Source organism: Rhodoflexus sp., from assembly GCF_053489755.1.
In genome coordinates, this window is the sequence record NZ_JBRCHD010000053.1 from 1 (window position 1) to 115,343 (window position 115,343).

At 46.9% G+C, this 115,343-nt stretch carries 103 protein-coding genes and 1 riboswitch (1 of these 104 running past the window's edge); of the genes, 61 read left to right on the forward strand and 42 right to left on the reverse strand.

Translation table 11 applies throughout. From position 1 onward, the window contains the following. Window positions 1-242 (reverse strand): hypothetical protein (locus ACWIP2_RS11745; protein ID WP_448520126.1); only part of this gene is annotated, 242 nt, incomplete at its 3' end. Between the two features lie 127 nt (window positions 243-369). Between ACWIP2_RS11745 and ACWIP2_RS11750 the strand changes: the two genes are divergently transcribed. The 8 genes from ACWIP2_RS11750 to porN all read left to right on the forward strand — a co-directional run bounded on the left by ACWIP2_RS11750 (window position 370) and on the right by porN (window position 9,592). Beyond that, window positions 370-1,707, forward strand: coding sequence for a 4Fe-4S dicluster domain-containing protein (locus ACWIP2_RS11750; protein WP_448520262.1), 1,338 nt, complete (start codon window positions 370-372; stop codon window positions 1,705-1,707). A gap of 26 nt (window positions 1,708-1,733) precedes the next feature. Next, entirely contained in the window at window positions 1,734-2,930 is a 1,197-nt protein-coding gene (locus ACWIP2_RS11755; RefSeq protein ID WP_448520127.1) for a DUF4271 domain-containing protein, read from the forward strand. Window positions 2,931-2,939: 9 nt separating this feature from the next. Beyond that, a complete protein-coding gene (locus ACWIP2_RS11760) occupies window positions 2,940-3,743 on the forward strand; it encodes a uroporphyrinogen-III synthase (protein WP_448520128.1) in 804 nt (267 codons plus the stop codon). A gap of 38 nt (window positions 3,744-3,781) precedes the next feature. Further along, window positions 3,782-4,768 carry a PorP/SprF family type IX secretion system membrane protein gene (locus ACWIP2_RS11765; protein WP_448520129.1) on the forward strand — a complete coding sequence of 329 codons (987 nt, stop codon included), beginning with the start codon at window positions 3,782-3,784 and terminating at the stop codon, window positions 4,766-4,768. Window positions 4,769-4,897: 129 nt separating this feature from the next. Continuing rightward, a complete protein-coding gene (porK, locus tag ACWIP2_RS11770; protein ID WP_448520263.1) occupies window positions 4,898-5,965 on the forward strand; it encodes a type IX secretion system lipoprotein PorK/GldK in 1,068 nt (355 codons plus the stop codon). 184 nt (window positions 5,966-6,149) lie between these two features. Continuing rightward, complete coding sequence (gene porL, locus ACWIP2_RS11775; RefSeq protein ID WP_448520130.1) at window positions 6,150-6,968, forward strand: type IX secretion system motor protein PorL/GldL; 819 nt, start codon at window positions 6,150-6,152, stop codon at window positions 6,966-6,968. Window positions 6,969-7,020: 52 nt separating this feature from the next. Further along, the gene (porM, locus tag ACWIP2_RS11780) at window positions 7,021-8,619 is read left to right on the forward strand and encodes a type IX secretion system motor protein PorM/GldM (RefSeq protein ID WP_448520131.1); all 1,599 of its coding nucleotides are present in this window, start codon (window positions 7,021-7,023) and stop codon (window positions 8,617-8,619) included. 112 nt (window positions 8,620-8,731) lie between these two features. Then, entirely contained in the window at window positions 8,732-9,592 is an 861-nt protein-coding gene (porN, locus tag ACWIP2_RS11785) for a type IX secretion system ring protein PorN/GldN (protein ID WP_448520132.1), read from the forward strand. Between the two features lie 192 nt (window positions 9,593-9,784). Here porN and dcd read toward each other — a convergent pair whose 3' ends face one another. From dcd to ACWIP2_RS11800, 3 genes are all read right to left on the reverse strand, one after another. Next, on the reverse strand, window positions 9,785-10,321 hold the full coding sequence (dcd, locus tag ACWIP2_RS11790) for a dCTP deaminase (protein WP_448520133.1): 537 nt from the start codon (window positions 10,319-10,321) through the stop codon (window positions 9,785-9,787). Window positions 10,322-10,420: 99 nt separating this feature from the next. Beyond that, window positions 10,421-11,470: an ATP-grasp domain-containing protein gene (locus ACWIP2_RS11795; RefSeq protein WP_448520134.1), complete on the reverse strand. Its 1,050-nt coding sequence runs from the start codon at window positions 11,468-11,470 to the stop codon at window positions 10,421-10,423. A 73-nt stretch (window positions 11,471-11,543) separates the two neighbouring features. Next, entirely contained in the window at window positions 11,544-12,818 is a 1,275-nt protein-coding gene (locus ACWIP2_RS11800; protein ID WP_448520135.1) for a murein hydrolase activator EnvC family protein, read from the reverse strand. A 59-nt stretch (window positions 12,819-12,877) separates the two neighbouring features. Between ACWIP2_RS11800 and hisB the strand changes: the two genes are divergently transcribed. Together hisB and porG are read left to right on the forward strand one after the other, a co-directional pair. Further along, entirely contained in the window at window positions 12,878-13,972 is a 1,095-nt protein-coding gene (hisB, locus tag ACWIP2_RS11805) for a bifunctional histidinol-phosphatase/imidazoleglycerol-phosphate dehydratase HisB (protein ID WP_448520136.1), read from the forward strand. A gap of 92 nt (window positions 13,973-14,064) precedes the next feature. Beyond that, window positions 14,065-14,775, forward strand: a complete 711-nt coding sequence (gene porG, locus ACWIP2_RS11810; RefSeq protein ID WP_448520137.1) for a type IX secretion system protein PorG — start codon at window positions 14,065-14,067, stop codon at window positions 14,773-14,775. On the opposite strand, the gene ACWIP2_RS11815 is transcribed toward porG, so the two are convergent. After that, window positions 14,772-16,538: an ABC transporter ATP-binding protein gene (locus tag ACWIP2_RS11815; RefSeq protein WP_448520138.1), complete on the reverse strand. Its 1,767-nt coding sequence runs from the start codon at window positions 16,536-16,538 to the stop codon at window positions 14,772-14,774. The genes porG and ACWIP2_RS11815 overlap by 4 nt on opposite strands. A 141-nt stretch (window positions 16,539-16,679) precedes the next feature. Here ACWIP2_RS11815 and yajC point away from each other — a divergent pair, with 141 nt between their 5' ends. From yajC to ACWIP2_RS11865, 10 genes are all read left to right on the forward strand, one after another. Then, window positions 16,680-17,012, forward strand: coding sequence for a preprotein translocase subunit YajC (gene yajC, locus ACWIP2_RS11820; protein WP_448520139.1), 333 nt, complete (start codon window positions 16,680-16,682; stop codon window positions 17,010-17,012). Between the two features lie 6 nt (window positions 17,013-17,018). Next, on the forward strand, window positions 17,019-18,011 hold the full coding sequence (locus tag ACWIP2_RS11825; protein ID WP_448520140.1) for a hypothetical protein: 993 nt from the start codon (window positions 17,019-17,021) through the stop codon (window positions 18,009-18,011). Further along, a complete protein-coding gene (coaE, locus tag ACWIP2_RS11830; RefSeq protein ID WP_448520141.1) occupies window positions 17,977-18,585 on the forward strand; it encodes a dephospho-CoA kinase in 609 nt (202 codons plus the stop codon). The genes ACWIP2_RS11825 and coaE overlap by 35 nt, the downstream gene beginning before the upstream one ends. Window positions 18,586-18,650: 65 nt before the next feature. Beyond that, the gene (locus ACWIP2_RS11835) at window positions 18,651-19,016 is read left to right on the forward strand and encodes a hypothetical protein (RefSeq protein WP_448520142.1); all 366 of its coding nucleotides are present in this window, start codon (window positions 18,651-18,653) and stop codon (window positions 19,014-19,016) included. Further along, window positions 19,013-19,486 (forward strand): hypothetical protein, encoded by a 474-nt coding sequence (locus tag ACWIP2_RS11840; protein ID WP_448520143.1) that lies wholly within the window; start codon window positions 19,013-19,015, stop codon window positions 19,484-19,486. Before ACWIP2_RS11835 ends, ACWIP2_RS11840 begins: the two co-directional genes overlap by 4 nt. Before the next feature lie 12 nt (window positions 19,487-19,498). Further along, a complete protein-coding gene (locus ACWIP2_RS11845) occupies window positions 19,499-20,710 on the forward strand; it encodes a GTP-binding protein (RefSeq protein WP_448520144.1) in 1,212 nt (403 codons plus the stop codon). A gap of 56 nt (window positions 20,711-20,766) precedes the next feature. Then, window positions 20,767-21,186 (forward strand): GNAT family N-acetyltransferase, encoded by a 420-nt coding sequence (locus ACWIP2_RS11850; RefSeq protein ID WP_448520145.1) that lies wholly within the window; start codon window positions 20,767-20,769, stop codon window positions 21,184-21,186. A gap of 3 nt (window positions 21,187-21,189) precedes the next feature. Next, window positions 21,190-22,326 (forward strand): DNA polymerase III subunit, encoded by a 1,137-nt coding sequence (locus ACWIP2_RS11855; RefSeq protein ID WP_448520146.1) that lies wholly within the window; start codon window positions 21,190-21,192, stop codon window positions 22,324-22,326. Window positions 22,327-22,431: 105 nt separating this feature from the next. Next, on the forward strand, window positions 22,432-25,050 hold the full coding sequence (locus tag ACWIP2_RS11860) for an OmpA family protein (protein WP_448520147.1): 2,619 nt from the start codon (window positions 22,432-22,434) through the stop codon (window positions 25,048-25,050). Window positions 25,051-25,137: 87 nt separating this feature from the next. Next, on the forward strand, window positions 25,138-26,445 hold the full coding sequence (locus tag ACWIP2_RS11865; protein ID WP_448520148.1) for an OmpA family protein: 1,308 nt from the start codon (window positions 25,138-25,140) through the stop codon (window positions 26,443-26,445). Here the strand turns inward: ACWIP2_RS11865 and ACWIP2_RS11870 are convergent, their stop codons facing one another. Continuing rightward, the gene (locus ACWIP2_RS11870; protein ID WP_448520149.1) at window positions 26,446-27,687 is read right to left on the reverse strand and encodes an ABC transporter permease; all 1,242 of its coding nucleotides are present in this window, start codon (window positions 27,685-27,687) and stop codon (window positions 26,446-26,448) included. Between the two features lie 77 nt (window positions 27,688-27,764). Here ACWIP2_RS11870 and ubiE point away from each other — a divergent pair, with 77 nt between their 5' ends. Both ubiE and porT read left to right on the forward strand, forming a co-directional pair. Next, window positions 27,765-28,493 (forward strand): bifunctional demethylmenaquinone methyltransferase/2-methoxy-6-polyprenyl-1,4-benzoquinol methylase UbiE, encoded by a 729-nt coding sequence (gene ubiE / locus ACWIP2_RS11875; RefSeq protein WP_448520150.1) that lies wholly within the window; start codon window positions 27,765-27,767, stop codon window positions 28,491-28,493. Between the two features lie 63 nt (window positions 28,494-28,556). Then, a complete protein-coding gene (gene porT / locus ACWIP2_RS11880; RefSeq protein WP_448520151.1) occupies window positions 28,557-29,288 on the forward strand; it encodes a type IX secretion/gliding motility protein PorT/SprT in 732 nt (243 codons plus the stop codon). An 8-nt stretch (window positions 29,289-29,296) separates the two neighbouring features. Here the strand turns inward: porT and ACWIP2_RS11885 are convergent, their stop codons facing one another. Both ACWIP2_RS11885 and ACWIP2_RS11890 read right to left on the reverse strand, forming a co-directional pair. Next, the gene (locus ACWIP2_RS11885) at window positions 29,297-30,853 is read right to left on the reverse strand and encodes a hypothetical protein (protein WP_448520152.1); all 1,557 of its coding nucleotides are present in this window, start codon (window positions 30,851-30,853) and stop codon (window positions 29,297-29,299) included. Between the two features lie 120 nt (window positions 30,854-30,973). Then, a complete protein-coding gene (locus ACWIP2_RS11890; RefSeq protein WP_448520153.1) occupies window positions 30,974-32,068 on the reverse strand; it encodes an alkaline phosphatase in 1,095 nt (364 codons plus the stop codon). A gap of 132 nt (window positions 32,069-32,200) precedes the next feature. Here ACWIP2_RS11890 and ACWIP2_RS11895 point away from each other — a divergent pair, with 132 nt between their 5' ends. Beyond that, a complete protein-coding gene (locus tag ACWIP2_RS11895; protein ID WP_448520154.1) occupies window positions 32,201-32,620 on the forward strand; it encodes a nucleoside-diphosphate kinase in 420 nt (139 codons plus the stop codon). Window positions 32,621-32,750: 130 nt separating this feature from the next. Then, window positions 32,751-33,779 (forward strand): ferrochelatase, encoded by a 1,029-nt coding sequence (gene hemH / locus ACWIP2_RS11900; protein ID WP_448520155.1) that lies wholly within the window; start codon window positions 32,751-32,753, stop codon window positions 33,777-33,779. A 208-nt stretch (window positions 33,780-33,987) separates the two neighbouring features. On the opposite strand, the gene ACWIP2_RS11905 is transcribed toward hemH, so the two are convergent. The 4 genes from ACWIP2_RS11905 to ACWIP2_RS11920 form a co-directional block, all read right to left on the reverse strand. After that, complete coding sequence (locus ACWIP2_RS11905) at window positions 33,988-35,127, reverse strand: site-2 protease family protein (RefSeq protein ID WP_448520156.1); 1,140 nt, start codon at window positions 35,125-35,127, stop codon at window positions 33,988-33,990. Beyond that, window positions 35,124-35,414: a TIGR03643 family protein gene (locus tag ACWIP2_RS11910; RefSeq protein WP_448520157.1), complete on the reverse strand. Its 291-nt coding sequence runs from the start codon at window positions 35,412-35,414 to the stop codon at window positions 35,124-35,126. The genes ACWIP2_RS11905 and ACWIP2_RS11910 overlap by 4 nt, the downstream gene beginning before the upstream one ends. Continuing rightward, window positions 35,411-36,148, reverse strand: coding sequence for a fatty acid desaturase (locus tag ACWIP2_RS11915; protein WP_448520158.1), 738 nt, complete (start codon window positions 36,146-36,148; stop codon window positions 35,411-35,413). The genes ACWIP2_RS11910 and ACWIP2_RS11915 overlap by 4 nt, the downstream gene beginning before the upstream one ends. Before the next feature lie 153 nt (window positions 36,149-36,301). Further along, complete coding sequence (locus tag ACWIP2_RS11920) at window positions 36,302-37,162, reverse strand: hypothetical protein (RefSeq protein ID WP_448520159.1); 861 nt, start codon at window positions 37,160-37,162, stop codon at window positions 36,302-36,304. Window positions 37,163-37,254: 92 nt separating this feature from the next. On the opposite strand from ACWIP2_RS11920, the gene ACWIP2_RS11925 reads away from it, so the two are divergent. Then, window positions 37,255-37,803 carry an N-acetyltransferase family protein gene (locus tag ACWIP2_RS11925; protein ID WP_448520160.1) on the forward strand — a complete coding sequence of 183 codons (549 nt, stop codon included), beginning with the start codon at window positions 37,255-37,257 and terminating at the stop codon, window positions 37,801-37,803. Here the strand turns inward: ACWIP2_RS11925 and ACWIP2_RS11930 are convergent. From ACWIP2_RS11930 to ACWIP2_RS11940, 3 genes are all read right to left on the reverse strand, one after another. Further along, window positions 37,800-38,105 (reverse strand): DUF4286 family protein, encoded by a 306-nt coding sequence (locus ACWIP2_RS11930; RefSeq protein ID WP_448520161.1) that lies wholly within the window; start codon window positions 38,103-38,105, stop codon window positions 37,800-37,802. The genes ACWIP2_RS11925 and ACWIP2_RS11930 overlap by 4 nt on opposite strands. Window positions 38,106-38,118: 13 nt before the next feature. After that, the gene (locus ACWIP2_RS11935) at window positions 38,119-39,123 is read right to left on the reverse strand and encodes a 3-oxoacyl-ACP synthase III family protein (protein ID WP_448520162.1); all 1,005 of its coding nucleotides are present in this window, start codon (window positions 39,121-39,123) and stop codon (window positions 38,119-38,121) included. Window positions 39,124-39,227: 104 nt separating this feature from the next. Beyond that, the gene (locus ACWIP2_RS11940; RefSeq protein WP_448520163.1) at window positions 39,228-40,100 is read right to left on the reverse strand and encodes an MBL fold metallo-hydrolase; all 873 of its coding nucleotides are present in this window, start codon (window positions 40,098-40,100) and stop codon (window positions 39,228-39,230) included. A 94-nt stretch (window positions 40,101-40,194) separates the two neighbouring features. Between ACWIP2_RS11940 and ACWIP2_RS11945 the strand changes: the two genes are divergently transcribed. Both ACWIP2_RS11945 and guaB read left to right on the forward strand, forming a co-directional pair. After that, the gene (locus ACWIP2_RS11945; protein WP_448520164.1) at window positions 40,195-42,936 is read left to right on the forward strand and encodes a TonB-dependent receptor; all 2,742 of its coding nucleotides are present in this window, start codon (window positions 40,195-40,197) and stop codon (window positions 42,934-42,936) included. Window positions 42,937-43,071: 135 nt separating this feature from the next. Continuing rightward, window positions 43,072-44,544 (forward strand): IMP dehydrogenase, encoded by a 1,473-nt coding sequence (gene guaB, locus ACWIP2_RS11950; protein ID WP_448520165.1) that lies wholly within the window; start codon window positions 43,072-43,074, stop codon window positions 44,542-44,544. A gap of 182 nt (window positions 44,545-44,726) precedes the next feature. Here the strand turns inward: guaB and ACWIP2_RS11955 are convergent, their stop codons facing one another. Then, window positions 44,727-45,743 (reverse strand): FecCD family ABC transporter permease, encoded by a 1,017-nt coding sequence (locus ACWIP2_RS11955; RefSeq protein WP_448520166.1) that lies wholly within the window; start codon window positions 45,741-45,743, stop codon window positions 44,727-44,729. 50 nt (window positions 45,744-45,793) lie between these two features. Between ACWIP2_RS11955 and ACWIP2_RS11960 the strand changes: the two genes are divergently transcribed. The 9 genes from ACWIP2_RS11960 (at window position 45,794) to ACWIP2_RS12000 (ending at window position 57,895) form a co-directional block, all read left to right on the forward strand. Next, the gene (locus tag ACWIP2_RS11960; protein WP_448520167.1) at window positions 45,794-47,509 is read left to right on the forward strand and encodes a PHP domain-containing protein; all 1,716 of its coding nucleotides are present in this window, start codon (window positions 45,794-45,796) and stop codon (window positions 47,507-47,509) included. Window positions 47,510-47,590: 81 nt separating this feature from the next. After that, window positions 47,591-48,964, forward strand: coding sequence for a Na(+)-translocating NADH-quinone reductase subunit A (locus ACWIP2_RS11965; RefSeq protein WP_448520168.1), 1,374 nt, complete (start codon window positions 47,591-47,593; stop codon window positions 48,962-48,964). 21 nt (window positions 48,965-48,985) lie between these two features. Beyond that, window positions 48,986-50,200: an NADH:ubiquinone reductase (Na(+)-transporting) subunit B gene (locus tag ACWIP2_RS11970; protein WP_448520169.1), complete on the forward strand. Its 1,215-nt coding sequence runs from the start codon at window positions 48,986-48,988 to the stop codon at window positions 50,198-50,200. Next, on the forward strand, window positions 50,187-50,912 hold the full coding sequence (nqrC, locus tag ACWIP2_RS11975) for an NADH:ubiquinone reductase (Na(+)-transporting) subunit C (protein ID WP_448520170.1): 726 nt from the start codon (window positions 50,187-50,189) through the stop codon (window positions 50,910-50,912). Before ACWIP2_RS11970 ends, nqrC begins: the two co-directional genes overlap by 14 nt. 17 nt (window positions 50,913-50,929) lie before the next feature. Then, window positions 50,930-51,601: an NADH:ubiquinone reductase (Na(+)-transporting) subunit D gene (locus ACWIP2_RS11980; protein WP_448520171.1), complete on the forward strand. Its 672-nt coding sequence runs from the start codon at window positions 50,930-50,932 to the stop codon at window positions 51,599-51,601. 35 nt (window positions 51,602-51,636) lie between these two features. Continuing rightward, window positions 51,637-52,248, forward strand: coding sequence for an NADH:ubiquinone reductase (Na(+)-transporting) subunit E (gene nqrE, locus ACWIP2_RS11985; RefSeq protein ID WP_448520172.1), 612 nt, complete (start codon window positions 51,637-51,639; stop codon window positions 52,246-52,248). 77 nt (window positions 52,249-52,325) lie between these two features. Then, on the forward strand, window positions 52,326-53,558 hold the full coding sequence (locus tag ACWIP2_RS11990; RefSeq protein ID WP_448520173.1) for an FAD-dependent oxidoreductase: 1,233 nt from the start codon (window positions 52,326-52,328) through the stop codon (window positions 53,556-53,558). A gap of 513 nt (window positions 53,559-54,071) precedes the next feature. Further along, complete coding sequence (locus ACWIP2_RS11995) at window positions 54,072-54,209, forward strand: transposase (protein ID WP_448520174.1); 138 nt, start codon at window positions 54,072-54,074, stop codon at window positions 54,207-54,209. Window positions 54,210-54,268: 59 nt separating this feature from the next. After that, window positions 54,269-57,895 (forward strand): type IIG restriction enzyme/methyltransferase, encoded by a 3,627-nt coding sequence (locus tag ACWIP2_RS12000; protein ID WP_448520175.1) that lies wholly within the window; start codon window positions 54,269-54,271, stop codon window positions 57,893-57,895. Window positions 57,896-58,250: 355 nt separating this feature from the next. Here the strand turns inward: ACWIP2_RS12000 and ACWIP2_RS12005 are convergent, their stop codons facing one another. Next, window positions 58,251-59,231: a hypothetical protein gene (locus ACWIP2_RS12005; protein ID WP_448520176.1), complete on the reverse strand. Its 981-nt coding sequence runs from the start codon at window positions 59,229-59,231 to the stop codon at window positions 58,251-58,253. A gap of 63 nt (window positions 59,232-59,294) precedes the next feature. Here ACWIP2_RS12005 and ACWIP2_RS12010 point away from each other — a divergent pair, with 63 nt between their 5' ends. Continuing rightward, window positions 59,295-61,391 (forward strand): tetratricopeptide repeat protein, encoded by a 2,097-nt coding sequence (locus ACWIP2_RS12010; RefSeq protein WP_448520177.1) that lies wholly within the window; start codon window positions 59,295-59,297, stop codon window positions 61,389-61,391. A 66-nt stretch (window positions 61,392-61,457) separates the two neighbouring features. Here the strand turns inward: ACWIP2_RS12010 and ACWIP2_RS12015 are convergent, their stop codons facing one another. Continuing rightward, window positions 61,458-62,972: a RagB/SusD family nutrient uptake outer membrane protein gene (locus ACWIP2_RS12015; RefSeq protein ID WP_448520178.1), complete on the reverse strand. Its 1,515-nt coding sequence runs from the start codon at window positions 62,970-62,972 to the stop codon at window positions 61,458-61,460. Window positions 62,973-63,104: 132 nt separating this feature from the next. Beyond that, a complete protein-coding gene (locus tag ACWIP2_RS12020; RefSeq protein ID WP_448520179.1) occupies window positions 63,105-66,047 on the reverse strand; it encodes a SusC/RagA family TonB-linked outer membrane protein in 2,943 nt (980 codons plus the stop codon). A gap of 338 nt (window positions 66,048-66,385) precedes the next feature. On the opposite strand from ACWIP2_RS12020, the gene ACWIP2_RS12025 reads away from it, so the two are divergent. The 3 genes from ACWIP2_RS12025 (at window position 66,386) to ACWIP2_RS12035 (ending at window position 68,043) form a co-directional block, all read left to right on the forward strand. Then, entirely contained in the window at window positions 66,386-66,673 is a 288-nt protein-coding gene (locus ACWIP2_RS12025) for an ATP-dependent Clp protease adaptor ClpS (RefSeq protein ID WP_448520180.1), read from the forward strand. 11 nt (window positions 66,674-66,684) lie between these two features. Next, on the forward strand, window positions 66,685-67,290 hold the full coding sequence (gene recR, locus ACWIP2_RS12030) for a recombination mediator RecR (RefSeq protein ID WP_448520181.1): 606 nt from the start codon (window positions 66,685-66,687) through the stop codon (window positions 67,288-67,290). Between the two features lie 153 nt (window positions 67,291-67,443). Further along, window positions 67,444-68,043, forward strand: a complete 600-nt coding sequence (locus ACWIP2_RS12035) for a Tll0287-like domain-containing protein (RefSeq protein ID WP_448520182.1) — start codon at window positions 67,444-67,446, stop codon at window positions 68,041-68,043. A gap of 579 nt (window positions 68,044-68,622) precedes the next feature. Here ACWIP2_RS12035 and ACWIP2_RS12040 read toward each other — a convergent pair. Then, window positions 68,623-69,933 carry an MFS transporter gene (locus tag ACWIP2_RS12040; RefSeq protein ID WP_448520183.1) on the reverse strand — a complete coding sequence of 437 codons (1,311 nt, stop codon included), beginning with the start codon at window positions 69,931-69,933 and terminating at the stop codon, window positions 68,623-68,625. A gap of 30 nt (window positions 69,934-69,963) precedes the next feature. Between ACWIP2_RS12040 and ACWIP2_RS12045 the strand changes: the two genes are divergently transcribed. Together ACWIP2_RS12045 and ACWIP2_RS12050 are read left to right on the forward strand one after the other, a co-directional pair. Further along, on the forward strand, window positions 69,964-70,569 hold the full coding sequence (locus tag ACWIP2_RS12045; RefSeq protein WP_448520184.1) for a riboflavin synthase: 606 nt from the start codon (window positions 69,964-69,966) through the stop codon (window positions 70,567-70,569). Window positions 70,570-70,647: 78 nt separating this feature from the next. Further along, complete coding sequence (locus tag ACWIP2_RS12050) at window positions 70,648-71,415, forward strand: LytR/AlgR family response regulator transcription factor (protein WP_448520185.1); 768 nt, start codon at window positions 70,648-70,650, stop codon at window positions 71,413-71,415. Here ACWIP2_RS12050 and nadE read toward each other — a convergent pair. From nadE to rbfA, 8 genes are all read right to left on the reverse strand, one after another. Then, window positions 71,399-73,402: an NAD(+) synthase gene (nadE, locus tag ACWIP2_RS12055; protein ID WP_448520186.1), complete on the reverse strand. Its 2,004-nt coding sequence runs from the start codon at window positions 73,400-73,402 to the stop codon at window positions 71,399-71,401. The two genes, ACWIP2_RS12050 and nadE, sit on opposite strands and share 17 nt — an antisense overlap. Before the next feature lie 153 nt (window positions 73,403-73,555). Further along, a complete protein-coding gene (gene tsaD / locus ACWIP2_RS12060; protein WP_448520187.1) occupies window positions 73,556-74,566 on the reverse strand; it encodes a tRNA (adenosine(37)-N6)-threonylcarbamoyltransferase complex transferase subunit TsaD in 1,011 nt (336 codons plus the stop codon). 62 nt (window positions 74,567-74,628) lie between these two features. After that, window positions 74,629-74,847: a hypothetical protein gene (locus ACWIP2_RS12065; protein WP_448520188.1), complete on the reverse strand. Its 219-nt coding sequence runs from the start codon at window positions 74,845-74,847 to the stop codon at window positions 74,629-74,631. A gap of 119 nt (window positions 74,848-74,966) precedes the next feature. Further along, window positions 74,967-75,554, reverse strand: a complete 588-nt coding sequence (gmk, locus tag ACWIP2_RS12070) for a guanylate kinase (protein ID WP_448520189.1) — start codon at window positions 75,552-75,554, stop codon at window positions 74,967-74,969. Between the two features lie 11 nt (window positions 75,555-75,565). Continuing rightward, window positions 75,566-75,823 (reverse strand): hypothetical protein, encoded by a 258-nt coding sequence (locus tag ACWIP2_RS12075; protein ID WP_448520190.1) that lies wholly within the window; start codon window positions 75,821-75,823, stop codon window positions 75,566-75,568. 28 nt (window positions 75,824-75,851) lie between these two features. Beyond that, window positions 75,852-76,439 (reverse strand): sigma-70 family RNA polymerase sigma factor, encoded by a 588-nt coding sequence (locus tag ACWIP2_RS12080; protein ID WP_448520191.1) that lies wholly within the window; start codon window positions 76,437-76,439, stop codon window positions 75,852-75,854. 49 nt (window positions 76,440-76,488) lie between these two features. Then, window positions 76,489-77,916: a DUF6427 family protein gene (locus tag ACWIP2_RS12085; protein ID WP_448520192.1), complete on the reverse strand. Its 1,428-nt coding sequence runs from the start codon at window positions 77,914-77,916 to the stop codon at window positions 76,489-76,491. Window positions 77,917-77,937: 21 nt separating this feature from the next. Beyond that, entirely contained in the window at window positions 77,938-78,324 is a 387-nt protein-coding gene (rbfA, locus tag ACWIP2_RS12090; protein ID WP_448520193.1) for a 30S ribosome-binding factor RbfA, read from the reverse strand. Window positions 78,325-78,412: 88 nt separating this feature from the next. Between rbfA and ACWIP2_RS12095 the strand changes: the two genes are divergently transcribed. Then, the gene (locus ACWIP2_RS12095) at window positions 78,413-79,966 is read left to right on the forward strand and encodes a neutral/alkaline non-lysosomal ceramidase N-terminal domain-containing protein (RefSeq protein ID WP_448520194.1); all 1,554 of its coding nucleotides are present in this window, start codon (window positions 78,413-78,415) and stop codon (window positions 79,964-79,966) included. Between the two features lie 3 nt (window positions 79,967-79,969). After that, window positions 79,970-80,746 (forward strand): Rossmann-like and DUF2520 domain-containing protein, encoded by a 777-nt coding sequence (locus ACWIP2_RS12100; protein ID WP_448520195.1) that lies wholly within the window; start codon window positions 79,970-79,972, stop codon window positions 80,744-80,746. A gap of 66 nt (window positions 80,747-80,812) precedes the next feature. Here ACWIP2_RS12100 and ACWIP2_RS12105 read toward each other — a convergent pair whose 3' ends face one another. Beyond that, window positions 80,813-81,139 (reverse strand): MGMT family protein, encoded by a 327-nt coding sequence (locus tag ACWIP2_RS12105; protein ID WP_448520196.1) that lies wholly within the window; start codon window positions 81,137-81,139, stop codon window positions 80,813-80,815. Window positions 81,140-81,219: 80 nt separating this feature from the next. On the opposite strand from ACWIP2_RS12105, the gene ACWIP2_RS12110 reads away from it, so the two are divergent. Then, window positions 81,220-81,417, forward strand: coding sequence for a cold-shock protein (locus ACWIP2_RS12110; protein WP_448520197.1), 198 nt, complete (start codon window positions 81,220-81,222; stop codon window positions 81,415-81,417). Window positions 81,418-81,504: 87 nt separating this feature from the next. Here ACWIP2_RS12110 and recN read toward each other — a convergent pair whose 3' ends face one another. Together recN and ACWIP2_RS12120 are read right to left on the reverse strand one after the other, a co-directional pair. Beyond that, entirely contained in the window at window positions 81,505-83,166 is a 1,662-nt protein-coding gene (gene recN / locus ACWIP2_RS12115; protein WP_448520198.1) for a DNA repair protein RecN, read from the reverse strand. A 231-nt stretch (window positions 83,167-83,397) separates the two neighbouring features. Next, complete coding sequence (locus tag ACWIP2_RS12120; protein WP_448520199.1) at window positions 83,398-84,036, reverse strand: SirB2 family protein; 639 nt, start codon at window positions 84,034-84,036, stop codon at window positions 83,398-83,400. Between the two features lie 103 nt (window positions 84,037-84,139). Between ACWIP2_RS12120 and ACWIP2_RS12125 the strand changes: the two genes are divergently transcribed. The 5 genes from ACWIP2_RS12125 (at window position 84,140) to ACWIP2_RS12145 (ending at window position 86,764) form a co-directional block, all read left to right on the forward strand. Continuing rightward, window positions 84,140-85,003, forward strand: a complete 864-nt coding sequence (locus ACWIP2_RS12125; protein WP_448520200.1) for a prohibitin family protein — start codon at window positions 84,140-84,142, stop codon at window positions 85,001-85,003. A gap of 77 nt (window positions 85,004-85,080) precedes the next feature. Then, window positions 85,081-85,698, forward strand: coding sequence for an outer membrane beta-barrel protein (locus ACWIP2_RS12130; protein WP_448520201.1), 618 nt, complete (start codon window positions 85,081-85,083; stop codon window positions 85,696-85,698). Window positions 85,699-85,820: 122 nt separating this feature from the next. Continuing rightward, the gene (locus tag ACWIP2_RS12135; RefSeq protein ID WP_448520202.1) at window positions 85,821-86,177 is read left to right on the forward strand and encodes a hypothetical protein; all 357 of its coding nucleotides are present in this window, start codon (window positions 85,821-85,823) and stop codon (window positions 86,175-86,177) included. Window positions 86,178-86,279: 102 nt separating this feature from the next. After that, window positions 86,280-86,519, forward strand: coding sequence for a hypothetical protein (locus ACWIP2_RS12140; protein WP_448520203.1), 240 nt, complete (start codon window positions 86,280-86,282; stop codon window positions 86,517-86,519). Next, a complete protein-coding gene (locus ACWIP2_RS12145; RefSeq protein WP_448520204.1) occupies window positions 86,492-86,764 on the forward strand; it encodes a hypothetical protein in 273 nt (90 codons plus the stop codon). The genes ACWIP2_RS12140 and ACWIP2_RS12145 overlap by 28 nt, the downstream gene beginning before the upstream one ends. A gap of 49 nt (window positions 86,765-86,813) precedes the next feature. Here the strand turns inward: ACWIP2_RS12145 and ACWIP2_RS12150 are convergent, their stop codons facing one another. Further along, on the reverse strand, window positions 86,814-89,036 hold the full coding sequence (locus tag ACWIP2_RS12150; RefSeq protein ID WP_448520205.1) for a DUF5916 domain-containing protein: 2,223 nt from the start codon (window positions 89,034-89,036) through the stop codon (window positions 86,814-86,816). Between the two features lie 136 nt (window positions 89,037-89,172). After that, the gene (locus ACWIP2_RS12155; protein WP_448520206.1) at window positions 89,173-91,188 is read right to left on the reverse strand and encodes a SpoIIE family protein phosphatase; all 2,016 of its coding nucleotides are present in this window, start codon (window positions 91,186-91,188) and stop codon (window positions 89,173-89,175) included. A gap of 127 nt (window positions 91,189-91,315) precedes the next feature. On the opposite strand from ACWIP2_RS12155, the gene ACWIP2_RS12160 reads away from it, so the two are divergent. The 4 genes from ACWIP2_RS12160 (at window position 91,316) to ACWIP2_RS12175 (ending at window position 98,272) form a co-directional block, all read left to right on the forward strand. Then, window positions 91,316-92,668 (forward strand): tetratricopeptide repeat protein, encoded by a 1,353-nt coding sequence (locus ACWIP2_RS12160; RefSeq protein WP_448520207.1) that lies wholly within the window; start codon window positions 91,316-91,318, stop codon window positions 92,666-92,668. Window positions 92,669-92,722: 54 nt separating this feature from the next. Beyond that, window positions 92,723-95,011 (forward strand): Tex family protein, encoded by a 2,289-nt coding sequence (locus ACWIP2_RS12165; RefSeq protein WP_448520208.1) that lies wholly within the window; start codon window positions 92,723-92,725, stop codon window positions 95,009-95,011. 4 nt (window positions 95,012-95,015) lie between these two features. Next, window positions 95,016-97,181, forward strand: a complete 2,166-nt coding sequence (locus ACWIP2_RS12170) for a cation:proton antiporter (RefSeq protein ID WP_448520209.1) — start codon at window positions 95,016-95,018, stop codon at window positions 97,179-97,181. Window positions 97,182-97,402: 221 nt separating this feature from the next. Beyond that, a complete protein-coding gene (locus ACWIP2_RS12175) occupies window positions 97,403-98,272 on the forward strand; it encodes a sigma-70 family RNA polymerase sigma factor (protein WP_448520210.1) in 870 nt (289 codons plus the stop codon). A 66-nt stretch (window positions 98,273-98,338) separates the two neighbouring features. On the opposite strand, the gene ACWIP2_RS12180 is transcribed toward ACWIP2_RS12175, so the two are convergent. Beyond that, entirely contained in the window at window positions 98,339-98,884 is a 546-nt protein-coding gene (locus ACWIP2_RS12180) for an NUDIX domain-containing protein (protein WP_448520211.1), read from the reverse strand. 2 nt (window positions 98,885-98,886) lie between these two features. Next, window positions 98,887-99,798 carry a DUF1838 family protein gene (locus ACWIP2_RS12185; protein ID WP_448520212.1) on the reverse strand — a complete coding sequence of 304 codons (912 nt, stop codon included), beginning with the start codon at window positions 99,796-99,798 and terminating at the stop codon, window positions 98,887-98,889. Window positions 99,799-99,938: 140 nt separating this feature from the next. Here ACWIP2_RS12185 and ACWIP2_RS12190 point away from each other — a divergent pair, with 140 nt between their 5' ends. The 6 genes from ACWIP2_RS12190 (at window position 99,939) to ACWIP2_RS12215 (ending at window position 109,536) form a co-directional block, all read left to right on the forward strand. Then, window positions 99,939-100,673: a membrane or secreted protein gene (locus tag ACWIP2_RS12190; RefSeq protein WP_448520213.1), complete on the forward strand. Its 735-nt coding sequence runs from the start codon at window positions 99,939-99,941 to the stop codon at window positions 100,671-100,673. A gap of 203 nt (window positions 100,674-100,876) precedes the next feature. After that, window positions 100,877-102,184, forward strand: coding sequence for an APC family permease (locus tag ACWIP2_RS12195; protein ID WP_448520214.1), 1,308 nt, complete (start codon window positions 100,877-100,879; stop codon window positions 102,182-102,184). 228 nt (window positions 102,185-102,412) lie between these two features. Continuing rightward, window positions 102,413-102,510: riboswitch (SAM riboswitch) on the forward strand. 93 nt (window positions 102,511-102,603) lie between these two features. Further along, window positions 102,604-105,327, forward strand: a complete 2,724-nt coding sequence (locus ACWIP2_RS12200) for a TonB-dependent receptor (RefSeq protein WP_448520215.1) — start codon at window positions 102,604-102,606, stop codon at window positions 105,325-105,327. Window positions 105,328-105,468: 141 nt separating this feature from the next. Then, on the forward strand, window positions 105,469-105,882 hold the full coding sequence (fic, locus tag ACWIP2_RS12205) for a protein adenylyltransferase Fic (RefSeq protein WP_448520216.1): 414 nt from the start codon (window positions 105,469-105,471) through the stop codon (window positions 105,880-105,882). Window positions 105,883-105,900: 18 nt separating this feature from the next. Continuing rightward, window positions 105,901-106,023, forward strand: a complete 123-nt coding sequence (locus tag ACWIP2_RS12210; RefSeq protein ID WP_448520217.1) for a hypothetical protein — start codon at window positions 105,901-105,903, stop codon at window positions 106,021-106,023. Between the two features lie 75 nt (window positions 106,024-106,098). Next, window positions 106,099-109,536, forward strand: a complete 3,438-nt coding sequence (locus ACWIP2_RS12215) for a methylmalonyl-CoA mutase family protein (protein ID WP_448520218.1) — start codon at window positions 106,099-106,101, stop codon at window positions 109,534-109,536. A 2-nt stretch (window positions 109,537-109,538) separates the two neighbouring features. On the opposite strand, the gene ACWIP2_RS12220 is transcribed toward ACWIP2_RS12215, so the two are convergent. Then, window positions 109,539-109,769 carry a molybdenum cofactor biosynthesis protein MoaE gene (locus tag ACWIP2_RS12220; protein WP_448520264.1) on the reverse strand — a complete coding sequence of 77 codons (231 nt, stop codon included), beginning with the start codon at window positions 109,767-109,769 and terminating at the stop codon, window positions 109,539-109,541. A 360-nt stretch (window positions 109,770-110,129) separates the two neighbouring features. Here ACWIP2_RS12220 and ACWIP2_RS12225 point away from each other — a divergent pair, with 360 nt between their 5' ends. Further along, a complete protein-coding gene (locus ACWIP2_RS12225) occupies window positions 110,130-110,645 on the forward strand; it encodes an RNA polymerase sigma factor (protein ID WP_448520219.1) in 516 nt (171 codons plus the stop codon). Window positions 110,646-110,711: 66 nt separating this feature from the next. Here ACWIP2_RS12225 and ACWIP2_RS12230 read toward each other — a convergent pair whose 3' ends face one another. The 6 genes from ACWIP2_RS12230 to hisC all read right to left on the reverse strand — a co-directional run. Beyond that, window positions 110,712-111,188, reverse strand: coding sequence for a hypothetical protein (locus tag ACWIP2_RS12230; RefSeq protein WP_448520220.1), 477 nt, complete (start codon window positions 111,186-111,188; stop codon window positions 110,712-110,714). A gap of 234 nt (window positions 111,189-111,422) precedes the next feature. Further along, window positions 111,423-111,974, reverse strand: a complete 552-nt coding sequence (locus ACWIP2_RS12235) for a lysophospholipid acyltransferase family protein (RefSeq protein ID WP_448520221.1) — start codon at window positions 111,972-111,974, stop codon at window positions 111,423-111,425. 3 nt (window positions 111,975-111,977) lie between these two features. Next, window positions 111,978-112,472 carry an NADH-quinone oxidoreductase subunit J family protein gene (locus tag ACWIP2_RS12240; protein WP_448520222.1) on the reverse strand — a complete coding sequence of 165 codons (495 nt, stop codon included), beginning with the start codon at window positions 112,470-112,472 and terminating at the stop codon, window positions 111,978-111,980. A 3-nt stretch (window positions 112,473-112,475) separates the two neighbouring features. Then, window positions 112,476-113,174: a 4Fe-4S binding protein gene (locus tag ACWIP2_RS12245; RefSeq protein ID WP_448520223.1), complete on the reverse strand. Its 699-nt coding sequence runs from the start codon at window positions 113,172-113,174 to the stop codon at window positions 112,476-112,478. A 32-nt stretch (window positions 113,175-113,206) separates the two neighbouring features. After that, entirely contained in the window at window positions 113,207-114,643 is a 1,437-nt protein-coding gene (locus ACWIP2_RS12250; protein ID WP_448520224.1) for an ATP-binding protein, read from the reverse strand. Beyond that, a protein-coding gene (gene hisC, locus ACWIP2_RS12255; RefSeq protein ID WP_448520225.1) for a histidinol-phosphate transaminase crosses the window boundary here: on the reverse strand, window positions 114,644-115,343 show its 3' portion. The gene runs 362 nt beyond the window's last position; only the last 700 of its 1,062 coding nucleotides appear in the window; its start codon lies beyond the right edge, outside the window; its stop codon occupies window positions 114,644-114,646.

Below are 115,343 nucleotides of genomic sequence, written 5' to 3' on the forward strand. Positions count from 1 at the left end.
TGCGCACAAAACTGTTTAAAATCCATTTGGTACTTGCTTTCAAAGGCTGCGATTGACTTTTGGACTTCCTCCAGTTTTTGGTGATAGTATTGCAGCAAATACCCGCGCACAAGTTCGTAGGCGGCTTCATCCAGTGCGCCCAGCCATTCGGGGGCTGGCAGCGGCTGGTATGCTACCTGCGCCTCCTGCAAGGCTTTTTGTGCCTTTTCCCATGCCGAATCCGGAATCTGAACGGTTATCATCTGTATCGCCCCAAAGGTTTGTTTACCAAAAATACGAATTCGACGCGGGAAAGTCGGGCTTATAGGAAAATAAGTTAAATTTGCCAATACGCAATAAGACTATCTGCGAATAGCTATGGAACTATTTATTTCATTAGTGCAACAACTTCTTTTTCTGGCTGCGCTCGTCGCTGCAGCCTTTGCAATAAGCGCACGGGTACGGCGCATATCGGGCAATATTCGGTTAGGTAGATCGCTTGACCGCACCGACCGACCTTCCGAGCGCTTGAAAACGATGTTGTTGATTGCTTTCGGGCAAAAGAAGATGTTTGACAAGCCTCTCGTAGGGCTGATGCACTTCATCATATATGCCGCCTTCCTGATTGTCAATATTGAGGTGTTGGAGATAGTACTCGATGGATTATTCGGTACGCACCGCCTGTTTGCGCCTTATCTGGGCAATTTCTATGGCGTATTGATTAATTTCTTTGAACTGCTGGCGCTGGGTGTAGTGCTTACCTGCGTCGTGTTCCTCGTGCGTCGTAACTCTAAACTGATCCCTCGTTTTTGGAGCCGCGAAATGACCAAGTGGCCACGGATGGATGCCAATATCATTCTCATTGCTGAAATTGCTTTGATGTTCTGCCTATTTACCATGAACGCCACAGACAGTATCTTGCAAACCCGCGAAGACAGCGCCTACGCAAGCGAACATTACCCCGAAGTAGGCAAGTTTCTGATAAGTGGGCTACTCATACCGCTGTTCAATGGTTTAGACACTGCTACGCTCATCGGCTTGGAGCGCGGTGCTTGGTGGATTCATATTTTAGGTATCATGTCTTTTGCTGTTTATGTTACCTATTCCAAACATTTGCATATTGCGCTGGCATTCCCTAATACCTACTTTTCCAGTCTGGAGCCGAAGGGCAAACTTGAAAATATGCCGGTCGTTACTGCCGAAGTAAAATCTATGCTTGGTATCAATGATGGCAACGGCGAGGCCGCATCACAAGAAATCACGCGCTTTGGGGCAAAAGACGTGGAAGATCTGAGTTGGAAAAACCTGATGGATGCTTACAGCTGCACCGAGTGTGGTCGTTGTACATCTGTTTGTCCTGCAAATATCACAGGAAAGTTGCTCAGCCCGCGTAAAATCATGATGGATACACGCGATCGCCTCGAGGAAAAAGGCGAACTTATTGCCAAATATGGCAAAGACTACGACGACGGCAAATCACTTTATGGTGACTATATCACCAAAGAAGAGGTAATGGCGTGTACTACTTGCAACGCCTGCGTAGATGCCTGCCCGATTAACATTAATCCTTTGGATATTATCGTGCAAGTACGTCAGTACATTGCTATGGAAGAGTCTGCTACTCCTGCTTCGTGGAACGCTATGTTCGCCAATATTGAAAATAATGCTGCACCTTGGGCATTTTCTGCTTCTGACCGCTTTAACTGGGCAGAAGAAATCAAGGAGTAAAAAGCTGATGCAAGCCAAAAAGGCCGATGGGTAAAGGCTTTTATTACGGTACAATTCTCCTGTTGTGGGCCAACCTGATTGCTTTTATCGCTTTCAGCCAGCCCGCCACAGGCTTTTATGTCTATGAAGACATTAGCGATCAATGGATGATTTACGAATATGAGGAGCAGCTGTACGTTCCTTATCTGCCTGGTATTCATCCGCGTGCGCGGCATCTGCATATGGTCATCCGCCCGACCGAGTGGACACCTGCCACCAAACTAATCCTGCCGATCGAAAAAGAGACGCTGATTTTTATAGACAACAACCTTAGCCATCATATCAAAGAACCCCAAACATTGGTCTGGGATTTGGACAGTATCGCTAAAAGCAGCAAAATGCCACTGCTGACCTACTTGTCAGTGGGGCGGCTCGAAGGCACTCCTCGCGTATTCATTGGTGGGGAGCGCACAAATACAGGTATTGCGGACAGACAAACAACAACAGGCACAGCCGATACCCTAATCAACAGCACTAAGGCTAATGCCATCGTGATGCCAACCACTGCGTTGGCTCGTAAACCCGCCGATCGCAACAACTACTTGCTGATCACAGCACTAATGTGCGGCATTGTACTGTCTGTGTTTTCATTGATGAATGCTCGTTACGTGTCTGTTACAGAAAGTCTACAGATATTGATACAATTTTTTAGATACACCGATGTTCAGGAGAAAACCAATATTCGTTCCTTCTTGACCGTCTGGATATTGTTTACAATGATAGCCACTTATGTGCTTTTACTGAGTGCTCATTATCCCGGAAGTCTGATCAACCTACCACTGAACAGCGATAATCCTATCAGTAATTTTTTGACGCTTGGCGGATGGCTGATGTTATTTCTGTGGCTTAAGTACACTGTTATTAAGTTGCTGTCCAGTATTTTCAATCATAGTTTGCTGGCAGAAAAGCACTTGTCTATAGGACTGCACCTCTACAAGATATTCATCCTTATAATGTTTGTATTGGCGGTCGCTTATCAGATGAGCAACTATTATGAGTCCTACATCAGTCCGCAGGTACTGTCCCGTGTCGTACTCTGGGGGTGGATATCTACTACGGCACTGATTAGTCTGATTGTGTATTTATCCGCTACACAACGTTTTGTGTATTTAATTGCCTATCTTTGCACTACAGAGGTATTGCCTCTTTTGTTAGTACTGAAGCTATTTTTGATTCCTTCATAAATCTCACATATGACAGAGGGCAAAGTTTCATCAATTGTGTTGCATCCCGAACGCCTTAAGCCAATAAAGAGAATTTTGATTTCACAGCCGAAGCCGGAGTCAGACAAGAATCCGTATGCTGAGTTGGCTTCCAAATTCAATTTACAAATAGATTTTCGTCCCTTTATTCAGGTTGAGCCGGTAGGTATTAAAGAGTTCAGAAAACAAAAGATCAACATACTGGATCATACAGCAATTATATTTACCAGTAAAAACGCGGTAGACCACTTGTTCAAGTTGTGCAGCGAAAGCAAAGTAGAAATGCCTGCCGAGATGAAATATTTCTGCATTTCCGACCAGACTGCAAATTATTTGCAGAAATATATTACAATCCGCAAACGCAAAGTATTTACAGGCAAACGAACAGTTACAGACCTGTTCGATCTGATCAAAAAGCACAAGACAGAAAGCTACCTTTATCCCTGTTCTGATATTCGCAAAGATGACTTGCCCTCGTTTATGGAAAAGAGCGGTATCAAGTTCACAGAGGCGATCATCTACCACACAGTGCCAAGCGATCTGAGAGATTTAGATATCAGACAGTATGATTTGATTGCGTTTTTTAGCCCGTCGGGTGTTAATTCTCTGCTGACTAACTTTCCTGGTTTTATACAAGGTGATATTCTGTTTGCTGCGTTTGGTCCTACTACAGGGAAAGCTGTACTAGAGCAAAACTTAGTGCTTGACGTTCAGGCCCCGCATCCGGATGCACCTTCTATGGCAGGAGCTATTGAATTGTATATCAAAGATGCAGAGAAAGCAATCAGTAATTAATTTGCTATATTGCTTGCCTCATTTACTTTTCAGAAGCTATGAAAAGAAACATTGTTTGCTTTCTTGTTATTCTCTTTTCGTTAGACATTCACCGGCAGGCAAGCGCACAGCAAGATGCTCAGTTTAGTCAGTTCATGTTTAATCAACTATATCTTAACCCTGCTACCTCTGGTATTGACAGCCGCTTTACGCATTTCAATCTGATTCACCGCAGGCAGTGGGTAGGTTACAGCACTACTTTAGACGGCGATGGCGGTGCACCTGTAAGTACAGTTATCTCAGCATCCATGCCAATCAACGGCATACGCAGCGGTATCGGTATCTACTTGCTCAATGATGCAATAGGGCCTGTTACTAACAACGATATTCAACTGTCATACGCCTATCATCATCCATTGAAAAATGATGCAAGACTTTCCTTTGGCATACGTGGAGGCTTTTACAATCAGATTTTTGATTTTGGCAGGTTGCGTCCCAACGAGCCGAACGATCCTCTAATTATTGGTAGAGGCAGAGAGAGCCAATTTGTTCCCGACTTTGCAGCAGGGCTATACTACTCTTCGCCTAAGTATTTTTTTGGTGTAAGTGCTAATCACTTGCTACAGCCTGGCTTCGAATATGGTACAACATTTGCAATCAGTCCATTAGAACGAACCTACACTTTTTTAGGCGGAAGTGAGTTCATACTAACATCTGACATACTTATAAAACCTTCTGCCATTGTGAAAACAAATCTGCGGAACGTTGTTTCTTACGAAGGAGCAGTAATATTTGATGTCAGGCAGAAGTATTACGCTGGTGCATCCTTTCGCGATTTGGGTCCTATAAGCAGTATTTCCTTGCTAATTGGAGCATCTGTTATGAAAGATAATGCGCTAACAATCGGCTATGCTTTTGACTACGAGATTACGGGTGTGGCCGCAAAAGCAGCTACCTCACACGAGTTGCGTTTAGGTTATCGAATCCCCGCCCCTAAAAAACCGGAATCATTTAATATCAGAACTCCAAGATTCAGATTTGACTAAAACTTTTGGACTTATTTTTGCAAGAAATAGCATCTGAAGTCGTTAGCTATTAAAACCCTATTGAGAAGACAAGGAACGTCTGATAAACTGATAGAAATCATGCTCAGAATTATGATACGACATGGCCGAATGCGTAATGTATTACCGCTATACAGTACTTTGATTGTTGCTTTGGTATTACAAAGTTGTATTTTCGGCGGCAGAGGCGGCGATAACGGCGAATTAATAGGTGTTCAGGGTCGTACCGGCTGGAAACAAGAGTTGCCTTATGGAATGGTATCCATTCCGCCTGGAACTTTTCATATGGGACAAGCCGATGAAGACATTGCCTCATCGAAGATCGCTATGAACAAGCAAATCACGATTAGTGGTTTTTACATGGATGATACTGAGATTACTAACAACGAGTATCGCCAGTTTATGTACGAAGCTGCTGAATACTTCCCCTTAGGCGGCGATAGTACAATCTTCATTCGTTACAGAAAAGTATTGCCGCTGATTGAAAGCGAGCAGGATTTGAAGGATATAGCCTATCCTGATACGACCGTATGGATGAAAGATTTCACCTACCACATGGGCGATCCGATGACAGTTTATTATTACGATCACCCGTCGTTCGACGATTACCCGGTTGTGGGAGTATCTTGGAAAGCATCACTGCTGTTCTGTGAGTGGCGTACAAAGAAAATGAATACTTATCGTGAAGGAAAAGGCAAGTTCCCTATGCCCAATTTCCGTCTGCCTTCCGAAGCTGAATGGGAGTATGCAGCCCGCGGTGGTCGCGATATGGCCAAATATCCTTGGGGAGGTCCCTACGTACGCAATGCCAAAGGTTGTGCCTTAGCTAACTTTAAGCCGGGTAGAGGCAATTACTATGACGACGGGTTTGCTTACACAGCCCCTGTTGCTTCTTACTTTGCAAACGACTACGGTCTGTATGATATGGCAGGCAACGTTGCAGAATGGTGCGAAGATGCTTTCAATCCTGCCAGCGTACCGCTAGTATGGGACTTGAATCCGACTTACTACGATGAAAATGAGCCTCGCAAACTCATTCGCGGTGGTTCGTGGAAAGATATTGCGTTCCTCATTGAAACAGGTACACGCAACTTTGAATACGGCGATACTGCCCGTTCATTTATTGGCTTTCGCTGTGCAATGACTTACTTGGGACGTTCTTCAGGGTTTGAGTTTTAATTAAGATTACTAATTTGTTAAAGTTCGACGATTAGCTGCTAATAGCATAATATCGTCGGACTTTTTTCGTTAAAAATCCAAACAAGCGCAAATACCTATTGACAATTTATAGGAATTTGCCTTACTTTGACCAATCATCAATTTTAACTTTATCTAATTTTCAATTATTTAACCTCAAAACAAAATGGGTAGCGGAAAAGAAAGCGCTGTCGCGAAGTTCAATCGCGTAATTGTTCCAAAAATCACCAGTGTTGGTGCTGCGGTAGTAATCGTAGGTGCCATGTTCAAAATCATGTCATGGCCAGGTGCAGGTCCTATGCTTGTAGTAGGACTTTCTGTAGAAGCATTCATCTTCCTTTTAGGTGTAATTGCACCCGTTCCTCCACCTGAAAAGCACTATGAGTGGGAGCGGGTTTATCCTGAATTGGCAGAAGAAAACGCGCCTGCTAAAACTGATCTGCAGGCAGCCAACAAACTTGCTGCAACCGGTGCACTTGTAGGGCTGGATCAAATGCTACAGGAAGCAGAACTTTCTACAGAGTCTTTCAAGAGTTTCGGTAAGGGTATTAAAACCCTTAACGAGTCAGCATTAAAAATGCGCGACATGAGCGAGGCTGCTGCTGCTTCTGAGGAATATTCCAAAAACTTGCGTGCCGCCTCTCAGTCGCTGGTAACACTCAACAAGTCTTATGCTGCTACAATAGAATCTATGTCTGTAATGGCTAATGCTTCTGCTCAGGCAAAAGAATATCATGCACAGGTACAGACAATTACCAAGAATCTTGGGGCGCTCAATGCTGTGTATGAAATGGAGCTGAAAGATGCTAACAGCCACCTGAAGGCTATGAACAAGTTCTATGGCAACCTGACAGTAGCTATGGAAAGCATGGCAGACGCGAGCAAAGAATCACAATTGTTCAAAGATCAGATGTCTAAACTGACAACTAACCTTACATCTTTGAACAAAGTGTATGGTAACATGCTTACTGCAATGAAGGGCTAATCTTTTTGCCGTTTATTTATTAATAATTTTCTAACCAAAAAAGATCTGAAATATGGCAGGTGGTAAGCAAACACCAAGGCAGGCGATGATTAACATGATGTATCTCGTGCTGACCTGTTTGTTGGCCTTGCAAGTGAGCAATACAGTATTGGAGAAGTTCTATTACATGGATGATAGTCTTCGTTATGCCAATACTCTTGCCCGCGAAGCAACCAATAAAACATTAGAGGGCATGAAAGCCCAAGTAGCCAAAGAAGGTAATAAGCCCAAAGATCTGGCTATCATTGCACAAGCAGAAGAAGCTAAGGCAAAAACATCTGCTATGATGGCGACTATCGAGCAGATTCGCAAAGAACTCATCGAATACACAGGTGGTATGAAGGAAGACGGAAAATATGCAGATGAGAAGAACTACGACAAGTCCACTACCTTCCTGATTGGTCCTGAGGGTTCAAAAAGCGGTAAGGCTTATGCGTTGAAAGAAAAACTCAACAAGTTTGCCGAAGAGATGAGTGCATTCGACAAGGAAATTCAGATTGCAAAAATTGCACTGGATGCCAAAGAAATGCCTCGTTTCAAAAACGATGATAATCAACGTCATAAAGACTTCGCACAAATCAATTTTGAGCGTACCCCTCTGGTAGCCTGTCTAGCCATACTTAGCCAAATGCAATCTGAAGTTGTACGCGCGGAGAGCGATGTGATTAAAAAACTAAGCACCAAAGTTGGTGGTGTCGAGATTAAGTTTGACCGCATCAATGCAATGGTAAGTGCTGAGTCTAAAATCGTAGCTGCTGGTACAAAATACCGCGCAACCATGTTCTTGGCTGCGTCTGCTTCTAATGTCGTTCCTCAGATGTCATCTACCGCAGGCCCTGTTAAAGTAGAGAACGGTATTGGTACGGTAGAATTTACTGCACAAGGTGGAGCTTACGACAAAGACGGCAACCTGAAGAAATCATGGGAAGGTACTATCAAGATTAAAAAAGCTGACGGCGAAGACACTATTTTCCGTGTGAAGGAAGAATACATCGTAGCTAAACCTGTAGTAGATATTCAGGCTGCTAATATTTCTGCGTTGTACTACCTCTGTGGTAATGAGTTGAAAGTAAACGTGCCTGCATTGGGTGCTGCTTACAATCCTTCTTTTCAGGCAGAGGGTGGCGAGGTTATTAAAGGAGCTTCGAAGAGCGAGATCATTGTTGTTCCTACTACCAATAAAGTAGTTCTAAAAGTGTTCAGCGATGGCAACCTGATCGAGCCTAAGGAGTTCAAAGTGAAACTTTTGCCAGATCCTAAAGTTGAGATCCTTAATGGTAATAAACCTCTGGATACCAAACTTGGCGGTGCATGTCCTTCTTCGTTAAGAGCAAGAGCAACTGCTGATCCAAGTATCAAGGATGTAATTCCAAAAGATGCGAATTACCGTGTAACTGAGTGGACAGTAGCTTTGGCACGTGGCAGACGGTTGGTTGTTCCTGAGCGCAAGTTTACAAGCGAAGAAGCTAACCTGAATGATTTCCGTGCGCAGGCTAAAGAAGGCGATCGTCTAATTATTGAAATAAAGCAGGTGAAGCGTCGTAACTACAAAGGTGATATCGTGGACGCGAAAGCAAGTTCAGAACCTTTCATTTACACGATTACACAATAGTAGTATCTGTATTCTTTGACATAGCAAGTCCTTTTCATCCTACTTGAAAAGGACTTGTTATCTCCATAAAGCGGCATATTTATTGTTAATAATTACAAAAAAACATTCACACATGAATTCGTTAATTCGGTTATTGATTATTGTCGCTGTTGCCGTCTTTTCAATAACAGCCTACGCACAAGAAAGAGAGGAGTTTGGTTACAATCTAAATTCGTTGCGTCCTATCCGAAGCTCCGACCAGTTCTTTAAGAAAACACTATGGTGGCGGATAGATCTGCGTGAAAAAATGAATAAATCGTTCAATGCAAAAAATATGGAGATTACCCGTATTATCATTGATGCGGTTAAAGCAGGTATTTTAAGGCCTTTTACCAACGACTCATTGGTAAAGCGGATGGATTTTGATGATTTTATTAAGAAGTTGGTTGTAGAAGGACAGGGCGACGGCTTAACAGAGGAAGAAAAGGCAATGGGCTTTGGCATTGAAGAAGATCTTGGCGGCTGGGGCAATGAGTTCAGCAGTGGCGACGGCGACGGCGGTGCTAGCGGACCTACCGAATACTTGCCAGGTAAAGATTTGTATCTGTTAGAGATGAGAGAAGATCTTATTTTTGATAAGAAAAGATCGCGCATGTATCACGATATCCAGAGTATTACGATCATCCTGCCGGCTGATAGAAATACCAAAGCCGTAGATATTCCCATTGCTACATTTTCTTACAAAGAACTTGTAGAGAACGTTTTCAAAGATAATCCTTATGCAGTTTGGTTCAACAATGCCAATCCGAAGGAGCATCGCAATTTCGCCGAAGCCTTTGATTTAAGATTGTTTACAGGGCATATTTTTAAATATTCCAACGGACAGGACGAAACTATGGAAGATATATATGGTGATGCGAAGGCAGCCATGTATGCTTCTTTGCAATACGAATATGCACTACTTGAGTACGAAGCCCAGCTTTGGGAGTATTAAGAGACAACGATTGCTAACAAGCTATTCCTGATTTTCGTATAGCTGTTTTTGAGAGACTGTCCAGAAAGGCTACATGTAGCACAGACTTCAGTCTGTAGTGTATGATTATCAAGTGATTAACAAATCACAGACTAAAGTCTATGTTATTTTTGAACGGTCTCTTTGTATTTAGCTGATTGTGAGGTTAGTTTTTCAGAACCGGTTTTTCCACATCATAGACTCTACGGGCTTTTCGTATCGCCCGTTGTATTTAGCCGAAGGTTTTTGGTTGTAGTAGTTTTGGATGTCGCCTTGTATGGCGAAGAAAATGAGCTGACCAATCGGCATTCCTGCATACACTCGAACGCGTTGTGAGACCGATATCTCCAGCGTCCAGTGGTTACAAAAGCCTACATCGCCTTTGCCTGCTGTTGCATGGATGTCTATGCCAAGTCTGCCAACGCTCGATTTACCTTCGAGGAAGGGGACATGTGCATGAGTTTCCGTGTACTCTTGCGTAACGCCGAGATACAGCTTGCATGGTTCTAAGATATATCCTTCTTCGGGGATTTCGAAGGTGCTGATGGTATTGTGCTTGCGGGCATCGAGCACTTCCGCATCGTAGGTAGCAAGCCATTTACCTAAGTGTACATCATATGAATTCGTACCAAGGCACTCTTGATTAAATGGCTCGATTACAATTTTGCCCGCGTGAATGTATTTCAGGATTTCAAGGTCTGTCAGGATCATAACACAAGTATTTTACAGGATTGAATCGCTTGGATCAAAGTAAAGAAGCCTTCGCAAGATCTGCAAAGGCTTATTCGATGGACTTCAAATCGAGACAGTTTATTTTTTTGTCGTTCGTTTTTTCACTGTAACCTCTGACGGTGTTTCCAGTCCGCTTTCTTTGGTAGGCGTAGAGTCCGGGCTGCTGACCGATAGCCCAAGGCAAGCCTGAGAAACGAATTCGCCCCATGTGAGGTTCATTTGTCCTTCTTTGTTTTTCTTTGCTCGATCAATTGCCATATTGGCTGCGGCCTCTACTACCCATTCAAAATTTTCCTGACCAACAGAGTGTACATCTGCATCTGGTGCAGGATTGCAGAAGTCAATAGCGTAAGGTATGCCATCGCGTACAGCGAACTCTGCGGTATTGAAGTCGTAACCTAATGCTTTGTTGAGGCGCAGTACATAATCCTTTACAGTTGCAAGCAACTTTTTCGCTGCGGGACCTGTCGCTTTGGTTTCTGCCACATAGCGCAGGTGATGCGGGTTACGAGGCTCATAAGGCATAATGCGTACGTCTTTCTGTCCGATACAATAGCAGCGGAAATAGTCGGTAAATTGGATTTCTTCTTGTAGCAGCATCACTAATTCTCCTGTTTCGGGATGTTTGCTATAGAAATCGCCAAGATTGTTGAGTTTGTAAACACTCTTCCATCCCCCGCCTGCGTGAGGCTTCATGTAGGCAGGGAAGCCAATTGTTTCCCATGCTTTTTCCCAATTGTAGTGTCCAAAAAGATTGGTAAAGGAATGCTCGTTGGTATCGGGCGGCATTCGGTGTGAAGGTAGCAACACGGTTTTCGGCACAGGGACACCTATTTTGGTTGCTATACAGTTATTGAAGAATTTCTCGTCCGCACTCCACCAAAAGGGATTATTGATTACAGCTGTTCCATTGAGGGCCGCATTTTTCAGATATGCTCTGTAGAAAGGAACATCTTGCGAAATGCGATCTATAATCACAGCATATGGGCTGGGACAACCTTGGATTACGCTGTCTATGGCAACAGGCTCTGCCATAATGCCCTTGCCTTGTGTTTTCTGATTGACACGCTCAACAAAAGCCTGTGGAAAACTTCTTTCTTTGCCGTAGAGAATACCAATTTTTTTCAAAGTAGTAAAATTTAGATTGGACGTGCAAATTTATGAAGCTACACCGATCATTTACAACTATTTAGCTCAAATATCAGTCGCTTTTTGCAAGCCATTCTTCGGGGTTAAGCTTTTGTCTGTTTTTCCAAATCTGGAATTGCAGCACGGGGTAGCCATCTTTGTTGTTGCCTACTGTACCAATTACTGCTTTGGTCTTGACATGGCTATCAACTTTTACCTGTACATTTTGCAAACCCGCATATACAGTGATGTAGTCTCCGTGCTGGATGAAGACTGTCCAGCCTATTCCGGGCACATCTTTGATAGCTCGTACCTTACCCTCAAAAATGGCGCGTACATGCTCATTGCGTGCAGTACCAATATCTATACCTATATTTTCTACCTGCACATTTGTGGCTAATGGATGATTATGAATACCAAAATGATTGGCAATATGTGTGAATTTTTCTACAGGCCAAGGCAGCATTGACTTGTTTTCCGCAAAGACTTTGGCAGTGCCAACACCGGCCGGCGCCATGATCAGGGTGTTAGTGTTTTGCTGCTCAGGTTGCATGTTGTTCTTATTGCCGTCAGCAGGCTGAGAAGCAACTGCTCTAACTTCTTTGTTGACTGATTTGCTATTGCCGAAATTCGTCTTTTCCTGAGCAGAGATATTATTAATCTCCATTAAAACGATTTCGTTGAACCGCTCAAGGGATTTCTTTTGATCAACAATATCTTTCTCTTGTATGGCAAGCCGGCGCAGTCTGAGCTTCAAATCTTTTTGCCTTTTTTCTTCGTGTGCAATTTCGCTTTGAAGCAATGCTTCAGCTGCCTTGAGGCGTTGTTCGAGATTGATGTGTTGTTTTCTGTAAGCGATAAGTTGCTTAGAAACTTGTTCAATATACCGTATTTGTTCTGCTATCCTGGCTCTGACTTGTTCATGCGATTTTTTCTTTTGCAGTATGGCATTGAGTCCCTCAACAGATAGCAATCCTTTAGGCTGATTTTCTAATTTAGAAAGCTCGTACAACTCGCGATCGTGGTTTTGTTGTGCCAGAGATAGATCCTGTTCTAATACTTCTATCAGTTTCTGGTTAGAAGCAATTGTTTCGATCAACCACTCTTTTTGTTGGCGAATATTTTGTATTTGTTTGCGATGGCGCTCTAATAAAACTTGCTGCGCCTGAAGTTCTGTAATAGTCAGTTCTTTATTTCGGCTATTGGCAATGATGAACTGGTTCAGGGCATCTATTTTCTTATAATTTTCAAGCCTTGCACTCTCTAATGAATCAAGTTTAGTTTTCTTTTGTGCATAAACCGAAATATATGCCGACAAAATGATCAGTGCTGAGAGAACAGCCTTCATGAGTTCAGTGAAGTTATGGGGTATTTACCTCAAATTTATGCAAATCTGTTGTAACTAAAATGAAAAAAGCACTTTTTATAGACAGGGACGGAACAATTATTGTTGAACCGCCCGACGAGCAAATAGACTCCTACGACAAACTGGCTTTCTTGCCCGGGGCTATTGGTGCGCTGGCGCGTATTGCCCGCTCAGGACTTTATGAATTGGTAATGGTAACCAATCAAGATGGTTTGGGGACAGCGAGTTTTCCCGAAGATACATTTTGGCCTGTGCATCAGAAAATGCTTGATATTCTGGCAGCAGAAGGCATTGTATTTGATGCAATCCATATTGATCGCTCATTTCCACATGAAAATATGCCTACCCGCAAACCCGGAACAGCAATGTTAAAGGCTTATATGGATGGCAGCTACGATCTTGCCAACAGTTTTGTTATTGGCGACCGTCTGACCGATGTCCAATTAGCCGAAAATATGGGCTGCCGATCGGTACTTATTGGCAAGACAGACGAACGCGCTACATTTTGCTCGTCTGACTGGCAGCAAATCACCGACTTTCTGCTATCAGCAGCAGGGCGCCATGCTACGGTGCGCCGCAAGACCAACGAAACCGACATCCATATTTCGCTGCAAATAGATGGTAAAGGGCGCTCGGAAATAGCTACAGGGCTGGGCTTTTTCGATCATATGCTCGATCAGTTGGCGCGCCACTCGGGTTGCAGCCTCGAAGTGCGGGTCATCGGCGACTTGCACATAGACGAACACCACACTATAGAAGACACAGCCCTTGCACTGGGCGAAGCATTTGCCCGCGCACTGGGCGACAAAAAGGGTATCGAGCGCTATGGGTTTGCCATCTTGCCAATGGACGAGGCAATGGCACAGGTGGCTATTGATTTTTCGGGTCGCCCCTGGTTGGTTTGGAACGGGCTGTTCCATCGCGAGCGCGTAGGGCAGATGCCTACTGAAATGGTCTATCATTTCTTTAAGTCCTTTTCTGATACGGCCAAGTGCAACCTAAATATGCAGTTTTCAGGCGATAACGATCATCACCAGATCGAGATTCTTTTCAAGGCATTTGCGCGGGCCGTTCGCGCCGCTATTGCGCAACGCCCCGGAGATACGAGCATTCCAAGTACAAAGGGAGTTTTATAGGCAGTGTTGTGTGGCATCAATTTTGGACAATCATTGCGAATTGAGGAATTCCTGCGGATGAAGCACTCCTACGAAACTTACATTTAAAAAACATGCCATTTATTTGTTGCAAACAGCGACTGCTTCTTGTGGTAGTCGCCTGTTTTGGTTTGATTACCGTAGCACAAGCCCAGCGCTACGAAATAGGCGCAGGCATTGGCGCAGGAAACTACAAAGGCGATGTTGCTCCTGCGGTGCGGATTGAAAACTCAAAACTGGGTGCAAATGTCTTTTTCCGCTATAACCCCTTCTATTTTCTCAGCCTGCGGGCAAACCTGATGGTAACGGATCTGGTTGGGCGCGACAGTATTTTTACCGATCCTTTCCAGCAGCGGCGCGATTTTCACTTCAGCAGCAACTTGCGCGAGCTTGCGCTGACGGCAGAGTATAACTTTTTCAATTTTCGCAAGACCGACCGCCGCAAAATGGAGAAGTGGTGTCCCTTTTTGTTTGGGGGCATTGCGGTTGCTAACCACGGCGGGAAAACCAATTATTTGGATAACCGCGACTACAACGGTACGCACATTGTCCTGCCGTTTGGCGTGGGGGTAAAGCATTACTTGCATCCTAACTGGAATTTGGGCTTCGAGTTTGGTGCGCGAAAAACATTTACAGATCGTATAGACGGTATTACGCTGAATCAGGCAGATCCAAAGTTTCGGCAAAGCAATCCTTACAGCCGGGATATGTACTATTTTGCAGGCATTACGCTGAGCTACGTATTCTATTCGGTGCGCTGTGCCGAGCCTTTCGGAAGCGATTAGGCCGCTATCTCTTTATACTGCATCTTGTGCAAGCGGGAATAGTAGCCACCCAGTGCAAGCAATTCTTCGTGCGTACCTGATTCCTTAATTTCACCTTTGTCTAAAACGATGATGCGGTCGGCATTCTGAATCGTTGCGAGTCGGTGCGCAATGATGATTGCGGTTCTGCCCTGCATCATTTTGCTGATTGCATCCTGAATCATTTTTTCGGTTTCGCTGTCCACCGAAGAAGTTGCTTCGTCCAAAATAATGATGTCGGGATTGTAAACCATTGCCCGCACAAAGGAAATAAGTTGTCGTTGTCCGACAGAGAGTGTCGCGCCGCGCTCCATTACGTTGTAGTCAAAGCCGCCGGGTAGCCGCTCGATGAAAGGCAGTGCGCCTACCAGCGCTGCAGCCTCGCAGACTTGTTCGCGGCTGATCGCCTTATTACCCAGTGTGATATTGTCCATGATACTGCCCGAAAATAGGAAGACATCCTGCAAAACAATGCCGATGCAGCGACGAAGGAAATGAAGCTCATATTCGCGAATATCTACACCGTCGAGCAAAATACGCCCCTTACTTACGTCATAGAAGCGGCTGATCAGGTTGATGACAGATGATTTGCCTGCGCCTGTAGCGCCAACAAGAGCAATAGTCTGACCGCGATGTACCTCTATATTGATATTCTTGAGTACATATTCTTCGTCGTTGTAGGCAAACCAGACGTTTTCGAAGGTAACATCGCCCCTGATAGTTGCAGGCTGGTAAGTACCCGTATTCTGGATTTGTTCGCGGCTGTTGAGAATTTTCATCAGACGATCGCCGCTGACAATACCCATTTGGAGCGTGTTAAAGCGATCGGCAATCATTCGGATCGGGCGGAAGAACATAGCAATATACATGATAAACGCTACCAGCGTACCAAGCGTCAGTTGTTCCTGCATGACGCCTTTTGCGCCGTACCAGACGAGCATCCCTGTTGCTATCGCACCAATAACCTCTGCAATAGGGAAGTAAATAGAGTAATATTTGACCGACTTGAGGTGTGCCTGACGATGCTGACGGTTGATTTCGCGGAAGCGCTCCAGTTCGCGCTGTTCGCTGCTGAAGATCTGTACGATACTCATACCTGTAATGTGCTCCTGCACAAACGAGTTGAGGTTGGCGACAGCTGCCCGCACGGCATTGAATGCTTTTTTGATTTTTTCTTTGAAAATATAAGTCGCTACAAAAAGTAGAGGGAAGGTGCTAAGACTTACGAGCGTCAATTTCCAGTCGGTATAGAGCATCAAGCCCAAAATAAACAACAACTGGAGCAAGTCGCCGACGATAGCTGCCAGTCCCTCAGTAAATACATTATTGAGCGTTTCTACGTCAGAAATATTGCGCGTTACTAACCTGCCAATAGGCGTGCGGTCGAAATACTGTGTTTTGAGAGACATCAAGTGGCGGAAAAGTTTAATGCGGATGTCGCGGATGACGTGCTGCCCCAGCCATTCGGAAAGGTAGGAGTTGCTGAACTGTACTACTGCCTGTAACAGCGCCAGCCCGACCATTAGCCAAACCATCATAACCAGCCCTTCCATATGGTTATAGGCAATGTAGTGGTCTATCGTATATTGGATCAAATAGGGGCGCAGCGGCGAAAGTAGCCCCAAGAGTACTGTCAGCGCTATCAGGAGGTAAAAGCGTCCAATGTAAGGTTTGACAAACTGAAAAATTCCCGCCAGAACTGTGCGGTCAAAAATTTGACCTGAAGCCGTTTCCTGTTGTGCCATACAAACCGAAGCTGGACAAAAAGCGTAAAATAAAGGTAATCAAACGGTTGATAAGAGAATGTACGCAAAATTGCTCAAATTCATCCAATAAACCCCGCAGAGAATTAACTTTGTACGGTCTAAACCTAATATTATCAATCCATGCAGCATATACAAGCTATTTTATTGCAAAGTGCGGGTGGCGCATCTTCTATCGCCAACCTGATTTTTATCGCGGGTATTATTCTTGTTTTCTACTTCTTTATGATCCGCCCGCAGCAAAAGCGTCAAAAAGAACAGAAAAAGTTTATAGAGTCATTAGCCGTTGGTAATCAAGTAGTTACTATTGGTGGGCTGCACGGCAAAATAGTGGCAATAGAAGGTAATCTGGTATATTTGGAAGTGGACAAAGGCGTTACGCTGAAATTCGAAAAAACTTCTATTTCGCTCGACTACAGCAAAGGACAAGGTACACCCTCTATAAATGCCCAATAAATAAGATTGAAAATTACCGCTGCCATACTACAAACACTCAGGCAGGAATTGAGCAATTTCGGACGGTGGGACTGGAGCGCTATCATGCTAAGTTTTATTGTGGCAGCGCTCATGTGGCTTTTTAACGCATTGAGCAAAAATTATACAACCGTACTCGACGTACCGGTCAAGTTTAGGATCAATGCGCCCAATGTAGTATCACTTGAGCCATTGCCCGAACGCTTACGAGTGTATATCAGCGGTACAGGATGGGGGCTGCTTAAAACATTTTTCCGCGAGGAAATCCCAACTACGGTTTTTGATATTCAGAATCCTTTGCAAACCTCTTTTATTGTTACGCGCCGACTCATTCCGCAGCTATCCGACAATCTGTCAGGGGCAAAAATTGAGCGATGCGAGCAGGATACTATCCGCTTTCGCTTTGAGCCTATTCAGGAGTACGAATTATCGCTGCCCTTTGGCTACGAGCATATACAACTTGCAGAAGGACACCGGTTTGTTCGTCCACCAAAAGTTAATCCGCGAAGGATTAAAATTCATGGGCCGCCTTCAAATTTGAAAAAAGCAACCCGCCTGATACGGTATGAATTTACTAAGATTGGTATTGCCGGAAACTTTAGCGATGTAGTGCGCATATCATTCCCGCCGTCAAGCCTGATTACTTCTGATCTGAATCAGGTACACATCAGTTTTGAAACGGCTTATTTCATTCGCAAAGAACGGCAGGTTGCTTTGGAATTTCAGAATTTTCCTATGGACAGTTCTGCCACAGTACAGCCCACAACGGCAAAGGTGGTGTATTACACCCTGCCGTCCTATGAGGCTGTTACCGATACTGCTGAGGTGCGCATCTGGTTAGATTGGCGTAAAATCAACTGGAAAGATTCTACGCTGGCGCCCGACCTGATTACGACAGAAGATTTCTTCGAGCCGCAGGTCGTACCACCATTTTTTAAGATCAATTATGCTAAAGGTAGGAATAACAGGCGGAATAGGTAGCGGAAAAAGTACGGTTTGTCGCATCTTTGAGGTATTGGGGGCGCCTGTTTACGATGCCGACAGTCGTGCGAAATGGCTTCAAACGCACGATGAGCAACTGCGCAATCAGATCATCCAATACTTTGGAAAGGAAAGCTATCTGCCTGATGGTACACTGAACCGCAGCCATTTGTCGGCACAGGTATTCAACAATCCCGAAAAACTGCAATTACTCAATAGTCTTGTGCATCCGCGCGTAGCCGAAGACAGCGCCCGGTGGCTGGCCGCGCAACAAGCCGCAGGCAAACCTTACGCTATTAAAGAAGCCGCGCTGATGATTGAAGCAGGCAGCTACAAGCAGTTAGACGTACTCGTTGTAGTTACTGCGCCCGACCAAGTGCGGATTGCCCGCGTGCTACAGCGCGATCCGCAGCGAAGCCGTGAGGAAGTAGCCGCCATTATCAGTCGCCAAATGCCCGAAAGCGAAAAAGTGCAATATGCGGACTATGTCATCCACAACGATAGCAGCCAATTGCTTATCCCACAGGTTATTAGCTTGCATCGGGAATTAGTGGAGCGTGCAAAAGTTCAATAATGCAACTTTGTTGCATTATTGGTGCAAATTGCCTAATTTGCGCATCAATTCAGCGAATCAGAAAAATGCAAACCAAACGCGTATTAGTTCCTGCTATTTTTACTACTCTTTTGCTGCACTCGCTTTGCTGCCTCCTGCCTTTTCTGCCGCTAGCGCTGGGAGCGAGCAATACCGTGCTGGCATTTGCCGGCACAATTGCCGGCTATCAAACGTGGATTATTGCCTTGCAAGTAGCCCTTCTGGGCGTAGCGTTGTATCGCGCCTATCGTCCTGCGGCTACCAAAAGCGATAAAGTAGCTTTCTGGATGCCTTTGATGCTTACGCTCACCATTGTGGGTTATACATGGTTTCAGCATCAGGAATCGCAGCAGGTGCAGCAGGAAACAGCTACTTTTGGAGTGAAAAGATTTCAAAACATCAATACCAAATGAAAAATACGTTATTTACACTATTAGCGGCTGCATTGCTGTGGTCTTGTGGGCCAAGCGAAAAAGAGCAGCAACAACTGGCTGAGGCAGTTCAGTTTCATCAGCAAGCTATGGGATTTGAAAAAGAAACCATAGGGCTGCTCAAACAAATCAAAGAAGCCGCACCTGCGCTGGAAAGCCGCGCCGATAGCCTTGCAAAGGCAGGAGCAGATTCGCTGGCAGTACCACTCCGTGCAATGCTGGCAGAAGTTGCTCAAATAGAACAGGAGCTCAAGGAGTGGGGCAAAACAGTTGTGGAAGTCCCCGGCTATGAACACGACCACTCGCACGACAAAGAAGGCGACGGACATCATCATTCGCATGAGCGCATAGAAACTACTCCCGAACAAATGATAGCCATTCAAAAAGACTTGCGCGACAAGGCGGAAGTCATCAAAAACAGGGCGCAGGAATTATTCAACAAAATGCAATAGCTATTTTTCTAAATGATGAATGCCAAAAAACTTCCGGTAACCGTACTTTCCGGCTTTCTTGGCGCAGGAAAAACGACGCTGCTCAATCATATATTGCACAATCGCGAAGGGCTGAAAGTAGCCGTGATTGTCAACGATATGAGCGAAGTCAATATAGATGCTAAACTGGTGCAGCAACAAAACACTCTTTCCAGAACAGAAGAGAAACTGGTGGAAATGTCTAATGGCTGCATTTGCTGTACGCTGCGCGAAGATTTGATGGTAGAAGTTGAGCGGCTGGCAAGAGAAGGTAGATTTGATTACCTACTCATTGAAAGTACAGGCATCAGCGAGCCGCTGCCCGTCGCACAAACTTTCGCTTTCGTAGATAAAGAAAAAGGCATTGATCTTTCGCGCTTCAGCAAATTAGATACGATGGTTACGGTTGTAGATGCGATGAATTTCCTGAAAGATTTTGGCAGCGCCGATACGGTTAAAAGTCGTAAAATAGGCGCTGACGGAACAGACAACCGCACCATTGTAGATTTGCTGACCGATCAGATTGAGTTTGCCAACGTTATCATCCTCAACAAAACCGATCTGGTAAGCCCCGAGCAAGTGGGCGAACTACAGGCGATCATTCGCGGATTAAATCCTGATGCCCGTATCCTAACAAGTCAGTTTGGTAAAGTCCCTTTGCATGAGGTGTTGAATACCGGATTGTTTGATTTTGAAAAAGCAATGCAAGCGCCCGCATGGGAAGAAGAACTTGCGAAAATTCATACCCCCGAAACCGAAGAATACGGCATCCATTCTTTCGTATTTAGGAACAAACTGCCTTTTCATCCGGTGAGATTCTTCCAATTTCTTTCCGAAAATTGGCCGCTTTCCGTTATTCGCAGCAAGGGTATGTTCTGGATTGCTTCCCGTCCTTCGCTGGCGATTAACTGGAGTCAGGCAGGCGGTTCGCTGCGATTAGAGCCGGCCGGTTCGTGGTGGGCAAGTATGCCTTTCCGCGAGCGGATGATGTATCCCGCTTTTGTTGAAAACAAAGACGAAATAGAAGCCCGCTGGGATAAAAATTTTGGCGATCGCATGAGTGAACTTGTATTTATTGGTCAGGATATGGATGAGACACAAATACGCGGTGAACTGAAAGCTTGTTTACTGACCTACGACGAAGTTCTACAGTATTTAAGCGGCGAGCGTTTCGAAGATCCATTTCCTGTTTGGCAGGCTGCCTGATATATTTTCAAGCACAAAAAACTAACTTTGGCGGCGCTCATAATGCCGCCTTTTTTATGTTTGATGTTCGACTGATTCCTACCGAAGAGATACATACCATTCTGCCCTTGGTCAAAATGACCAACCCCGATTTGTCCGAAGAAGTCCTGCGCGACCGTTTGGAGCAGATGCTACCGCTGGGCTATCAGTGCGTCGGCGTGTACGACGGCGAGCGCCTCATCGGCATTTCCGGCATCTGGATTCTGGTTAAATTTTATGTCGGCAAACACATTGAGCCGGATAACGTCATTATCCACCCTGACTATCGCGGGCAGGGTGTCGGCGAGTTGATGATGAAGTGGATTTTTGACTACGCCCGCTCGATCGGCTGCGTCGCCTCAGAATTAAACGCTTATGTAACCAATGATCGCGGGCATAAATTCTGGCTCAATCAAGGCTATAAAATTTTAGGCTTTCACTTTCAGAAGAAGTTGTAAGGGATGCGTTTTAACGATGTTATAGGTTTTGACGAACTCAAACAATCGCTCATTGCCGCTGTCAAAGTAGGGCAGATTCCTCATGCGCAACTCTGGCTGGGGCGCGAGGGTAGCCCCAACCTGACGCTGGCACTTGCCTACGCCACTTTCCTGAACTGCGAAAACCGCGACGAAAACAGCGCCGACTCTTGCGGAGCTTGCGCCTCTTGCTACAAATACGACCGCTATATCCATCCCGACCTACACTTTGTATTCCCAACGGCTACCACCAAGCAAATTACCAAACGCGAGGATGCGGTCAGCAGCGCTTTCCTGAAAGAGTGGCGCGAGTTTTTGAAAAACAAGCCCTACGGCAATCTGGCGGACTGGGCAGGTGAGCTGGGCGCGGAGAACAAGCAGTGCATCATTCCTGTGCAGGAAGGGCGAAACATTATTAAAAGTCTGTCGCTCAAATCCTTTGAAGCTACCTACAAGGTGATGCTCATCTGGCTGCCCGAACTGATGAACGCGAGCGCGGCCAACGCAATCTTGAAAATATTGGAAGAGCCGCCCGAAAAAACGGTCTTTCTGCTGGTAGCCCAACAAATAGAGCATGTGTTGCCCACGATTTTATCGCGCACGCAGTTGGTTAGCGTGCGCCCTTACACCGATGCCGAACTCATTGCAACTTTGGAGCGGCAATACGATATGCCTTCGGAAAAAGCCCGTCAGATGGCGCCGCTGGCAAACGGCAACCTCAATCAGGCGCTGCGAATGGCGGAGGCAGCCGACCAAACGGGACAACATGCCTTTCGCAACTGGATGCGTCTTTGTTTCAAGGCCGATGTAACGGCGCTCATCAAAGAAGCTGACCGCTTTGCCGCCTTAGACAAGGAAGCGCAAAAGGGTATGTTGCAATACGGACTTACTATGCTGCGCGAGTCGCTTGCTTTTCAGTATTTGGGCGAGGCAGGCGCTCGACTAACAGCCGATGCGCTGGACTTTGTCCGCAACTTTTCAAAAGTCATCAACGAAAGAAACCTTGCGCCTTTGAGCGATGTTTTCAATCGGACGTATTACGAAATTGAACGCAACGCCAATCCGCGCATGGCGTTTTTGAGTTTGTCGTTTAAGATCGGCAACTTGTTGCGGGTAAAATAGCGCAAGGACAAATTCAGGTTCAGCGGACTTTGCGCAATTCGTCCCATTTGCTCAAAATCAATGTTCTCAAACCAGAACGGCTTACCATAAATTACCAATGAAACCATGATAAACCGCAACATAATCCTACTTACTTTCCTGCTGCTGTTTGCCTCCCTTGCCTTTGCGCAACAGGCAGACATCAAAGAGGGGCTTGAATTGCTGGCTGCCAAAAAATTTGATGATGCAGAGCGTTTTTTTACAACAATTATCCGCAAAGACAGTACACACGCAGCGGCACATTACGGTTTGGCGCGGACTTATTACGAACAGCAGCAAACCCTTCGCGAACAGCAGAGATACCAGATGCGCCTGCTCAACATACAACCACATTTAGATTTATTGAAAAAAAGTCATGCGGCGGCTACGGTTTTCAATCGCCAATATCTTGCGCTCGCAGTGCCGCTCAAAGAGGAAATGCGCAGGCAACTGGCTGTCAGCGAGCATATGCTCACTATGGGATTCTTGCAACAGATTGCGCAGGAAGCCTTTCAAATGATCAATCAAGCTCCTTACCGCCGCCCGCAGTCACAACTCTTTGACGGCAAAATCTACGACCGCATTACCGAAATGGATACTGTGATGGCGCTGCGTCGCCTGCTCACGCTGCAATGCGGACAATACATCAGCGAGTACCCGAAAAGTCCACAAGTGGCCACTGTGCGCCAGATAGCCCGCGATATGTTGCAGGAGTACATGGACTTGCGCCAACTGCGCCGCTTTGGCGACCGCAGCGGACGCGAATACGAGCAGTTCTGTGCGCTGATTCTGGACAATTACAAAGCGGACGAGTACCGACACATCATCCCCGAATTTTACGGGGCTTACTTTGGCTTTACCAGAACAACCTACCTGCGCCACCCGAACTATCAGAAACTAAAAGACTTAGGGCAGCAGTTCAAACTTTCGCCCGAAAATGTATTATGTGAACTTAATTTGCACAACAGCGGCTACAGGCCTGAAAAACAAGCGCTTTACGAGGCTTTTATTCAGACATTTGCACCATTAGATGTAGCATTGGTTGCCGTGCGTGCTATTGCAACACCTGCCATTCAGGAGCGCAACTGGGAGGCTGCTCGTGCCGTCTTCAGACGTTACAGCACGCTTTTTACCAACATGAGCAGCTATTTCGAGAAAATGGATGCGTTGCTGGCAGAACCCGACGGCGAGCGCAAGTTGGAAAACCTCGGTGCGGGGGTCAACTCTGCTTCCCGCGAATACAACCCCGTACTCACTTTAGACGGGCGCACGCTTTATTTTTCACGCCGCACCTTTGCTACAGGCGAAGACGTTTATGTGAGCCAATGGGATGGCACGCAGTGGTCGGTAGCACAGCCATTGGACAAAAAAGTAAACAGCGAATCCCATGAAACGCCACTTGCCATCAGCCCCGATGGGCAAACGCTTTTTCTATTTGGCAACTATTTTATGCTGCCTGACTTTTTCTATGTCAAGCAAGGCACGCAGTTGGGCAAAGGTGATTTTTACTTTGTTGAAAAACAGGGCAATTCGTGGAGTAAAATCAACGCGATGCCCAACCCTGTAAATTCTATCCATTTTGAGTCGGGTTTTTGCATGAGTGCCGACGGCAACGCGGTTATCTTTGCTTCTGATCGCCCGGGGGCAGTGGGCGGATATTTGCCCAATTACAACAACGACTACCTCTACTACCACGGCGCGGGCGAGTTTAATGTAGATTTATACGTTTCTGAACGTACCGATACGGGCTGGAGTGCGCCCGTTAATTTGGGCAAAACAATCAATACGCCCTTTGCAGAAAACAGTCCTTGGCTGCACCCCGATATGCGCACGCTGTATTTTATTTCCGATGGGCACGCAGGGCTGGGCAGCTACGATATTTTTGTCAGCCGCCGCCTGCGCGAAGACTCGTGGACAGAGTGGAGCGAGCCTGTCAATCTGGGCAAAACCATCAACAGCATCGGCAGCGATGCTTTCTACATGACAGCAGACGGCAAAACGGCATTAGTAACCTCCTATCAACAGGGCAACAGCTACGGCAGCAGCGATATTTACCGCATCACTATTCCCGAAGCGCACCGCGCCGAGCAAGTGGTCGTCGTTACGGGAACTGTTACCGACACCGACGGCAAACCCATCAGCGGCGCAACCATCAACTGGCAGGCAACCGACAACTCGCAAAAAGGCACAGCAAAAGTGCAGCCCAACGGACGTTTTTCTATTCCACTCAAGAAAGGCAAAAAATACCGCTATCAGCCTACTGCTCCCGACTATTTCTCGGGTTCGCAGGTGGTGGATCTGACCAAAGTCCCCGATGATGTACTGGTTATTGAGCATCAGACCACAGAAATGGGCAATCTGAAAGCGCCCGGTAAAAAAGGCTTCGTCATTAATTCACTGGAATTTGACTTTGACAGCGACGTTATCCGTCCGCAGTCGCTACACGACTTAGACCGACTGGCAGCGCAGTTGCAGGACAGCAGTCTCAAACTATACATAGAAGGGCACACCGACGACAAAGGCGACGACACCTTCAACCTGAATCTTTCGCGCCGCCGTGCGGAGGCTGTCCGCAAATACCTGCTTGCCAAAGGCTGCAAGGCGCAACTAATCGCCGCAGGCTTTGGTGAAACCCGCCCGATAGCCCCTAATACAAGCGATGAAGGCAGGCAAAAAAACCGACGGGTGGAGTTTCGGGTGGAGTAAAATTTAATACGCCCAGATGAAACTTTTGGCAACAAATGTGTAACTTATACTCACGTAAGTTATTTGTTGAATTTTACATTATTTGCCATGAAACTCTTCAGACAATTATTGCCGATTTGCTTGTTAGCGGGATTTCCCTATATGTTGTCGGCGCAAATTATCAATCCCAGAGAAGCCCTCAAACGCAAAACTACTGACCGCGCCAATCAGAAGGTAGATCAGGGCACAGATAAGGCCTTGGATAAAATAGAGGGCGTGTTCAAAAAGAAAGACAAAAACGATACAGGACAGGGTAATCCATTGCCTGAGCAAAACGCACCCGAAAGAGAGGATAACTCTACAAGGAATCAAGGTAATAATCAGCCTCCTACCAAGCCTGCAAGTACTTTCACATTAGAGTCTTATTCCAAATTTGACTTTGTTGCAGGCGAGCAAGTCATTGCCTTTGAGGATTTCTCGCAAGATGCCATAGGCGATTTCCCTGACAAGTGGAATACCAATGGCTCGGGTGAGATCGTAACTATCGCAGGTCGCCCTGAGAAGTGGCTGAAGTTTATGGGCGAAGGTATTTTCTACCCCGAGTTTCTGGGGAAACTGGAAGATAACACAACCATAGAGTTTGAAATAGCCACCCGCGACGGTAACCATGTAGCAACTGTCGTTAATTTCATAGACAGCAAATCATCCAAGCAACTACTCAATGTTAATAATACACGCAATCAGGCCGTGATCACCTTAGACCCTGTCGGTAAAACAAGATTTGATGCTTACGACGGGGAAAGTAATGCCAAAATGTCCAACGATAAAGACCAATCGTCTTGGAAAGTTCCCGAAAACAGCTTCGCCAAAATATCGCTCTGGAGGCAAAAAAGCAGATTACGGGTCTATATTAACGAAACCAAAGTCTGGGATATTCCCAAAGCATTTGAAAGCAGTGCAGACTATCGGCTGACCTTTTCAACCATCACCTATTTCCTGCAAGACAGAGAAGTTTACCTAACAAACTTTCGCGTTGCCAAGGGTGCACCCGATACGCGCAACAAACTACTCACCGAAGGTAAGTTTGTAACCAGAGGTATTACTTTTGATGTTGGTTCAGACAAAATAAAGGCTGAAAGTTACGGTACGCTGAAAGAGATCGCACAAGTGCTGTCAGAAAATCCTGCAATCCGCGTGCGCATCACAGGGCATACCGACTCGGACGGCAACGCAGCCCAGAACGTAGAACTTTCCAAAAAACGGGCAGCAGCCGTTAAAAATGCGCTTGCAGGCGAATTTAGGATTGACGGTTCGCGCTTGGAAACCGACGGAAAAGGCGCATCAGAACCCGCTGAGCCAAATACAACTTCGCAGGGCAAAGCCAACAACCGCCGCGTAGAATTTACCAAACTCTGATTACTCGAACCGCAGCGACTCGATCGGGTCTAATTTGGATGCTTTGAACGCAGGGTAGTAACCCGAAAGAATACCTACGCCTACGCATACTACAAGCGCAATCATCATCCATGCCCAAGGGACGAGGAAACCGCCTGCTTCTACCAGCACCGCGACCAGATTGCCGATCAGGATACCGAGGATGATGCCAACCATACCGCCGATGACACAAATCACGATGGCTTCTATGAGGAACTGTTCGCGGATGCGCGTAGGGGTTGCGCCCATGGCTTTTCGGATACCGATTTCGCGGGTGCGCTCTGTTACCGACACGAGCATGATGTTCATCAGCCCGATAGATGCGCCCAGCAGCGTAATAAATCCGATGCCAAAGCCGCCAATGCGCAGCCGATCGCTGATGCTGTCTAAGGCTTCCTGTGCACTTTCATTTTTTTCTATCAGGAACGATTCGGGCTTGCCAAGTACATCGCGGCGGATCAGCCTGAATCGCCCGGTTGCTTCGCCCATGAGGTATTCCAGATCGGCAGGGTTGCGCACGATGCAGGTAGCACGGTAGTACAGCCTGCGTCCGTTGGCAAGCGCTACGGCTTTTTCAAAAGGAATCAGCACGTTGCGATTGAGTCCGCCGCCACCGCCGCCAAAGCCACTCTTGTCTTTCAATACACCAATCACACGGAACTGATTGCCGAGCAGCAAAATGGGCTGATTGATAGCCTTTTCAGGACTTGTAAAAAGTTTTTGGGCAACTTCGCTGCCTATAATTGCTACGGGAACGCCGTTGCGCAATTCTACGGAAGAGAAGTTGCGGCCAAATTCCAAATCGCCGCCGACTGTCGCAAGGTAGTTTTCATCTGCACCTGTAACCGAAATATTAGGATTTGTTTTTTGCGAGCCACTTTTAATTTCTGCTGTTCCTGAAAGATTGGTTTGCAGCGCTACTGGCGCAAGTTCTTCAAAACGGCGTTTAAAAGTCACAATTTCCTCGTAGGAAATTGGCTCTGCCTGTAGCGTATTTACTCCCATTTGTTGCCTTCTTCTGCGGTCTAAGTCGCTGATATTGAAGGTGTTCGCACCTATATCGGACAGCCCTTGCGAAACAGAGTTTTGAATAGCGTCTATCGCCGTCAGGATGCCTACCAGCGCCGTAATGCCGATGGCAATAATAGCGGCGGTTAGTGAGGTTCTCAGCAGGTTATCGCGAATGGCTTTCATTGCCTCGCGAACATTTTCGGTAAAAATCATCTTATAGAGGATATGAGCAAATATAAGGGAATGTTCCCGTTGTTTGCGTGTAACTTTGCAAATTCAACAACTGCCGTATGACCGTAGTTCCATACAAAGACAGACAAGAGGGCAAAAAGGCGCAGGTCGCCGATATGTTTGATAATATTTCGCCGCGCTACGATTTGCTCAATCGGATACTCAGCGGCGGCATTGATATTTACTGGCGCAAAAAGGCAGTACGTAAATTGGCTGCTGTCCGCCCGCAATTGATACTAGACATCGCAACCGGTACGGCAGATCTCGCCATAGAAGCCCTTTCTGCATTGAAACCCAAAAAAATTATTGGTGTAGATATTTCCGAAGGCATGCTTGCTTTCGGCAGAAAAAAGCTGGAGAAAATGGGCTTGCAAGATAAAATAGAACTCCGCAGCGGCGATTCGGAAGCGCTGCCATTTGCCAATGATACTTTTGATGCGGCGATGGTATCGTTTGGGGTGCGCAATTTTGAAAACTTAGACAAAGGTCTGGCAGATATTTGCCGCGTACTCAAACCGGGCGGGATGCTGATGGTGTTGGAGTTTTCACAACCTACTGCCTTCCCGATCAAGCAGTTGTACGAGTTTTATTCAAAGCACATTCTCCCACGCATCGGGAAGACGATCTCCAAAGACAGTTTTGCCTATGACTACCTGCCCGAATCGGTGAAAGCATTTCCTTACGGCGAAGAGTTTTTGCAGCATATGCGCGGAGCAGGCTTTTCCGATACACAATGCGAAACACTCACCTTCGGCATTTCATCTATCTACACAGGCAAAAAAAGCTAAGGACGACAGATTATGGCATGAATTTTTACGCCGTTAAGCAAAAGTTCACCAAGCAAACGATTCATGCGATTTTTAGTGATTGGGGCAGGGCTGCTCGTGGCTTTGTTAGCTGCCCACAATACAATGGCGCAACTGCAAAAAAAGCGCAATACTTCAGGATACGGACGCAGCAAAAACCTGCCGACTTATGACGACCGCGTGCTGCGCTACGGTTTCCAGTTGGCGATTCACCAGTCGCGATTCAACATCCGCTATTCCGATTTTTTTGCTAATAGCAGCGACAGCACTACAGGCGTGCGCCCACAGTGGTCGCCCGGCTTTATGTTGGGGCTGATTACCAGTTTTAGGCTCGGTAATGAGTTGTGGAATCTGCGCTTTGTGCCTAATGTATCGTTTTATGAGCGCAATATTGAGTATCAGTACCGCAACGATCCTGAAAATCTGCACAATGAGACCTACGAGAATACATTCGTAGAGTTGCCTTTCCTGCTGAAATACAAGTCGCTAAGGCGCGGCAATCACAGGATGTACATGGTCGGTGGTGTCTCTGCCAACTTCAAAGTAGCTGGACGAAAAGAACGCCTGAACGATCTGCAACTGCAAACAGCCAATCAGAATCTAGAAATCTGCTACGGGCTGGGCTGGGACTTATACTTTGAGTTTTTTAAGTTTGCGCCCGAATTGCGGTTTTCGCACGGTGTCCCTAACCTGCTGATTAACAACGGTAATCGCGTTTCCAATAGCCTGAGCCGATTGACTACGCATCGCGTAACGCTGATCCTGAACTTTGAGTAGCAGCCAACTTAGCGCCGCATAATTGCACTATTATCCTGCAACCACTGGAGAATTTCTTGGTAGGTAACAGAGAGCGTAATACTGCCTTCAATCATGCTCCATGGTTTGTGTTCGCGAAAAAAAGTAATACCTGTTGCGGTAAAATAGTAATTGAGGAGCATTTCTTCTACACTGGCATTTATATCGGTAAGTGTAGGACGGAGGTTGGCGTAGCGCTCGCCGAGTTTGCGGCGGAGCAGGATTCGCAGCATCTTGTCTGCGCCGGGGCGTAGCTGATTGGCAAGCGTGAGTTCCTGCCCGGTGCGCATATCCCACGAGCGAAATATGATCTGACTTTCTGTCTGGTTGTTTATGCGCTCGTACAGCATCCGCACACTGAAAATATGGCGATCGTTCTCTAAGATTTTAGTTTCATAAGTTTCTGAAAGCCAGCTATACTGAGGGTATGCAGCATTAACAAGCCGCACGTTGCTGTTAAGTTGCCGCTCGACAAGCGCCCCTACACTGCCCGGATCGGTGTAGCCTTTGATCTGTGCCAGACTGACATTGATACGCTGTTCGGCTATTTTATTGGATAGCTCGCCTGTGTAAGGATATTCCAGATAGACATCAGCCCCGATCTGATCGCCTTGGTGCTCTTTCACCTTTTTGCGGTACAAACTCATGACATCCCATTTGACCGCACCTGCTTCGTAAGACTCGCGCAGGTTCATACTGACTGTTTGTCCTGATTCCTTGTCTCTGAAACTAAAATTGAGCGTTTGCGGAGTCAGGCGCGAGTTGGAAGTAAGAACTAAAGGATTGTTGTCTAAGCCGCCGTGATAACTGAACCGCTTGTGCTCGCCTGTCTGCGGATCATTGTAGTATCCGCTGATAGACTGTCCGCCCATATACACATGCACAATTACATCAAATTTACCATTTATTTTGCCCTTCATGCGTTTGTATAGCGTAGAGGTTTGGAAGGACTCGCCCATATCGTCGGCGCTGATGTCGCGTTGCATCACCAGCGGGCTAACTTCGGTAATGAAAGCACGGGTATAACCTGCTTCCCGAATGGCTTTAAGCACTTGATTGGCAGAATCGCGTGAGACAAATGCACCTAGCCGGAGCTTAATAAAGCCATCTTCCTGTAATTCGTGGAGTACTCCCAAGTGCTTAAGATTAGCTGTATTAGGCACAGAATTGCGGTCTATGTAAACTCCTACCTGAATAGAATACAGAATATTTCTGCCCGATGCGGCTATGATATTTTCCATTGGCGAACGCCTTTGCTCCTCGCGTTGGTAGGTAAAAGCATCCTTGAACCCTCGTCGGCGCACGATCAAAAGAATGCTGTCTGCCATGGCACGGCGCGGGTAATCGCCTAGCCTGAGGCGTATCATACCGTTAGGATGCACATCTTGTAGAATGCTGCCCAGATCCTGCAAACTGCGGAATCGGTTGGGGTCGGGGTTTTGAAACACCCCCAACTGGATAGCAAAACTCCGCATTTGTGCTTGTAGAAAATTGACAACAAGAGTCAAACAAAAGGCGATCAGACAGCGCGGAAGAAGTCGTTTCATAACCGATACGTGCGAAAGAGGATTAAACAAATCAGATTGTCAGCTATCAAAAATGCAAAAAGAGTTTCAAACTTATCACAAAGTCTGAAACTCTTTTGCGCAGCAGTCTGCGTTTAATGCTTACTTAGCCTTGATCCGGTAGGCTCTCAGCATTTTTCCGAACAGATCGGTGTTGAGTTGTACGCCCATGAAGGCTTCTGCGCCGGGGCCATAAGCAAAAACAGGAACCATTACCGACGTGTGTACTTTGGAAGAAAACTTGCCTTCCACTATGCCTTTGGCTATATCGCCGCCGGTCAAAGCAAAACCACCTGTTTCGTGGTCTGCTGTTACGATCACCAGCGTATTGCCATCTTTTTTAGCAAATTCTAAAACAACACCAACCGCTTTGTCGAAATCTACGGTTTCCTGTACGATATACTCAAGGTCGTTATCGTGTCCTGCCCAGTCAATTTGCGAACCCTCTACCATTAGGAAAAATCCTTTTTTGTTCTGAGAAAGGATGTTGAGGGCGGTTTGTGTGCCTTTGGACAGCATGTCGCCGCGTCCTGCCGTAATTTTGGCGGGATGCTCTTGTGCTAACAGCGCCACCAGTTTGCCGCTTTTGTAGCTGCTCAGGTCGGCAGTAGAGTCCGCTACCTGATAGCCCGCCTGCTTGAGTTCTTCGATCAGGTTGCGTCCGTCTTTGCGGTTCGCAAAAAACTTATACCCTCCGCCAATCACCACATCGGGCTGGGTTTTGAGTAAGTCGGTTGCAATATCCTCGTCTTGTGTGCGCGATCCCTGATGCGCATAGAAAGAGGCAGGAGTAGCGTGCGTAACCGCGCATGAAACCACAATACCCGTAGCCAGTCCGTTCTGTTTGGCTACTTCCAGTATGGAGGTAAGCGGCTGCTTGTTCATATCTACGCCAATAGCGCCGTTGTAGGTACGCTTACCCGTAGCAATTGCCGTCCCCCCTGCGCCTGAATCAGTAATATAATGACTTTCCGATTGGGTCAGCAGAAAACCCGTTACAGGAAAATTCATCATGTGCAGTTGTCCTTTTTGGGCAGTGTAGGCAGCGAAAACCTGTGCCGAACCCATACCATCGCCAATCATCAGGATGATATTCTTGGCTTTGGGAACTTGTGCAGGCTTCTTTTGTGCCTGCGATACGCTGATGCTTAGGACTAATAAAAGCGTCCACCAGCCGTATAATCTGAATTTTTGCATGAATCTTTCAATAATGTCAAAACTGTGACTCAAGACAAAGTTAAGGCAGTTGCCGCAAATTGAATTGCATTTAGCAGGGTGCGGCTTACCTTTGTGCCAAATTTCATACAGACATAACAAAAGATTCCACAAATGGCAACTAATCGCACATTCACTATGATTAAGCCTGACGCTTATCAGGCAGGCAACAGCGGCGCTATTATCAAAATGATAGAAGAGGCAGGTTTCCGCATTGTAGCGGCTAAACTGACCCGCCTGACTCCTGAGCGTGCCGGCGAATTTTATGCCGTACACAAAGAGCGTCCGTTCTACAACGACCTGTGCAGCTATATGTCATCCGGCCCAATCATTGCCATGATTTTGGAAAAAGAAAATGCAGTTGCCGATTTCCGTCAACTCATTGGCGCTACTAACCCTGCTAATGCAGAGCCGGGTACTATCCGCAAATTGTTTGCAAAATCTATCGAAGCTAACGCCATCCACGGCTCCGACTCGGACGAAAACGCTGCCATGGAAGGCGCTTTCTTCTTCTCGGGAATCGAGCAGTTCTAATCCGACCGAACGCGATATACACACCCGACAGTTCCGCAAGGAATTGTCGGGTTTTTTGTTTGGGGAATACCCACATGCAAACACCGCTAAAATCCATTAATTTTGCTACTAATTTAACCACTGTGAAAACATGCCGCACAAACCACATACAGCAGTTTTATTAGTCAATCTGGGTACTCCTGATTCTCCTGCCTCTGCCGATGTACGCAAGTACCTGCGCGAGTTTCTCTCCGACCGTCGCGTGGTGGATATTGGTGCATTGGGGCGCTTTTTGTTGGTCAACCTGATTATTGCGCCTTTCCGCGCACCCAAATCAGCTAAGGTTTATAGAGAACTGTGGACAGAACGCGGTTCGCCGCTGCTATTCTATGGGCGGGATGTGCAGCAGATGTTGCAAGAAGAACTCGGCGAGGACTACACCGTCCGTCTGGCGATGCGCTACCAAAACCCCAGCATCGAAAGCGAGTTGGAAAAACTGCGCATAGAGCAAATTCGTCGGATTATCGTACTGCCTTTGTTCCCACAGTATGCCTCTGCGACAACAGGCTCGGTACACGACGAGGTGATGCGCTGCCTCCGCCGATGGGAACAAATTCCACACATTACGATGATAGACAGCTACGCTGATAATCCTACGATGATTTCGGTTTATGCCGAGCTGGGGCGCAAATACATGGAAGAACACAAGTTTGATCATGTCATTTTTTCTTACCATGGGCTGCCGGAGCGCCAGTTGCGCAAGGCAGACCCTAACAAGTGCTGCATTACTGATGCCAACTGCTGTGCTACCTACCACCATGGCAATCGCCTGTGCTACCGCGCCCAGTGTTTTCAAACTTCGCGCTTGCTCGCCAAAGAACTTGGGTTGAGTGAAGATCAGTACACGACTGCGTTCCAGTCAAGACTCGGAACCGATCCATGGATCAAGCCCTATACCGACGATACGATCGAGAAACTGGTAGCTGAAGGCAAGAAAAATATCCTTGCTTTCTCACCTTCTTTCGTAGCAGATTGCCTCGAAACCACTATCGAAATTGGCGAGGAGTACAAAGAACTCTTCGAGGAAAAAGGCGGCGAACATTGGCAAATGGTCGAAAGTCTGAACAATCATCCGCGCTGGGTACAAGCCCTGAAGGATATGGTGCTTGCCAATGCGTAGTTAAAAGCCACAGCGTTTTACACGTAAGAATGAGGCTGTCTAAAAAGGATGAATGTAGCACAGATGTATCTGTAGCTATTTGATTGTCAAGCGATCAATAAATCACAGACCAAAGTCTGTGTTACTTTTTGGACAGCCTCTGATTTTTTGCAAAGCCTGCAAAAGAATCATTGCCCCTGTGCCGCCTAAATCTGCGTGCCAAAATACTTTATTCTACCATAAACGGCTGCGGCGAAAAGCAAAGGATAAACACAATTAAAGCTATCCAGCCAAGAATTTTTCTGCCTGCGCTAAGCGGGGCTTCGTCTTGCGCTTGCGGGTGGTAAATGCCCAACACGCGCCCCAGCAGAAAGCCAAAAACTAACCATCCCTGATAGCCTGTAACGGTTGGAAAGAAAAACGCTGTTGCGAACTGCGCCCCAAATACGCTGGCAGCCAGCAGTAGTACGGTCATTTTATCATCAGAAGTTTTTCCAAACACCCAGTACAGATACAGCAGATATATCGGCAAGTACATAGATAGCTCTTCGGGCGTATCATTAGGCGTAATCAATCCCAGCCCTGCATAGAAAATAAACACCCAGAAAAGCCCCAGCGACACGGGGCGGTGCGCCTTGCCGCCGATTAAGCCGTAGAGGATATGCCCGCCGTCTAATTGCCCAATGGGAATCAGGTTGAGCGCCGTAAAGAACAGCGCCAAATAGCCCGCCAACAGCCAAGGATAGTGCATCATTTCCTGTGGCGGCGGCAAACGTTCTGGGTCGGCAACATAAGTTTTGAAAAACTCAAACAGTAAATTGCTGCCCAAAACGACGTTGCTGCCAGACGGCAGATTTTGGTAAGCCTGCTCATAGAACCGCACGCCAAACTGACGGTATTCGGGGTGAATCGTGAAAATGTAATCTATCGGCGGCAGCGTAGCAAAGCCATACCAAAGCACGCCCACAGCCACCACAAATCCCGCCAGCGGCCCGGCAATGCCTACGTCAAAAAACGCTTGCGTACTACGGATACGACTGCGGATACGAATAAACGCCCCCAGCGTACCAATGGAGGTCGGCAGCCCCAGAAAGCCCAGCCACATCGGCAGATAATAGGGCAAACTCACCCGCAGGCGGTATTTTTTGGCGGTGAAATAGTGTCCAAACTCATGCACGGTCAGGATGCCTAAGAAAGGCAATGAAAACGTAAACCCTTGCCAGAAATGCTCCCAACCCATCGGCTTGGTAGAATACAGGAACGAATTGCCAAACATCCACTCCGCGCCAGCCAGTGTGGTGCAGATGAGCGTTGCAATAAATAAGGAAATATGAACCGTATAGCGGCGCACTTTGGGCGGTAATTTCATCGCTTGCTTATTTTGTTGAATGAAATTGCCCGCTGACGGCTGCAACGGTGGCGAAACTCTGTATCAGGGCTTTTGGCGGCGTGTTTAGTGGCTCTGCCCTGCACGCGTTCACGCCACATTTTCCACGAGGAAAGTTTCATTTCCTGCCGCATGAGCTTGATAACTTCTTTTTCGGGCAGCCCAAACTGTGAAAGAATCGCATCAAAAGGAGTGCGGTCTTCCCATGCCATTTCTATGATGCGGCTTACGTCTTCTTCTGAGAGTTGGTATTGTTTGGCAATGCTCATTGACTCAGTTCTTTTTCTTTGTGCAACAACCACCAAGGCGTTCCCGGACGGTTATGATGTTCATAATGGTATCCAAAAAAGTAGCAGCTGATAAACGCCCACCAATGGTTCATCTTTTGGCTACGCGATTTATGAATGTTGTCAGGCGCATGTTCGCCTTTGTGTGGTAAATAAGTGCCAAAATAGAACAGTTGCAAGGTGGAAAATACGGCGGGCAGCATCCAGAATACAATCAGATTTTCCATCGGCAGCGCCAATTTCAGCAGGTTGTACGTTACAGCCATCAATAAGATTTGCCATACATTGACATATTGTTTGGCAAAATTAAAATACCAGATGAAAAAATTGCCGCCGTGATAATCAGGGTCTTTTTCTGTCGCTACAAAGCGGTGGTGCATGTGGTGCTTACGGTTCAGATTGTCGTAAAAATTGAACGAAAACAGAAGGCAGCAAATGCGTCCGATCCATTCGTTGAGCTTTCTATTGACAGAAACAACGCCGTGCATAGCATCATGCGCCGTAATGAACAGTCCTGTATAAAGGTGCGTCAGCAACAAAAACAAGACGTAAGTCATCGGCGAGGTGAAATCAAGCCGATAAAAACCAACGGCATAGCTCATTACCAAAGCCCACAAACCGATGATAAGTGTGGCAATCCATACGCCCTTGCCCGACTTTACCTGTTGTCGGAATGAGGTTTGGGCAGCGTAACCGGCTACTGCTTCGTTTGACATGAATTTCTGAATGGGGTTTTAACTTTAACTAATGTGGCTGCTAATTGTTGCAGGCTGCTTGTGTTGGTGTGGCTTTCTTATGTGCTTGCCTGTGTTTGTATAGTAAAAACATTCAATCAAATTGAATTCATTTTGATATAAAATCCGCATACACTAATCTCGATCCACCACGACAAGGATGACGGGGCGCTCGGTTCGAGGCGTGTTTTCAGTGCGTCCGCGTGGGAAAGCGCGGCGTTCGCGCAGCGCATCTGCTACAAAAGCAGGTATATCGGTGCGGAACTGGTAGTGATAAATCTGCACGCTAACCGTGCTTTGCACAACTGCAAAAGGCGTTTTGCCGCCTCCGAGCGTATCGGGAGCAGCGTTTTTTACACTGTCGCGCAGGGTGTAGCGAATGTTCAGGTTCAACGGATTAGTGAAAGTAGGCGTGGTACGGCGACGCTGCAAGATAATTTCTTTGGCGCGGTTCAGGTCAATAACGCCCAGCGAATCGCTGAGCAGCGGAGGCAGGGTAGAGGTGAAGCCAAAAGCACCCGTAAAACGTCCGCTCATGCTGCCCGGCAAACCTGCTATACCTCTGTTATTGCGCGAGTTTCTGTCCGCATTTACAATCGGGAAGGCGCGGAAGCGGTTACGTGACAGCACATACACGCTGTCCAAATAATCAACGCCGGCGATGATAAGTCCGACCGTATCGGGCAATAAATTCGGGTCGTTGGGTACAAAGCGCACCGTATAGCGGATGCCAGCCTCGCTGCGGTCTATGTTGATACTCCCGTCGGTTTCGTTGATGTCCAAACCTGCGATGTCGCTTTCAAAACGCCCGACTGCATCTTCAGGGCTGATTTTTGGGCGAATTATGCGCTCGCGGGAGGTATTGCGCCGCGTAATATCAGGGTGGAAAATAAGGCTGTCAAAAGTAATTTCCGTAGGTGTGCCTTCGGGGGCAACATTACTTTGACAGGCAGCCAGCGTGCCTGCCGCAAACAAAAGCAGCACTAATTTTTTCATGGTATCAACGAGCGCAAATGTTGTGCAAATGTAACCAAAGGGCAGTTGGAATAGTGGATGTTCCGATTAGATTTGCAAAAAAACAGGCATCCATGATTCGCATTACCAATGTGCTGCCGCAGGACTTACAGCAGATTATAGACCTGCAACGCGCCAATCTGCGCGAAAACATCAGCCAAGCCGCACAGCAGGCACAGGGCTTTGTAGTTGCTCGATACGACATCCCTTTTCTGCAAAGGCTGTATGCCGCCGAGCCGCCCGTAGTGGCGTATGATGATGAAAAAGTTGTTGGTTATTGTTTACCTATGCCTTTGGATGTGGCTGCAACTTCTGCCTTTCTACAATCTACTGCCGATATCATAGCAAAACTGAGCTATGAGGGAAAGCCCCTCACCGACTGGCGCTACTGCCTAATGGGGCAAATCTGCATTGCCGAGTCGCATCGCGGTGCAGGACTTTTTGACAAGCTATATTTTGCCATGCGCGACCAGCTCAAAGGGCGCTACGATTTGGTGGTTACAGAAGTTTCCTATCGCAATCAGCGCTCGATGCGGGCGCACCAGCGGATTGGCTATAAGATTATCCATAGCTACGACCACGACGAACGCTGGGCGGTGGTTGCATGGCGGCTAATCGGCTAAACTTCCTCCATCAGCGAGCGGAAGACATAGAACTTGCCGCCAAATTTGTCTTCTGTGTCTTTGCGGAGGGCAGGAGCGTATTTTGCTTCGTACTCTTCGAAGCGCTCCATACTCTCGCAAATGTACTGAATGGTGTAGTTGTGTCCGCTGTCGTCCTCGACATTGGTAAGCAGGCGAAACATCTTCGCACTCTGGAACATCCCCGTTGCCAATACATCGGGGATGTGTTTTTGCTTCATCCACAGAAGCCATTCTTCGCGGATGCTTTCATCTACGCTGACAGTGACGTTATATGCAATCATCAGAAGTTTTTATTTACCAGCGAATCAACGCCGATGCCCAAGTGAACCCGCTGCCAAAAGAGCAGAGGCATACCAAATCACCGTCTTTGATACGGCCTGCTTCCCATGCTTCGCAAAGTGCGATAGGGATGGAGGCAGCCGTTGTATTGCCGTAGTTGTGGATATTGCTCACCACTTTTTCATCGGGTAGCCCCAGTCGTTGTTGGACGGCTTGCGTGATGCGCACATTGGCTTGATGAGGCACTAGAAGGTCAATATCTTTGGGTTGATAGCCGTTGGCTTCAAGCGCTTCCATAACGACTTCCGGCATGCGGGTTACGGCATGTTTGAACACATGCTGTCCGTTCATGACAGGATAGAAACCGCCGCCGGGTTTCAACTCTTCCAGTGGATTGCGATTTTTGGCGCTGGACTTTGGATAAATAACCGCCAGTTCTTCTGCATATTTGCCTTCGCTGTGCAGGTGAGTGGAAAGGATGCCTTTGCCTGGTTCGTCGGTTGCAGAAAGTACGGCAGCTCCGGCACCATCGCCAAAAATAACGGCTACATGGCGGCCATGGTCGGAGTAGTCCAAGCCGCTGGAATGTATTTCCGAACCTACTACAAGCACATGCTTGTACATGCCTGTTTTGATGAACTGATCGCCTACCGAAAGGGCATAGATAAAACCCGAACACTGCGCGCGCAGGTCAATGGCAGCGATGTTGCGGAAGTCCATAGCGCGTTGCAACAGCACGCCCGAGCCGGGGAAGTAATAGTCGGGGCTGAGCGTAGCATATACAATCAGGTCAATATCCTGTGGGGTCAGTCCGGCGCGTTGTAAGGCTATTTCAGAGGCTTTTGCAGCAAATCCAAAGTTGGTTTCGCCTTTTTCGGGGTCAAAATAATGACGCTGATGAACGCCGGTTCGTTCTACAATCCACTCATCGGTAGTGTTTACAAAAGCGGCGAGGTCTTTGTTAGTAACAATTTTTTCAGGCACGTAGAAACCCATGCCTGCAATTTTAGAACTTTTCATTCAGCAATGTGCGGTTAAAAATTTCATTTCATTTATTCAAAGCGCCCCGATACAAATCAGAATGCCTTCATTTTCATGGGCAAAAATAAATAAAAACTTAGTTTTCAAGCGCTTAAATCGCTTAGTCGGAAGAACTCTTTCGGTCGGATGCCTTTGTCGGTTCTTTGCAAGGTACAACATTCATGGGTAGGGTCATGTTCGAAAAACAGTATCCAGCCCTCGGTTACGGCGCGTTCGAGTATCTGTTCTTTTTCATGGAGGGTAAGCAGCGGGCGCACATCGTAAGCCATCACATATGGCAGCGGAATATGCCCTGCCGAGGGGAATAAGTCGCCGCAAAACAACACTTTGCGACCTTTGTAGTGAATCAGCGGCAGCATTTGCTTTTCAGTGTGTCCATCTACCGCAATAATTTCGATACCCTCTGCGAAAGACGTAATCGCCAATGGATTATCAGCTGTTTTTGGTTGCAGCGCAAGCATGTTGAGTTGTCCGCTTTCCTGCATGGGCAGCAGGTTTTCGGGCAGGAAACTTGCCTTTTCGCGCGCGTTGGGTTGCGTCGCCCATTGCCAGTGCGCTTGGTTTGTCCAGTAGGCGGCATGGGGAAAAGTAGGCTGTAACTTTCCTTCGGATGTGCGCACCACTCCGCCCCCGCAGTGGTCAAAATGCAGGTGAGTAAGGAAAACGTCGGTAATATCGTTGAAATTTAAACCGGCTTTGTTCAACGAACCTTGCAGAGATTCCTCGCCGTGCAAATAATAATGACTAAAAAACTTTTCGCTTTGCTTATTGCCAATGCCGTTATCTATCAAAATCAGGCGATTGCCTGTTTCTACCAACAGGCAACGCATCGCCCAGCTGCACATATTGTTAGCATCAGGCGGGTTGAGGTTTTGCCAAATGGTTTTGGGGACAACGCCAAACATAGCCCCGCCATCTAATTTGAAAAATCCTGTGTGGATGGTATGTAGCTGCATAATTTTCAAGTTTTGTGATATTTTATTACACGGAAATGAACTTATGAGTAGAATCGCTTAATTTTAGGCGAATTAAACTCAACCTATTTAATTTATGAAAAAACTCTATTCCTTTCTTTTCACGTGCCTGATTGTTGCATCGGCAATGGCACAAAATTTCAAAGGCAAAGTTACTGACGCTGAGGGCAATCCACTGCCGGGTGTATCGGTTGCCGTTGCAGGCGGCTCGCAGGGTACGATTACCAACGCGGAAGGTAATTTTGGTTTGCAGCTCAAACAAGGCAACTACAAAATCCGCTTTTCATTTATCGGCTACAAAACGCAGGAACAGACGGTTACCATAGGCGCAGAGCCTATCACGCTGGATGTCAAGATGGAGGAGGATATAGTTAGCCTTTCCGATGTGGTGGTGCTTGGTTCGCGTTCGGCGGCAGTTCGTACCAGCGTACAGACTCCTGTTCCTGTAGACATTATCACCATGAAAGATTTGCAACTGACCGGTCAAATTGAGCCTACGCAAATGATTAACTTCGTCGCGCCTTCGTTCAACTCTGCCCGTCAGACGGTTGCCGACGGTACCGACCATATAGACCCCGCTACGCTTCGGGGTTTAGGACCCGACCAAGTGCTGGTGCTTGTCAATGGCAAACGTCGCCACAATCAGGCGTTGACCAACGTAAACGGCACGGTAGGTCGCGGTTCGGTAGGCACTGACCTGAACGCGATTCCCGCTGCTGCTATTGAGCGCATCGAGGTGCTGCGCGACGGTGCCGCTTCGCAATACGGCTCTGACGCAATTGCAGGTGTGATCAACGTAGTAATGAAAAAAGAAGCAGGTACTTCTGCTAATGTACATTGGGGACGGCACTACGAAGGCGACGGACGCAACCTCATGCTGGGTATCTATCACGGCATTAAAGTCGGAGACAAAGGAACGATCAGTTTTGCGGGTGATTTCCGCTTCCGCGAACCAACTAACCGAGCCGGCGACTACAAAGGCCCTGTTTATATCAACTGGAACACCGGCACAGACATTGCGCGCCGCCAGCAGCTGTTTGAGCAAGACGAGGCACTGATTGCACAACGTGGTTTCAGCCGCGCCAAAAATATGCAGATCGGCAACTCCAAAGTGGATAACTTTGGCGGTATGGTCAACGGAGACTTGCGCATTGGCAAGAAAACCAACTTTTATTTTACAGGTATGCTCAATTATCGTCGCGGACAGGCGGCGGGCTTCTATCGCTATCCCTTCCAGACTTCACAGGTGAACTTAGACCTGTATCCTAATGGTTTTTTACCACAAATTCACTCTACCATTTGGGACAGATCTTTTCTGGCAGGTGTGAGCGGCGAATTTGGCAACGGCTGGCGCTGGGATCTGTCTAATGTTTATGGGGGCAATTCATTCCGCTTTGATGTGAAAAACTCAAACAATGCTTCACAATTTGCGCTTGGCGCGCGCGCGCAAACCGAGTTTTACGCCGGTACACTGGGCTTTAATCAGAATACAACAGACTTTGGCATATCCAAAGATTTTGGCAAGCAACTGGGACTGAAAACATTTAACGTCGCAGGTGGTGTCAATTTCCGCATTGACCAGTACTCGATCCAAGCGGGTGAGGAAGCCTCATGGCGCAACTTCGATCCTGCTTCAGGTCGCGCGGGTGGTGCGCAGGTATTCCCCGGTTTCCAACCTGCTAACGAAGTTGACCAGAGCCGTAATGTGGTAGGGGCTTATTTAGATTTGGAGTCTGATTTGAGTGAAAAACTGCTTGTAAACGTTGCCGGACGTTTTGAAAACTACAGCGACTTTGGCAGCAACATTGCTGGTAAGTTGAGCGCCCGCTACAAATTTGCCGATGCATTCTCGCTGCGCGGCGCTGTTTCCAATGGCTTCCGTGCGCCTTCCGTACACCAAAGTGCATTCAGCGCTATTTCTACAGTATTTATTGCCGTGCCGGGTGAAGGTTTACAGCCACGCCAGCAGGGTACTTTCCGCAATGGCAGCCCTGTAGCCAATGCTTTTGGTATCCCTAAATTGAAAGCCGAAACATCCGTCAACCTGAGTTTAGGCATTACTTCGCAAATTACAGACAATATCAGCCTGACGATAGATGCCTACCAAATTGACATCCAAGATCGCATCGTATTGACGGGTCAGTTCCAGCGCGGTACCTCGCCTACAGGACAGCTGATTTCGCGTATCCTGGACAATGCCGGACAGCGGGAGGTAAACGCTGCAGTGTTCTTTACTAATGCTATTGATACACGCACACAAGGCATTGACATAGTATTGAGCGGCAGCCAAGCAATCGGTAGCGGTACGCTTAACTTTACGCTGGCAGGTAACATGAACCGCACAGAGGTGCAAGGCGAACCGCGTGTTTCTGAAACGCTGCCTCCCGATCAGTTTGGCAACGTATTGTTTAACCGCTTGGAGCGCTCTCGCATCGAGGTGGCCCAGCCACGCAGCAAGTACACGCTTGGGCTGAATTACAAAATCGGTAGCTGGGGCACCAACCTGCGCCTCACACGCTTTGGCGAAGTGGCTGTTAAAGACCCCGCTAACCCTGCGCTGGACGAATCATTCTCGCCCAAAGTAGTTACCGATCTGAGCGTAAGCTATCGCATTACCAAAAATATTGGTTTGGTTATCGGTGCAAACAATTTGCTGGATGTATATCCCGATCCATTGCAGGCGAACCAGTGGCCTACGCCAACCCGCACCACAGCGCTGGATAACACTTCATTCAACCGTTTTATTTACAGCCGTAATGCTACGCAGTTCGGTTTCAACGGTGGTTACTACTACTTCAGCCTGAGCGCTAATTTCTAATACTGCCCGATCGCAGATGCAGTAATCCTGACAGGTTTCTGATACCTGTCAGGATTTTTATTTGACTTACACAGGTTTATCCATATTTGGCGTTTACCTTTGCGTGGCAAATAAGAACACCTAATTATTTGCTGCATGGCCTCCTCTTTTGAATCTCCTTTTGTAATGGAAGCGCTCACTTACGACGACGTATTGTTGCTTCCAGCTTATTCTGAAGTACTTCCCCGCGACACAGATACCTCCTCGCAACTGACGCGCAATATCCGCCTGAGCATTCCGATTGTAGCTGCTGCTATGGACACGGTTTCAGAAGCTGATATGGCGATTGCTATGGCGCAGGAAGGCGGCATTGCATTCATCCACAAAAACATGAGCATTCACAAGCAGGCCGAGCAGGTGCGCAAGGTAAAGCGTTCGGAAAGCGGCATGATCGTAGATCCGATTACCTTGCAGCCACACATGAGCCTGCTGGAAGCAACCCGCATGATGCGCGAAATGAAAATCGGCGGTATCCCTGTGGTCAATGCTGAAGGCATACTGGTTGGCATCATTACCAATCGCGATTTGCGTTTCCGCAAAGACCTCTCTGTTACCGTAGGCGAGGTAATGACCAAAGAAAACCTGATTACGGCTCCGGTAGGTATTGATATGAATCAGGCAGAGGAAATTTTGCAACAGTACCGCATCGAAAAGCTCCCGATCGTAGATGATAACAACAAACTGATCGGGCTGATTACATACAAAGACATTCTGAAGCGCAAAGACAATCCCGATGCCTGCAAAGATTCCTTAGGTCGCTTGCGCGTAGGTGCTGCTGTCGGTGTTACGCCCGACATCATGGATCGGGTGCAAGCACTCAAACATGCAGGAGTAGATGTAGTTGCTATTGACACGGCGCATGGACACTCACGCGGCGTAATTGAGACGCTGAAAACAGTGAAAAAGCAATTCCCTGATTTAGATGTGATTGTTGGCAATGTAGCTACTGCCGAAGGTGCAAAAGCGCTGGCAGACGCAGGTGCTGATGCGGTAAAAGTAGGCATAGGCCCGGGTAGTATTTGCACGACGCGTATCATCGCAGGTGTAGGCATGCCCCAATTGACCGCCGTAGTAGAGGCTGCCCGTGTGCTGAAGGGTTCGGGCGTTCCTGTGATCGCAGACGGCGGAATCCGCTTCTCGGGCGATATTGTCAAAGCCCTTGCAGGCGGCGCAGACAGCGTTATGGTCGGTTCATTGCTCGCAGGAACAGAGGAAGCGCCCGGCGAAGTAATTTTGCTGGAAGGCAGAAAATTCAAATCCTATCGCGGTATGGGTTCGCTCGAAGCAATGGAAGAAGGCTCGAAAGATCGCTATTTTCAGGACGTAGAAGACGACATCAAAAAGCTCGTTCCCGAAGGTATCGTAGGGCGCGTACCGTACAAGGGCAGAGTAGAAGAAGTAATTTATCAGTTGGTAGGTGGTTTGCGCGCCGGTATGGGCTATTGCGGAGCTGCCAATATCGAAGCCTTACAAAAAGCTAAGTTTGTCAAAATTACGGCAGCAGGTATGCGCGAAAGCCATCCGCACGATGTAATCGTTACCCGCGAAGCGCCTAATTACAGCCGATAGTTGCGCTTAGCACGCGGATAGGTATGAGTCATCCCAAAAATTTCGATAGAACACGGATTTTTTGATTGGCTTTCTAATCCAAAAAATCTCATGAAATCTGTGGAAATCAGTGTAATCAGCATTCCAAAAATTCCGGATGACTCATGTTTTTTAGCTTTCATAGCAAGCAATTGATAGCCTGCCTACCGCCAGCGCCGCAGCACCAACCAGATCACTACAGGCGCACCTATGAGCGAGGTAACAGCATTAATAGGAAGCACCTGTCCGCGTGGGGGGAGGTAGCACAGCATATCGCAGAGCAGCAACACACACGCGCCAAGCATTGCACTAAGCGGCAGCAGACTACTGTTGCGCGACGTTCGTGCGAGCAACCGCGTCATTTGTGGTACAGCCAATCCTATGAAGCCGATAGGCCCGCAGAATGCGGTGATTCCGCCTGCCAGTAACCCTGTCAGAATAACCAATCGGCGGCGTACCTTGCGGACATCTATGCCCGAAGTCTGTGCATATTGCTCGCCAAGATGCAGCACGTCCAAAGGTTTAAAATACAGCATTGAAAGCAAGAGCGCAGATAGGATGAAAGGGGCTAGCACCTGCATTTTGGGCCAATCTACAGTCGTCAGGCTGCCGAAACCCCATATCACGTAGCGCTGCAACTCTTCCGACGAGCTGAAATACTCGAGCAAACTTACAATAGCGCTTACCGTGCTGCCAAGCATTAGACCGGCGATAAGTAGGGCTGCACTCTGTCCCGGGGGCATACGCGCCGCTATCTGCATCATCAACAGCAGCGACAGCGCCGCACCTGCAACTGCCGCACCAATGAGTAGCCAACTGCCCCAACTGTTGCTAAGCCATCGAGCAATTCCTAAATAAGCGCTGCCCATTACAACAAGAGCAACACCCAGACTTGCCCCAGAACTGACGCCCAGCACATAGGGACCTGCCAGTGGATTGCGAAAAAGTGTTTGCATTTGCAGCCCGCTGATTGAAAGCGCTGCTCCTGCCAGCACAGCAGTTAGCATTTTAGGTACGCGAAACTCCCAGATAATGAGCTGGTTATCAGAGTCGGGTATGGTATGCAGCAGAATGCCGATTACTTCCTGCAAGGGAATGTAAAGACTACCCACAGCCACATTAGCTATACAAAGCAGCAAGAGTAGCATAAAAACAGGTGCAATCCAAAGATGTGAGCGCATAAATGCAAAGTTAAAGCGATGAAACAGGCTTCATATACTATCTTCGCATTATGTCAAAGAAAGCTGTGATCAAAGGCTTCCGGCTCGCTGCTGCACTAATGGAGCTGCACGAAGCCAATCCGTTCAAAATCCGCAATTACACAAATGCCGTTCTTGCTTTAGAAAAAGCAGAAATAGCTGATAGTGAAATAGATAAAACGCAGTTGATAGCTGCAGGACTTACCGATAATATGGCGCAAAAAGCGCTGGCAATTCTTGAAAGCGGATCTTTTGACGAGTTAGAACAACTCAAGTCGCAAACACCTGAAGGTGTAGTCGAAATGCTCAACATCAAAGGCATTGGGGCTAAGAAGGTGCGCGTACTTTGGCAGGAACTTGGCATTACGAGCCTCCATGAACTGGCGGAAGCCTGCCGTTCCGGCAAAGTTGCCGAACTAAAAGGCTTCGGGCAGAAAACACAGGCGGCTATTGCAGAACAAATCCAATTTATGGAAGCCAATGCTGAAAAGTGGCGCTACGCTGATGCCGAACCAATGGCAGCTCGTTTGTTGCAAATCGTACAGGAAAAAGTCAAACCTGTAGAAGTTGCGATTACAGGCGAAATTGCTCGCTGCCTCGAAGTAATCACTTGCCTGCAAATTACGGCGGCAAGCACAGATTTTACTGCCGCATTCGAGCAGTTTACTACTGACAATCAATCTATTGAAACCGATTTGCCCAACTGTTCGCCTTTTGCATGGCGCGGTTGGCTGCTCAACGAATCGGCAGAGGCGCGGCTGATTGCTGCCGAAGTCAGATGGGTAAGACCTGAAGCCTTTGCTGCACAAGTACTCAAAAACAGTGCAGCGCCTGCTCACTTAAATGGACTGGGAATTCCTGAACTGCTCAAGAAGCAAAGTAACTTTAAGGACGAGGCTGCTGTCTACGAATCTTTGGGGCTGCCTTTCGTACCGCCCGAACTACGCGAAGGCACGTTTGAAATAGCACTGGCAAAAGCTAATCAACTTCCCAAACTGGTCGAGTGGCAGGATCTGAAAGGCATCCTACACAACCATTCAACCTATTCAGACGGGAAACACACCTTGCTTCAAATGGCAGAAGCTACCCGTGCGATGGGCTTCGAGTATTTCGGTATTGCCGACCATTCGGTTTCGGCTTACTATGCCAACGGGCTAAGTACAGAGCGCGTGCAGCGACAGCACGAAGAAATTGATCGGCTCAATGCACAGTTAGCACCTTTTAAAATTCTGAAAGGCATCGAAGCCGACATTCTGGCAGACGGCAGTTTAGACTACCCCGACGAGATACTGGCAACTTTTGACTATGTTGTCGCCTCTGTACATGCAGGTTTGAAAATGGACAAAGTCAAGGCTACGCGCCGTTTGCTGAGTGCCATAGAAAATCCTTACACGACTATCTTAGGGCATCCGACAGGGCGCTTGCTGCTGCGGCGCGAAGGTTATCCGATTGATTACGAAGAGATTATTGCCGCCTGTGCAGCGCATCGAGTAGTCATTGAAATCAATGCCAATCCGTGGCGGCTCGATTTAGACTGGCGCTGGGTTCACCGCGCCATAGAGGCAGGCTGTTTGTTGAGCATCAACCCCGACGCACACGAAACCGACGGACTCTACGACATGCGCTACGGACTGCCAATCGCTCGCAAAGGAGGGGCAGAGAGCCGACATATTCTCAATGCGTTTTCCCTGACAGAGGTAGAGGCTTGGTTATCAGGTAAAAAAGCGGCACACAAAAAATCTACGTAAAGCAAACATACTCTTATATTCGTTAGTTTTGATAATGTCTCTTTAGTACATTTGCATGCCAAAAAAAGAACTTACTTTACGATGTCAGAGGTTATCAAACTCAAGAAAGGGTTCAACATCAACTTAGCAGGTAAGGCGGCTACCCAACTTGCTGAACATAATCCCGAAACAGTAGCCATTAAATTTGATGATTTTCCGGGATTGTACCGTCCGAAAATCCTTGTTAAGGAAGGGGATGTAGTAAAAGCCGGTTCGCCTCTATTTTTCGACAAGGCGATGGAAACTGTCATCTATGCAGCACCCGTAAGTGGTGAGGTTGTAGCTGTTAAACGCGGGGAAAAACGAAAACCTATAGAAATTGTTATCCTCTGTGATAAAATAATAGAATATGTAGAGTACCGCCGGTTCACTGTATCAGATATAGCGAATATCAGTGCCGAGGACGCAATTAAGCACATGATTAGCAGCGGTGTATGGCCACAGATCATTCAGCGCCCTTATGCAATCGTTGCTAATCCGGAAGTTGCACCTAAAAATATTTTCATTTCAACGTTCGATACAAGCCCGTTAGCACCTGACTATGAATTTTTATTCAAAGGTCAGGAACAGTACTTCGAAGCAGGCATTGAAGTACTCCGCAAAGTCGGCAAGTGCGACATCCACATTGGTCTGAATGCGGGTGCAGAGGTTTCCAAAGTGTTTACCTCTGCCAAAAATGTAAAATTCCACAAGTTCATTGGTCCGCATCCCGCAGGCAACGTGGGTGTGCAAATCCATCATGTAGCCCCTATTAACAAAGGCGACGTAGTTTGGACGCTAAATCCTTACGGTGTAATTCAGATCGGCAAGTTGTTTATGGAGGGTCGCTATGATGCTTCAAAAATTATTGCGCTTGTAGGTTCTGAAGTAAAGCAACCCCAATACTACAAGACCATTCTGGGTGCTAATATCAACAAATTGGTCGCCAACAATCTGAAGAGCGATCACGTGCGCTACATCAGCGGCAACGTGCTGGTAGGGCAGAAAATACAGGCAAACGGTCATATGGGCTACTACGACCACATGCTGACCGTTATCCCTGAAGGTGATACACCTCGTTTCTTCCTGACCGATGGCTGGCTGGCCCCGATTGCCAAGCGTTTGAGTTTCCACCGTGCTTTAGGTTTGCTTTCTTTCCTGAATGGCAGCAACAAAGAGTATGTATTGGATACAAGCACCAACGGCGAAGAGCGAGCTTTCGTAGCTACAGGTACTTTCGAGCAGGTCGTTCCGATGGATATTCTCCCGATGCATCTTGTAAAAGCTATTCTGGCAAATGACTATGATAGCATGGAAGCACTTGGTATATACGAGGTAGCCGAGGAAGATTTCGCACTCTGCGAGTTTATAGATGTATCTAAGCAGCCTATCCAGCAAATTATTCGACAAGGCATCAATATGATGCGCGAATCCTAATGAGTAAATCCAGCTAACGTTATGAATTTCTTACATCAATTATTGGAAAAACAACGTCCCCTCTTCGAAAAGGGTGGCAAGTTCGAGCGCTTCTACTATGTTTTTGAAGCTGCCGAAACATTCATGTTTACACCTCCTTCTACTACACCTTCGCGCGGTGCGCAGGTGCGTGATGCTATAGATCTGAAGCGCATGATGATTACAGTGGTAGTAGCAATGCTGCCATGTTTATTCTTCGGTATGTGGAATGCAGGTCATCAACACTATCTGGCAATAGGTCAAGAGGTTGACTTTATGACCAAAATGCTCTTCGGGCTGCAACATACCCTGCCTATCATAATTGTTGCCTACTCGGCAGGTGGTTTGGTAGAAGTTGTTTTTGCTATTTTCCGCAAACATCCGATCAACGAAGGTTTTCTGGTAACAGGTATGCTCATTCCTTTGGTAATGCCTATTACTATCCCTCTGTGGCAGGTTGCTGTAGCGACTATCTTCGCCGTATTGGTCGCCAAAGAAGTATTTGGCGGTACAGGTATGAATATTCTGAACGTGGCAATGACGGCTCGTGCATTCCTATACTTTGCCTATCCAACAGATATTTCAGGTTCTGTATGGACTTACATAGGCGATGGTGTCGCAACTGTGGACGGATATTCCGGCGAAACCGCATTAGCACTGATCGCTGAAGCGTCCAAATCTGCAGGCAGTGGTTTTACGCCTGGTGCTGCTGTAGCTGCGCTCAGTGGTGTTTCATGGGCGCCCGGTCTGTTTTCATTTGACAACCTATTTATTGGTGCAATTCCCGGATCTATCGGTGAAACATCTACGCTGATGTGCCTTATTGGTGCTGCAATCCTGATTGCGACAGGCGTAGGCAGTTGGAAAATCATTGTAAGCGTATTTGCAGGTGCATACCTGACAGGTCTGTTGGTAAATGCAGTGGCAGTAAATGCTTACATGGATCTTCCCGCACATTATCACCTTGTTATTGGTGGATTGGCTTTTGGTGCTGTATTTATGGCTACCGACCCGGTTTCAGCTTCACACACCGAAACAGGCAAGTGGATCTATGGTTTCCTTATTGGCTTCTTTACAGTTATTATTCGCGTGTTCAACCCTGCTTATCCTGAGGGTATTATGCTGGCAGTACTGTTGATGAACGTATTTGCCCCACTGATTGATTATTACGTAGTTCAAGCAAACAAAAATAGGAGATTGAGCCGTGCAACAGTCTAATTTTTATGTACTTGCCTATACGGCAGTCCTCACCATCCTTTGCGGCTTGTTATTAGCTGTAACAGCGACAGGGCTTAAGCCTCGTCAGCAAGCAAATATTGCACTGGAGCAGAAAAAGAACATTCTTAGTTCTGTAATGACACTCAAAAAGACAGACGATATCAATGCAATCTACGACAGTAGGGTACGTGCTTACGTAGTTGATTACGAGGGAGAGATTAAAAAAGACGTACCTGTTTCAAGCGTCGTTGTGAGAGAAGAGCGCAAGAAAAAACCTACTGAACGGCTGTATCCTGTATATGAAATCGTGGAAGAAGGCGGAGATAAAGTCCAATTTTACGTATTTCCGGTATATGGTTTTGGTCTATGGGATGATATCTGGGGCTTTGTAGCCTTAGAGCAAGACATGAACACCATCAAAGGTGTGCGTTTTGAACACAAGGCAGAAACCCCGGGATTAGGCGCACGAATCGCTAACAACGATATTCAAAGTCGCTATGTTGGAAAGAAAATTTTCGACGGTGATAAGATCGTAGCTGTTGCAATGCAAAAAGGCGAAGGACTTGACTACAGCAACAATCCTCATCAGGTAGACGGTATGTCGGGTGCAACCATTACAGCTAAAGGGGTGAACGATATGCTATTGGACTATCTTTCGGGTTATGGAAACTTTATCCAATCAAAGCGCAATAATAAATTAAGTTTTAACTAGTAATCTGTCTTTGAAGCATGAGCACACAAACTGAAAAACCGGTAAAAACGCAAGCTGAACCGCTTTTTTCCAAGAAGAACCGTAAGTTACTCATAGATCCCTTAGATGCTAACAACCCTATTACAGTACAGGTATTGGGCGTATGCTCAGCATTGGCTGTAACTGTTCAGTTGAAGCCTGCACTTGTAATGTCGTTGGCAGCTACTTTTGTAGCAGGATTTTCAAGCCTTTTCATCTCTTTGCTTCGCAATACTATTCCCTCACGCATACGTATCATTGTACAGTTGGCCGTAGTTGCAAGTTGGGTAGTTATTGTAGATCAGGTACTGAAGGCTTACATGTATGACGTATCCAAGCAACTTTCCGTATTTATCGGTCTGATTATTACCAACTGTCTCATCATGGGACGTTTGGAAGCATTTGCGCTGGGCAATAAGCCTTGGCCTTCTTTCCTCGATGGGTTGGGTAATGGCCTTGGGTATGGTATCATTCTGGTAATTGTAGCTTTCTTTCGCGAGTTATTGGGTTCAGGTTCTGTATTTGACATCAAAATTCTAGGTGCAGATAGCCTGACAGGATTGCCTTATCAGGGTAATGGTTTGATGATGTTGCCGGCAGGGGCTTGTGTAGTGATCGGGCTACTGATCTGGGCACAACGCGCACGCAATGGATACTCAGAGGATCATTAATAATATTTTTAAACTTTGCAAACCTGTTCATACATATGGAACTGATTAGCTTGGGCATTCGCTCTATCTTTATAGATAACATGATTTTCGCCTACTTTTTGGGTATGTGCTCCTATTTGGCAGTATCTAAAAAAGTGCCTACTGCTTTAGGTTTGGGTTTGGCTGTTATCTTCGTTTTGACTACTACTATGCCACTCAACTGGCTGATTACTAAGTATATCCTTCAAGAAGGGGCGCTGACTTGGATAAGCCCTGCTTTCGCTGAAGTTGATTTGTCATTCCTGACGTTTATCGTGTTTATCGCCGTTATCGCAGGCTTTGTGCAGTTGACTGAGATGGCGGTAGAAAAATTTGCTCCGGCGCTATATGGTGCTTTGGGTATTTTCCTTCCGCTGATTGCAGTAAACTGTGCGATCTTGGGTGGTTCACTATTTATGCAAGGTCGCCCTTACAATCTCGTTGAGGCTACTGTTTACGGCTTTAGCTCAGGCATTGGCTGGTTGATCGCTATTGTAGCGCTTGCAGCTATTCGCGAAAGATTATATTACTCCAATGTTCCAAAACCTCTGAAGGGATTGGGCATCACTTTTATTCTTGTAGGTTTAATGTCGCTCGGATTTTTGAGCTTTATGGGTATTACGTTGTGATAATCTTTATCATTAAAAAAGGTCGTTTCGAAACACCGAAACGACCTTTTTCTATTTATTTTTACATAAAAACGATCATGGAGATTAGAACTTTTGCACCGCCTTCTGCGCGACCTGTTTTACAACTCAAGGCAATCCCCCAGATGAGGGCGCATTCGGAGATTGCAGTAGTAGGTGCGGGCGCTTTTGGCGGGTGGACTGCCTTGCACTTGTTGCGCTTAGGATACCGCGTAACACTGATAGACGCACTGGGACCGGGAAACTCCCGTGCAAGTTCAGGAGATGAGACTCGAGTCATCCGCAGCACCTACGGCGACAACGAAACCTACTTTGACCTGAGCAGGCGAGCCTTGCAACTTTGGCAGGAAAATCAGGAACGTTGGGGCAGGCAGTTGCTGCACAAGACAGGCTTGCTGTGGTTCTGCTATCGCGAAGAGATGCCGTTTATAGATGCTACACTACCTTTTATGGCCAAGCATGGCCTTTCCTATGAGTTTCTGACCGCAGCGGAGGCGCGTTATCGCTATCCTTTAATTAACTTCGAGGATCTTCACCATGTAGTATTCGATCAGGAGGCTGGCTACCTAATGGCGCGCGAAGGCTGTAGGGCAGTAGTAGATGCCTTTGTTGCAGAAGGTGGGACTTACATACATGCGCAGGCACAGCCGATGGCTATAGACAATCATCAGTTGTCGGGTATCCGCCTTTCCGATGGCAGTCTGATACATGCACAGGCATATGTTTGGGCATGCGGAGCATGGTTAGGTTATCTTTTCCCAGGTGCTTTGAAAAATGTTATTACAGCAACACGCCAAGAGGTATATTATTTTGGTGTGCCCGAGACGCAGGCGGCAGCGTGGGAAAATCTGCCAGTCTGGATTGATTGGGACAATGCTGATGAGTTTTTCTATGGTATTCCTGCCAGTGGACATCGCGGATTTAAGATTGCCTACGATAAGCGCGGCGAGGAGATCCATCCAACGCACACGGAACGCCAACCTACGCCCTCGCTTGTAGAAAAATCGCGCCAGTTTCTAGCACATCGCTTTCCGGGCATGCTACATGCGCCGCTTACAGAAGCACGGGTTTGCCAATATGAGAATTCGCCCGATGGTAACTTTATTTTAGACAGGCATCCGGATGCTGATAATTGCTGGTTTATGGGTGGCGGCAGCGGACATGGTTACAAGCACGGGCCAGCCATTGGCGAGTTAGCTGCACAGATCGTTACTGGTATGCGAACGGTTGATCCCTTATTTAGCCTAATGAGAACTGCTGTTCAACAAGTAAAAAATACGGTCTATGGATAACAAGACAACAGAAATCTTATTGGGTTTTTCAGAATTAAATGTTACTTCTGTAGAGATAACAAATAATCGCATAAAAATCACTTGTCATAGTAAGTTTGCGGAGCATATTTGCCCGTCTTACTTGAAAAAATGTAAAAAGGTAACTTCGGTTACTACTCGCCGTGTGCGTGATTATGTCTATTTTGGGGAAAGAGGCTTATCTGAATTTAGAAAGTCGTCAGTTTTATTGTCAAGATTGTTCGCGCTATTTTCAGGAGCAGTTTTCTTTTATGCATCCCGATAAAACCCAGACCATTCGTTTAGAGAAGTACCTTACTCAGGTCTTTTAGACAAAGCCAAACACTCAAACAATGTTACTTTGTGAAAGTAGAATTGCAGAATATCTTTGAGGCCGATATGGATAAAAGCAAGGCGGAAACGCCTATTGTACAATGGATAGCGGAAGCAAAAAAAGTGTAACACAAAGCGATGGACAAATTCTTAAAAATCTTTCAAACTTGAAAAAATGATATTTTGAATTTCTTTACCTATCGCATCAGTAGTGGCGTAGTAGAAGGAATTAATGATGCTATCAAGACCCTCAAAAGAGTAGCTTATAGATTTAGAAATTTTGACCATTTCAGAAGCAGAATTTTAGTCCATTTTCTATAATCGCTAAAAAGTCGGAAGAACCAAAACTATCTTAGTTATCTCAAAACTGAATTGCCTCTATGCTACTAAAACAATTCAAACCACAACAGGCACTCAACAAAGCCTTTTCAAAACTAAAACCTAACAGGACCGAAATTGAAAGTTTCAAATCAAATCTCATTATTTTACTCAACAGAACAAATGACACCGAAACCGAAGAGTTTCATAAAAACTTAGTTTCAGACTTTTTCAAGAAAACCTATTACGACCCCAACTACTTCATCAATACCAAAGGCAGAAACGACCTTGTCATTCACAACGGAAATGATACCAACTCTACCGTCGGCGTAATCATTGAAGTCAAAAAGCCCACCAACAAAGCCGAAATGATTACAAAAGATAATCTTAACAAAAAAGCCTTTCAGGAATTGGTTTTGTATTACTTACGAGAGAGAATTACACACAAAAACCTTGAAATCAAACATTTAATAGCTACCAACATCTACGAATGGTTTATTTTTGATGAGAATTTGTTTGAAAGACTTTTTGCTCAAAATAAATCGTTTGTAAGACAATTTGAGAACTTTGAAGCAAGTAAGAAAACAACAGACGTTTTTTATAAAGAAATAGCAGAACCCTTTATTGATACCATCACTTCCGAAATTGAATTTACTTATTTTAATTTCAACGACTATTATAATCCACGATTTAAATTGTGGGCTAAAGACGATAATTCGCTGATTGCTTTGTTCAAATTGCTTTCGCCCGAACATCTTTTAAAACTTCCCTTCGCCAACGACAGCAACACGCTCGACAAAGGCTTTTACAACGAACTCTTGCACATCATCGGACTGACAGAAACCCAAGAAGCCGGCAAAAAACTCATCGTCCGAAACAAAACCGCCGAACGACACGCAGGAACTATCCTTGAAGATGCTATCATTCAACTCGATAGCTTAGATAAATTGAGCCGTCTGCAAAAGCCAGAACAATTCGGCAACACAAAAGATGAACGACTTTTCAACGTCGCCCTTGAACTGAGTATCACTTGGATAAACCGTATTTTGTTTCTGAAACTCTTAGAAGCCCAACTCATCAACTACCACAAAGGCGACAAATCGTATGCGTTTCTCAATCTTGACAAAATCAAGAACTACAACGCTCTCAACAGTTTGTTTTTTCAGGTCTTAGCTCGCAAGTATGAAGAGCGAAACGATGATGTCAAACACCTATTTGAAAAAGTCCCTTATCTGAATTCTTCGCTTTTTGAACCCACCGAACTCGAACACGCTACTATTTTTATCAGCAATCTGAAAGACGATAACATCATTCCGATTTTTTCCCAAACCGTGCTGAAAGACTTGCAAGGCAGAAAACGAACAGGCAATATCAATACGCTTCAATATCTTTTTGAGTTTTTAGATGCTTACGACTTTGGCGCAGAAGGCGGTTCAGCAATTCAGGAAGAAAACAAAACGCTCATTAACGCCTCGGTTCTCGGATTGATTTTTGAGAAAATAAACGGCTACAAAGACGGTTCGTTTTTCACGCCCGGTTTCATCACCATGTATATGTGCCGTGAGACTATTCGCAAAGCTGTAATACAAAAATTTGCCCATGATTTCCCTGATTATCAGATTAACACGATTGAAGATATTTATGAGTTGATTCCGCAAAAGATTTCAAGAAAAAAGGCAAATGAAATTGTCAATTCTCTAAAAATATGCGACCCGGCTGTCGGTTCGGGGCATTTTTTGGTTTCTGCTTTAAATGAAATCATTGCCGTTAAAAATGACCTGAAAATATTAGAAGACAAAAACGGAAAATCGCTGCACCGCTACGAAATAGAAGTAGTAAACGATGAACTGATTGTAACAGATGAAAACGGCGAACTGTTTGAATACAACCCCAATAGCAAAGAAAGCCAACGCATACAAGAAACGCTTTTCCACGAAAAACAAACCATCATAGAAAACTGCTTGTTCGGTGTGGACATCAACCCTAACTCGGTGAAAATTTGCCGTTTGCGTTTGTGGATTGAGCTATTGAAAAATGCTTATTACAAAACCGATATAGCCCACGGTTTAAACCGTGGGCTATGGGAATTGGAAACCCTTCCCAACATTGACATCAATATCAAATGCGGAAACTCACTTGTGAGCCGTTTTCCGATAGACCAATCCATCACGCACGTTTTCAAACGTGGAAGCAAATGGAATATGGATACCTATAAAATTGCCGTCGCTACCTATCGCAACGCCCAAAGCAAAGAACAAAAGCGGGAAATGGAACGCCTGATTGCCGATATAAAATCGGATTTTAGAAGCGAAATAGCCAAAAATGACCCCAAACTTTTGCGAAAACGCAAACTCGAAGGCGAACTATTCAATTTGATGAACCAAACGAGCGTTTTTGAAGCAAGCCAAAAAGAGATAAAAGAACGAGAGAAAAAAGCCGAAAAACTCACCGAAGAAATACAAAAGTTGGAAGCCGAAATTGAAGAAATTAAAAGCAACAAAATTTACGAAAACGCTTTTGAGTGGCGTTTTGAATTTCCTGAAGTGCTGAACGATGACGGCGATTTTGTGGGATTTGATGTAGTGATTGCGAATCCGCCGTATGTATCAAGTAAAGAAATTAAAGAAACGCAAAAGTCTGTTTATGCAACTGCTTATCAGACGGCAAAATTTCAATATGACTTATTCTCACTTTTTATAGAGAAATCCGTAGTTTTACTAAGACATCAAGGAATAAGCGGATTAATAATTCCGGATTCTTTCTTAGCACGAAGTAGTTTCAAAACTATTCGTGAATATCTTTATCGGAATACATTACTCACAAAACTGCTTCATATCGATGATATCTTTGATGAAGCATCTGTTGGTTCTTGTGTATGCTTTTTTAAAAAAGAAGTAAGCAGAGAATCTCAATTTATTGAGTACACTAAAACTCAAAATATTAAATCATTCATAAGCGGTCAATTTCAAGTAAAACAAATTCAATACTTAACTCATGAAAAGATTAACTCATTTCGTCTATTATTTATCAATGGTGATGAGTTGGCACTTTTAGCTAAACTATTTGATAATGAATATTTTGTTAACCACATTCATATTTGGCGTGGAGAGGAAATTGGCAAGAAAAGTGATGTTATTCTTGACAGCTATCTTTCGGAAGATGCGATGCCAATTATTTCAGGTGAGCATATAGAACGTTACTGTTTTAAAGGAGCAATAAAATTTATTCAGCGAAAAAATATTCTTAAGGATTTAGCAAGATATGAGGCACAAAAAATTGTTATCCGTCAGTTAGGTACTCGTATCAATGCTACGCTTTCAACAAACAAAGAAATTGCTACCCAGTCAGTTTATTGTTTATACTCAACAAGCGAATACTATACAAATGAGTTAATTTTGGCAATACTTAACTCAAAACTCATTCATTTTGTATATCGCAGTATCTTTGCTGAAAAACAACAGTTTCCCAGAATTTTGATAGAAAATATCAATAATATGGTATTACCCAAACAAAATCCTGTGTCTTTCAGAGCGGTGGAAAGTTTAGTAACAAACATACTATCCATCAAGAAGCAAAACCCATCAGCCAATACCACCGAATTAGAAAACCAAATTGACCAACTCGTTTATCAGTTGTACGGCTTGACGGACGAGGAAATCGCTATCATTGAAAATTCAACCAAAAATTGATGGCGATTGGCGAACCCCCAAATAGCCACAGATGAATTGGTGGACTATTAAAAAATGGATCAATCTACGTTTTAAGATTTCTTCGATACGTTAAACCAAGATGATTTTTATGAAAATGGTTTGTACCTAAAATATAGCAGCAGGTAAATGCTATACTCAAAAGTAATTGGTTTTAACGACTGTTATTGGTTTTTGAAGGAAAAGGAGTTAAGGAGTTCCGCGTGAGGCATGCGAAGGGTGTGGCGTAAGCTCCAGTGAATTGCCTGATGAGGTAGTATGATCATTGCCTTGTAACGATTTTATGCTGTCAATATGCAAAAAATCTACGTGGTAGATGATTCATTTTAGTATAAAATCAATGATAGCTATACTCATAGACAATCATTTGTTGTCCCTGCCCGCGTATATCCAGCAAAGTAATGCGCATTAGCAAGTCGTTCCGGTAGCTTTTGACTTCTTCAACATCGAAACTGTTTTGGAAGTAAGATCTCCAGATTTCTATGCGCTCCTCCTCGTTTGGATAGCGATACAGGATTTCGCGGGTCATCTCCCATGCAGCATCATCCGATGAGAGATACCAGTTTTTGAACTCGCTCAGTCTGCCTTGTTCGTCGTAGAAATACTCTCTGCGCGTAGTACCACCCTGCGCGTAAGGCTGTTCAAACGACTCAACCATCCGCCCGCTCAAGCTGTCATATGTTGCCTGAAAGACTATTCTTTTCTGTATTTCATTTCCTGCCGAATACGTATATTTTGTCGTCAGGCTGTCGCGGCTGTTGTATTCAAATTCTTCAAAATCATCTGTTTGGCTGTCAGGCTGCTGGGGGCGTCGTTTGCCGTAGGTAATGATGCGCGTGTGTGTACGCATCAGCAGCCCCTGTGGAGAGTATGTATGGCGAATATGAGTAATCGTGGAATCTCCTTCGCGGTCGGCAGCTGCCCAGTACGACCAACTGGCTACGAGTTTGTTTTGTCTATTGAGCGAGTCGTATCTCATGTATCGCCCTCCCGCCAATTCTTCGCTGCGCACAATGGTTACATAAGGGCTGGGATAGTTATAATTTAGCTGACCGTTCCAAAAACTCTCTCCACACATTTGATAAGAGCTTATCATGCGGTTTTGCGCATCATAAGCGTATTTCATTGTGCAGTACAAGTCAGGCAGGTATCTGTATAACAGATTACCATTCGGATCGTACTGCTCGTGCAGTTGGAGCTGCCGCTCAATGCTGCCTGCCATTATCTGAAAAGCCTTTACTTCCTTCACTTTTTGCGTCCAAACCGGGGGGCTATGCAAAAGCGCTATCATGCTGATTGCTAAAAAGTAATACCGCATATGCTGAGTGGTTTATCAGCTAAAGTAGCTTTTTTTATACATAAATATATTAGTTTTGTTTGTATGCCTTTGAATAAAGTCGTTTTACTATATCTGGCATTGTGCTTTGCTGCCGCACTGCAAGCACAAAACAATAAAGCCATTGCAGACAGCCTGCTGCAACTGCTGCCTCAAAGTATCAACGACACATTTCGCATACAAATACTAAATGAGCTAAGTTTTACCACTTCCCACAACGAGCCGGCTGCCTCCTACAACTACGCAAAGGAAGCGCTGGAACTTTCCCGCAAACTCTCCTATCAGCGCGGCGAAAGTACTGCCTTAGGGCTGATCGGTACTTTCTACGAGCGGCTCGGCGATTATGCTATGGCATTGGACTACAAGCTACAGGCGCTAAAAATCAGCGAACAGATTAATATACGCTCTGCACAAGCCCGAAGCTATAACAGTATTGGCATCCTTTACTTTCGACAAAAGCAATACGAAAAAGCACTTAACTACTACGAACAAGCACTCCAATTAGCCCTCGAACAGCAGCAAGAAGAAGCAGCTGCAGTTTACTTGCTCAACATCGGCGAAGCGTACCAAGAGATAGGACAATATGATAAGGCGGTAGAGTATCAGGAAAAATCTATGAAAATCAGCCGTTTAGATCCTAATATGCAGGACTGCGTTGCATTCTCGCTGGGGATCATCGGCAAGTGTCGGCTGGCTGAACAACGCTATAATGATGCACTCCGTAACATAGAAGAGAGCCTTAAAATATTCCGCAGCATCGAAGATCGGGCAAGTGTTGCTGAATATCTCATACAACTGGGAATGATCTACAAGCAACTAAAGAATTATCCACAGGCACTTGCGCACCTGACCGAAGCTATTGCGCTCAGTTGCGAGTTGCAGAATAAAATTTTTGAGAAAGACGCAGAGGCAGTGCTTGCAGAAGTTTATGCGCTGCAAGGCAACTACAAAGAAGCATTTGAAGCTCAAAAACGTTACTTGGCGTTGCATGAAGCTATTTTTAATGAAAACAGCACTCGCCAAATGTCGCAAATGCAAACCATTTACGATACCCAAAAAAAGCAGGCACAGATAGAAATATTGCAAAAAGACAAGCAACTCAAAGAGGAAGAAGCCCGTGTTGCACACACAATTACTTACTTTTTTCTGGCTTTAGTACTGATGGCTACTGCGTTGCTCGGTGTTGTGTACCGCAGCAACCGCCAACAGCAGAAAGCTAACCAGCTACTGACCGACAAGAATGCTGAAATTGCAAACAAAAACATTGAACTTGAGCAGCAAAAAGAGGAAATTCTGGCACAAAGCACCCTGATGGAAGAGCAAAACAAAGTGCTGCACGTGCAGAATGAAGAAATCCAAAGCCAGCGTAATGCTATTACAGCGAGTATCAGCTATGCCCTGCGCATTCAAACAGCGCTGTTACCTGCCGAAGAGCAACTAAAAAACTATTTTAAGGATGGTTTTATTTTCTATCAACCGCGCGATATTGTCAGCGGCGACTTCTACTACTTTACAACCGTACAAGATGAGATAAACAATGCTGAAAAAATTGTTGTGGCAGCTATTGACTGCACCGGACATGGTGTACCGGGCGCCCTAATGAGCATGATTGGACACACTATTCTCAATCAACTCATTGACGTACAATGTATTACGTCGCCTACCCAAATTTTGGAAGAGTTACACCGCAAAGTGCGAATGATGCTTAGGCAGGACAGTAGCGATAACCGCGACGGCATGGACATCGCTTTGTGTGTCATTGACCAAAAAGCACAGATGCTACATTTTGCAGGAGCAAAAAATGATCTGTACGTTCTACAAAACAAGGAACTGCAAATTATTCGTGGCGACAGATACAGTATCGGCGGACACCAACCCGAGCAGCAACGGTACTTTACAGCACACACACTGCCACTTACCAATGATATGAGATTTTATCTGGCTACTGACGGATTCAAGGATCAGTTTGGCAGTACGACCAATAAAAAGTTCTCGCCGCAACGATTCAGAAACTTACTAATCGAATTGCAACAAAGTCCTATGAGCCAACAACGGCGACAACTTGCTCACACCTTCAACAACTGGAAAGGCAACCAATCGCAGACAGACGACGTACTCGTTATTGGTTGGCAATACGCTTAGCATCGCATAAAAAATCCTGTCAGGATTTGCCCCTGACAGGATTTTTATCTACTTAATTCTAACCGATTAATAACCCGGGTTCTGTGTCAGACGAGGATTTGCATCAATCTGTGCCTGTGGAATAGGGAATAAGTTGCGGATTGGCTGGCTCGCAGGCTTATTCGTCCAAGCGTTAGTAAAGCGCTGATGACGAATCAAGTCTGTGCGACGAGTAGCTTCCCAACCTAACTCTGTGGAGCGCTCACGCAGAATTTGTGCACGGAAAGTATCGCGGTTGAAACCTGCGGCAGACAACGGACGTGGAGGACTGATAGAGCGATTACGCACTTGGTTAACTAAGTTGATAGCCTCACCGGTAGGACCGCTCAGTTCGTTCAAAGCCTCAGCTTTCATCAACAGTACATCCGCATAACGCAAGATAAAGTAATCGTTACCTGCATCCCCTCCATTTTGATTCGGGTCAATCTCCCACTTCAATACACGAACGCCTGCACCTTCAGAAGCGTTCACCAAAGGAACATCACGGGTAAATATCAAAGGATTACCGCTGCGATCAAAAGCAGGCTGTCCGGTGAGGAAGTTGATGGCGCGCCCCTCTTGCAAAATATTGCGACGTATATCGCCAGGCTCATTGAACTGATCAATAAATTCAGCAATGGTACAGAAGCCATTCCAAGGAGACTGTGGCAACTGGTTGTAGTGGAAATTACGCATGGTGAAGGTCAAGCCCAAATCTTGCAAATTGAGGTTGCCGATTACAAAGATTGCTTCCGGTGAAGTGTGGTTATTCACTACGAAGTTATCGAAGTAGTTGGTAGCCAGCCGGTACACATTGCTGTTAATAACCGCATCGCAAGCAGCCACACAGTCTTGCCAACGTGCAGTACCGGTGTAAACCTGTGCGTTGAGGTACATTCTTGCGAGTAATGCATTAGCTGCTCCTTTGGTTGCGCGGCCAAAGTTTGCTCCGGTAGCTGTTAAAGGCAAGTCTGCTGCAGCAGCACGCAATTCAGTTTCAATAAAATTGAACACTTCCTGACGGCTGTTGCGGGCAGGTGGGTTTGCAGCATCAACTGTCGGAGTAGTCACAACGGGAACACCACCAAAGAAATCCATTAGCTGGAAATAGAAAAACGCACGAAGGAATCGGGCTTCTGCACTAAACGCTTTTTTAAGATCATCGCTCACATTAGAGCGAGACAAATTGTCAATAAATACATTCGCGCGTGCAACACCCGTGTAAGCATCAATCCATGCGCCGTTCAACATTGGGTGTGTTTTATCCCATGTATGCGTATGCAATTGTGCCCAAACACCGCCATCGCCCCAGTCCCCACCACGCTGAGGTACCATTGTTTCGTCGGAAGTGTGCTGCGAAATATTGTAATAATTCCACAGATACGAACGTAGCTGTGCATAGATAGGCACTAAAGTAGAGAGTGCCTGTGCATCATTGCGGAAGAAGTTTTCAGGAACAATTTGGCTGAATACATCCTCTTCCAGATTCGTACAACCGGAATACACCAGCGTGGAACACGCCAAAGCACCGGCTACGAAATACTTTGTTATTTTGCTCTTCATTATCATAAGAACACGATTTTAGTTTAAATTACAATTTTTTGTTGAAGTTCCTTGTTTGAACACATAAGTGTATTTTTTGTCCAGCAGCCACTCTATCAGATACTTAAGTGATAAAATGCCTTCCGGAACTTCTTAGAAACCTATGCTCAGACCTACCATGAAGGTACGGGCACGAGGATAGTTTGCGTAATCATAGCCCGGAAATGCCGCAGCTACTTCAGGGTCTAGACCAGAGTACTTAGTGATGATAAACAGATTCTGTCCTGTAACATAAGCGCGCAAATTGCTTAACCAGTTTACTTTGCTAACATCAAAGGTGTAGCCAACGGTTGCATTTTGTAGACGCAGGAAAGATCCATCTTCGATCCAGCGGTCGGAGAACTTCGGTGTTTCCTGAAGATTTGTGCCATCGGTCAGGGCTTCGCGCAGCATATTGATATTGGTGAATACATTGTTTTTCAAGGTGTATTCCAGCGCAGTGTTGTTGAATACCTCTACGCCCTGCACACCTTGCAGGAAGAAGCTAACATCTAAGTTCTTGTAGCGGAAACTGTTGTTGATACCGTAAGTCAAACGTGGATTGGGATTACCTAACACCTGACGAGGGCCCAAGATCTGTACACCGTTTTCAATACGAAGCAGCGTAGGACCATACCATGAGTTGGCAGGCAAGCCGGGAGCAATCACCTGCGTATTAACACCTGACTGACCTGCACCGGAAGCGCCCGCACGGAAGATAGAGTCAGCGCTGCCCGCAAGGCTCACTACTTTATTTTGGATGTGTGCAAAGTTGGCAGAAATATCCCAACGGAAATCGCCTTTATCAACAGCAGTGTAGTTGGCAGCAAACTCGATACCTTTGTTTTCTACCTCGCCCGCATTGCCCAGAATTGTAGGAACCACGGCAGGCTGCGGAACTGCAAATTCCAACAGCAGGTCGGTAGTGCGCTTAATGAAGTAGTCAACACTACCCGTCAGACGGTTATCAAAGAAACCGTAGTCAATACCTACGTTAAATTGAGCCGTTTCTTCCCACTTCAGGTTCGGATTCGGGTTTTGGGTCAGTGCAACACCTGTCAAAGGTAAACCACCAATGACAGCACGCAGCCCCGGATCGGCATTGAAGATGGTCAATGAGCGGCGATTGCCGATTTCTTGACTACCTGTGATACCATAGCTGGCACGAATTTTCAAATCGGTTACAACATCAATGTCTTTCATGAAATTTTCTTCAACTAAGCGCCATGCAACGGAAGCTGAAGGGAAGTTGCCCCATTTGTTGTTTGCACCGAAGCGAGAAGAACCATCGCGACGCAAGGTAGCTGTAAATAGGTATTTGCCGGCAATATCGTAGTTGGCACGTGCATAAAATGAAATCAGACGACTGTTCTCTTTAAATGAGAATGGAGGGATACCTGCCAATGCGGTTGAATTGCCTGCGCCTAAGTTGTGAGGGCCAAAAGCATCTGTAATAAAATCGCGTCCGGCAGCACCAAAACCCTCGCGGGTGAAAATCTGGTAGTCATAACCTGCAATTACATTTAGGTTGTGGTTTTCCATGAGCGTTCTCTGATAACTAAAGTAAGACTCAAAGCGCTCGAAACCAAAATCATTTTGGCGAATAGCTGCCTCACCGCCAAAAGGTAAACCGGCAGGGTTCTCGCGAGGAATATAAATCTTACGGGTAGAAAGGTTGCGGTCTGTACTTACGGCAACGCGTGCTTTCAAACCTTTCACCAACTCATAAGTAGCGCCCAAGTTAGCGAAGATACGGTTTGTAACAACATTATCGCTCAACTGAGTAGCTAATGCAACCGGGTTGCGGATAGAAGGCGAAGGATATTCAAAGAAAGAACCGTCAGGTTTTCTCACAGGGAAAGTTGGGTTCATTTTCATTACGTTGGTGAATAAACCACCTTCAAAACCACCCGTAGCAGAGTAAGGCACTAATTGGTCATTCACCTGAGAACCCATTAATTGTAATTCAAGGTTCAGCTTATCATTAATAGCTTTGTGGTTTACGTTAATACGACCTGAAACGCGGGTCATACCTGAGTTGATAACCATACCATCCTGCCTGAAGTAGTTCACAGAGGCGCGGTATTGTGTTCTGGCTGTGCCACCACCAAAAGAAAGGTCATGGTTATGCACAAGTGCGCTGCGCAGAACTTCGCGTTGCCAGTCTGTGTCGGCATTGCCCAGATCGTTGTTCAGGTTGTTAGCCTGTACGAACTGACGGTATTCTGAAGCGTTCAGCAGTGGCAGGTACTTGGAAGGAGTGTTTACACCTACATAGGTATCGTAGTTTAGTGTGCCTTTGCCTTCTTTGCCTTTCTTGGTTGTGATGATGATTACGCCATTGGCGCCACGTGAACCGTAAATGGCTGCCGCAGACGCATCTTTCAATATGTCAATAGACTCAATATCATTGGGATTCAGCGAGTTCAACGGGTTTCGTGGAGGAGCAGCACCAAGATTTGCACCGCCCGGAGTAACTGTGCCGTTGTCAATAGGCACACCGTCAATTACATATAGAGGCAAGTTACTTGCATTGATAGAAGTACCGCCGCGAATAGTTACGTTAGGGTTGGCACCCGGATCGCCGTTAGCTGATGTGATAACAACACCGGGAGCGCGACCTTGCAACAACTGCTCAGGCGATACAATAACACCGGGGTTGAAGTCTTTTGCCTTTACCGAAGTCATAGAGCCGGTGATGTCGCGCTTACGCTGTTCGCCGTAACCAACAACTACTACTTCAGAAAGTGCCCGTACGTCTACTGCCAGTCTGACGTTGATATTATCCTGCGTACCTACGCTTACTTCCTGTGTAATAAAACCAACATAAGAAAATATAAGCACAGGATCATCCCCTGAAACCGAAAGGCTGAAGTTGCCTTCTACGTCCGTAATAGTACCTGTGTTAGTACCTTTCAAGGTTACGTTTACACCGGGTAATGCGCTGCCGTCTTCATCAGACGTAACCTTACCCTTTACTGTGCGACTTTGTGCGTAGAGCAAATTCGCACTTAGCATTAGCAAGCAAGCCAAAGCTAATTGTAGTAAAAATTTCATTTTCATGTTCATGTGAATTGCTATTTGTGGTAATTTGCAAAAATTTGTCAAAAATATTACTTACAGTTGACAGGGGCATGGCTGACAGCAAAAATGAAAACAATAATCACAAGCAAGATGGCTTTGATCAATGTTGCAGAGATTACTTCGTGAATACTGATATGGTATTCAGAAGTCAGTGAAAGGTGCAGCGAGGTGGGTTGTAGTAGTTGTCTTTCATTGTCATATTTATTGCTAATTTAAGTTACAAGTGATGGCAAATATAATATAAAAAGCATATGTCAAACAAGTATCCCATTTTTTTTTAACTTTGCATGTAAGAGTTAAATTCATTACAAATGCAGCCTTGGGAAGATAATTCAGTTGAAATTCTTGAAATCAGTGAGTTAGACGAACTACTGGTTGACAATCATGATCTGGTCGTTTTTAACGATGATGTAAATACCTTTGACTTTGTCATCCAGACGCTGATTACAGTTTGCGGACACACTCCTGAACAAGCCGAGCAATGCACTTTGATTATTCACTACAAAGGCAAATGCACTGTGAAAAAGGGTAGTTTTGATCAATTGCGTCCTATGCGCGACGCAATTACCGAAAGAGGTATCGGGGCGGCTATCCTGTAATCATTAGCCTGATGAACTATCCCTCTAAATTGGTTGAAGCTGCCGTTGCGGAAATTTCTAAGCTGCCCGGTATTGGCAAGAAAACCGCACTCAGGCTGGCGCTGCACCTGCTCAAACAAGAGGAAAAATACAGCATCCAACTGGCGGAGGCAATCATCAGGCTGCGCAAAGAAACCACCTACTGCCAACTCTGCCACCACATTTCAGAGGCGGAGCTGTGTCAGATATGTACCGATAGCCGTCGCGACCGCAGCGTTATTTGCGTTGTAGAAGAATCGCCCGATGTCTTAGCCATCGAAAACACGGGGCAATACATGGGGCTTTACCATGTGCTTGGCGGAATTATATCGCCCATTGAAGGCGTTGGCCCTGCGGATTTGAACATCGAGTCTCTTATCAGCCGCGTGGCCAAAGGCGAAGTCAAAGAAATTATCCTTGCCATCAGTGCGACGATGGAAGGCGACACTACTGCTTTTTATTTGTCTAAAAAATTGAAAAATTACCAAGTAAAAATCACAACGCTTGCTCGCGGACTGCCCGTCGGTAGCGAACTGGAATACACCGACGAGGTAACGCTCGGGCGCAGCATTCTGGCGCGAACCAATTACGAAACCTAAGCGAAAGATGCTGAATACTGACAAAAATTACGCGGATTTTTACGGATGTGATTTATTGCATCAGTTTTTCTAAATTAGAAGAAAAAATCAGCGTTTATCAGTGTAATCAGCTGGTATCCGCATGTTACTGAACAACCCCAAACAAACAATCTTATGCAAAAAACATACTTCCTCGCGGCGTTGCTGTTGTTTAGTTGGGCTTGCGGCAACTCATCGCAAACAACCACCGATACTTCCACCGAAAACGGAACTTCTGCCGTTGTAACAGATTTTCAGGCAACAGGCGACTCTATCGCCAACGCAGCTCAAAAGGCCTTTGTTGGGGCTTTGATGAAAGCTATCAACCAACAGGGGGCGGCTGGAGCCGTCGCTTTTTGTAATGTTCATGCCTTGCCAATTGCCGATTCGCTTTCGCAACGCTATAACTGCGCCATCCAGCGCATCTCTGACCGCTACCGCAACCCAGCCGATAAGCCCGATGCGGCAGACAGCGCCGTCATCGCTGATTATCAGGCGCAAAAAGCGGCAGGAACTGCGCTTGCCGCCCGTCTTTTGGAACAAGACAATCAGGTGATTTACTACAAGCCTATCATGCTGGGTATGCCGGCCTGTTTGCAATGCCACGGCGATCCGCAAACCGATATTGCGGCACCTACGCTGGCGGCGATCCGCGAAAAATATCCGAACGATTTGGCGATAGGCTATAAGCAGGGTGACCTGCGCGGGCTGTGGAAAATTACTTTCCGAAAGTAAACGTTTAATTACAAAGGTCAATTAGAAGCATGGTCTGCCTGAGATAGCCTTGCTACTGCACCCGTGCGTACTGATTCATCGCAGGCTATGAGGGTATCTGTCACATAGTCGGTCAGGTTTAAGTTGTCGGTATGGCATGCAGGGAGTAGCGCTGTTCGCGGTTACAAAGCCGCTGATGATCAGGCGCACCTGTCAAGTTAAGCCATTCATTGCTTCAGCCAATAGAAACTAATCGGCAAGTTTCAAATCCATCTATCACCTGATGCCCTGATGAGTTGCATGATGGATGAATTGCGGCTGTCCAAAAGGGCTGAATGTAGCATAGACTTCAGTCTGTAGCTATTTGATTATCAAGTGATTAAGAAATCACAGACTAGATTCCGTGTTACTTTTTGGACAGCTTCAGAAAACGGGGCAGGGATGATTTCAATGCTGCCAATGTGCAATACATACGGGATAGAAACTGCATGGTAGATCATTCATTTTTGATAAGCTCAGTAGGGGATGACACCATATTGTTGCAGCCAACGACTATGCGCTAATCATCGTGTCGAGCTTTGTTGTGAAGTATCGTTAAAATTATTGCAATCGGCTAAGCCATATGCGATGGCGCGGTATATGCACCAGCGTCATGAGTGCCAATCCCAGAATGAAAAAGACAGCTAAGGCAATAGCACTGTTGCGCATACTTTGGGTAAGTTGTTCTACCAAGCCAAAAGTAAATGTTCCGCCAATGATAGATACCTTTTCAACAACGTCATAAAAGCTGAAAAATGAGGTGTTGCCGGTAGTGTTTTTAGGGATCAGCTTAGTATAGGTAGAGCGCGATACCGACTGAATTCCACCCATAATCAGCCCTACGAGCGCGGCAAGGAGGTAAAACCCTAAGGCGCTATTCACCACGTAAGCTCCTGCGCAAACGACTAACCAAAGCCCCAGCATGATATTGACAGATAGTTTGTTGCTGATATTTTTTGCAATACGGGCAAACAGATAGCCGCCGGGAATAGCAATTAACTGAATAATCAGCACAGTCATAATTAGCTTATCGGCACTCATTTTGATTTCTTTTTCGCCAAAAGTTGCCGCCAGCAGCATCACGGTTTGCACCCCCATGCTGTAGCAAAAGAACGCCATGAGGTAATATTGGGTAGATTGCAGCCTGCGCAATTGTTCCCAAACGTTTTTCAATCGTCTGTAGCCATGCGTTAGAAGAGCAGTGGAGGGTTCTGCTTCCCGAGAGCTACCGGGCAAATAGAAAAACGTATATTGAGCAAATACCATCCACCAGATGCCCACAGAAGCCAGCGACAGGCGGACGGCATGTTCTTGGTTGTTGATACCGAACCACTGCGGCTGCTCGATCATCAGCAGGTTGACAACCAGCAGTAATACTCCCCCCAAATACCCATAGGCAAAGCCACGCGCACTAACACTGTCCAGACGGTCGCGCCTGACAATTTCGGGGAGATAGGCATTGTAGAATACCAGACTGCCCGTATAACCAAAGCAGGCAAGGATATTACAGGCAATTCCCCATACGATATTATCGCCTTCGAAGAAATACAGCCCAAGACAAGCAATAGCACCCAGATAAGTAAAGAAGCGCATCATTGGCTTGCGAAAGCGTCCGTAGTCTGCAATACCTGCCAGCAGCGGCGAGAGCAAAGCAGCCAACAAAAACGCAAAAGCAATAGAGTAGGAATAAAGCACCGTGTTACTGATGCGCCAGCCTAAAAAAACGACTATATCCCCGCCAAAAGCGCTGCGCGTAACCGAATTGTAATACACCGGAAACAGGGTCGAGCTAATCACGAGCATGTAGGCTGAATTAGCCCAATCGTACATGCACCAGGCGTGTATAATACGCGGGTCATCCTTTTTTTGCATAACTTTGCCTTAATCGCAAATATACGCTAAATGTTTACAGGCATCATTGAAGCAATAGGCAAAGTAACAGCCATTCACAAGGAACACAGCAATATCCACCTGCATATTGCATCGCCTATTTCCCACGAGTTGAAAATAGACCAGAGTGTGTCGCACAATGGGGTATGCCTGACCGTTATAGCCGTAGAGCAGGATACGCATATTGTTACAGCGATTCAAGAAACGCTCGACAAGACGAATCTGGGTGATTTGCAGGTAGGGGCAGCCGTCAATTTGGAGCGCTGTATGGTTGCCAATGGCAGATTCGACGGTCATTTTGTGCAAGGGCACATAGACCAGACTGGAGTCTGTATCTATGCGGCTGATGAGAACGGTAGCTGGCGTTATACTTTTTCCTACGATACTGCAACGGGGAATTTTACGGTCGAAAAAGGCTCAATTGCTGTCAACGGGGTGAGTCTGACTGTTATAGACAGCAAACCCGGCGAGTTCAGTGTGGCTATTATTCCCTATACCTATACACATACTACTTTTCGGGAGCTGCAAGTAGGCGATCGTGTCAATCTTGAATTTGATGTACTTGGTAAATACATTAAGCGGATTATGGATCTACATTTTGCTGCCGCTTATAAATAAGTTGCCGTTCCGCGCAATAAATTGTACTATAAACAGTTTTATGTATACTCCATTAAGTATAAAAGCCCCTACAAGTTCATGAATTGCATAATTGTAGACGACGATGCTTTTTCTCGTATCGTAATCAGGCAACTGGTCAAGCGTACTACCAACCTTGAGTTAGTGGCTGAATGCAGCAGCGCCATTGAGGCCTATCAGTTGTTGAAAAACATCGAGATTGATATTATTTTTCTCGATGTGGAAATGCCTGAAATGTCGGGACTGGACTTGTTAAAAACATTGAAACAAATACCACAAATTATTGTCATTACTGCTAATAAAAACTACGCAGTAGAGGCATTTGATTATGATGTTACCGATTTTTTAGTAAAACCTGTAGAGTATCCACGTTTTTTACGGGCTGTTGACCGTGCGGAGAGCAAACTGCAACGCGCCGTTGCCAAACTTCAGCCACCTTTGTCCGTTACATCCGCACCTGTTGTGATGCGGTCGGTATCGGAGGCGGGCGCTGAAATGGACTCAGGGGAAAACTTTTTCGTTAAAACCAAGGACGATGGTCGGATCGTAAATCTCCAAACGAGCGATGTCGAATTTATCGAAGCAATGTCCGATTATGTTGAGATTCATACACTTTCCGGTAATTGCTACGTTGTTCACAGCACGATGAAAGGGATGGAAAAGAAGCTGCCCGAAAACGTGTTTATTCGCGTGCATCGTTCGTTTATCATCAACACGGAACACATCCGCACGATAAAGGACGACAAAGTAATACTTCCCAACCGCGAAATACCGATTGGGAACTCTTATCGCACCAACTTTTTGAGAAGTCTCAATATTTTGTCCTGACGTATTCGTCTAACTGTTGCAATTCCCACTCGTAGCCTCCCGAGAGGATCGGAAACCGGCACCATGTTTTCGGATCTAAATTCTCGTCGTCCAGATGAAACGAAGGCGCATAGCGCTCGCGCTTCCACTGGTTGCGACACCATAGGCGGAAAAAACGCTTGATCCACTCGTGCAATTGGGCGGCGCTATACTGCGGAAAAGTAATCTGCATCAGTTCAAAGCAGTCAATAGGCATCTTTTTATCGCGAATGGCAGCTTCTTCTATTGCATCGAGCAGTTCATAGGGCATCAAATCCTCTTCGTCGGTTTGTTTACAATCGGGTGGACGCAACTCGGCCGTCGGGGCCTGATGGTTCACATGGTGCAGGGCAGGAATGGCAAACAATGTACCGTCTGTTTGAAGCACGCCTGTTGTTTCTAACCAGCGCAGCCATTGTCGCAGAAAAGCCTTATCAATGCCGGCAATCGGGCTGAGACCACCCGAAGTATCGCCGTCCATAGTGGCATAGCCCACAGCAGCCTCCGAGCGGTTGGAAGTAGAGAGCAGCAACCCGCCACTGATGTTGGTTAGCATCCATATGCTTGGGCTGCGTACTCTTGCCTGTATGTTTTGCAGTGCGATGTCGTCTGTTGCCCAACTCAGCGGTCTGCCGATGCTGTCGGCAACCATTTGCTTATAGCCTTCTACTAAAGCGTCCACGTCCAGTTCGTAGAAAGTTGCGCCTACTGCCTTTGCCAGTTCGCGGGCAGCAGTGCGCGTTACGTCGCCGCTGTTGCGCGTTGATTGATATGCTGTAGTTAGTATCAGGCGCATCATGTCTGCTTCGGTGGCGCAATTTTGCAATGCAGGCCAGTAGCCAAGTTTTTGCTTGAACGCCTCCATGCCAATGCTCTCGATGCCCAGCCTGACCATGAGGCGTGCGCAGCAGCTAATAGCAGCAGAGTCTGCTCCGCCGCTGAGCGATACGACAAAGCCGCGCGAATAGCTTTTACGCATGTAGTCGTACAAGCCCAGCGCTAATGCACGGGCAAATTCCTCCTCCTGTAGGGTGTTGCTTTTTTCCCACGCAGCGTCTTTGGCTTGTTGTCTGCCGGGGGAAATATTGGGAAATTGAAAATCCACTTCAATGCAGTTTTCCTTTAGTTCAGGAATATTGAACACAGTACTCGCCTGTGCTTGTGCCATTCGCGCCTCCTGAATATCAACAATGGCAGCGGTCAGCAGGCAGTCGTGGAAAGTGAGGCGCTCGCCAACTGCCAGCAACTGCCCCGAGGATGCGATGAGCGTGCCACCGTCGTAGATCACACGTCCGGCTTCGTTGCCGAGCAGGTTGGCATAAACGTAGGCAGTACCAAATGCGCGGCTGCCTTCGAGTACGAAACGCTTGCGTACTTCTAATTTCTGAAAGGCAAAATGGCTGGCGCTGGGGTTGAGCAGCACGTCTACTCCGTAGCGGTATAATTTGCGCCCCGGACGATTGGCTACCCAAGCATCTTCACAAATCTCAAAGCCAATTTTAATGCCGCCAACGTTGAAGTAAATATCTCCCAGCGGGTATTTTTTACCTGCAATGCTGACTTGCACCTGCTCGTCTTCGGGCCAAGGTGTGAACCAGCGCGGCTCATAGTGGATGCCGTTACCTGCTAAAAATCGCTTGGCAGTAAAGCCGACAATTTGCCCATTGACCAGTAGGCAGGCAGTATTGAAAATGCGGTTTTGGTACATCAGCGGCAGCCCTACACAGACTGCCATACCTGCCGAGTGTGGTCTGATTTCTTCCAATACCTGCAAAGCGGTTTTGTGAACTCCCGGAGCATAGAAAGCATCCTCGCAACCATAGCCCGTAATACAAAGCTCCGGCAGGCAGAGAATGCTCACCTGTGCAGCGCGCGCTTCGCGAATGGCGGTTAATATGTTGTTTTTGTTTTGAACCCAGGCCAGTGGTGTCTGATTCAGTACAGCGCCGGCTACTTTGATGAGTTGCATAAGCTGGTAGCGTAGTTAAGTTTCCGTTGAAACGCTTTTTTTCAAGTACAAGTTAGCGCTTTTGGCAGAAACTTAATGTATTTTTTACACTATATATAAAATTGAAGCGCTGCCTGTATCTCGCTCATATTCTACAGAATTGTTTAGCAGCGCTTAGAATGCCATGCGCGGCATCGGGCTGACTTCCTGCCCGCAGAATTCGCCTGCAAGATATTTGTAGTAGGCTGCCATAGCAATCATTGCAGCGTTGTCGGTGCAGTACTCAAAGCGCGGCACATAGATCTGCCAGCCCTCGTTTGCGCCTGTTTCGGCAAGCGCCCGACGCAGTCCGCTATTGGCAGAAACGCCGCCCGCAATGGCAATGTGGTTAATGTCTGTCTGGCGGGCAGCTTTGCGCAATTTCTTCAACAACATCGTAACGAGTGTATGCTGCATAGAGGCGCAAAGATCGGCAAGGTTTTCACTGATAAAGTTGGCGTTTAGTCGTTGCTGTTCCTGCAAAAAATACAGGAAAGCTGTTTTAATGCCACTGAACGAAAAATTAAGCGCAGGCGTACTGACTTCGGGGAAAGTAAAGCGCAGCGGATTGCCTTCTCTGGCGTATTTGTCTATCAGCGGCCCGCCCGGGTAGGGCAAACCGAGCATTTTGGCTGCTTTGTCAAAGGCTTCACCGACGGCATCGTCCTGTGTTTCGCCGATGATATGCATATTGGTAGGGCTTTCTACTTGAACAATCTGCGTATGCCCGCCACTGACCGTCAGGCAAAGAAAGGGAAAAGGGGGTTTCGGGTCTTCAATGAAGTGTGCCAGCACGTGTGCGTGCATGTGATGCACGTCTATCAGCGGAATGTTACGAGCCAGCGCCAGCCCTTTGGCGAAAGAAGCCCCTACGAGCAGCGAACCAAGCAGCCCCGGCCCGCGAGTAAAGGCGACTGCCTGCAAATCAGCAACGGTGAGTTGGGCGGTTTGTAGGGCAGCGGCTACTACCGGCACAATGTGTTGCTGGTGCGCCCGCGAGGCAAGTTCAGGTACAACGCCACCGTATTGCACGTGAACTTCTTGGTTGGCAGTTACGTTGCTAAGTATTTGTCCGTCGCGCAAAACCGCCGCAGAGGTCTCATCGCACGAAGATTCTATGGCAAGAAGGGTGATGGGGGTGTTCATGGGGTAGTAATAATCTTGTCTGTTGTCAATGTAGATTATTTTGTATAACTAACGTGTAAAGTCTATGACAAGAAAATTACCTGAACACCTTCTAACTGAATAGATTGTTTATTTTGAACGCTTATTTTATTAGTAAGCCACTTACACTTTTGCTTAAGGTGATTAGAAATTATTGTCATTCTATTATTATGAGGTATGCTTTGAGCAAGGTCTTCTTCTAACCAGAAAACAAACTTTATCATTTTGTTTTTACTGCCCGTTTCTGATGTATCTTTTGCCAAAACTCTTCATCGTGAGTAGTATTTCTTGTAGCATAAAAACACCTTCGGGCTTCTTAACTAAAGCACATACAAGAGGATTATCATTTTTTAATCCTCTTGTATGTGTACAAATAAAAATGTTACACCTGCTCCACATTCAGTCCCGCAAACTGTTCAAACAGTTCTTCGGCTTTTTGCAAGGCAGTAGGCAAATGGTCATTGAGTAAAATGACATCAAAGTCTTCAGCATATTGAACTTCGCGGCGGGCTTTTTCCACACGCTCGCGGCGTTTTTCCTCCGACTCGGTGTTACGGCTCATCAGTCGCCGTGCCAATTCGTCAATCGAACTTACTTTGACGAAAACAGCAAGCGCATCTGCGCCGTATTGTCGTTTGATATTTAGTCCGCCAATTACATCTACATCAAAAATAACATGCTTACCTGACTGACGGATGGCCTCTACCTCGCTTCTGAGCGTGCCGTAAAAAATTCCATTATAAACCTGTTCGTATTCTAAAAAGTTTCCAGCAGCAATCTGCTCGTGGAAGGTTTCCTGACTGATGAAGTAATAGTCCTTGCCATCTACTTCATGTGGTCGGCGCTCGCGCGTAGTGGCCGAAACCGAGAAAGACAACAGCGATGGGTATTTCTTCAGTAGGTGTTTAACAATGGTTGTTTTGCCTGCTCCCGAAGGAGCTGAGAATATAAGTAGCTTTCCAAGCGCCATACAGTGCCGGCTTAAGTTTTAGAAACGGAAAAATGATGCAGGATTTTTTGTTGAATAGTCGGAAGCAGATCTTGTGGCGGCTGTTGGCGCGCTACGCGGGTTTTGATAACTTTTTTGATAGCGTTTTCCTGTTCGTAAAGCTGCCTGCAATTGGGGCAAATGCCAATTTGTTTATTAAAAAAGGCTTGTTGGTTTTCATCTGCTTCACCGTCTAAAACCAATGGAAGAATCTCTTTGAATAAGAGCCGATTAGGGTCTTGACTATTCATAATGCTTTAAATTTAAAGTACATGTATGCTAATTGTCGGCATAGCCCATCTGACGGGCGTAGTTGCTTAGCTTCTGCTTCAGTAACATGCGTGCGCGATGCAAACGCGAGCGTACAGTACCGATGGGTATGTCTAATATCTTTGACATTTCTTCATAAGTAAATCCTTCCAGGTCGCAAAGGATAATCACCGTTCGAAAGTCCACCGCCAGTGAGTTAATGGCGTTGGTAACTTCATCGCCGATCATGTCTTGCACTGTTTCAGAGCGCAAATCTATTGTTATATTTTCATCTACGTCATCAGAGTTATATACGCTTTCTATTTCTTGGTAGTCAACTTTGGAAGGCTCTTTGGATTTCTTGCGAAAATTGTTGATAAATGTGTTTTTCAGTATCTTAAACAACCAAGCTTTTGCATTAGTTCCAACAGTAAATGAATTGATAAACCGAAAGGCTTTCAGATAGGTGTCTTGTACCAAATCTTTGGCTATGTCCTCATCCAAGGTCAGTTTATAGGCGAAGTTGTACATCGCATCTATGTGTGGTACAAAGTCGCGGTTAAACAGTTCGAGGTTTTCCTGTTCGGAACGCGGGACGGGCGTAGGGTTGTCGGTCATTGATTAGTGAGTTGTTGATTACGTCCTTTGCTAAGATAGCAAAAAAAAGTTATTGAACAGTCCTTATGCGTTTGTAGTAAAAATCCGGGTACTGTGGATGTTGCTCGTACCAGCGTTGCAAGATTTGCAGGCGTTCAAACAGGCGGATATTATCGGTTGCGGCAGGCGCGCAGACAATCAAATCAGGCATATCTGACAAGATATTGAGATAAACGGCCTGTGCGATGGCGTATCTGTCCAGCATTTGCAAGTGAAAGGCTGCAAGGTCGGGGTGAAGGTAGGGCGTGGCCAACTGCCGCCCATGATAATACTGCCAGCGGTTGTCTAACACAAGGATTCGCTCGGCTGCTTGGGGTAATGTCAGGGGTTGTTCTGCCAGCGTGTAGCTGTAGCGCAGTGCGGGCTGAAGGTTTGGTTGCTTTTTGAGTACGATCCATCCAACAGCAGGAAGCAACGCAATCAGTAGTATCGCCATCAGTTCTGTTGTCCATTTTTTACTCAGAAGCAAGAAATAATGGCTGATAAAAAACGCATAAGGCGCTGCCAGCAGGATCAGCGAACTGCCCGAAACCCCATCGGCAATAAAGAAAGTTGCCACTGCAACGAATAGTACCCAAAAAAGTAAAATCCCGTGTGTGGTCTGTTGGAAGTTGATAAATGCCATACCGTTGGCATAGACTTTTGATACTGCCAGAATAAATGATAGCCCGGGCAAGACCAGCAGCAAAGCTAACAGGCTACCGTTAAGCAGAAAACGTTCAGGAAAAAACAATGTGAGCCAATAGTTGCGCACGAAATATTCCAATCCTCCCACAAAGTAATAATACGCCACTACTAACATTGGCATAAATAAAATTCCCAGCAGAATCACCACAAACTGGCGAGGCGAAAGACTGCGCAGAAAGATAGCAGACAGGAAAACATACCCTGCAAACACGATAGTAGGGTAGTAAAACAAGATAGCAGCACCTACATAAGCTCCAATAGTAAACAGAATTTCATTGTCCACCCGATCGCGGAGGCGAAACAAATTATCTAACAGCAACAGCAGCGGCGTGGCGGCCAACAGCGGTGGGGAAAGCACAGGTGTGTCGAAACTAACTAATGCAAAAAGGCAGTAGAAGAGTGCAGGTAGGTAATTTTTTTCGTTGTAAAGATTGTATCGAAGGGACATAGCGTTCAGAATACCTGCCTGTAAAATGACCAAAGCCGCCCCAATGATTTGGTAGGCAAGCGGGGATCGCCCAAACAACAGATGGACGAGCCAGAAAACACCTGCCGAAAACGGCGGGATATTCTCCCAAATATCCACGTACATTTTTTTACCTTCTGCCATGCGTTCACCAACCAACCTGTAGAGCATTTCGGACCCTGTTGGCAGCAGATCGCCATAAAACAGTCCAAACCGCAACAGCAGGAAAATTGCTGCCGCCAGCAAAAATCGCAGCGGGTCATTGATTCGGAAAAGAGAAAGCACGCGGCGCTCAAATAGTTTAAGTTATTCCTCAGCGTCTTCTGTTGTTTCGGGCGGCGCAGGCGGGATATTCAACTCTGCAAGCAATTGGTTGATACGCATCGCCTCTTCTTCTGTATCATCAACAAAGAATTGCAATTCAGGGATAATGCGCACCTGATGGCGAATGCGAGCGGCTAACTCTTGACGGATTTGCTTGATATTTTCGCGCAGCATATCTATTTTTTCGGTCTTGCCTTTGTCGGGTAAAAAACTCAAATAAATCTTAGCAATGCTTAAATCGGGCGAAACCCGCACAACGGTAATGGTTACCAAATGATTGCCCGTAATTTCTTTCAAATCTTTTTGAAAAATATCGCTCAACTCTTTTTGTATCAAGCGGGCGAACTTGCGTTGGCGAGTGGATTCCATGTAATTTTCAACTTAATTTAGTGCAAAAATACAGTATTTCACCAATACTCACCCGATACCCATGATGGCGACCGATAAAAATAGGCGCATGCGCCGCATACTTATTCCTTTGGCAGTAATGATTGCCCTGCCTGTGTTGTGGGCGATATTCAACGGCAGAGACCGAACGCCGGGTTACGAACTATCGCTGCAAATTACGCCGCCTGAACAGCCGACGCTAAAAGTAGGCTTTGCAAAAGTGGATATTACGCCCATTGTCGCCGACTCGTGGACAGATGCCAACGGCGATGCCCGCTTTGATAAGTCCGACGGCGACCGTTGGGAGGACACTAATAAAAACGGGCGTTTTGATGCGGTTTGGATGGCGGGTTTTCAGAATAAAAAACCCGCGCAAGGCGTACATGACCCGCTGTGGGCGCGGTGCGTGGTGATTGATGACGGTCAATCGCGCGTGGCGCTTGTCGCGCTGGATGTAATTGGGCTGGGACACAACGAAGTGGTAAAAATCAGAGAGCGAATATCCGCTTCCGCAGGCATTACCTATGCCGTCATTACTTCCACACACGTACATGAAGGCCCCGATACGATTGGCTTGTGGGGTGAAAATTATTTTTTCAGCGGCGTAAATCCTGAATATATGGAGACCGTGCGCCAAAGTACGGCGCAAGTCATCGAAAAAGCGGCTGCCAATTTGCGCCCTGCCTTGTTGCGGTTTGCCACCGACAGCGCCGGTGCCGCGCCCATGCTTGCCGACACGCGCATGCCTCTGGCATATGATAAAAACCTGCACATTATTCAGGCAATTGATGCGCAAGCCGATACGACGCTGGGTACGTTGCTCTGCTGGGGCAATCATCCCGAAACGCTGTGGAGCGGCAACTTGCTCATCAGCTCAGATTTTCCGCACTACTGGCGCGAGTATGTAGAAAGAGGCATTTACAAAGAAGACAGCCTGATTGCCAAAGGTTTAGGAGGCACAGCCATTTTTTTCACAGGCGCTATCGGGGGGCTGATGACTACCCACCCTGACATTGCAATTGCCGACCCTGTAAGCGGGCAATCTGTCGTAAAAGGCTCTTTTGAAAAAATAGATGCGCAAGGCAAGCGATTGGCGATGCTCACGTTTCGCGCGTTGGATAGCGCCGCCCGAAAGCCTGAAAATATTATTGGCAATGCGGGCATCGCTCTTCGGGCGCAAACTTTTACCATTCCGTTGGACAATAAACTTTACAAACTCGCCGTTGCGCTCGGCGTATTAGACAGAGGATACAGCGGTTGGAATCAACTGCGCACAGAGGTTGCCTATTTGCAAATCGGCGATGCGATTAGTTTGCTTTGCGTACCGGGCGAAATTTATCCTGAAATAATAGATGGCGGCATAGAAAGCCCACAAGGGCAAGACTTTGACCTTAGCCCGCAGGAAATCCCGCCGCTTCGCAGTCTGATGAAGGGCAGGCAGCACATCATACTGGGGCTTGCCAACGACGAGATAGGCTACATTATCCCTAAAAGTCAGTGGGATGTAGATGCACCTTACACCTATGACTACAAAGAAGCGCCTTATGGCGAAATTAATTCCACCGGCCCAGAAGCCGGGCCGCTCGTTCACCGCGCCTTAATGAAAGTTATCAACGGTCAATAAATTATGCTTCGCATCGCATTGATTGGGGCAGGCAACGTAGCTTGGCATCTGGCCGAAGCCTTAGAGGCGGGCGGCCATCGCATAACGGAGGTATTCAGCCGTCGTCGCAAAAATGCCGCCGCGCTTGCCGAGCGACTTTATGAAGCGACGCCTATCGGCAAACCCGATTTGTCCTGCTCGGATGCGGATTTGGTCATCATATCTGTTGCCGACTCGGCTTTGCCCGAACTATTGCCTACTTTGCGGCTGCCGCCCGGTGCGGTTGTGGCGCATACCTCAGGTACTTTGCCGATGAGCATACTGGAAGGTCTGGAACGGCGGCATGGCGTTTTTTACCCGCTGCAAACCTTTTCCAAAGCCAAAGCGTTGGACTGGAGACCAATACCTATCTGCATTGAAGCCGCTGACCAATCTACGTTAGATTTGTTGGCGACGCTTGCTTCCGACATTAGTACCAAAGTATATGAAATAAGTTCGGAAGAGCGGCGGCAAATACATCTTGCGGCGGTTATTGCCTGCAACTTTGCCAATCATTTGTGGCATATTGCCGCGCAAATGCTCAAACCTACGGGGCTTGATTTAGAGGTCTTGCATCCGCTTTTGCAGGAAACTTTGGAGAAAGCCATGCAGATGCCGCCTCATAAGGCGCAAACAGGCCCGGCTGTGCGCGGCGATACGCCTGTGATGGAGCGACACATAGCACTCTTGCAGCAGCATAACCCCGCATGGGCGGAGATGTATCGCCTGATGAGTCAAAGCATAGCTCAAATTAAGCCCTGACAACGAAGGTAGGCTATCGCACAAACAAGGCGCAGTTGCACAAGTCTATTTTTCAAGAAGTTATGACTATATCAATTCCTTTTGCGGATTCCAAAAGATCTCTTTGAAATTGACTACGCGATCGTCCACTACTGCGATGCCTTCAGCTTCGAGCGCTTCCTGCATGGCTGTGGGAGACCCGAAATGGTGCTTGCCTGTTAGCACCCCATTGCGATTGACTACTCTGTGCGCTGGTACTTCGGGACGTGCGTGTGCAGCATTCATAGCCCAGCCTACCATCCGAGCGCTCATTTTACTGCCCAGATACTGCGCAATAGCCCCGTAGCTGCTGACTCTGCCGCGAGGGATCAGGCATACCACCTGATATACATCTTCAAAAAAATTATTTTTCACCGGAAGTCTTGATTTTGTTAAAGTTTGCTAAAAAGTGCTTATATTTGGGCAAGTTCTTTTTTCAATTTAAGTTCAATTTAATGAAAACCGGTAAGATTAAGTTCTTCAACGAGTCGAAGGGCTATGGTTTCATCGTAGATGATGAGACTCAAAAAGATGTATTTGTACACGTTAGCGAGTTGGGCAACGCTACAACACTGACTCAAAATGACGCAGTACGTTTCGAGGTAAAAATGGGCAAGAAAGGCCTCAACGCAGTCAATGTAGTGAAACTCTAATGAAATTCTCTATAGATTTTTCTTTAGTGAAGTAACAAAATTGAATTCCGAGCAAAAGAGCGTTCCGCATGGGGCGCTCTTTTTGCTTTATTGGGTGTACATTGCTAATAGTTCCCTTGCACTTTGATAGGCCGTTTCAGATGGTTTTGCACCACCTATCATTTGCGCAATTTCACCCACGCGCTCCTCGTGGCTCAGTTTGCGGATGCGGCTTACTACGCGGTCGGCAGTGTCGTCCTTATATACATAGTAGTGCTGTTCGCCGTTGGCTGCCGTCTGTGGCAGGTGGCTGATGACAAACAACTGGTGTTTCTTAGACATTTCGCGCAGCATTCTGCTAACTTTGATCGCAATTTCACCTGAAATACCAGTGTCAATCTCATCAAAAATGATGGTTGGTAGGGCTGTTTTGCCTGCCAGAATGTATTTCAGGCACAGCATCAGGCGCGAAAATTCACCTCCTGAAGCAACACTTCTCAGCGATTCGGGGCGAATGCCTTTGTTGGCACTGAATAGAAAGCTGACCAGATCTGCTCCGTGTGGACTTGGGGCAGTTCCTGTCACTTGAATTTGTAGGCGAGCATTGGGCATGCCCAGATCGTGCAGCAGGGTATTAATCTGTAGTGCTATAGGTGTTGCTACGGCTTTTCGGCTGGCACTTAGCGCTGCTGCGGCTTCTTGCATAGCTTTAGTTGCTGCTGTCAGATGATTTTGAGCATCTGTAATCGCATCGTCCAGATTATGTGTCAGGCTGAGTTTAGCTGCCAAGTGGTCGCGTAGCTCAATCAGTTCGGCAACTGTTCCTACCCCGTGTTTTTTTTGCAGCATATAGAGTTTGTCTAACTGTGTTTTGAGGGTGTAGGCCTGCTCTTCATCAAAAAAGAGGCTATCTTCTTCGGCTGCTATTTCAGAGCTAAGGTCGCGCATTTCGATAAACAAACTCTCCAAACGTTCGGCAAGTGCCTGATAACGAGGTGAGTAGCTCGTAATTTTGCGTATTTCGCTCATCGCGCTTCGCAGGGTGTTTTCCGCTCCGCCTTCGTCGCTGGTAAGCATCTGCCCTAAGAGTGCGAGTTGTGTTTTAATGGTTTCCAGATTATCCAATCGCTCCAGCTCTTGCTCCATATTTTCTTGGTGGAGTTCGTCCAACGGAAGTTGGCGGAGTTCGTCCAATAAATATTGATTGTAGTCGGCATCTTTGCGCAGCGCATCGGCTTGTGAGAGCAGTTTTTGCAATTCCTGTTCTGCTTTTCTCCAATTGCGATAGGCTTCAGTATAAGCATTTTTGAGCGGCTGGTGTTGCGCAAAAGCATCTAATAAATCGCGCTGAAAATCATCGGCAGCGAGCATGAGCGTATCGTGTTGGCTGTGGATATCCATCAAACGGCTGCCGATGCGGCGTAAAACTTCTAATGTAACGGGGGTATCGTTGATAAATGCCCGCGACTTGCCCGCAGGACTGATTTCGCGCCTGATGGTGCAGTGTGCATCAAAATCGAGGTCTGCCTCTTCAAAAACTGTCTGCAAATCGTATGCACCAATGTCGAACTGTCCTTCTACGATGCACTTCTCACCCTCGTTGAGCAGCACCTTTGTATCTGCGCGGTCGCCGAGCAGCAGCCCGATAGCGCCCAGCATAATAGATTTACCTGCTCCGGTTTCACCTGTGATAATGTTCAGGTGTGCCGAAGGGCTTATTTCTAATTGCCGGATCAGTGCATAGTTTCTGATGACCAGGTGTTTGAGCATGGCGGTTTTTGATAGTTATCTTACTTGCATGAGCCATCTTACACTCTCAGAACGCTGATTACGCAGACTTTCACGGATTTTTATGCTTTAATTAAAAAAGTTGTGTTATTCTGCATGGTCGGATCTGTCTGTATCTGTGTTCTATCTGATTTTTTTGGAATGGCTCATGCGCAAAGACGTAAGCATAACAAAATTAAAGCAGCAAAATCAATAAAAAAATATTTTTGCCGATTACTGCTTAAATGTACCGATGTAGGCCGCTACTGCCTGAATATCTTGTTCGGAAAGTGCTTTTTTGTATTTTGGCATTGCATTTTTTCCGTTGGTGATGACATAGATGGTTTCTTCGGCGCTTAGTTGGCTGACGGCGAGATTTTTGGCTCCTGCTGCACCGAGCGCTCCGTCCTGACCATGGCAAACCACGCAGTTAGCATCGTAAATTGCTTTGCCGTGTAGTTGTATGTCGTAGCCGCTTTGTCCGGCATCGGTAACTACTCCTGCGGCCAGTTCCTGCTTAGGTGCATTGCGGCTCATCTCAGCCAGGCCGTAGGAGCCAACCAGCAACACGAACGAAAGCGAGGCAAGCGCCTTGTTGCTGCGCTTAAATCCGACAACAGCCAGCGGAATAGAAGCCAAAACAGCAACAACCTTGATCCAAACATAAGGGTGGATTTGTGGCAGTTGTACCAGCATAACAATACCTGTCAGCAGGAAAAGCGTGCTGATAACCATTTCAGGAATGCGTGTCATTTTTTTGAAGCGCTCTAATCCTTCGGACTTACCCGCCAGCAGTAAGAAGGTTTTTATCAGGTAGATCAGTAAGAAAAGAACAACAACTAATTTGTGCGTATGCAATAGTCCTGTGTACATAAGACAAGCGTTTTAGGTGATTTCCTCAAAAATACGGCAAGACCGGCTAACTTAAATGGATCGTTTCGCGTAATTTGATTAACAACCTTTAACAAATTTCAACATGAAAAAAAGCGCTATCGCCTTGACTGTAGTAGCCTTAATAGCCACAGTTTTGTTTTCTACTGTTTCCTGTACGCGGATTGACGCAGGTTATGTAGGTATCAAAGTAAACCTGTATGGTCAGGATAAAGGCGTTCAGGATATTACTGAGGTAACGGGCATGGTTTGGTACAATCCAATCACAACGGCTATTTACGAGTTCCCGACCTTTGTTCAGCACAAGGTATGGTCGGCAGATGTAACAGAAGATAGTCCTGTAAATGAGGAGTTTACCGTTACTACGCGCGACGGTTTGAGCCTTTCTTTTGATGTAGGTTTAGACTACCGCGTAATGCCGGAGCGCGTGCCGGATATTTTCCGTACCTATCGCAAAGAGTTGCGCCAGATCACCAACGAGTTCATCCGCACAATGGTACGCAACGCGCACAACGGCGTAGCTTCTACCTACTCGGCAGAGGATATGGTTTCCAAGCGCGGCGATTTTGAGGCAGAAGTGGAAAAAATTATCCGCCGCGATCTGGAAAAAGCAGGCTTTGAGGTGCAGCAAATCGGCATCATTGGTAAAATTCGTATGCCTGCCACATTGGAGGAAGCTGTAAACGCAAAAATTAAGGCTGTGCAGGAAGCTATTCGCGCCGAAAACGAAAAGCAGCGCATCATTGCCGAAGCACAAAAAAATATTGAGCAAGCCAAAGGCGAGGCAGAAGCTGTTCGGATTCGCGCTGAGGCAGAAGCAAATGCCAATAAGTTGATCAACAGCACACTCTCACCCATGTTGATCCAGAAAATGTATATCGAGAAGTGGGACGGCAAGTTGCCTGTATATGGTCAAACACCCCAGTTGTTCAAAAATATTAACCAATAAACAGATTTTTAAATGGTTAGGCAACCTTTTTGCAGTGATTCCTGTCTGTTATGGTTGAACAAATTTCACAAATCACAATGAAAAAAGCCTTTTTCATCTTCTGTATGCTGGCCTTGCCGGTGGCAGGATTCGCACAATTAGGGTTAAACGGTGGTCTGAAGTTAGGTGGCGGCGTTTCTCAGATTAATTTTGATCGTGTAACTAATCCACAGGCAGGGGGCTCATTTGTTCCCGGCGACTCGCGGGTGAGTTTCCACGGTGGCGGATTTTTGCAACTTCAAATAGCGAAGTTTATCCTCCGCCCCGAACTTTACTACACTTCTATCGGCAGTCAGGCAATCTTTGAAAGCCAAAACTTGCAGCAGGCACAAACACAGATTAAAAATTACAACATCAATCGTTTGGATCTGCCCGTACTGATAGGCTTCAGTTTTGCAAAAGTCATGCGGGTCAATGGCGGTCCGGTGTTAAGCGCGATTGCGGGGAACAACACTACCGTTAATGAAAAGCTCAACAACGCTACGGTTGGCTTGCAATTAGGTATCGGCTTGGATATAGGCAAGCTCGGTATAGATGCCCGCTACGAAGGCAGCTTCAGCAGTGTGAGCAACCAGTTGAATCTGGGCAGCTTATCGTTCCCTGCCGATCAGCGTATCCGACAGTTCATGCTCAGCCTGAGCTACAGCCTGTTTTAGAAAATTTTTGTAAATCACAGTAAAAAATCCGAAAGATTCGCCTCTTTCGGATTTATTTTTCGTTAGTATTACAAGCGTATTTTTTCCTGCCTGAGATTTTGAAAATTATTCATCTGATGCGAATGATAGCGATTGCTGCGGCAATGCTGTTGTGCTTTGCCAAAGGCATTGTGCATACGGATGCGCTTGGCATTCCGAAGTCTGCTTCTCAGGAAACTATCGCCGCAACGGCAGATTTTCAGTTGTTCGTACAGCAGCCGCGTACCGTATTTGGGATCAGTAGCTTGGTACAGAGCCATTTACTTCCAGGCAGTGGCAGCAGACTATTATTAGGTCCGGCTGCCTTGTTCTGTGCTGCGCTTGAGGCAGAGGCGCTATTTTTTGACAGTTTGTTTGCGCAGTACACTGCTGCTTCGAAGCAATGGTTAGTCCGCCACCCGCGCCAATACGCTATTTTCCCTTTCCACTATTTCTGGTAATTGTTGACAGTGGCATATATGCCCATGCCGGCAGCGTCTGATTCGCTGTCGGTAAGATTACTATGTACTTTATTATCAACAACTTATCAAATTTTATCATCTGTGGAAACAGGCACTTTAGTTATCGGTGGGCTTTCATTAGCTGCCGTTATTGTACCAATATTTTTTGCAGTGGCTCATCAGAAAAAACGCGCTGCTCAATTACGCGAAGTACTGAACCAATTGGCTGCCAATTATGGCGTACAGATTGGCGAATATGCGCACGACGAGCACGTTGCTATTGGCATGAATTTGTCGCATCGGTACATATTTTTATGCGACATGACAAGCAAGAGGCAGTAGCTCATCAGGTAGTGGCGCTCTCAGACATACGCAGTTGCGAATATTTTACCAAACGCGAAATAGCCGGCAGTTCGGGGAAAAGCTATGAGGTGATTACCCAAGTGGGCATTGTGCTGCAACCTCACAAGTCATCGGAAGGCATACTTTTAGAATTTTACAATCGCTCCGAGCGCGAGCAATTAGGTAACGAGCAGGCATTGGCGCAGCAGTGGGCAGCGCTGATTAAAAGCCATCTGAAGGTGTAGGTGTAATGCGCACTTAGAACACAAATTCGGCGAAGCTCCTGCTTGCTATTTAAAACTGCTTCAAATACGTAACCTTGCCAATCAAATGCTGGCTTTTCTGACGCTCGTTGATGGTGTCAAAGCCGCGCTGGTTGAATACCAGATAAACGAAGGACAGCGGACGGAACTCCCACGACATCCGCACGTTCCAGATATCGCGATTGGCGGATGAGTTGAACTGGTAAAAGCCAATCAGTTGCAGGCGCGGATTGACTGCCATGCGGCTTTCTATGCTCCACAGATGCACATTTACGTCCTCTTGATTAATGCCTACGCCGCGAAACTGATTATTTTCATAACTGAAGTTCATCTGAAAATGCGGGTCGGGAGCCAGTCGGACATTGCCGCTTATAGTCCATAGCCTGCCGTCGTAGTAGCCGCCAAATGCTGTGGAAGCAAAGTAGGATATTTTTTTGGAGCGGTCGCTGCCTGCCATGATGCTGCCCCTCAGGTAGCGATAATCGCCGGGGTGGATGTCAATGCTCACAGGGCTGAACGTATCTTCTAACCGCTGGAAAGTCGGGTCAATAAATACGCCCATAAAGCCGCCGCTTTGCAGCGCTATCCAAAGCGGATTGAACGAAACGCGGGCTTCCTGCAAAGCCCGCGTTTGGGCATTGAAATATACTTCGGAAAATATGCCCGGCTCTATGCCGCGAATGAATTTGGGAATCCAGGGCTTGCGAACAATGAAAAAGAAGCCCGGAGTAGTGGCGATTACGTTGTTCCGCGAAACAAAACCTGTTTTTGGGTTAAAGTTCGCCGTTACGACGGACTGCGTCAGCCAGGCCACTAAGTTGTTGGAATTGTAGCGGAATTGCGCAAAACCCGCAAAGCCATTGCCTGTACTGTCTGTGTCAATGCTTTTAATCACCATTGTATTGAGGTTTAGCGACTGGCTGAAACGGAAAAAAGCATCGGCAGCGGCGACCATGTTGCGGCTGCTCGGACGACCGTTCATTCCCTCCTCGTCGCGGTAAGTGATGAGCGCCCCCGCGCGGTTCTGCTTGCCAAGATTTTGCGAATAGCGCCCGACGGCATAGGTTATGGGCGCATGGGTTGCGTCGCCGCCCTGCCGCATGAGAATTCCGCCATAGTTGCGCTGCACCGAACGATAGACATAGCGCGCACCTGCCACGATCGGCAGCGGGTTGCCGACAGCATCCAAGCCAATCCGACGGCTGAAAAAGGGCTGTATGCGCATCGCGCCGCCCACGAGGTTATCCTCAGGCGCAAGACCTGCCCCGAAAAGGCTGGCATTTTCCAGAAAAAATTGTCTGCGTTCAGGGAAAAATACCGAAAAGCGCGTCAGGTTGTTTACTTGGCGGTCAGCATCTGCTTGCGCAAAGTCTGTATTAATTGTTAAATCAAGTACGCTGTTAGAGTTGATTGCCCACTTGACATCCCCGCCGACTTTGGAAATAGATTGCACACGCTCGCTGCTGTTAGCCGCAAAAGGGTAGCGGTCAACGGTTTGCAGCACGTAGGGAATCACCTGCACGTTGGGCGCAGGCGGCGGCGGTTGTATGCCCGTCAGTTCGCCTGCATATTCCATCCGAAAGACACTGAAAGCGCGAGGATAGGGCGACCAGCCTGTCAGCTCATTACTGGCGCGGCGGTTGCGCACAAAGTTGATGCCCCAAACAACCTCCTTGCCTGCAACAGGCGCAGGGTAGCGCAGGGTCTGCCAGGGAATGGCAAACTCTGCCACCCATCCGCTGTCCAACCGATGAGTGCGGACTTTCCAGCGTCCGTCCCAGTCGGTGTCAAACATCATATCATCAAAACCCAGCAAGTCGCGCTGCGAGCCGTAAGGATTTGCCATGAACGCCATCGCATTGCGTTTGTCGTTGAATCCGTCAATGACGATGCCGAAAACGTCCTGCTCTTCGCTATCAAAATCGCGGCGCAGGTCGGGCACGCGGATAGCCTTTCGCCCCAGCGAGTCGCGGCAAAATGCGGCAATATAGAGGTATTCATGGTTGTATAAAATGCGTACTTCGGTGTCAAAGCCTGCGGGCTGCCCCTGAAAGGGTTCTACCTGCACAAAATGACTAACAGGCAAGGCAGTTTGCCATGCGGCTTCATCCAAATGCCCGTCTATTTTCAGACTTGCCTCTGTGCGAACGGCTACTACTTTTTTACGGATCGAATCGGGTTTAAAAACTTCCTGCGCAATAGCGTATTCTTGCACAAATGTGCTGAAAAGCAGAATAGTAAAGATTTTTTTCATGCAAAAAATAAGCAGGCTGTAATGACGATGAGGAACTGTCTGATTGATAGCTCTGTAGAATGCTACAAAGCTATCTGCTTGCCTGCTGATTTGCAAACGGTTAGGAGCCGGTCTGCTGCTTTGCCTCAAGTACCTTTTAACCAATCCGCACAGCCAGCAGCGTCATATCGTCTCGAATGGGGGTATTTTGTCTGTGCTTTTCGAGTGCTTTATCGAATTCGTTTCGTTGATGTTCCATACTCAAACTTCCGCTGAGCAAAATTACGTCTTTGAGTTGCTGATAGCCAAACTTATGCAGTTGCGGGTTGGGCTGGTCGGTAATACCGTCAGTGAACAGGTATAGGCAGTCGTCTGTGTGAAGCCTCAGCAGGTGATCTTGATAGCTGTGCGCAGCTACATCTTTTTTGAACCCTCCGATTGGTCGGCGATCGCCGCGTATTTCTTCAAGTGTGTCGGTCTGTGCCCGATAAATAAGCAGCGTTCGTTTGGCACCTGCAAATTGCACTTGCCTGCCTTCTATGAGACAAATACCTACGTCCATGCTGTCGTTATTGACTTTTTGTTCCTGACGTAGGACAAGCCTGAGGTTTTTATCCAGACCTTTCAGTATAAGAGAAGGTTTGCCAAATCCATGCTGCTTGACTTGGTCGTTGAGCAGGTTATAGCCGATGAGGGACATAAAGGCGCCCGGTACACCATGTCCCGTACAGTCTACAACGGCAAGCAGCGTCCTGTTCCCGTCTGAATAGCACCAGTAAAAGTCGCCCGATACAATATCTTTTGGCCTGTAATAGATAAAATGATCTTTGAATAGCTCGTGGAAAGTACTTGCCGGCGGTAAAATTGCCTGCTGGATAGACTCTGCATAGCGGATGCTGGTCGTAATCTGGTGGTTTTGTCGCTCAATTTCGGTCTTTTGCGACTGGATTTCGACATAGGCCTTTTCCAGATTCTTATTTTTTTCTTCGATGCTGTTGCGTTGCAGTATAATCTCTTGCGTTTGTCTTTTGAGTTTCTGGGAAACCATGTAAGAAACAATTGCAGCCCCTGCAAGAATAACCAAGATGATAAAACCGATGAGCAAACGCGCCTGATAAAGCGCCTCGATGGCTTCCTTTTCTTTAATGGCAGCTTCTTTTTCAGCAGCGATGCGTGCTATCTTTTTTGCAGCAGCAGCATTGAGTGAGTCTTTGGACATTACCTCGAGCCGCATCTGGTCAATTGCCTGCTTGATGCGTTCCTGTGCTCTTTCGTAGGCCAGATCATTTTCTATCAGTTGCTTCTCCAGCCGGTTAAGATATTTGCGAAGTTCGCTTTTTTCATCTTCCGAAAGTGTCTGATTGCTGAGGCGCGTAGCTATTTTCTCTATCTTATCGCGGATTTTGGAACTGCGCTCGCTGAGAAATTGCTTTTCCATCTCCAATTCGTTAAGCACACTGCTAAAGTCTTGTTTGATCACATCTCGTATCTGTGCTTGCCGTCCAGTAGGTTGCTCTGTGGGCGGCTTCGTATCCGATACCTGCTGGATAGCGGCTGTCTCTTGCTTATCGGCTATCGGCTTGCTGCTTTTCAGGTAGATGAAAAAGCGGTGATTGGCTGCTAGATAGTAAATACTGCTCACTTCGTAACCCTCTACCTTAATTTGCTCATTATCAAGATCATTTGCTTTGAGATAAGGTGGGCTATTAAATATGATTTGTCCTTTTTCATCAGTCTTGAATCTCTTTCCTTTGAGTTGTACGCTGACTTTAGGCAACGACTGGTTTTTTTCATCAAATATTTCGATAACCTGAATAGCACCGTCGGGTAGCTCATCTTTCAGCTTGATTATCAGTGCATTATCTGATGAATTGTATGCAAAACCACTGCGCTCGATCTTTTTGTTGCCTACGTAAATAATTGTTTGGTCAGTAATAGCAAAAGAAGCAGGCATTTTAAGTTCAAAACTGCCTGAGGGGTCTGTTTCTGAACTGATATTGGGGAAACCATCGAAGAAAACCTTCGTACCTTTTACAGGGACATTGTCTGCCCTAAGTACTTGTCCTGAAAATAATTTACTTCGTTGGTTTTGTGCCTGTGCTAAATGCAGATAATTGCCCCACAAAATACTGTAACAAAACAGGGCTATGAGTAACCTTGCAAAAGATTTCATTACTTTTGATTTGTAAAGCAATTTAAGAAAAAAGCTGCCAAAAAGGAAAGGTTTCACTAACTTAAACAAGCATTTGTTTATTCGACCATTCAGACCACAGCGGACACTCTGTCTAAGCAGGATATCTATGAAGCAAATTTGTACTACGATTTTCATTTTACTCGTCTTTTACAGTTACAGCGCTTTGGCACAGCAGCAAAGCGGATTGGATTTTTACTATCAGGCTGTAAAAGCTAGAAAAGCGAGGCAGTATGAGCAGGCAATTCAAAACTATGATTTTGCTATCCAGCGAGAACCTAAAAATCATTTCTACTGGTACGAAAAAGGATTGTGCGAGTTTCTGCTGCGGCGCTATCCGGCCGCGAGCAAGACGCTGAGCAGCACTATCCAATTGCGCAACGATTACACACCCGCCTATGTATTGCTTGCTAAAATTGGAATTGCAGAAGACAATTCCAAAAAAATCATAGACAACCTCAATCTGGCAACCAAATACGAGTCGGATAATGCTAAAAAGATCAATTACAAGATCGTGGCAACAAGCCGATTAGTTCGGGATGGCGATTTGACACAGGCCCATGCCCAGATCAAACAAGCCTATCAACTGTCGCAAGAGGATAGTTCTGCTGTGTACTATTATGCCAAAATCAGTAACATGGTTGGTAAATATGCCGATGCTGAGGCTGCTTTGCAGAAATACATACCTAAAATAGCTGCACAGCTGCCTGCTGTCAAGGCTAAGTATTACTATGAGTTGGGCTTTGCCCAATTTCATCAAAATCAATACGAAAAAGCTGCTGCAAGTTGGAAAAATGCAGAGTTTGGGGTTTTCAAAAACCGCATCGAGCGCTATTCTCCCAAATATTTCACAGCTATGGCGCTTACCTATTTCCGCATGTATGAAGACAACTTGGCCAATCATTTTGTCGAAAAAGCATTAGCTATTGAAAAAGATTTTCCTTCAGCTCATGTTATTTCGGTGCAACTTGCCAAGCGGAAAGTAGACCACAGCACAACGCTCCCGCAGTTGCAAAATGCTGTCCAGCACGAGAGCAGCACCATCAAAAAGAAAGAGTCTCTGATGACGATCAGCGAGTATCAGTTTCAACTTGGCAGGTACGAAGATGCCGCAAAAACACTAAACGAGTTACTTGCCATAGATCCCGATAACCAGCGCGCACAGTTGTTGCGCACCCTTATTCCCTATCACCAGCAAAACTACAAGGCAGTTATTGCGGCTACCGATGCAATGATCAAAAAGACAACCAATGCGGGAGAGCAATTGCCTTTTATTTTTCTGCAAGGGCTCGCGTTGAAGAAAGTTGGGCAAAACGAAAGCGCAATTAAGACATTCCGTCGCTTGCTCAATACACCGCTTGCTCCGGCAGCCAACTACGAAATTGATATCATATTGGGACGCACAGGTCACGAGGAGGACTTCAATCTGCGACTGATTGACCCGCCTGAAGATGCGAAATGATGCGTATTTGCATAATTTTGTAGTATCAATCCACTTTGCCATTCAAAAATTCTTATGGAAAAATACTTCCTGCAAATCGCCGGCGAACTGAGTGTCGCCCCAAGGCAGGTACAAGCTACGGTTGAGCTGTTGGATAGCGGAGCTACCGTTCCATTTATTTCGCGTTATCGCAAAGAAGTTACGGGCAGCCTTGACGAAGTAGCAGTAGCCACCATCCGCGATAGGGTTGCCCAGTTGCGCGAGTTAGACAAGCGCAGAGAAGCAATTCTCGAATCAATGCGCGAAATGGGCAAACTCACGCCGGAGCTGGAAGCAGCATTTATGGCAGCCGAAACAATGGCGCGTCTGGAAGATTTGTACCTTCCGTATCGTCCGAAAAGACGCACCAAAGCAACTGAGGCACGAGAGAAAGGATTGGAGCCGCTGGCTGATATTTTGCAGGCACAAGACGACCGGACAGACTTGCTTGAGGCAGTACTCACCTTTATCAATGAAGAAAAAGGTGTTAAAACAATTGAGGAAGCACTTACAGGCGCACGACACATTATTGCCGAGCGCGTCAGCGAAGATGCGCAAGCGCGTTCCAATATGCGCGAACTTTTTTTGAACAAAGGCAAGTTCAAAGCAAAAGTAATCGCAGGCAAAGAAAACGAAGCACAGAAATACAAAGACTATTTTGACTGGGAGGAAAATATTGCCGATGCGCCCTCACACCGTATTTTGGCGATGCGTCGGGCAGAAAAGGAAAATTTTATTTCACTTACATCTTTCCCTGAAGAAGAAGAAGCACTTTCCCTGCTCATCAATCAGTTTGTCAAAAATACCAATCCGAGCAGCGATCAGGTGAAAATGGCCGTGATAGACGCATACAAGCGCTTGCTGGGCCCCTCGATGGAAACAGAAGTTCGTGCATTGACCAAAAAACGCGCCGACGAAGAAGCAATCAAGGTGTTCGCCAATAATCTGCGCCAGTTGCTATTGGCTTCGCCACTGGGCGAAAAGCGCGTACTGGCCATTGATCCCGGCTTTCGCACAGGTTGCAAAATTGTTTGCCTCGATGCGCAAGGCAAACTACTCCACAACGATACAATCTACCCGCACGAGCCACAAAAGAAAACCGCCGATGCCAGCATGAAGATCCGCAGCATGTGCGAAGAGTACAAAATTCAGGCAATAGCCATCGGTAACGGGACGGCCAGTCGCGAAACCGAGCAGTTTGTCAAAAATATTCATCTGCCTAAAAATATTCAGGTGGTGATGGTTAACGAAAGCGGCGCTTCTGTGTACTCTGCTTCCGATGCTGCCCGAAAGGAGTTCCCCAACCACGATGTTACCGTGCGCGGCGCGGTTTCTATCGGTCGTCGCCTAATGGATCCACTAGCCGAACTGGTAAAGATAGATCCTAAATCCATCGGAGTAGGACAGTACCAGCACGATGTAGACCAAAGCGCACTGAAGCATTCTCTGGATGATGTGGTCATCAGTTGTGTGAATGCCGTAGGCGTAGAAGTTAATACGGCAAGTAAAGAGTTGCTGACCTATGTTTCAGGTTTGGGGCCTTCGCTGGCGCAAAATATTGTGGACTATCGCGATTTGTACGGGCCGTTCAAAAACCGTAGCGAACTGAAAAAAGTACCGCGTCTGGGCGATAAAGTATTTGAACAGGCAGCAGGCTTTTTGCGCATCCGCAACGGGGAGAACCCGCTGGATGCAAGTGCTGTTCATCCCGAAAGCTATCACATTGTAGAAAAAATGGCTGCCGATCTGAACTGTACCGTTCAGGATCTGATGCGCAGCGAAGAGTTACGCAAGAAAATTGACCTGAAAAAGTACATCACCGATACGGTCGGGCTGCCAACTTTACAGGACATTGTCAAAGAATTAGCCAAGCCGGGCCGCGATCCTCGCGAGCAGTTCGAGGTTTTCTCTTTTGATGACAGCGTACACAGCATCAGCGATCTGAAAGTTGGCATGAGACTTCCCGGTATTGTTACCAATATCACCAACTTTGGTGCTTTTGTAGATATCGGCGTGCATCAAGACGGGTTGGTACACCTCAGCCAGATGGCAGACCGCTTCATCGAGCATCCGAGCGATGTAGTCAAAGTACATCAGCGCGTGGTGGTAACCGTCACAGAAGTTGACGTAGCCCGCAAGCGCATTGCATTGAGCATGAAAGGTACTCAGAAGCAAGCACCCGCTGCCGATAAGACCGATAAAGCAAAAGCAAAAAAGACTGCCATGCCCGATGCAAGGAATAAACAAAGCAAACAACGCCAACAGCCTAAACCTGAAGAGGATATGAATACCCTACTGGCTAAACTCAAGTCTAAATTCAGATAGTCGTTTGAATCGGGTACTTGTTGTCTTTGCGACACTGATCGTAGGTGCTGCCGCACTGCTCTGGTGGATTTTCTACCAAGGCAGTGCTTTTTCTAAAGGTATAGATCCGTCGGCTGAAACGAGATCTGCCGCCGCAACAGAGACCGATCTCTGGGCAGCATTGGCTGAAAATCTACATCATCCGGCCGCCTTGCTCTTGCTGCAAGTAATTGTGGTAGTGTTTTTTGCACGCCTGATGGGAATTCTTGCTACGCGGCTCGGCCAGCCTTCCGTAGTAGGTGAAATTCTGGCGGGTATCATTCTCGGCCCTTCTCTGGTTGGCAATCTATTTCCTGATTTTACTGCTTTTCTTTTCCCTGCCGACTCGCTACCCGGTTTGCAGGCGCTGAGTCAGTTTGGGTTAGTGCTTTTTATGTTTATCATCGGCATCGAACTGGATCTGTCCGTACTGCGGAAGCAAGCGAGCAAGGCAATTATTATCAGCCATACGAGTATCATTATCGCCTATACGATGGGTGTAGGGCTGGCGTATTTTCTGTATGAAAAATTTGCACTTGCAAGCACTCCCTTTATGGGCTTTGCACTGTTTATGGGGATTGCCATAAGCATAGCCGCTTTTCCCGTATTGGCGCGCATTGTGCAAGAGCGCGGGCTGAGCAAAACCGTTTTCGGCAGCATGATCATTACCTGTGCGGCTGTAGATGATATTACTGCATGGTGTCTTTTTGCCGTAGTAGTTGCTACTGTAAAGGCGGGGAGTACCGGCGGTGCATTGCTGACCGTAGGTGCATCGGCTGTTTATGTGGCAGCGATGCTCTATGGCGTTCGCCCATTTCTAATCAAGTTTTCGGAGATATATGCATCCAAAGAAAATATCAACCGCACAGTCATTACATTTATTTTCCTTTTGTTGCTCGTCTCAGCACTAATCACCGAACTAATCGGCATCCATGCGTTTTTTGGAGCATTTTTGGCAGGTGCAGTCATTCCGCATAACATTCGTTTCAAAGAGATTTTGGCAGAAAAAGTAGAAGATGTAAGTTTGGTACTCCTCCTGCCGCTTTTTTTTGTATTTACCGGCTTGCGCACCGAGATCGGCTTATTGAATAACAGTAGCCTTTGGACAACTTGTGCCGTTATTGTTGCCGTAGCTGTTGTAGGAAAAACGATGGGAACGGTCGTCCCTGCGCGCTTAGTTGGACTGCCTTGGTCGAATAGTTTCATACTCGGCGCATTAATGAACACGCGCGGGCTGATGGAATTAGTCGTGCTCAATATCGGCTACGACTTGGGGCTGCTGAGTCCCGAAATATTTGCGATGATGGTCATTATGGCTGTTGCTACGACGATGATGACTGGGCCTGCGCTGGATTTGATTGATAAGGTTTCCGAATGGCTGCGACCAGCCACAGTGGACACGGCAGACAAAGAAAGCTATCACATCCTCATTTCATTTGGCGTACCTGCTATGGGGCGCAAACTGCTACATTTGGCCGCCCAAATGGGTACACCGCCCTACAATAATTTGAAGATAACAGCGTTGCATATTACACCTAATTCGCAGGTAAGCCCGATTGATGCACAGATATTCGAGCAAGAAGGTTTTGCGCCGATCAAAGAAATGGCAAACCAATTGCAAGTGGCTATCAACTGTATTTATCGGACAACCGACGACTTGGTCAAAGAAGTGGAAGAAACCGTAGAAAAGGGTAATTTTGACTTATTGCTTGTCGGGGGAGCGCGTTCTTTATTTACAACAGAAAAAACCGGCGGACTTGTGCAGCGATTTCTCAATGAAGTTGATGCAGAAATAGGTATCTTCGTAGATAGAGGCTTAGACAAGGTCAGAAAGCTGCTCCTACTGCTCGATGCGCCCGGCGATATGGCACTTTTGCCTTATGTACAGCAATTTATTGCCGGCGGAGCGCAGCATTTGACAGTCGTACAGAGCGATTTGTACTTACCCGACGAAAAAAATATAGTACCGATAAACTTTTACGAAAGTTTTTCTGTTGATATATTGAAAGTATCGTCTGTGGTAATTGATTGGCCGCTGGTTGGTTATGACTTGCTGCTTGTTAGCAGACGTACTTACGAAAGACTAACCGAACAGTTTCCCGAATGGATTGCCAAATGTCCCAGTATTTTGATTGTCAGATCGGTTAATTAAGCGAATTACCGGAAAAAAAGTCCGCAATAATTTATTTTGTATTTGTTGGGTTTTCTAACTTTGCGCCTTCACACCATGTTGCAAACAAACTTTGTCGCTGATTAACCTGTTGCAAAACTTACCTTCCTCATGTTGTGAGGATCGCGTTTTTTGTGGCAGGAAAAATAATGCTATTGTTTATCACGTTATTTGTTTATAACTATAAAAAAATCTGCAAGCCAATGCGTCAGTTAAAAATTACAAACACTATTACCGACCGTCGTGAAAGCGCTACCCTTGAGAAGTACTTCACAGAAATCAGCCGTATCGAAATGCTGACTGTGGACGAAGAGGTAGATTTGGCACGCCGCATTAAGCAGGGCGACAAGGCCGCATTAGACAAACTGACTAAAGCCAACCTCCGATTCGTTGTGTCGGTAGCCAAGCAGTATCAGAATGGACATATGCCTCTCAACGACCTGATTAATGAAGGTAACTTAGGTTTGATTAAGGCTGCCCAAAAGTTTGATGAGACGCGCGGTTTCAAATTTATTTCTTATGCTGTTTGGTGGATTCGTCAGTCAATTATGCAGGCGATTGCCGAAAACGGCCGTATCGTGCGTTTGCCTGCCAATAAGACCAATGCTTTGAACAAGCTCAAAACAGCTACAGGCGAATGGGAGCAACAGTACGAGCGCGAACCAACGCCTGAAGAGTTGGCTGAAATCCTCGAAATGGATTTGAAAGAGATTAAAGGAATCATGACCACTTCCGTGCGTCAGATTTCCGTAGATGCGCCTTTTGATAATGAAGATGGCGGTACGCTGCTCGACGTAATGTCTGACGATACCACAGAAAGCACCGATAAAAATGTTGAGTACAACGAGTCTTTGAGTATCGAAACCGAGCGTGCGCTTTCTATCCTGAGCGAGCGCGAGCGCAAAATCTTGAAGTTGTTCTTTGGTATTGGTATCGAGTCGCCAATGACGCTGGATCAGATCGGTGAGATTATGGGCACTACCCGCGAGCGTGTGCGCCAGATCAAAGAGAAAGCGCTCAAGAAAATGCGTGTATCTTCAAAGGCAAGTCAATTAGCTGAATATTTAGGATAGTTTTCAGACGATTACAAGCAAACAGCCATTTCTGCTTTTGTGGAAATGGCTGTTTGTTTGTTGCCGCTATTTGACAACTGCCGCCGCTTTGAGCAAGCCTGCCACGCTGATGGCATCGGTGATGCGTCCGTCCATCGCCATTGCCACCGCTTCGCTAAAAGGCAAATGCCAAAGGGCGAGTTGTTCGGTTTCTTCAAATTCGGTTTCGCCCGACTGCAAATCTTCGGCAAGGAATACATAGCCGACTTCATCGGTAACAGAGTTGGAGGTGTGCAGTTTCATCAGGCAAGTCCACTTTTGAGCGGTCAATCCTGTTTCTTCTTTGAGTTCGCGCTGTGCCGAAGCAAGCACATCCAACTCTTTGTGTCCCCCGCCCATCGGTATTTCCCACGAATATTCATTGAGCGGATAGCGGTACTGCCCAACTAACCACGTGTAGCCATTGGCATCAATGGGAACAATGCCGATAGCAATGTTCTTGAAACTGACCACCCCATAAATGCCGAGATTTCCGGCAGGGTTGATTACCTCATCTTCCCTGACAGAAATCCAACGGTTGTCGTAAACGACTTTGGAAGAAAGGGTTTGCCACGGACTGCGCGTGCTTTCCATGCTTATTTTTGCCGTCTTTTTGCGTCAATGTATTTCTTAAAAACCGTCCAACTCGTTTCGTTGGGGCGCTCGTCGTTGGTTGGCGGCGCGGTTACGTAGATAGGATAATTGGTTTTAATTTCTTGTTTCATCGCTTCGGGCAAATCGTCCCAACTTTTTAATTTTTTGCCTAAACCGCTGAAAATCAGCTGCCCTGCGCGGTCGCCCATTTCCATCCACGGCAACCACTTAGAAACGCGATTCCATGCTACAATCGCTTTTTCGGCGGTGTTTTTATTAGCATCGAGCAGGTCATCGGTATTGCAGGCAAAGTTAAAGATTTCCATCGCTTGGTAAGTTCCGCCTATATAGTCCTGATAATCACCTGCCAACGGGTTGGAGTAGAACAAAGGCACTTCAAAAGTTGCTAAGAACATATCGTCTTTGATAGTACCGGGCAGTTTATACGGGTTAGAGCTGTTGGCATTGGCAAAAATCGGGCGCGAGTTTACAGGGTCGTTGGCGACGTGAACTACTTCCACTTCTTTACCCGTCCATGGATTTTTCCACGTGCGCATGATTTCTTTGGTCTGTGGGTCTTGGTAGAAAAGCAGCTCACGCGATACCATGCGGTAGCCATAGCCTTTTTCAGGGTCTGACAGGGTAGCGCTGCGGCGCACGTTCATTGCCTGATAGGTAAACAGCAGGCGGTCTTTTTCGCCGGGGACGCGGCTGTAAACATTGCCTTCCCACCAATAAACCACATCTTCATCATCTTTCAAACTGGTTTGCAGTTTGCGCATAATTTTAACAGCATCTTCGGGTTTGGAAGGGTCTAAACGAGCGATGGCAGCAGGTTTGCCTTTCTTTTGTGTCCATGCTTCGGGCGCTGCCAACAACAGAACAGCCAGTAGCAATAGTCCAATCGTTCTCATATTTCGTTTTTCTTGATATTAATTTGTTGATATGCACAAATTAGCCTACAAACGGCATAAAACCTCGTGGCAGCCTTTAAAAAATATGAACTCATGGAAATCGGCTATCTTTAACCCCTGTTTAACCAACCCTTAATCAAATGATGAAACATGTGAAATTATGGCTGACCGTTATCGGGATGCTGACAGTGGGTCTTGTGTATGCGCAGGATGCCCGCTTGAAAGGAACGTGGCGGGTGATGAATCCGCAAGGGATACCCGCAGGTGCTGAAGTTATCTATATGATGAGCGACAGTTATTTTGTTTCAGCTGCCTTCAACGAGCAGGACAAGCAGTTCATAGGCGTGTTGGGCGGCACGTATCGCATAGCAGGCGATCAGTTCATCGGAACGCTGGAGTTCAACTCAGCGGACTCTACGTTGGTTGGCAGCAACCGCTCATTTACTTTTTCAGTTGCTGCTGACGGCAAACAGATGAATATCATCACACCCGAAGGTAGTACAGAAACATGGACGAAAATAGACGATGGCGCTACTTCGCTGACAGGCTTATGGCGCTTTGCAGGCAGGGTAGATGCAGAAGGCAAAGAAACCCGTTCGCCGCGCAGCGCCCGCAAAACCATTAAGTTGCTGACAGGCGGCTACTTCGTTTGGGCAGCCATCAACACAGATACCAAGCAGTTCTTCGGCTGCGGCGGCGGTACTTATACTGTGCAAGACGGCAAATACACCGAAAATATCAAGTTTTTCAGCCGCGACAACAGCCGCGTAGGTGCAAGCCTGACTTTTGACTTTGAGATAAAAGACAAAGACTGGCATCACAAAGGCAAAAACAGCCGTGGTGAAGCCTTGTATGAAATCTGGGCAGTGGATTAATGGCACATCGCCCCTTGAAATGGTTGTTCGTGGGGACACTAATGCCGTGGTTTGTGTCCTCACAAACCACTTGCGTATGGGATGTCGTTCGTGAGGACACGAACAACGGTAATAGCAACAGAAAAAACCGTGTCAATCCGCGTCATCTGCCCCAATCCGTGTGCTATGTCGCTACGTAAACCAAACAAAATCAAATCATATAAGTGAGCAATAAAACCAATCAACCTATTGCGGGTAATATCGGAGTAATGACTGCAGGCTCGGTAGTAGTTGCCAATATGATTGGCACGGGCGTATTTACCAGCTTAGGTTTTCAGGCTGCCGACATAACCTCTGTTTTTGCACTGCTGATGCTCTGGCCAATTGGCGGATTAATTGCTTTCTGTGGTGCGCTTGCCTACGGCGAACTGGGTGCTGCTTCGCCCCGTTCGGGGGGTGAATACCACCTGCTGGGCGAAATTTACCACCCTGCCATTGGTTTTCTGGCGGGCTGGGTTTCAGCAACTGTCGGCTTTGCTGCACCAACTGCGCTGGCTGCCGTAGCGCTGGCAAAATACACGGCAGCAGTGTTTCCCGATTTGCCAACGACACACACGGCGGCAGCGGTTGTGGTTGCTTTTGCGCTCATACATTCGTACAGCGTTAAAGTAGGCAGCTATTTCCAAAACTTTTTCACGCTGCTCAAACTGCTCGTGGTTATGTTTTTTGTAGCGGCGATTGCTTTTGTGGAGCAGCCCGTTGAGTTCAGCCTCATGCCGCAGGCTTCGGATTGGGCTTGGCTGGCTTCTGCACCTTTTGCCGTTTCGCTCGTCTATGTGTCTTATGCCTACACGGGCTGGAACGCAGCCATCTACATCGCGGGCGAATTGCGCAACCCGCAGCGCGATTTGCCTGTTTCTCTCTTTGGCAGTACGCTTTTGGTAACGATGCTTTACACAGCTGTCAATTTTGTATTTCTTTATACCGTTCCAATTGCCGATTTGGCAGGAAAAATTGAAATTGGCTTTTTGGCAGGCACCTATATTTTCGGCTCTGCAATTGGCGACGTGCTTTCGCTGCTGATTGCGCTGCTGCTGCTTTCTACCGTTAGCGCGATGGTGTTCATTGGTCCGCGCATCCTTAAAGTCATGGGCGAAGACTATTCCTTCATGAGCGTTTTGGCAAAAGTCAGCGGCAGGCAGACTCCCGTTTATGCAACCATTTCCCAAACCGTCATTACACTGCTGTTTATCTACACGGCAAGTTTTGAGCAGGCGATGATGTACACAGGCTTTGTACTGATGATGCTGACTTCGCTGGCAGTGGCGGGGGTGTACGTACTTCGCTTGCGCCATCCGAACCGCCCTTTGCCGTACAAAATGTGGGGCTATCCTGTTACGCCTGCCGTTTTTCTGCTCGCCAATACGTGGATTCTTGGTTTTGTGGCTTATGAAAAGCCTTGGGAATCATTGATCAGCACACTGATTATGGTCGCAGGCTTGGCGATTTACTGGCTCAAAATGGGTAAGTAAGCAGTTTAAAACGCGCTTTAAAAATAGCTACCGCCAAGTCCGCTAAGTGTTTTTTTGATGGTCTTTCTCTTTGTGTACTTTGCGATTGAATCTTTGCGCACTCTGCGGTAAAAAAGAACGTGTTAATTTGACCAGTTATTGAAACCATTGCAAAAATCTGCCTAATTATTTTGGCGATCTATCATTTGTAACACTCCTTTGCAGCACTCAATTGTCAACCTGTCAATTGATTTATTAAGAAAGGGGGAGAGATTAGGCTCTGCGAACCCTTAGCAACCTGAAAATCAAGGTGCTAAATCCTAACCCGATTTTGGGAAAAATAAATTTAATTGTTGTTTTGCATGTTGAACAATTGTAAATTCCTGCTGTTTTTTCACAGTCGTCACTTATTCCACATTTTTACTTAATCACTTTCCCGCATGAGAAAAATTTTTTTCTTGCAGTTGGCGCTGCTATTGCTTTTGAGCAGTCCACTACTGGCACAACAACTAACCATTAAAGGCACTGTAACCGAATCGGGGAATTCTGAATCGCTCGCCGGCGTAAGCATTCGTATCAAAAATACGACGCAGGGCACTACAACCGCCGGCAACGGGCAGTATCAGATACGCGCCAAATCGGGCGATGTGCTGGTTTTCAGCTACATAGGCTATCAGACACAGGAAATCAGCGTGGGCAGCGAAACGACCATCAACGTGAGTCTTGCACCTGCCGACCGCATGATTCAGGACATCCAGATTGTAGGTTCGCGCAACATTAATCGCACCGAACTGAACACGACCGTTCCGGTAGATGTGATTGACATGGCAGCCCTGCAACAGGTCGTTCCGCAATACGACGTGAACCAGATTCTGACCTATCTGGCTCCTTCGTTCAATGCCAACCGTCAGTCGGCTTCGGACGGTACAGAACACATTGATCCTGCTTCGCTGCGCGGACTTGGCCCCGACCAGACCCTCGTGCTGATTAACGGCAAGCGCAGACATACCACTTCGTTGCTCAACAATCAGGGCACTTTCGGCAATGGCACGGTCGGTACTGACCTGAACTCCATCCCTGCCGCAGCGATTGAGCGCATTGAAATCCTGCGCGACGGCGCTTCGGCGCAATACGGCTCGGATGCCATTGCAGGCGTTATCAACATTGTACTGAAGAAAAATACAAACCTGCTCAACGTCAATGCTTCTTCGGGCATTACCTCGGCAGGCGACGGGCAGATGACGCAGTTCAACGCCAACTACGGCTTTGATATAGGCAAAAAAGGCGGCTACCTGAACATCACAGGCGAATATTACCACCGCGGGCAGACTAACCGCACCAACAACCACGACCTGATTATTTTTGACCAGTCCGCTTTGGGTAACTTTTTTGCCTATGTGTTTACAGACGACCCTGCCGCATCCCGTCGCTTTGACGACAACGAATTGGCGCGTCGCGGACTGACCCGCGATGATTTCAACTTCCGCGTGGGTGATGCGGCGATAGACAATGCCTCGCTGTTCTTCAATTTCAGCCTGCCGCTGGGCAATAGCAAAAATACCGAACTCTATGCTTTCAGTGGTTTGAACTATCGTCGGGGCAAGGGTAACGGTTTCCGCCGCCTGCCTTCGGAAACTAACCGCGTAGTACCTGAAATCTTCCCGCTTGGTTTCCAGCCCAGCACTTTGTCCAATATTTTTGATGGCTCATTGGCAGTAGGTTTGAAACACCGCTTCAACAGCGGTTGGTTGTTTGACCTGAGCAACACGCTGGGCAATAACCGCTTTGACTACACAGTGGACAATACGAACAATGCCTCGCTGCGTCAGGCAAGCCCTAAGCGCTTTGATGCGGGCGGTCATTCCTTTTTGCAAAACACGATGAACGCCGATTTGAGCCGCTTCTATGCAGGCGTTTTGAGTGGTTTGAACCTTGCTTTCGGCGCGGAATTCCGTCTGGAAAACTACCAAATTCGTGCAGGTGAAGAGGCTTCATGGCGCAATTATGCCTTAGTAACCCAACCTGACGGCACTACAACCAATCCAAGCGGTTTGGCAGGCGGTGCGCAGTCGTTCAATGGTTTTGCGCGCGCCGTTAATGCCAGCCGCAACAACGTGGCGCTGTATGCCGATGCGGAATTGGACATTAGCAAAAAATGGACAGTAGAGGCGGCAGCCCGTTTTGAAAATTACAGCGATTTCGGCGCAACTTTGAACGGCAAATTAGCGACCCGCTTCAACCTGACCAACAGCTTTGCGCTGCGTGGCGCTTTGAGCACAGGCTTCCGCGCTCCCTCGCTGCACCAGCAGTTTTTCACCTCCGTAACGACCGACATTTTGCCTAACGGACGTTTGGGCGAATCAGGATTTTTTGCCAACAACAGCCCGATTGCAGCAGCTTTGGGTATTCCAAAGTTGAAGCATGAAACCTCAGTGAATTACAGCGTAGGCGCAACCTTCAGCCCGATGGGTAATTTTAGCCTGACCATTGACGGTTACAGTACGCGCATCAACGACCGCGTGGTACTCACAGGCGGCTTCGGGCAAGATCCCTTCGGCGGCGATGTGCCTGAAATTCAGCGACTGCTGCTGCCTTTTGGCGCAGACGTAGCCCGATTTTTCACCAATGCGGTGAACGTACAGGTACAGGGCATTGATGCGGTGGCGCAATACCGCACTCCAATCGGCTCCGGCAAACTGGATTTGACGCTGGCAGCCAACTTCAACCGCATAGAAGTAGGCGATGAACTGAGTATTCCGCCCGCGCTGGTTGGTCAGGAAGACATTTATTTCAGCCCAGCGGAGCGCACCTTGATTGAGCGCAGCAATCCGCGCTCTAAAATCAATGCAGGAGTGGGCTATAATATCGGCAAGTTTGGTGTGTTGCTGCGCAATACCTACTTCGGCGAAGTTACGCGCAACGGCTTTCCCTTCGGCGAGGTGCAAGTACACAGCGGCAAATTGGTAACCGATCTTTCATTAGCTTACGAACTGTTGCCTTCGCTTTCGCTGACTATAGGCGCAAACAACCTCTTCAATGTATTCCCCGACGAGCAGATTTATCCGAACAGCTACTTCGGCGTATTCAAATACGCGCCCGTGCAGATGGGCATGGGTGGTGCGTTCTACTTCGCCCGCCTGAACTTCCGTCTGGCGAAAAAATAAGGCAGCAATTAAATTTCAGTGTATCAGCATTTTAAACATGGCGTTCTTTGTGGTCAAAAGCCATTCATCACAAAGAGCGCCATGCTCGAAACGGAAAATGCGCTAAGGTTGAATTTATTCTGGTATAATACGGCTCTAACCATGAAAAACATAGACAAGCAAAGCATCCAAAACGCGTACCGGCTGTTTGAGACAGGCGATATTGAGAAGATAGAGGTCGGGACTACTAAGGGGTTGCAGCAAATCCACACCTATCTTTTTGGCGGTTTGTATGACTTTGCAGGGCAAATTCGTACCCAAAATATTTCCAAAGGCGGCTTTCGCTTTGCTACGGCTTTGTATCTGAAAGAGGCGCTGGCAAAAATTGAACAAATGCCTGAAAATACTTTTGAGGAAATCATTGCCAAATATGTGGAAATGAACATCGCACACCCCTTTTTGGAGAGCAACGGCAGAGCGATGCGCATTTGGTTAGATATGCTATTGAAAAAAAGGCTCAAAAAAGTGGTGGATTGGCAATTTATCAGCAAGGAATTGTATTTGCAGGCAATGTAAAGAAGCCCCATCAACGATTTGGAACTGCGCGTGCTGCTTTCCGCCCATCTCACCGAAGAAATTAACAACAGAGAGATTATTCTTAAAGGTATTGAGCAGTCCTACCACTACGAAGGCTATCAAAAAGGCGAAGACGAATAAAGCGCTTGATGCCAAAGGCGCTTAGGTTCCATTCATTTTGGGTTAAATTTGCTTGACCAATAAACACCCAAATCCATGCTACCTTACCAACCCAAACACAAAATCCGCATAGTAACGGCAGCCTCTCTCTTTGACGGGCACGATGCCGCCATCAACCTCATGCGCCGCATGATGCAGGCGACGGGGGCGGAAGTGATTCACTTAGGACATAACCGCTCGGCGCGTGAAGTAGTGGAATGCGCCATTCAGGAAGATGTGCAAGCAATCGCTATTACATCGTATCAAGGCGGACACGTGGAGTATTTCAAATATATCTACGACCTGTTGCAGGAACGCGGCTGTGGTCATATCCGCATTTTTGGCGGCGGCGGCGGCACCATTCTGCCTACCGAAATAGAAGAACTGCACGCCTACGGCATCACACGCATTTACAGCCCCGACGACGGGCGGCAAATGGGCTTGCAGGGCATGATTAACGACCTGATGCAAAAGTCTGATTTTGACCCCTTGCAGGCTTCATGCTTCCTCACCGAAGGACATAAAGCCATTGACTGGAGCAATCCCGCGCACTTAGGCAGGCTCATCTCGCTGGCGGAAAATCATCCGGAGGTTTATGAAACAGTAACTGTTCGGCCGCGCGCCGATGTGCCTGTGCTGGGCATTACGGGAACAGGCGGCGCGGGTAAGTCCAGCATGGTGGACGAGTTGATTCGCCGTTTCCTTTATGAATACACCGACCGCAAACTGGCGATTATTTCTGTTGACCCTTCTAAGCGGAAAACGGGCGGCGCGCTGCTGGGCGACCGTATCCGCATGAACAGCGCCGACAATCCGCGTGTGTACATGCGTTCGCTGGCAACCCGTCAGAGCAATTTGGCGCTCAGTCGCCACGTGCAGCAGGCGATTGACATTTGCAAAGCCGCCAACTTTGATTTGGTGATTGTAGAAACTTCGGGCATCGGGCAGTCCGACACGGAAATTATTGAACACTCCGACGTGTCGCTCTACGTAATGACCAATGAATTTGGCGCGCAGACGCAATTGGAAAAAATTGACATGTTGGACTTTGCAGACCTGATTGCTATTAATAAATTTGACAAGCGCGGTTCATTAGATGCCCTGCGCGATGTGCGCAAGCAATACCGCCGCAACCACAACCTTTGGGATACGCCCGATGAGCAACTGCCCGTTTTCGGCACGATTGCCAGCCAGTTCAACGATGCCGGAACGAACTTGCTGTTCCGCAAAACGATGGGCAAACTGCGCGAACGCATGGAAAGCCGCGGCGTTTCGCTAAGTTGGATTCATGCCGATGCAAGCGACGGCGGCTCACCGCTCACTTCGCTGCCCAAGCCGATTATTCCGTCCGACCGCACGCGCTATCTGGCCGAAATTTGCGAAACGCTTGACCAATACAAGCAATTTGTCAAAGAACAAAGCGCAATTGCCCGCAAAATGTACCAATTGCACGGCGCAATCATACACTTGCGCGAAGGCATCGGACAGAAGCGCATTGACGTTACTGTAACCGAAGGCGAAGAAAAAAGCGCCGTTCGCGCCATTGAATACGTACAGGACGAACCCGACTATTTGAAAGATTTAATCGCTCAATACCAGACACTTAGCGAACGCTTAGACCCTGAATGTCGCCGTTTGCTGGAATCTTGGGAAGAGGTCAAAAAACGCTATCGCGCCGATAAGTACTACTTTCAGGTACGCGACAAAGTCATTGCGCAAGACCTTTACACAACCTCGCTTTCAGGGCTGAAAATCCCCAAAGTGGCGCTGCCTAAATACGAAGACTGGGGCGACATCCTCACTTGGCTGCTGACTGAAAACACGCCCGGATTTTTCCCCTATACGGCGGGCGTATTCCCGCTCAAACGCGAAGGCGAAGACCCAGCGCGTATGTTTGCAGGCGAAGGCGGACCGGAAAAAACCAATCGCCGTTTTCATTTTCTCTCGAAAGGAATGCCTGCCAAGCGACTTTCTACGGCGTTTGATTCGGTTACGCTCTACGGCGAAAACCCCGACCATCGCCCCGATATTTACGGCAAAATAGGCAACTCCGGCGTGAGCGTCGCTACGCTGGACGACGCAAAGAAACTCTACTCCGGCTTCGACCTCTGCCACCCTGCCACTTCGGTTTCCATGACCATCAACGGTCCTGCGCCCGCTATTTTGGCTATGTTTCTCAATACCGCTATTGACCAGCAATGCGAAATTTATATCCGCAAAAACGGTTTGCTACAAGAAGTGCAGCAAAAACTCAAAGCCACTGAAACGGCTTATCAGGGCAGCCTGCCCGAAGGCAACGACGGTTTGGGGCTGTTGTTGCTCGGCACGACGGGCGACCGCGTGCTGCCGCGTGAAGTTTACGACCAAATCAAAGCCGATACGCTCCGTCAAGTGCGCGGCACGGTGCAAGCCGACATCCTCAAAGAAGACCAAGCGCAAAACACCTGTATTTTCAGCACAGAGTTCGCCCTGCGCATGATGGGCGACATCCAGCAGTATTTTGTGGACAATAAAGTGCAGAATTTTTATTCTGTATCTATCAGCGGCTACCACATCGCCGAAGCGGGCGCAAACCCTATCAGCCAGTTGGCCTTTACGCTTTCCAACGGTTTTACTTATGTGGAATATTACCTGAGCCGCGGCATGCACATTGACGATTTTGCGCCTAACTTGTCGTTCTTCTTCTCCAACGGCATGGATCCCGAATATTCGGTGCTGGGTCGCGTGGCGCGTCGCATTTGGGCAAAAGCCATCAAATACAAATACAAAGGCAACGAACGCAGCCAGAAACTGAAATACCACATTCAGACTTCGGGACGTAGTTTGCATGCGCAGGAAATCGCTTTCAACGACATCCGCACGACCTTGCAGGCATTGTACGCGCTGTACGACAACTGCAACAGTTTGCACACCAACGCCTACGACGAAGCGATCACCACGCCGACAGAGGAAAGCGTGCGCCGCGCGCTGGCTATTCAGTTGATTATCAACAAAGAACTGGGACTGAACAAGAACGAAAACCCACTGCAAGGCTCGTTCATCATTGAAGAACTGACCGATTTGGTGGAAGAAGCGGTGATGCAAGAATTCCGTGCCATTTCGGAACGCGGCGGCGTTTTGGGAGCGATGGAGCGCATGTACCAGCGCAGCAAAATTCAGGAGGAAAGCATGTATTACGAAACCCTGAAACACAGCGGCAAACTGCCGATTATTGGGGTGAATACTTTCCTTGATCCGAACGGCTCGCCGACGATTATCCCTGCCGAAGTGCGCCGCTCAACCGCCGAAGAAAAGGAGTACGCCATCCGTTCGCTGCGCAGTTTTGAAGCTACTTATGCCGAAGACGGCAAGCAGGCGCTGCGCCGATTGCAGGAAACGGCGCTTGCAGGCGAAAATATCTTTGAATCGCTGATGGAAGCCGTCAAAACGTGCAGTCTGGGGCAAATTTCTTCTGCTCTCTACGAAGTAGGCGGCAAGTATCGCCGCAATATGTAGGTTTATGGATGGGCAGCGATCCACACAGCGCCGCCCTCAAAATGCTCCTTTTTCCAGATAGGAACGGTCGCTTTGAGTGTATCAATGATAGAACGACAGGCTTCAAAAGCCTCTTTGCGATGCGGGGTGGCAACGGCAACGACTACAGCCACCTCGCCAATCGCTAACGGATTCGTGGGGTGAACCATCGCGAATTTGCTAATCGTCCATTGTTGCGCTGTTGCGTAAGCTATTTTTTTTTCATTTCACTGAGTGACATTGGTGCATAGGCTTCGTATTCCGGATGCGTAACCTGTCTGGTAGCATTGAACCTGTTTTACATCAGCATATCATAAACGGCGTGTTTTATCATACTACCTTTACTCATCATGCAATTCACAACGATTGGGTAGCGTCTATCGCGCAATTTCATCACCTAAAGGCGGTTACAGAATAGCGCGTAGCATACAAGGTGTAAAAGCGATAACGGATACTTTTTAACGATTGGTTGCTCATTTGAGATTTTGTTAAGGTAATTCTTTTAAAAACTTAAACAAGCTCTTGCATTTGTGTTTAAGGATTGCTATATTTGCTTAAACAAAAAAATCACAGCCATGACAGCATCAGAATTTAGCCATTCAATTAAGGATATGACTTCATCGCTGAAGCCGTTTGCGATGAAACTTACTAAGGATGCAGAAGAAGCGAACGACCTATTGCAGGAAACGATGCTGAAAGCCTTCATCAACCGTGAGAAATTTGCAGAGGGTACTAACCTTAAGGCATGGCTTTATACAATCATGAAAAACACGTTTATTACGAACTATCAGCGATTAGTTCGTCGTAATACATTTATTGATTCTACCGATAACCTTCACTACCTCAATTCTTCGGCAAACATTACGCATAACCTTGCTTTTTCTGCCTTTATGATGTCAGACATGAACAAGGCTATTGATAACTTAGATGAGGCATATAGGGTACCTTTTGTGATGCACTTTCGTGGTTTTAAATACCATGAGATTGCAGACAAGTTGCAGATTCCGATTGGAACGGTAAAGAATCGCATTCACATTGCCCGTAAAGAGTTGAAAAACAAGCTTAGCGTATATGCAACAAATATGAATTAGTCTTATTTTAACCAGCTGTAGTGAGGAAACCCGATATTATGTATCGGGCTTCCTTTTATCTTCACTTTACTGCTTATCAGGTGCATCGTCGCTTTTCTTCTCACCAAAAAAGCGATTTTTCAATCCAGCAAAAGCTTCCTGAACGTCTTCTTTGAATTCGTCTAATTCTTCGCGGATTTCTTTCATCAATTCGCCGCTCTTTACTTTGGCGATTTTTTCGTCAAATTCCTGACGCAACTCTGCAAAGGTCTCTCTTACTTCGTCGTCCGCATCGTCTGCCAGTTCTTTTACGCGACTTTTAATGGAGGCAAAGGTGTCCATTGCTTTTTTCTTGTACTCCTCGCGGGTGGCTTCATCAGCCATTTTAGCGCGAATCTCGTCTAATTCTTCCTGAATTTCTTTTGCTACTTCGCTGCCTTTTTCTTGTAGGATACCCAAAATAGCTTTGGCATCATCCATCAACTTATTGAAATCAAATTTGCCTTGCTCCTGTTTTGGTGTTTCAGAAGGCACTAATGAAGTATTTGGAGGTGTGTCGCTCATGGCGTTTGTTTGGATTTAGTTTACAGGAAATGATTAATTGGGTAAATTAAAATGTATCGCACTCTTGAAGGTGCGTGTTGATTATTTACTGAATGTCAATTACTTACATAGCCTAAAGAGCGTGCGTTGCACGTCGCTTACAGTTTGCTGAACTACTTAATAGTCAGGTTGCATAAAGCATTTTAACAAATATAGCAAATGTTTTGCCCACAGGCAAATGAATAAATGGTTAAGTTAGTCTGCTGTGCGATACTTGTCGGGATATTTCGGCGTAACATTTTTGTAAAATGCCTTGATTTCTTTCATATCTGCCTCAATGTCGCCTGTCGGATAGAATACTTTTCCAAAGCCCGCCTCCTTTTTGGCATAGTCCAAGTAGCCCAGAATAATAGGTACGCCTGCTGCTTCTGCCACGCGATAGAAGCCTGTTTTCCACTCTTTGACGGCTTGGCGCGTACCTTCGGGCGGAATGAGCAGGTAGAGTTGCTCATGTTGGGTAAATAAATTGACCATGTACTCCACCAGATTATTGTTTTTGCTTCTATCCACGGCGATGCCGCCCGTTGCCCGCATCAGGATGCCCAGCGGAAAACTGAACAGCTGCTTTTTTCCCAAAAAACGAACCGGCAGATTGAGCGTATAAAAAACTGACAGCGCAATCGGATAATCGTAGTTGGTGGTGTGTGGCGCAGCTACTACCACGCATTTTTTAATATCGGGGGGAATGGTTCCTTTGATTGTCCAGCCAATGCTGCGGAAGTACCATTTAGCGATTTGCGCAATCATCTGTCAGTCGGTGTTGTTTTGTGATGCAATATACACGCTTGCTACCAATGCCAACAGCAGCAGCATCGCCAGCGTTTCCAGCGGAAGTACGTAATCGGTAAGCAGGGCAGTTCCCAATGCTACAATGGAAGGCGGCTCTGCCTTTTGCGGCAGTTGCGAGACATGTAGCCCCAGCCGAACCAATGCAGCCAGCAAAGCAATGCTCAAAACAGCAGCGATGCCTTGGTATTGGTGCGACGAAGTAGCAGGTCGCCCGTCTTTTTCTGAGGTAAACATCAAACCAAAAACAAGGATGATCAGGATGCCACCGGCATAGACCATGATTTGCGCCGCTGCGACAAACTCTGCACCTGCCAACGCGTAAATGCCTGCCAATGAGAGAAATACCATCATCAAGGCAAGGGCGGCACGCATCAGATTGCTTGTGAAAAGCACATACAGCGCGGCGCTAACTGCCATCAGGGCAAGGGGATAGAACAGCAGTCCGTTGTTTTCCATGCGTTACGATTCGGCAGGTGGTGGCGTGGGTGGTTTTTTTATCACTAACTTAGGCTTTACTGCGGGTTTAGGGGAAGGCGCTGCGCCTTCTGTGGCAGTTTTCACACTCGGCGTTTCTTTGGCAAGCGCTGCCGATTGTTTGGCGGCTGCTTTGGCTGCTTCCCGTTCGGCGGCTTCGGCGCGCCGCTGCGCCGCTTCTTCTGCCGTCATGTCGGAAAATTTAAAGTTGAGTTCTTCCAAATTAAATACGCTGAAATCGTATTCAGGGGTCATTGTCAGACATTCAGTCGGGCAAACGGTGGTGCAAAGTCCGCAGAAGCAGCATTTTGCCATGTCAATATCAAACTTTGCTGCATAAAGGCGGATAGGCGTGCCGTCAGAGGTAGTACCAATGGCTTCGGGCGCTTTAATTGCCTCAATATCAATGCAATTGACCGGACAAATTTTGGCACACTTGTCGCAAACGATGCAGTCGTCTATCTGGTTGTGCAACTTATAACGCCCGTTGTCGGGCACGGGCAACCGCTCTTTGGGATATTGCAGCGTGATAATGCTTTGTTCCTGATGGAAATACTGCGCATCGCTTACGGGCAGCGTTCCCTGTCGCGGCTTGCGGATAGCATCGCGCAAGTGCCTGCCTGTGAGGCAGATACCTTTCCAGAGGGTTTGGGCTGCGGTGATGATATTTTGGAAGTAAGACATGACAGGCGTAAAAGTAGTGTGCGTTGCTGTTTCTACAACAACAAAAACCAGTTAAAAGGCAACTGAATGATATTTTCTTTCCATGCGGGCACATCAGTACCGCCTGATACTAATAGCCCGTAGCGGGCAGGAACGGCACGTACCTGTGCAGCCGTTGTTTTATGCGTACCGACTTCCAGCACCAGCGGACGGTCGCGCGTTTCAATGACAAAATCGGGGTTAGCTGTCGCGCTGCCGGTGGTAAATGAGATGATGCTGCCCGGCAAAATTCTTTTCAGATACATCATCACAACATCTTCCAGCAATTTACTGCGATACTGTTCGGGCAGTGTTTGTCCATAAAGCGTGTACAGCAGCGCACGACGCAGTGAGGGCGACATGAAAAACGCCTTTTTATTTTTTGCAATCCTGGTGTCAAGCCCACCAAAAGGCAGCAGCACATGCATCAGTTCAGCTTTGACAAGCAAATCCAGCAGTTCAAGAACAGCCTGTTGCTTGATGCCGATAATGCCTGCCAGCTTTTCAGGATTCACCTCATCAGAGCCTGCCAGCCGCAACATCAGTTTTTCTATCTTACTCAAATCGCCGTAGGCAGGTTTGAGCATCGGAATATCTTCATAAATGATGCGTTTGAGCAAATCAAGGATGCTTTGATGAACAGCATCCAGATCATCATAAAACAGCAGATTGGGAAAATTCAGGTAGTTGATATACCGTTCCGGCAGGTCTGGTAATTGCAACCGCCAGGAATTGATAACAGACTGCATTTTGTCCTGAATATCAGCAAGTTGCTGATGACATGCCTGTGCATTTTCACTGTAAAAAATGATTTCTCTGAGTTGGTCGGAAAACTGCTTTTCGGGCAGGGACAGCCCCAAAGCAGGCTGCATTGCATCCTGAACGATCAGCAACTCGCTGAAACTGTACGGGAACACGCGTTGCAGGTACATTCGCCTTGACAAATCTGCTGTGCTGTTAAGCAGCAGGGCAGACGAACCTGTGCAAAGAATGAATGCCGTTCTTGCTTCGTCGTACAAAATTTTCAGCGTTTGTGCCCATTGCTCATCGTCCTGCACCTCATCAAAGAGCAAGATAATCGGCGATGTCAGCTCATTAAACCGCTTTTGAATAATCTGTTGCTGAAAGGCTTCCAGAGCGGTAAACAAACTGATTCCCAGATTTTTAAGTGTATTGACATTAAAGAAATAAACCTGCTGCCGATAGCTGTTGCTGATGTGGTTTGCCATTTGCCAGAGCAGCGTAGTTTTTCCCACGCCGCGCAGCCCGGTCAGGCTGATCAGGCGGGGTTCGGTGCCTTTGGCAAAGAAATCATCGGCATACTTTTGCAAACGCGCATATACCTGTCTTGCAGGGTAGCGCATGTGCGTAATAGGGTGCATCAGTCGCCCTGCCATTACCGATGGTGTGGCAAGCGTATTGGCAAGGTAATATTTCAGGATGTCATCCATCTACACAAACTGCTGAATCGCGGCGACCAGTTGGCGGTTTTCTTCGGCAGTGCCTACGGTGATGCGCAGACAGCCTTCGCAAAGCGCCAGCTTAGAGCGGTCGCGCACAATGACCTTCTTTTGCGTCAGGAAATCGTACAATTCCTTAGGGCGCGGGGTTTTTACCAATAAAAAGTTGGCATCGGAAGGGTACACATGCGACACTTGCGGCAGACTTTTCAGGGTTTCAGCCAGCATTTCGCGCTGTCGCAGGGTTTCGGCTAACATTTCGCGGAAAACATCAGTTCGGTTCAGCCCCGCCAAGGCCAGTTGCTGCGTTACGCCGTTGATGTTGTACGGCGGCTTAATTTTGTTCAAAACGCCAATCAGTTCGGGGGAGGCGAACGCCATGCCCAGCCGCAAAGCAGCCAGTCCCCAAGCCTTAGAGAAAGTTTGCAACACGACCAGATTGGGATAAACTTCCAGCGACTTGACAAAACTCGGCTGTGTGGTAAAGTCAATATATGCCTCGTCCACCACTACCAGTCCGTGGAAGTGTTCCAACAAGTAGCGGATGTCGTCCACCGCCATGTTGTTGGCTGTCGGGTTGTTGGGTGAGCAAACAAAAATGAGTTTGGTGTGCCAGTCCACTGCTTCCATAATCGCCTGCGGTTGCAGTTGGAAGTCGGCGGTGAGCGGCACTTGGCGCACTTCCACGCAG

Excerpts from the sequence above, each read along its gene's own strand:
- ACWIP2_RS11755 (WP_448520127.1), top strand. The coding sequence starts at position 1,734 with ATGGGTAAAGGCTTTTATTACGGTACAATTCTCCTGTTGTGGGCCAAC.
- ACWIP2_RS11760 (WP_448520128.1), top strand. The coding sequence starts at position 2,940 with ATGACAGAGGGCAAAGTTTCATCAATTGTGTTGCATCCCGAACGCCTT.
- ACWIP2_RS11765 (WP_448520129.1), top strand. The coding sequence starts at position 3,782 with ATGAAAAGAAACATTGTTTGCTTTCTTGTTATTCTCTTTTCGTTAGAC.
- porK (WP_448520263.1), top strand. The coding sequence starts at position 4,898 with ATGCGTAATGTATTACCGCTATACAGTACTTTGATTGTTGCTTTGGTA.
- porL (WP_448520130.1), top strand. The coding sequence starts at position 6,150 with ATGGGTAGCGGAAAAGAAAGCGCTGTCGCGAAGTTCAATCGCGTAATT.
- porM (WP_448520131.1), top strand. The coding sequence starts at position 7,021 with ATGGCAGGTGGTAAGCAAACACCAAGGCAGGCGATGATTAACATGATG.
- porN (WP_448520132.1), top strand. The coding sequence starts at position 8,732 with ATGAATTCGTTAATTCGGTTATTGATTATTGTCGCTGTTGCCGTCTTT.
- dcd (WP_448520133.1), bottom strand. The coding sequence starts at position 10,321 with ATGATCCTGACAGACCTTGAAATCCTGAAATACATTCACGCGGGCAAA.
- ACWIP2_RS11800 (WP_448520135.1), bottom strand. The coding sequence starts at position 12,818 with ATGAAGGCTGTTCTCTCAGCACTGATCATTTTGTCGGCATATATTTCG.
- hisB (WP_448520136.1), top strand. The coding sequence starts at position 12,878 with ATGAAAAAAGCACTTTTTATAGACAGGGACGGAACAATTATTGTTGAA.
- porG (WP_448520137.1), top strand. The coding sequence starts at position 14,065 with ATGCCATTTATTTGTTGCAAACAGCGACTGCTTCTTGTGGTAGTCGCC.
- ACWIP2_RS11815 (WP_448520138.1), bottom strand. The coding sequence starts at position 16,538 with ATGGCACAACAGGAAACGGCTTCAGGTCAAATTTTTGACCGCACAGTT.
- yajC (WP_448520139.1), top strand. The coding sequence starts at position 16,680 with ATGCAGCATATACAAGCTATTTTATTGCAAAGTGCGGGTGGCGCATCT.
- coaE (WP_448520141.1), top strand. The coding sequence starts at position 17,977 with ATGCTAAAGGTAGGAATAACAGGCGGAATAGGTAGCGGAAAAAGTACG.
- ACWIP2_RS11835 (WP_448520142.1), top strand. The coding sequence starts at position 18,651 with ATGCAAACCAAACGCGTATTAGTTCCTGCTATTTTTACTACTCTTTTG.
- ACWIP2_RS11840 (WP_448520143.1), top strand. The coding sequence starts at position 19,013 with ATGAAAAATACGTTATTTACACTATTAGCGGCTGCATTGCTGTGGTCT.
- ACWIP2_RS11845 (WP_448520144.1), top strand. The coding sequence starts at position 19,499 with ATGATGAATGCCAAAAAACTTCCGGTAACCGTACTTTCCGGCTTTCTT.
- ACWIP2_RS11850 (WP_448520145.1), top strand. The coding sequence starts at position 20,767 with ATGTTTGATGTTCGACTGATTCCTACCGAAGAGATACATACCATTCTG.
- ACWIP2_RS11855 (WP_448520146.1), top strand. The coding sequence starts at position 21,190 with ATGCGTTTTAACGATGTTATAGGTTTTGACGAACTCAAACAATCGCTC.
- ACWIP2_RS11860 (WP_448520147.1), top strand. The coding sequence starts at position 22,432 with ATGATAAACCGCAACATAATCCTACTTACTTTCCTGCTGCTGTTTGCC.
- ACWIP2_RS11865 (WP_448520148.1), top strand. The coding sequence starts at position 25,138 with ATGAAACTCTTCAGACAATTATTGCCGATTTGCTTGTTAGCGGGATTT.
- ACWIP2_RS11870 (WP_448520149.1), bottom strand. The coding sequence starts at position 27,687 with ATGATTTTTACCGAAAATGTTCGCGAGGCAATGAAAGCCATTCGCGAT.
- ubiE (WP_448520150.1), top strand. The coding sequence starts at position 27,765 with ATGACCGTAGTTCCATACAAAGACAGACAAGAGGGCAAAAAGGCGCAG.
- porT (WP_448520151.1), top strand. The coding sequence starts at position 28,557 with ATGCGATTTTTAGTGATTGGGGCAGGGCTGCTCGTGGCTTTGTTAGCT.
- ACWIP2_RS11885 (WP_448520152.1), bottom strand. The coding sequence starts at position 30,853 with ATGAAACGACTTCTTCCGCGCTGTCTGATCGCCTTTTGTTTGACTCTT.
- ACWIP2_RS11890 (WP_448520153.1), bottom strand. The coding sequence starts at position 32,068 with ATGCAAAAATTCAGATTATACGGCTGGTGGACGCTTTTATTAGTCCTA.
- ACWIP2_RS11895 (WP_448520154.1), top strand. The coding sequence starts at position 32,201 with ATGGCAACTAATCGCACATTCACTATGATTAAGCCTGACGCTTATCAG.
- hemH (WP_448520155.1), top strand. The coding sequence starts at position 32,751 with ATGCCGCACAAACCACATACAGCAGTTTTATTAGTCAATCTGGGTACT.
- ACWIP2_RS11905 (WP_448520156.1), bottom strand. The coding sequence starts at position 35,127 with ATGAAATTACCGCCCAAAGTGCGCCGCTATACGGTTCATATTTCCTTA.
- ACWIP2_RS11910 (WP_448520157.1), bottom strand. The coding sequence starts at position 35,414 with ATGAGCATTGCCAAACAATACCAACTCTCAGAAGAAGACGTAAGCCGC.
- ACWIP2_RS11915 (WP_448520158.1), bottom strand. The coding sequence starts at position 36,148 with ATGTCAAACGAAGCAGTAGCCGGTTACGCTGCCCAAACCTCATTCCGA.
- ACWIP2_RS11920 (WP_448520159.1), bottom strand. The coding sequence starts at position 37,162 with ATGAAAAAATTAGTGCTGCTTTTGTTTGCGGCAGGCACGCTGGCTGCC.
- ACWIP2_RS11925 (WP_448520160.1), top strand. The coding sequence starts at position 37,255 with ATGATTCGCATTACCAATGTGCTGCCGCAGGACTTACAGCAGATTATA.
- ACWIP2_RS11930 (WP_448520161.1), bottom strand. The coding sequence starts at position 38,105 with ATGATTGCATATAACGTCACTGTCAGCGTAGATGAAAGCATCCGCGAA.
- ACWIP2_RS11935 (WP_448520162.1), bottom strand. The coding sequence starts at position 39,123 with ATGAAAAGTTCTAAAATTGCAGGCATGGGTTTCTACGTGCCTGAAAAA.
- ACWIP2_RS11940 (WP_448520163.1), bottom strand. The coding sequence starts at position 40,100 with ATGCAGCTACATACCATCCACACAGGATTTTTCAAATTAGATGGCGGG.
- ACWIP2_RS11945 (WP_448520164.1), top strand. The coding sequence starts at position 40,195 with ATGAAAAAACTCTATTCCTTTCTTTTCACGTGCCTGATTGTTGCATCG.
- guaB (WP_448520165.1), top strand. The coding sequence starts at position 43,072 with ATGGCCTCCTCTTTTGAATCTCCTTTTGTAATGGAAGCGCTCACTTAC.
- ACWIP2_RS11955 (WP_448520166.1), bottom strand. The coding sequence starts at position 45,743 with ATGCGCTCACATCTTTGGATTGCACCTGTTTTTATGCTACTCTTGCTG.
- ACWIP2_RS11960 (WP_448520167.1), top strand. The coding sequence starts at position 45,794 with ATGTCAAAGAAAGCTGTGATCAAAGGCTTCCGGCTCGCTGCTGCACTA.
- ACWIP2_RS11965 (WP_448520168.1), top strand. The coding sequence starts at position 47,591 with ATGTCAGAGGTTATCAAACTCAAGAAAGGGTTCAACATCAACTTAGCA.
- ACWIP2_RS11970 (WP_448520169.1), top strand. The coding sequence starts at position 48,986 with ATGAATTTCTTACATCAATTATTGGAAAAACAACGTCCCCTCTTCGAA.
- ACWIP2_RS11980 (WP_448520171.1), top strand. The coding sequence starts at position 50,930 with ATGAGCACACAAACTGAAAAACCGGTAAAAACGCAAGCTGAACCGCTT.
- nqrE (WP_448520172.1), top strand. The coding sequence starts at position 51,637 with ATGGAACTGATTAGCTTGGGCATTCGCTCTATCTTTATAGATAACATG.
- ACWIP2_RS11990 (WP_448520173.1), top strand. The coding sequence starts at position 52,326 with ATGGAGATTAGAACTTTTGCACCGCCTTCTGCGCGACCTGTTTTACAA.
- ACWIP2_RS12000 (WP_448520175.1), top strand. The coding sequence starts at position 54,269 with ATGCTACTAAAACAATTCAAACCACAACAGGCACTCAACAAAGCCTTT.
- ACWIP2_RS12005 (WP_448520176.1), bottom strand. The coding sequence starts at position 59,231 with ATGCGGTATTACTTTTTAGCAATCAGCATGATAGCGCTTTTGCATAGC.
- ACWIP2_RS12010 (WP_448520177.1), top strand. The coding sequence starts at position 59,295 with ATGCCTTTGAATAAAGTCGTTTTACTATATCTGGCATTGTGCTTTGCT.
- ACWIP2_RS12015 (WP_448520178.1), bottom strand. The coding sequence starts at position 62,972 with ATGAAGAGCAAAATAACAAAGTATTTCGTAGCCGGTGCTTTGGCGTGT.
- ACWIP2_RS12020 (WP_448520179.1), bottom strand. The coding sequence starts at position 66,047 with ATGAAATTTTTACTACAATTAGCTTTGGCTTGCTTGCTAATGCTAAGT.
- ACWIP2_RS12025 (WP_448520180.1), top strand. The coding sequence starts at position 66,386 with ATGCAGCCTTGGGAAGATAATTCAGTTGAAATTCTTGAAATCAGTGAG.
- recR (WP_448520181.1), top strand. The coding sequence starts at position 66,685 with ATGAACTATCCCTCTAAATTGGTTGAAGCTGCCGTTGCGGAAATTTCT.
- ACWIP2_RS12035 (WP_448520182.1), top strand. The coding sequence starts at position 67,444 with ATGCAAAAAACATACTTCCTCGCGGCGTTGCTGTTGTTTAGTTGGGCT.
- ACWIP2_RS12040 (WP_448520183.1), bottom strand. The coding sequence starts at position 69,933 with ATGCAAAAAAAGGATGACCCGCGTATTATACACGCCTGGTGCATGTAC.
- ACWIP2_RS12045 (WP_448520184.1), top strand. The coding sequence starts at position 69,964 with ATGTTTACAGGCATCATTGAAGCAATAGGCAAAGTAACAGCCATTCAC.
- ACWIP2_RS12050 (WP_448520185.1), top strand. The coding sequence starts at position 70,648 with ATGAATTGCATAATTGTAGACGACGATGCTTTTTCTCGTATCGTAATC.
- nadE (WP_448520186.1), bottom strand. The coding sequence starts at position 73,402 with ATGCAACTCATCAAAGTAGCCGGCGCTGTACTGAATCAGACACCACTG.
- tsaD (WP_448520187.1), bottom strand. The coding sequence starts at position 74,566 with ATGAACACCCCCATCACCCTTCTTGCCATAGAATCTTCGTGCGATGAG.
- gmk (WP_448520189.1), bottom strand. The coding sequence starts at position 75,554 with ATGGCGCTTGGAAAGCTACTTATATTCTCAGCTCCTTCGGGAGCAGGC.
- ACWIP2_RS12075 (WP_448520190.1), bottom strand. The coding sequence starts at position 75,823 with ATGAATAGTCAAGACCCTAATCGGCTCTTATTCAAAGAGATTCTTCCA.
- ACWIP2_RS12080 (WP_448520191.1), bottom strand. The coding sequence starts at position 76,439 with ATGACCGACAACCCTACGCCCGTCCCGCGTTCCGAACAGGAAAACCTC.
- rbfA (WP_448520193.1), bottom strand. The coding sequence starts at position 78,324 with ATGGAATCCACTCGCCAACGCAAGTTCGCCCGCTTGATACAAAAAGAG.
- ACWIP2_RS12095 (WP_448520194.1), top strand. The coding sequence starts at position 78,413 with ATGCGCCGCATACTTATTCCTTTGGCAGTAATGATTGCCCTGCCTGTG.
- ACWIP2_RS12100 (WP_448520195.1), top strand. The coding sequence starts at position 79,970 with ATGCTTCGCATCGCATTGATTGGGGCAGGCAACGTAGCTTGGCATCTG.
- ACWIP2_RS12110 (WP_448520197.1), top strand. The coding sequence starts at position 81,220 with ATGAAAACCGGTAAGATTAAGTTCTTCAACGAGTCGAAGGGCTATGGT.
- recN (WP_448520198.1), bottom strand. The coding sequence starts at position 83,166 with ATGCTCAAACACCTGGTCATCAGAAACTATGCACTGATCCGGCAATTA.
- ACWIP2_RS12120 (WP_448520199.1), bottom strand. The coding sequence starts at position 84,036 with ATGTACACAGGACTATTGCATACGCACAAATTAGTTGTTGTTCTTTTC.
- ACWIP2_RS12125 (WP_448520200.1), top strand. The coding sequence starts at position 84,140 with ATGAAAAAAAGCGCTATCGCCTTGACTGTAGTAGCCTTAATAGCCACA.
- ACWIP2_RS12130 (WP_448520201.1), top strand. The coding sequence starts at position 85,081 with ATGAAAAAAGCCTTTTTCATCTTCTGTATGCTGGCCTTGCCGGTGGCA.
- ACWIP2_RS12135 (WP_448520202.1), top strand. The coding sequence starts at position 85,821 with ATGATAGCGATTGCTGCGGCAATGCTGTTGTGCTTTGCCAAAGGCATT.
- ACWIP2_RS12145 (WP_448520204.1), top strand. The coding sequence starts at position 86,492 with ATGCGACATGACAAGCAAGAGGCAGTAGCTCATCAGGTAGTGGCGCTC.
- ACWIP2_RS12150 (WP_448520205.1), bottom strand. The coding sequence starts at position 89,036 with ATGAAAAAAATCTTTACTATTCTGCTTTTCAGCACATTTGTGCAAGAA.
- ACWIP2_RS12155 (WP_448520206.1), bottom strand. The coding sequence starts at position 91,188 with ATGAAATCTTTTGCAAGGTTACTCATAGCCCTGTTTTGTTACAGTATT.
- ACWIP2_RS12160 (WP_448520207.1), top strand. The coding sequence starts at position 91,316 with ATGAAGCAAATTTGTACTACGATTTTCATTTTACTCGTCTTTTACAGT.
- ACWIP2_RS12165 (WP_448520208.1), top strand. The coding sequence starts at position 92,723 with ATGGAAAAATACTTCCTGCAAATCGCCGGCGAACTGAGTGTCGCCCCA.
- ACWIP2_RS12175 (WP_448520210.1), top strand. The coding sequence starts at position 97,403 with ATGCGTCAGTTAAAAATTACAAACACTATTACCGACCGTCGTGAAAGC.
- ACWIP2_RS12180 (WP_448520211.1), bottom strand. The coding sequence starts at position 98,884 with ATGGAAAGCACGCGCAGTCCGTGGCAAACCCTTTCTTCCAAAGTCGTT.
- ACWIP2_RS12185 (WP_448520212.1), bottom strand. The coding sequence starts at position 99,798 with ATGAGAACGATTGGACTATTGCTACTGGCTGTTCTGTTGTTGGCAGCG.
- ACWIP2_RS12190 (WP_448520213.1), top strand. The coding sequence starts at position 99,939 with ATGATGAAACATGTGAAATTATGGCTGACCGTTATCGGGATGCTGACA.
- ACWIP2_RS12200 (WP_448520215.1), top strand. The coding sequence starts at position 102,604 with ATGAGAAAAATTTTTTTCTTGCAGTTGGCGCTGCTATTGCTTTTGAGC.
- fic (WP_448520216.1), top strand. The coding sequence starts at position 105,469 with ATGAAAAACATAGACAAGCAAAGCATCCAAAACGCGTACCGGCTGTTT.
- ACWIP2_RS12215 (WP_448520218.1), top strand. The coding sequence starts at position 106,099 with ATGCTACCTTACCAACCCAAACACAAAATCCGCATAGTAACGGCAGCC.
- ACWIP2_RS12225 (WP_448520219.1), top strand. The coding sequence starts at position 110,130 with ATGACAGCATCAGAATTTAGCCATTCAATTAAGGATATGACTTCATCG.
- ACWIP2_RS12230 (WP_448520220.1), bottom strand. The coding sequence starts at position 111,188 with ATGAGCGACACACCTCCAAATACTTCATTAGTGCCTTCTGAAACACCA.
- ACWIP2_RS12235 (WP_448520221.1), bottom strand. The coding sequence starts at position 111,974 with ATGATTGCGCAAATCGCTAAATGGTACTTCCGCAGCATTGGCTGGACA.
- ACWIP2_RS12240 (WP_448520222.1), bottom strand. The coding sequence starts at position 112,472 with ATGGAAAACAACGGACTGCTGTTCTATCCCCTTGCCCTGATGGCAGTT.
- ACWIP2_RS12245 (WP_448520223.1), bottom strand. The coding sequence starts at position 113,174 with ATGTCTTACTTCCAAAATATCATCACCGCAGCCCAAACCCTCTGGAAA.
- ACWIP2_RS12250 (WP_448520224.1), bottom strand. The coding sequence starts at position 114,643 with ATGGATGACATCCTGAAATATTACCTTGCCAATACGCTTGCCACACCA.